The following is a 114,858-nucleotide window of genomic DNA, read 5'->3' on the forward strand; positions in this document are numbered from 1 at the left end:
AGCCGAAGTCCTCCAGCGCCCAGGGGCGTGCTCCCGGGAGCTGCCGCAGCCGAAGTTGCGCCGCGCGAGCAGCACCCTGGCGCCCTGATAGCGCGCCTGATTGAGCACGAAGTCGGGGTTCTTCGGGCGCTGGGAGCAGTCCTGGCCGGGCTGCCCCTCATCCAGATAGCGCAGCTCGTCGAACAGGTTGACGCCGAAGCCGGTGCGCTTGATCGACTTCAAAAACTGCTTGGGAATGATCAGGTCGGTGTCGACGTTGGCCCGGTCCAGCGGTGCGACGAGACCCTCGATGCGTTCAAACTTTTTCATGATTCAGGCCTCCTGTACCTGGGCATCGTCATTGGCGGCAAGCTGCCTCACGTCCACGAAGTGACCGGCGATGGCGGCCGCGGCGGCCATGGCCGGGCTCACCAGGTGGGTGCGCCCGCCGTAGCCCTGGCGCCCTTCGAAGTTGCGGTTGGAGGTGGAGGCGCAGTGCTCGCCGGCGCCGAGCTTGTCGGCGTTCATGGCCAGGCACATGGAGCAGCCCGGCTCGCGCCACTCGAAGCCCGCCTCGATAAAGATCTTGTCGAGGCCTTCGGCCTCGGCCTGGCGCTTCACCAGACCCGAGCCCGGCACCACCATGGCCAATGCGATGGAGTCGGCGACCTTCTTGCCCTTGGCGACCTTGGCCGCTTCGCGCAGATCCTCGATGCGCGAGTTGGTGCAGGAGCCGATGAACACCTTGTCCAAGCGGATATCGGTGATCTTCTGCTTCGGCGCGAGGCCCATGTACTCCAGGGCGCGGGTGTAGCCACGCTGCACCGTCTCGTCGGGCGCCTCGGCCGGGTCGGGCACCTCGCCGGAGATGCCGGTGACCATCTCCGGGCTGGTGCCCCAGGAGACCTGCGGCTCGATCTCGGCGGCGTCCAGGGTCACCACCTTGTCGAACTCGGCATCGGCATCGGAGACCAGGCCGCGCCAGTCGGCCACGGCGGCGTCCCACTGTTCGGCGGTGGGGCATAGGGGCGCTTGCGCAGGTAGTCGATGGTGGTGTCGTCCACGGCGATCAGGCCGACCCGAGCGCCTGCCTCGATGGCCATGTTGCAGACCGTCATGCGGCCCTCCATGGAGAGGTCGCGGATGGCGCTGCCGGCGAACTCGATGGCGTAGCCGGTGCCGCCGGCGGTGCCGATCCTGCCGATGATCGCCAGCACGATGTCCTTGGCGGTGACGCCGGTGCCGAGCGTGCCCTCGACGCGCACCTGCATGTTCTTCATCTTCTGGGCGAGCAGGCACTGGGTGGCCAGCACGTGCTCCACCTCGGAGGTGCCGATGCCGTGGGCGAGTGCCGCAAAGGCGCCGTGGGTGGCGGTGTGGGAATCGCCGCAGACCACCGTCATGCCCGGCAGGGTGGCGCCCTGCTCGGGGCCGACCACGTGGACGATGCCCTGACGGGCGTCGTTGATCTTGAATTCCTCGATGCCGAAGGACTCGCAGTTGTCGTCCAGGGTCTGGACCTGGATCAGCGACACCGGGTCCTTGATCCCGGCGTTGCCCTCGGCGCGCTCCTTGAGCGTGGTGGGCACGTTGTGGTCCGGGGTGGCCAGGTTGGCGTCCAACCGCCACGGCTTGCGCCCGGCCAGGCGCAGCCCTTCGAAGGCCTGGGGCGAGGTCACTTCGTGCAGCAGCTGGCGGTCGATGTAGATCAGCGCGGTACCGTCGTCGCGCTCCTTCACCAGGTGCTGTGACCACAGCTTGTCGTAGAGAGTCTGGCCTGCCATATCGTTTCTCCCGGGCTCTTGGGCCCTGTGCATGTCCGGTCTAACCCCAATCGGGAAGCGACACGTTTCCAGGAGCCTGCTGCCGGAATGACCTTTCGCTGACTCCTGGCGTCGCACCAGGCGCTGTAGGAGAACAATTTATTGCGCGACTGGAGGCCGCAGGCCTCCCGGCGGCCACTACCCAGGTGGGCCGACACCGCGGGCACCTGCCGGTGCCAGTCGTGATGCAAAGCATCCCTCCTACAGCGCCTGGCGCTCGGCGCTATGGGGCCAGTCTCCCGCCACTCGCCCATAAAATCAATTCATGTTATTTATTCATTGGATTCCATAAAGGAATACAAAGGAGCCCAGAGTGGATACCCAGAGCCTGCAGGCCTTCCTCGCCGTGGCCGATAGCGGCAGCTTCTCCCGGGCCGCCGAGCAGCTGCACCTGACTCAGCCGGCGGTGAGCAAGCGTATCGCCGTACTCGAGGAGCAGATCGGCGCCCGGCTGTTCGACCGCATCGGCCGGCGCGTCGGCCTCACCGAGGCGGGACGGGTGCTGCTGCCGAGGGCCCGCCAGATCCTGGTGATGGTGGACGACAGCCGCCGGGCGCTGGGCAATCTCACCGGCAATGTCGGCGGCAGCCTGACCCTCGCCACCAGCCACCATATCGGCCTGCACCGCCTGCCGCCGCTGCTCAAGGCCTACACCCGGGACCATCCGGAGGTCCGACTGGACCTGCATTTCCTCGACTCCGAACAGGCCTATCAGGGCGTGCTCGACGGCGAGCTGGAGCTTGCCGTGGTGACGCTCGCCCCCACCCGGACCCGCAGCTCGAGGCGGTGCCGGTATGGGTCGACCGACTCTGCTTCGTCTGCGCCGGCGACCACCCCCTGGCCGGGCGCGGTCGCCTCGCCCTGCATGAGCTGTGCGCCTTCGACGCCGTGCTGCCCGGCCCCATGACCTTTACCCGCACGCTCATCCAGTCGCGCTTCGCCACTGCCGGCCTCTCGCTGCCGGTGGCACTCTCCACCAACTATCTGGAGACGCTGAAGATGATGACCGCCATCGGTCTGGGCTGGAGCCTGCTGCCCGAGCGCCTGGTCGCCGGCGAGCTACACGAACTGCAGGTGGAGCATCCCCCATCCATCGGCCATTGGGCTATCTGGTGCACAAGAGCCGCACCCTCTCCAACGCCGCCCGGGCCATGCTGACCCTGCTGGATGAGGCGCGCGAGCCGGCGGCGAGGGATTCACCCGGCCGCGAAATTGGTTAGACTGCTTAGCATTTACCGCCTCCAGGCCACGCCATGCCCCGCCAGCTCAATGCCACGTCACCCGATACTCCGACACCGCCGCCGCCACGGACGCGCCACGCCCTGGCGGGCACGCTGCTGCTGCTGGGGCTGGTGACGCAGATCACGGGCTTCGCCGGGCTGTCTCCCTACCCCCACCTGGTCGGCTATGCGCTGTGGCTGGCCACGGCGCTGCTGTGGCGGGATATCCCGCGCCGCACCCGCTGGCAGTCGGGCGTCTTGGCCGGTATCGGGCTGGGGCTGCTGGTCATCGCCTGGCTGCGCTATGACGCCGCCATCGCCTGGCCGGCGATCCTCGACGGCAATACCTATGTGGTGGCCATGCTGCTGGGAGTGAGCTTCATCGGCCTGATCGGCAACCGCAGCGGCTCCTCGCGGCCGCTGGGCGTGCGGTGACCGGGGTACGCGGCACGGCCGGTACCTGGCTGGGGGTGCACCTGCTGGGCACCATCCTCAACCTCTCGACGGTCTTCATGATCGGCGATCGCCTGGCGCGGCGCGCCCCGCTGACCACGCCCCAGCTGCTGGCACTGAACCGCGGCCTGTCCAGCGCGGCGCTGTGGTCGCCCTTCTTCGCCTCCATGGGGGTGGTGATGACCCTGGCGCCGAGCATGCAGTACACCCAGGTGCTGGCCGTGGGACTGCCGCTGGCCCTGATCGCCGGGATCCTGACCACGCTGGAGCTCTCCCGCCGCTTCGATCTCAGCGACACCGCGGGCTTTTCCCTGTCGCCGCGCAGCCTGCTGATGCCGGTGATCATGGCCGCGCTGGTCATGCTGTTTCATTACTGGCTGACGCCGACCCTCTCCATCGTCAGCATCATCACCTTCCTGCTGCCGGCCGTGGCGCTGGCCAGCAACCTGCCGACCGGGCCGCGCTGGACCCTGCGCCGGGTGCGACAGCACACGCTGACGCGGCTGCCCGCCATGCGCGGCGAGGTGGCGCTGTTCCTCTCCGCGGGGCTCTTGACCCTGGGGCTGTCGAACCTGATTGCCGCGGCCACCGGCAGCGAGTGGACGCTGTTCGCCCGCTTCGGCGCCGGCGAGGCGATCGTCAGTTTCCTCGCCATCGTCGCCAGCGCCGTGGCGGGGCTGCACCCCATCATCGGCGTCTCGGTGCTCGCCTCGATGCTCGATCTCACCCCCGGCCAGCAGACCCTGTTCGCCTTCACGGCGCTGGCCTCCTGGGCGGTGGGCACCTCGGTGGGCCCGCTGTCGGGGATCAACCTCTCGCTGCAGGGGCGCTACGGCATCAGCGGGTATCGCATGATGCGCCACAACCTGGGCTACGCGGCCGTGATGACCGCCCTGGTGGTGCTAGCCATCCTGCTGCTGGCGGCCTGGTCATAAAGTAAGGTTCATCGGAGACTGGCGTGGACTTGCCCTGTGGGAGGGACGGTTCGACGCTTCGACTTCAGCTCGCGAAGTAGCGCGAAGCGCTACCCATGGGGCGCCTGCGGCGCCTTCGTCGAAGCGTCGAACCGCCGGCAGAGCCGGCCTCCCACTATAAAACCTGCCAAACATGCTCACGCTAAAGTGCGAAGAACCATCCAAGAAGGAACTAAGGGGCAAGAAAGGGAGCCTTGCCCCTCGTACCTTGCCGCTATTCCGATACGCGAGAGAAGTAGCGGTGCCCGCACTTGTGGCAGGGCTCGATGCGTGCCACCTGCTCGAGTTCCACCACGGCGTCGCAGTGCACGCAGGCCATGCGCCCCGGCACCGCCATCTCGCCCTCGCAGTAGTCGGCGCGGGAGGCCTCCAGGTCCTCCTCGAAGCGTAGCCGCTCGACTTTGCTACGATCGGCAATGGAGAACAGCGATTCCACCACCTTGCGTGAGAGCTGATCGAGGTCGATGCCCAGCCAGGTGGCGACGCTGTGGCCACCGGCGTTCAGGTAGCGGCGCATATCGACCAGGTCGCGCTCCACCCAGGCACGCAGCAGCGCCAGCTCGTCCTTGGTGAATTCCTCCAGCTCGGCCTCGAACTCAACGGCATCGTCAAGCTCCTGCTGGAGGTTCTCCCAGGTCAGTTCCTTGGCCCCATCGCGGAGCCTGTCGAGCATGCGTTCATAGCCTTCGCGTAGACGATGTTCGCGATGCGGGTCGGGACGTTCACTCATGGCGTTCTCCTTGCAACAGGCTTGCGGGCGGGTCGGGCATGGCCGGCCCCGCCGGTCTGGGGTATCCTTGGGTACCATTTAGACGACATGTCGCCGTCAGTTCAACGTTTTATCGCTCGAAAGCGATCAACGTCTGATGCCAGGCGCCCTCATTCGACTCGCGCAGTGCTCAGGTGCTGCGCCCGACGCTCAAGGTACTCTCGAAAACCGATGGACGCACAGTACAAGCCCTTTGAGATCGAACGCGACGCCCAGCAGTACTGGGACAAGAATCAGTGCTTCAAGGCGGTGGAAGACGCCAACCGCGAGAAGTTCTACTGCCTGTCGATGTTCCCCTATCCCAGCGGCAAGCTGCACATGGGGCACGTGCGTAACTACACCATCGGTGACGTGGTCTCCCGCTACCAGCGCATGCAGGGCAAGAACGTCATGCAGCCCATGGGCTGGGACGCCTTCGGCATGCCCGCCGAAAACGCCGCCATCCAGAACCGGGTGCCGCCGGCCGAGTGGACCTACGCCAACATCGACTACATGCGCGACCAGCTCAAGGCGCTGGGCTTCGCGTATGACTGGAGCCGCGAATTCGCCACCTGCGACAGCGACTACTACCGCTGGGAGCAGTGGTTCTTCACCAAGCTGGTGGAGAAGGGCCTGGTCTACAAGAAGATGGCCACCGTCAACTGGGACCCGGTCGACCAGACGGTGCTGGCCAACGAGCAGGTGATCGAGGGGCGCGGCTGGCGCTCCGGTGCGCTGGTGGAGCGCAAGGAGATCCCGCTGTGGTTCCTCAAGATCACCGACTATGCCGAGGAGCTGCTCGCCGACCTGGACAAGGTGGAGTGGCCGGAGCAGGTCAAGACCATGCAGCGCAACTGGATCGGCAAGTCCCGGGGCGTGGAGATGGACTTCGACATCGCCGACCACAACGGCGAGGCGCTCGAACCGCTGCGCATCTATACCACCCGCCCCGACACCCTGATGGGCGTCACCTACATGGCGGTGGCCGCCGGCCACCCGCTGGCCAGAGCCGCCAGCGAGGGCAATCCCGAGCTCGCCGCCTTCTGCGAGGAGTGCGCCCACGGCGGCACCTCCGAGGCGGAGCTGGCGACCATGGAAAAGAAGGGCATGGACACTGGCTATCAGGCCATCCATCCCATCAGCGGCCGCCGGGTGCCGGTCTATGTGGCCAACTTCGTGCTCATGGAGTACGGCACCGGCGCGGTGATGGCGGTGCCCGGCCATGACCAGCGCGACTGGGAGTTCGCCACCCAGTACGGCCTGCCCATCGAGGCGGTGATCGCCGACGAGAACGGCCAGGCGCCGGATCTCTCCGAGGGCGCCTACGTCGAGTACGGCCCCCTGATCCACTCCGGCGAGTTCGATGGCCTGGACTTTCAGGCGGCCTTCGACGCCATCGCCGAGCGGCTTCGCGAGCAGGGCCACGGCGAGGTCAAGACCAACTTCCGCCTGCGCGACTGGGGCGTGGCGCGCCAGCGCTACTGGGGCGCGCCGATTCCGGTCAAGTACGGCCCGGAGGGCCAGACCGTGCCGCTCACCGACGAGGAGCTGCCGGTGGCCCTGCCCATGGAGGTGACCGTGGACGCCACCGGCTCGCCGCTCAAGAAGATGCCGGAGTTCTCCGACCTCGGCGACGGCTGGACCCGCGAGACCGATACCTTCGACACCTTCATGGAGTCCTCCTGGTACTATGCGCGCTTCTGCTGCGCCGACAACCACGAGGCCATGCTCGACGAGCGCGCCGACTACTGGCTGCCGGTGGACCTCTATATCGGCGGCATCGAACACGCCATCCTGCATCTGCTCTACGCGCGCTTCTTCCATAAGCTGATGCGCGACTTCGGCATGGTGGACTCCGATGAGCCCTTCCAGCGCCTGCTCACCCAGGGCATGGTGATCGCCGAGACCTACTACCGTGAGACCGAGAACGGCGGCAAGGAGTGGTTCAACCCCGCCGACGTCGAGGTCAAGCGCGACGACAAGGGACGCCCGCTGAGCGCGGTGCTGATCACCGACGAGCGGCCGGTCGAGATGGGCGGCATCGAGAAGATGTCCAAGTCCAAGAACAACGGCGTCGATCCCCAGTCGATGATCGACCGCTTCGGTGCCGACACCGTGCGCCTGTTCATGATGTTCGCCGCCCCGCCGGAGCAGTCGCTGGAGTGGTCCGACGCCGGCGTCGAAGGCGCCCACCGCTTCCTCAAGCGCCTGTGGCGCCTGGTCAGCGAACACCTGGCCGCCGGCGAGCCGGGCGAACTCGACCTCGCAGCCCTGGACGAGCCCCAGCGTGAGCTGCGCCGCAAGACCCATGAGACCATCAAGAAGGCCAGCGACGACATCGGTCGGCGCACCACCTTCAACACCGCCATCGCCGCGGTGATGGAGCTCTCCAACGCCCTTGGCAAATTCGACGATACCTCGCCCCTGGGCCTGGCCGTGGCCCGGGAAGGGGTCGAGGCCTGCGTGCTGCTGCTGGCGCCGATCACCCCGCATGCCTGTCATGCTCTGTGGCGAGCGCTTGGCCACAATGAGCCGGCCATCGACGCCGCCTGGCCCAAGGTCGACGCGGATGCCCTGACCCGCGACACCATCGAGCTGGTGGTCCAGGTCAACGGCAAGCTGCGTGCCCGACTCGAGGTTCCCGCGGAGGCACCCAAGGCCGACATCGAGGCTCAGGCGCTGGCCGCCGAGAACGTCCAGCGCCACACCGAGGGCAAGACGGTACGCAAGGTCATCGTAGTGCCCGGCAAGCTGGTCAATATCGTGGTGGGCTGAGCCCTCGACGCCCCAGGGAGCGCCTCATGCAGCGACGCACCTTACTTGCTCTGGGCCTGAGCGGCACCGCCGCTCTCGCCCTCGCCGGCTGTGGCTTCCGGCTGCGCGGCTTCGACGCCCCGGACGCCGGGCTCGCGGAACTCGCCCTGGCCGGTCCCGACGGCCCCTTGGCGCGGCGGGTCGCCGAACGGCTCGAGGCCGCGGGCACCCGGGTCCACGACCCGGCGCCGCTGGTGCTCAACCTCGGCGCCGAGGCGATCCGCGAGCGCCAGCGCAGCGTGCGCGACAGTGGCTCTCGGGAACTCGAAAGCACCCTCACGGCCCCCTTCTCGGTCCAACGACGCTCGGATGGTGCCTACCTGCTCGACCAGCAGCAACTCGAGGTCAGCACGCAGTTCACCATCAGCGACGACAACCTCCTGGCGCAGGAAAGGCTCCGCGAGGAGGCGCATGAGCGGCTGCGCCGTGACGCCGCTCGCCAGCTACTCGAGCGCCTGCGCCCGCTCGCCGATTCCTAAATAAGGTCAGCCGTGAAAGTCTTTCCCGACAAGCTCTCCGAGGCGCTGAGCAAGAAGCTGCCGCCGGTGGTGATCGTCGCCGGCGACGAGCCGCTGCAGCATATCGAAGCCTGCGACACCGTGCGCAGCGCCGCCCGCGCCCAGGGCATTGAGGAGCGCGAGGTGCTCCACGTCGAAGCCAACTTTGCCTGGAGCCGGCTGCGGGAAACCGCCGCCAGCCTGTCCCTGTTCGCATCGAGCAAGCTGATCGAGCTACGCCTGGGTAACAGCAGCCTGGGCCAGGAGGGCGCCAAGGCGCTCAAGGAGCACGCCGAACAGCTGCCGGGCAGCGAAGACGTGCTGCTGATCAGCATGGGCAAGCTAGACTTCCGCCAGCAGAAGAGCGCCTGGTTCAAGTCGCTGGACAAGGTGGGCCTGTTCGTCCCCGTGTGGCCGGTGGATATCGCGCGGCTAGGGTTCTGGCTGCGTGATCGTGCCGAGCGCCACGGCCTCACCCTCGACCTCGATGCCGCGCGGCTACTCGGCGAGCGCACCGAAGGCAACCTGCTGGCCGCCGATCAGGAGCTGCAGAAGCTGGCGCTGCTGCTGCCCCCGGCACCCGAGTCGGCCCCCAGCAGATCGCTGGCGGCGTGGAAAGCAGCGCCCGCTATGATGTTTTCACCCTGGTGGACGCCTGCCTCAAGGGTGAGCGTGCGCGGGTGTCGCGCATCATGGCCGGGCTGCACGGCGAGGGCGTGGAGGCACCGATCGTGCTCTGGGCCCTGGCACGGGAGCTACGCACCCTGCTCTCCCTTCACCAGCACCTCGACCAGGGGCAGAGCTTCGATCACGCCTGCAAGGCCCAGAAGCCAGCGATCTTCGAAAAACGGCGCCCCGCCTACCAGCAGGCCATCCAGCGCCTGCCGCTCAAGCGGCTGCACAAGCTGCTGCTGTTCGCCCAGCGCCTGGACCTGGCCATCAAGGGCGCCAGCCCCCTGCCCGCCTGGAATGGCCTTCACGACCTGGCACTGACCCTGGCCGGTGGGCGCGGCCTGCTGGCCGAACTACCTTCCTCATACCGGGTCGGTTAACTACCTGACCAAAAGCGTTTACTCTGCGTCACATTGCTGGCCTAGAATCCTGCCATTATCCCACTGACGACAGCTGCCTGGGAGCCATCTGCATGAGCCGCCTTCTTCGCCTAACGCCCTCACGGGTCGCCCTGCTGGCCGGCCTGCTGGTGATGACCGCCCTGCCGGCCGCTCACGTCGCCGCAGCCAGCCCCAGCGCGCTCACCCCGTCACAGGATGAGACCCCCATCATCACCCTGCGCCGCGACGACGAACGCTGGTCGGTCAGTCGCGCCGAGATCGAGTCATCGCCGCTCTACGAGATCACGCTGCAGCACTTCGAAGGCCCCCAGGGGAGCTTCGCCGGGGTCTGGCTCGACGACTTTCTCGACGCCCAGGACCTGAGCGGGGCCGACACGCTGCGCTTTATCGCTCACGACGACTACACCGTCTTTCTTACCTCGGAAGACCGCGAGGAAACGCGCTACCTGCTCGCCACCCGACTGGATGGCGAGCCGCTGACGCTGACGGAATTCGGCCCCAGCATGCTGATCGTGCCCGCCGATGCCGAGGCCGTTGAGGCCGGAACGGCCAGCATGACCCACTGGATCTGGTCGATCCGAGACATCCAGGCCCAATGAATCAGCGCCAACACCTGGCCTTGAGGTGGCAACTGGCACTGGGTTTTACCCTCCTGGCAGGAATCTGCGCCCTGGCGATTGGCCTCTATGTGGTCAATGCGCGCCAGCACGTGGGAGCTAACTACACGGCGCTGGTGGCCGACGTCGTCCGTGCCCAGCAGCAACCCGTTCTCCTTCGCCATGCATTGGATCAACTGCACGAGCCCCACCAGAACGTGCATGAAGCACACCTCGACAACCTGCTGTGGCGAATACCCCAGCATATCGAGGGCGTGACCTACGGCCTGGAAAGAAGTCAGCTTGACCCGGACGACTACCGGGTATCGCTCGACAGGCTGCAAGTCGTCGAAGAGCAGCTGCCAGAACTGCAAGCGCGAGTCGATGAGATGCAGTCAGGTGGAAGGTCGGAAGCACTGGTAAGTCTGGGTTACGCCATCGAAAACGATCTGGCACGAGCCTACAGCGAACTCAATGAGCTCATCCACACCGCGGCAGGCGAGCAGCGTCTCATCATGGAACGCCTGACGCTCGCCATCGCTGTGCTGGTGCTATTGGCGCTGCTGGTGGTCGGCGCCTTGATGCTGGCCCTTCTTCGTCTCAATCGACAGCGCGAAACCGTGGCACGCCTGAGCCAAATGGACGAGCTCACCGGACTTGGCAACCGTCGCCACCTGCTGGAAGCCGCTGAAGTGCTGCACCAGCAGAGCCGCCGCAACGGCCAGCCGCTGAGTATGGCGCTGCTGGACCTGGACCACTTCAAACGCCTCAACGACACCTATGGTCACCCGGCCGGCGACCGAGTGCTGGTCGCTTTCTCCAAGGCCCTGAAAGAAGAGACGCGCCAGGCCGATATCGTGGCGCGCATGGGCGGCGAAGAATTCTGCGTACTGATGCCCGATACGCCCGCCGATGGCGCCCTGCAGCTTGCCGATCGGATCCGGCAACGCGTCGCAGCCCTATCCCTCCAGGAGCTCAGCGTTTCGGCATCGATCACAGTTAGCCTTGGCCTCGCCACGGGGGATGGCGAGGGCTCGAACTTCGATAGCCTCTACTCGCGAGCCGACCGCGCCCTCTACCTGGCCAAGGCCAACGGCCGGAACTGCACGGAGGTGGGATAAGAACCAAAAGCCAAGAGCGCGCGGAAAATCGCATGCAAGGGCATGAAATTTCACGTCATTTCTGCCTATACTGCACGGGCATCGTGAGCGCACGTTCCTTCAGCTCGGATCAGGATGCCGAGCGAGGATCATTCAGGAGCCGGAAGATCATTCGACAACAGTAAGGATTCCACCATGAAACGAGTCTGCCGTATTCTCAGCCCGCTGCTGATCCTCGCCCTGGTGCTGGGCAGCGTATCGGTGTCCGCCGCCCCGCTCGCGCCGGGCAGCGACCTGATCTCCACCCAGGAGGCCCTCTCGACTGAGCGTGCCGATGCGGACCGTGAGCGGATTCACGAGATTCTCGCTCGCGACGACGTACAGGCACAGCTGCTGGCCCAAGGCGTGGATCTGGCCGAAGTCGAGGCGCGTGTGGCCGCCCTGTCCGATCAGGAAGCCCGCCAGATGGCAGACCAGCTCGAAGAGATGCCAGCCGGCGCCAGCGTGGTCGGCGCCCTGTTTGCCGTCTTCGTCATCCTGCTGGTCACCGATATTCTCGGTCTGACCAATGTCTTCCCCTTTACCCGCTGAGCGGGGAAGGTGATGACAACACGCCGAATCTGGCGCTCGTGGAACGCCCGCTCTGCGGGCGTTCTCCCGTTAGTGCTGCTGCTATTCATCCTGGTCGGCTGTGCCAGCCCACCGCAACTGGACGAGACACCCAAGAGCGCCTCCCTCGCCAGGTGATGCTGAATGACATCCCCTTCCATGCCCAGCGCGACTACCAGTGTGGTCCTGCTTCGCTAGCCATGGTGCTCAACGCCCAGGGCGTGGACGTCACCGTCGACACCCTGATCCCCCAGGTTTTCATGCCGGGCCGGGAGGGAAGCGTCCAGCCGGAGATGCTCGCCACCGTGCGCCGCCACGGCCACATCCCCTTCGTACTGGACAACCGCTTCGATGCCCTGCTGACCGAGCTTGCCGCCGGGCAGCCGGTGGTTGTCATGCAGAACCTGTCGCTGCCCGCCTGGCCCATGTGGCACTACGCCGTAGCCATCGGCTATGACCGTGACGCCCAGACGATGACCCTGCATAGCGGCGAGGAGCCCGAGCGCATCGAGTCCTTCCGCCGCTTCGATGCTACTTGGTCGCGCAGCAACCGCTGGGCCTTCGTCGCGCAACCGCCGGGTGAGCTACCTGAAAGCGTGACAGAAGATCGCGCGCTCGAGGCGATCGCCGATTTCGAGCAGGTGCAGGGGGGCAGGCCGCTCTACCCGCCTGGGAGACCTTGGTAAGCCGCTTCCCGACCTCGGCCATGGGACACTTCGCCCTGGGCAACGCCCGCCATGGGCAGGGGGATACCGAGGGCGCCATCGAGGCGTTCCAGCTCGCGGTTGATACCCGCCCCGAACTCGCCGTCGCCTGGCTCAATCTTGGCCTGATCCATCGCACCCAAGGGGACTACGACGCCGCCCAGCGCGCTCTATCGCAGGCCGCCGAGCTTCCCGGCGACTGGCAAGAGCGAGCGAGGGACGCACTGGAAGGGCTAGCAAAACGCCACTGACATGCGCCATGCTAGCGACATGGTCAAGGGAGGTTTTCGCGTGTCTTACGAGATCATTCTCAAGCGTATCTACAGCCCCGACGAGCCGGAAGACGGGGCAAGGATACTGGTCGATCGGCTGTGGCCACGCGGCAAGCCACGCGAGAGCCTGGCGCTCACCGACTGGTACCGAGACGCCTCGCCGTCGCCGCTGCTGCGCCGTCAGTACCATCAGGGCGAGATCAGCGCCGGGGTTTTCGCCACCCGCTATCGGGGCGAGCTGCGCGACCATCCCGAGAGCCTTATCCCGCTGATGCGCCACGCCCGCCGCGGGCGGCTGACCTTGCTATCGGCGGCGCGCCACCTGGACGACTCCCACCTGCCGATCCTGCGCGATATGCTGCTTCATCGCCTGCACGCGGAGGACGCCGCCGACCTGGAGCCGGCCTCACCGCCGTGTTTCGCCCATCAGCTCGACTCACCCGATAGCCCACGATCATAGCACCGGCCGAATGGCTGGCCTTGCGACGCCTCATAGGCGCGCAGGGCCACCCAGCAGGCGATGCACAGCCCCAGATAACCGCTCAGGCCGCGCACATCGCGCAGCATCGACTGAGTCAGACCGAAATCGAAGAACGCCACCGGCACCATCATGCCCGCCGCAGCCAACACCTGCAGGCCCGGGTCTGCTCCAGGCCTGCGCAGCCGTCGCCAGCACAGCCACAGCGGCACAGCATAGAGCAGCAGCAGCCCACCAAGCCCCACTATGCCCCGCCGCGCCAGGGTATCGATCATGTCACTGTGGAGCTGATCGTGTCGCGCGACCGCCGGGGGCAGCCTGCCTTCCGCTACCAGGCCCTGAATCGCCAGTTCCAGGCGTCCCTCACCAAAGCCCAGCAGGGGGCTTTCCCGGGCCAACAAGATACCGCCTCGCCACATCTCCAGGCGTGTGCCCACTGAGTTGCCTTGCGTCTCCCCCTGCCAGTATTGCTGGGCACTGCCCACCGCCGACCCCACCCGCTGACCCACTCCGCTTTGGGGTACCGCCGCTGCCACCAGCAACCCTATCACCACCAGCCCCGCCACCCCGTAGCGCCAGCCCGGCGGCACCAGATCCCTCGCCGCTCGGTAGGCCAGCAGCAGTAGCAAGGGCAAGGCAATCCAGCCGCCGCGGGTCCCGGACAGCAGCGAGCCGAGCATGCCGGCCATGGCGGCCAGCAGCGCCAGCATCAGCAGGGCCCGGTTTCGCGGATAGCCGCGACGCAGGCACCAGAGCGCCGCCAGGAGCGCCAGCGTGCCCAGCAGCAGCGACAGATTGCCGAAGGGAATGGCATTCATACTGTTGCTTGCACGCGACCTGCCCAAGATCAAACGCTCGTAGAGGGCGATGGCACCGGCGCCAAGGGCTCCACTGCACACCGCCCACCACAGCACCCGCGGGCTCGGCGGATAGCGCAGCAGCCAAACCAGCATCGCCGCCGCCACCAGCGGCCACAGTGGCAGCAGCAGCCCCTGGTTGCCCCCTCCCACGGGCCAGTGCCCGGTCCGCCAGACATCCAGCAGCCAAAGCCCCCCATAGATCAGCATGGCCAGCACAAGCCAGCCGTCATCCCGTATGAATCCCGGCAGGCCTGACTGCACTCGCTGCGCCCTGCGGCGGTCACCGCTCAGCCAGGTGACTACGCTACCCACACCCATGACCGCAAGCGCCAGCAACGGCACCACGGCATAGGCCAGCTGGGCAACGATCAATAGCGCCACAAAGGCAAAAAGCAGCACCGCATTGGCACGATTCCAGAGACTCAACGACCCATTCCTTGCTCCCCGGCGAAGCCGGCTCTCCACGAAACGACCATGCCTCATGTTCTTCACGATTGAGGCGTCAGCGTCAGTATCAATGGTCCAGGCACACTTCGATAGGCTTGCACATTAAACTCAACCCAGGGCCCTCAGAGCTTTTCTCCCCAGGCATCAGCGGCTTCCCTGAGCCGTTGATGAACCTGTATGAAAGTCTCGCGATTCTTGCCGTAGGGGTCGGGAATTTCTCGGCACTGCGCCTCATCGAGCCAGTGGCCAAGCAGCAGGGTCTTTCCGAGCACCGTCGCTGCGAGATGACCGACCGCACGGCGCTGCCCATCGCTCATGACCAGGATCAGATCGGCAGCTTGCAGCATGTCAACGGTGACTTGCCGCGCTTGATGAGCAGCGACATCCAGGCCATCGGCTTCGGCCAACTGTCGGGCTGTCGGCTCCACGCCGCATCCGACCAAGGCACCGAGACCCGCCGACTCGATGTGCTTGCCAGGCAGTCGCTGCTTGAGTAGCGCCTCACCTACCGGACTGCGGCAAATATTCCCGGTACAGACGACCAGGATGTGCTGAAACATGGTGTCGCGTTCTCCGTGCAAATCGTTACAGCCATAATATTATTACTCCAGCCTGAGCACCAAGGACCCTCTATCTCCTGGATTCATAGAATAACCGCAGCACTTTGGTCCACCCGGTAGAGGCAGGAGGGCCAGCGCCGGTACCCTCCCTGCTTTACCGACCAAAGTGAAGCAGAGCATGGGATACCGACAGCTGACCCAGACCCAACGATACCAGATTCACGCCCAACGGGGTGTCGGCATGAGCCAGCGACAGATCGCCAGAGAGCTTGGCATCCACAACAGCACGGTCAGCCGTGAGCTGCGCCGTAACGCTGCCTCTGAGGGCTACGATCCTGAGAGGGCCCAGGCCCTCAGCGATGACCGCCGGCGCACCGCTTGGAAGTGGACGAAGCGCCTGCCCAGCATGATCACCGCCGTCGTCGACCGGCTGCGTGACGAGTGGAGCCCGGAACAGATCAGCGGCTTCATGGCGCCGTTGGCGGGCATGGGTGTGAGTCACCAGTGGATCTACTCCTTGATCTGGGATGACAAAGCGCGCGGTGGCGACCTCTGGCAGCACCTTCGCCAGCCCAAGCGGCGCAGCAAGCACCGTGCCCAGGCCAAGAGCGCAGGACTCGGCAAGATTCCCAACCGCGTGGGCATCGAGCATCGCCCGGCTGACATCGATGATCGGCGCTTCATCGGGCACTGGGAAGGTGACACCGTGATCCAGGGGCACAAGCAATCGGGCTTGGTCACGCTGGTAGAGCGGCGTAGCGGCTACCTGCTGGCAGCACGGCTGCCCAGGATCTCAGCGGAGCTGACAGAAGCGGCCATGATCCGCCTTCTGAAGCCTCGCCGGGGTGCTGTGCAGACCATCACACTGGACAATGGCTCGGAGTTCGCTGGTCACGAAGCCGTGGCCAAGGCGGTGACCGCCGCGACCTACTTTTGTGATCCCTACTGCTCCGGCCAACGTGGGAGCAACGAGAACACCAATGGCTTGGTGCGGCAGTACTTCCCCAAGGGGACGGACTTCCGGCAGGTCACCGACGTCGAGTTGCGCAAGGTGGTCAGAAAGCTCAATGACCGCCCCCGAAAGCGTCTTGGCTACCGGACACCGGCACAGGTGTTCCTGGGGAATACTCAGGAGCCCTGAACACCGCAGGTGCTGCGTTTATTACTTGAATTCAGGTCTGTCAGTGTAGTTGTCCCCCAAACCAACTGAGGAGTGACCAGCACTTGTTGATGCGCATTTTTCTATTTGCCTACCAAAGAAACCCTTACGACCTCATAGTTCTCTATTACGCCTATATGGATGAGACCATCTCATAATTCTTATGAGATCCCTCCTCTCCCCACGTCAGTCAATACCGTTATGGCAAATTCATGAAAATCATGTTGGGCAATATCCCAATGTCTCTTAGCCTTAAGAGTACCGATTACAAAAAATGACACAGCACTTTCAAAAAGATTCTCAATAACGAAAAAACAGGCCGGACGGCCAAATATTCCTACGCATGGACATACCGGGGAGCATTGATGGGACGAATGCTTGCGCAAGCCTTCCGCTTGCATCGCAGGGTCAAACGCATGATACAAATTCTGGCCGACATCTTTCTGTTGTCGACCAGTTTTATCTTGGCGGTAATCCTCAAGTCAGACAGCGTATCGGCCCTGTCGGAGCCACAGGTATGGCTCGCCCTGGTGCTGGCCCTTCCCGTCACCCTTCTTATCTTTGTTCGCCTGGGATTGTATCGTGCCGTTATCCGCTACATGAGCCTTCGCGCCCTACACACCCTGGTGATGGGTGTGAGCCTTTCGGTTGTGATACTGCTCCTGGCCGGGCAGCTCACGGGTCTTAGCTTGCCGCCGTCGCTATTGATCATCTATGGCATTCTCGCCATGTTCCTGGTCGGCGGCGTTCGCTTTTTTCTACGCAGCCTCTATCGACACCAACTAATGCGTTACAAGACCCGCGTCATCATCTATGGCGCCGGAGCCGCGGGATCCCAGCTAGCCAATTCACTGCGCCAGGGGAGCGAGTATGTTCCCGTGGCCTTCGTGGACGACTGGCGTGGTATGCACGGCACACAGGTGGAAGGACTGTGGGTCTACCCGGCCAGCAAGCTGCCAGAGTTGGTCGACAGCCACGAAGCCGAGCGCGTCCTGCTTGCCATGCCCAGCGTACCGCGCAGCCGGCGCCGGGACATTCTCAAAGCGCTTGCCCCCTGGATGTTCCGATTCTCACTGTCCCTGGCACCGAGGATGTAGTCAGTGGCCGAGCCCAAATTCAGGATATCCGTGACGTGGCCGTGGAAGACCTGCTAGGCCGCGATCCGATCCCCCCAGGCAGGACCTGCTGGATGCCAATATCCGGGACAAGGTGGTCATGGTCACCGGTGCCGGCGGTTCAATCGGCTCAGAGCTGTGCCGCCAGATCTTGCGGCAACGCCCGCGGCGACTGCTGCTGGTGGACAGCTGCGAATACTCCCTCTATGCCATCGAATCGGAACTGAAGCTGCTCGCCAGCCTGGAGAGCCTGCCCAGCGTGGCCGAGCCGCTGCTCGGCTCGGTACAGCAGCGCGGCCGCCTGGAAAGCGTCATGCGCGCCTTTCGCGTACAGACGCTCTACCACGCCGCCGCCTATAAACACGTCCCCATGGTGGAGTACAACGTACTCGAAGGCGTACGCAACAATGTCTTCGGCACCCTGGAAACCGCCCGTGCCGCCCTGTCATCAGGGGTCGAGACCTTCGTACTGATCTCGACCGACAAGGCGGTCCGCCCCACCAATGTGATGGGCACGACGAAACGCCTGGCAGAGCTCATCTGCCAGGCGTTATCGCGGACTCAACAGCACACACGCTTCTGCATGGTGCGTTTTGGCAACGTGCTGGGATCATCGGGCTCGGTGATCCCCCTGTTCCGAGAACAGATCGCCCAGGGCGGGCCCATTACCGTAACCCATGAGGCGATCACTCGCTACTTCATGACCATTCCCGAAGCCGCCACGCTTGTCCTTCAGGCCGGAGCCATGGGCAAGGGAGGCGATGTCTTCGTCCTCGATATGGGCAGCCCGGTCAAGATCGCTGAGATCGCCAGGGAAATGGTGAGACTGTCAGGGCTTGAAGTGAAGGATGACGACAATCCGGGCGGGGATATCGAGATTCACTACACCGGACTGCGGCCCGGCGAGAAGCTCTTTGAGGAACTGCTGGTTGGGGAGAACGTCACCGCCACACCCCATCCCCGTATCCTGAGCGCCCGTGAAAGCTGCTGGCAATGGCCACGCCTCGAGGCGCTACTGGAGCGACTCAGTGCGGCGACCGAAAAAGGCGATCTGGACGGAATTCGGAACATTATGCTCGAGGCCCCGGCGGCCTATTCGCCCCAGGGTCCCATCGTCGACTTGATCTGGAAAGAACATGACCAACGCCCCGTCAAGCCCGTTCAGGTCCCGGTGCAGCACGACTTGAAGGCCCAGCCCCTGAGCGATACAGAAGAGCTCTTGAAAGCCGCCACGGTATCCCTGTTCAAGGGCCCTCACTAGGCATGGTGAACTCACTAGGCGTGCTAAATAAGGCGCTGATGCCGCGGCATCTCGATGGCAAAAGTTCGATAAGGATGGCCAGTGATGAAGATAAAATTCAGCCTGGAAGGTGTCAAGGTGGCCATCATTGGCCTAGGCTACGTAGGATTGCCGCTGGCGGTGGAATTCGGCAGGCGACACCCGACGCTCGGCTTCGATATCAATGCCAGGCGCATTGCCCAACTGCATGACGGCATCGATACCACCCTGGAAGTCGAGCCCCAGCTGCTTCGCCAGGCCAGCCAGCTGAGCTTCACCAGCGATGTGAACGCCCTGCACAATTGCAATGTGTATATCGTCACCGTGCCGACGCCCATCGACCACCAGCGATGCCCCGATCTGGCGCCACTGGTCAAGGCCAGCGAGACCATCGCACAGGTGCTATCCCGGGGCGATGTGGTCATCTTCGAATCGACCGTCTATCCGGGTGCCACGGAGGAGGTGTGCATTCCCGTGATCGAGCGGGCCTCGGGGCTGACCTACAATAGCGACTTCTTCGCCGGGTACAGCCCCGAGCGCATCAACCCCGGCGACAAGGAACATCGTGTCACCACCATCCGCAAGGTGACATCAGGCTCGACGCCGCGGGTCGCTGATTTCGTGGACGACTTGTACGCCTCGATCATCACCGCGGGCACCTTCAAGGCCAGTTCGATTCGCGTGGCCGAGGCCGCCAAGGTCATCGAAAATACCCAGCGTGATGTCAATATCGCCCTGATCAACGAGCTGGCGATGATCTTCAACCGCCTGGGGATCGACACCGAAGAAGTGTTACAGGCGGCCGGCACCAAGTGGAACTTCCTGCCCTTCCGCCCGGGCCTGGTGGGCGGCCACTGCATTGGTGTCGACCCCTACTATCTGACCCACAAGGCCCAGCAGGTCGGCTACCATCCCGAGGTGATCCTCTCGGGGCGGCGCATCAACGATGGCATGGGGGCCTATGTGGCGGGTCAGCTGGTCAAGCAGATGATCAAGCAGCGCATTCAGGTCCAGGCGGCCCGGGTGCTGGTGATGGGGCTCACCTTCAAGGAGAACTGCCCTGACCTGCGCAATACAAGGGTCACCGATATCATCCACGAGCTGGACGATTTCAACGTCAGGGTCGATGTATACGACCCCCACGCCGACAAGGACGAAGCCCTGCACGCCTACGGCATCCGCCCAGTCGATCAGCCCGAATCGGGCGCCTACGACGCGATGATTCTCGCTGTGGCCCACCGGGATTTTGCCGATCTCGGCACCGCGCGGATCCGCAGCTGGGGAAAACCCCAGCATGTGCTCTATGACCTCAAATACATGCTGGGGAATGGGGATGCCGACTTGCGGCTGTAATCCCGACGCATCATACGATGAACCCGGCCGGGAACCCGGCCGGGTTCATTGTGTCAATAGGACCAATACGAATCAGTCGACCGCCAGCGCCATCACCTCCTGCAGTGTCTGGCAGGTGCGATTGATCTCGTCATCGGTCAGGGTGGGGTGGCACAGGAACATCAGGCTGTTCTCACCCAGTTCACACGCGACGGGGAGTGGTGCTTCCGGCCGCCAAACTGTGCCATCAAACGCCTTCTCCAGGTAGACCTCCGAGCAGGAGCCGTAGAAGCACGGCACGCCGTGATCAACGATCGCCTGCTGGATGCGGTCACGATCCCAGCCTTCCGCAAGCTGCCCGGGCTCGACGAAGACGTAACACTTGTAGGCGGCATGTTCGATATGCTCAGGCACTGTCGGCACCCGCAGTCCGGGGCAATCTCTTGCCGCCTGCCAGATCCGCTGGGCATTGGCCTGCCGGGCCGCTTTCCACTCCGGCATCCGCGCAAGCTGAATGCGCCCGATAGCCGACTGCATCTCGGTCAGCCGCCAGTTGGTGCCGAAGCTCTCGTGCAGCCAGCGGAAGCCCGGCGGATGCTCGCGCTCGTAGACCGCCTCCCAGCTCTTGCCGTGGTCCTTGTAGGCCCACATGCGGCGCCACAGGGCCTCGTCACTTGTGGTGACCATGCCCCCTTCCCCGCCTATGGTCATGATCTTGTCCTGGCAGAATGACCAGCAGCCCACGTGGCCAATGCTGCCCACGCTGCGGCCGCGATAGCGGGCGCCATGGGCCTGGGCGCAGTCCTCAATCACGGTGAGACAATGCTGCTCGGCCAGCGCCATCAGCGCATCCATCTCACACGGCCAGCCGGCCAGGTGGACGGCAAGGATCGCCCGGGTGTTGGGGGTAATCCTCTCGGCCACCGTGCCGGCAGTGATGTTCTGGGAGTCGCGATCCACATCGGCGAACACCGGCACCGCCCCGGCGGTGACGATACTGGAGGCCGAAGCCAGAAAGGTACGCGAGGTGACGATCACCTCATCGCGCCCCCTGCCCTCGCCTTCGCCGAAACCCAGCCCCTTCAGCGCCAGGTCCAGCGCTGTGGTGCCGTTGGACACGGCGATGGCGTACTCGGTACCGGCAAAGGCGGCGAACTCGCGCTCGAACTGGCGGCCCTCCTCGCCGGTCCAATAGTTCACCTGGTTGGAAAGCAACACACGCTGTACGGCTTCGGCCTCTTCCTCGGTGAAAGAGGGCCAGGGGGAGAAAAGTTTAGTCAACATGGTAGCCAAGAATATCACCAGATAATTTATATTATCGCCAGGTTGCGTAAAGCCATCTGGCAATCATAAGAAAAGAACCTTATTTTCATTAAAATAATCAACAGACTGAATATTTCTTTCTCCTTTGTCCAGCGCCCGCCGGGCGGCAAGCCACCTCCTACCCAACTCCATATTCTTTTTAATCTCAAAGTGACAAGAGTCTCCGGGTATCGGGGTGATTTCACCTAAAACAACTCCGCGCGTAGTTATATAGAAATCTAAGCGACAAAAAGAAAGAGGAATTTTACTTGAAAGTTCTTCTGCAATACACGTAACCTCTTGGATGCAATCGGCTGACGGATTGACATCCAGCGGACCCTCTGGATAGTTGGCAATTCTAATGGGCTTTCCGGCCGGACTAAAGCAAGAGCTTTTTACGCTACCATTACGCTGCATGCAGAGAATATGATCGACACCATACCCATAAAAACAATAGGCTTTATAATCCATGATTTCATCAAAAAAACATCTTGCAACCGCTCCTCAACCAAAACAAGAGAAGTGCCGTGCTCTTTATTATCCTGATTCCGTGAAGCCAGCGCCGACACTTCCCCTATCACCGCCAGTGCGCATTTTTTGACCTCCGATTCCGTCTCAACTGCCCAATGCATGCCGGTGATGGCCGACCAGGGCGGCGTCGACCGGCGACGGCAGCCCGTTTTGACATGCATTTCTACCCGCCGGGCACGGTGATGCTGGCTGCCGGTGACCGTCAGCCCTCTGCGTGATGTCGTTGTCCGACAGACGATCAGCATGGTGTGCCTCGGGGATAGCGAAGGCGGCATCGCAGGGTGTTCAACACCGTCATGCGCCCGATGTCCTGCCCGAAGTCGAGGATGACCTGCCGTGCCTTGTGGATCACGAGAGCCGCGCGATGTACCAACTCTTGGAGCACGGTGCGGATCCGGCGCCGCTTGGCGGGATGGCGCACCGGGCTCAGCTCGCCGGTCATGCCCATCTGGCCCATCAGCCGCAGGATGTTGTAGGCCAGCTGGGCGAGGTGCAGAATCAGATCATTGGTGGCGAACTTTCCCGACGGCAGCCGCTCCAGGTCGAGATCGGTCTTGATCTCGCTGTGAAACTGCTCATGAGTGGCATGCGCCTGGTAGCGTTTGATCACCGCCTCCGGCGCCTCGTCCAGGCTGGTCCACCAGCCTTCCAGCTCATAGTCCGGTTCGAGCAGTAACTGGCCATCGTGATCGGCGGTGCGCTCCACCAGACGCATCACGCGCTTGAGCTCGTACTCAGACCGACCATCGCGGATCGAGACGGTCTGCGTCCATAGTGCCTGGCGCTTTCCGGGGCGCAATTCTTCCCAATAGTCCGCCGCCACGGCCAGCCAGGTGTCCTGATCGGCCGTGGCCGAGTCCCGCGGGTTCCATTTGACGAGGTAGTCCAGCTGGCGGCCTTCCTCGGCAAAGGCCAGCCGCTGCCGTTCGAGAAGGGCCAGATGCGCTTGGCTGTCGAAGCCGCTGTCCTCACGCAGCAAGATAGGTCGCTCGGTCAGGCCTTGGGCGCGGGGCAGCACCCGCTCCAGGAAGGCGTTGCTCTCCTTCATGGTGTGCTGCTTGCCGGGACGCAGTTCCAGGCCCAGACACCACCCTTCGTTGCCCAGGTAGGCGGCGATTGGGGTGTAGCCGTCGACCTTCTTGTAGGTCCGCGAGACGCCTTCCTTCTTCGAGTTGCTGTTGTCCATGACGAAGGTGTCGATGTCGAGGCAGACATGTGTCGTCTCGGCGGTGATCGGTGCCTCCACCAGCGACAGCAGGGTGGTGGACCAGGTGGCGGTGCGTGCCTGCAGGTCGTTGGCGGCAAGCTTCTCCAGCCGCTGTCGCAGCGTCGCCGTGCTCGGCACCTTCTGCAGGGTCAGCAGTTGCTGGAAGGGCTTGTCGCGACGGAAGTTTTCGATGGCATCATAGTCGCTCATGCCCAGGCACAGCAGGCCCAGGTAGCTCTTGACCACGTCGCTGGTGCGCATGCCCAGCGTGGTGGGGAAGCGGCTGTCGATGCTGTCGACGCCGGCGATCTCGAAGCACTGCCCGATGATGGATAGCCCGGCGTGGCTGGTAAGGGTGCGGCGACTGGCGCGGAATTTGACGTTGGGCATGGCACTGTCTGGGTGAATGGCGATATCAGGTATATTGCCATGCAGGTCAGTGGGTTAGAAGCGCTTCAGGAGGGCAGCCTCACGGATTCAGGTATTATACCAATGCATGAATTTTGGCACTGATAGACCTGAACCCAGGAGAGCGTGACCTTTTATATAGACCCTCTGGTCTTTTATATCAATAGGATAACAGCCTTTGGCAGAGCAACCAAATGCAGGCTTGACAAAATAACTCCCATCATTCAAGCACCCCCACTCACCCGGAGCTGTTACATATGCCTCAGGAAGTGGCGCACCAATAATGCTCATAAAACCTCTCTGATTTACTTTATTTTGAAAATGCACGTGCGGGTGCTCATAGCCCGCCAGCTTTCCAAGGCGGCATCTTGCATATTCGAACGAAACAAGGTCACTAAAAGAAGGGTAAAAGCGTCCTTTTCCATCGATTCTCCTTAACAAGCGCCATTTCTCAAACTTGTTATATAAGCGGCTACGATTGAGCCTTTTTTTTACCACCTTCTTGAAACTTAAAACCCTAGTATTCATACCCTCTCCATCTGTAAACCTGGATGTCATAAAAGTGTTTTTAGGATATAATTCATATCCCCAAGGAGACTCCAGCAGCGAATGTACTCCAGGTTCAGCCGCACCTTGTCGGGCCAGATTACCTCACGGTTGTAGCGCTCCGGATCAAGCTGGGCAGCCAGAAGCTCTTCCTCGTTGCGGTACGCCAGCGTAGCCGGCCCGGTAATCCCGGGCTTCAGGCTAAGCATGGCGCGTGCCTCGCCCTCCAGACGATCGGCGAAGCCCGGCACATCGGGCCGGGGGCCCACGAAGCTCATCTGACCCAGCAGCACGTTGAAGAGCTGGGGCAGCTCATCGATCTTGGTACGGCGCAGAAAGCGTCCGACAGGCGTGATGCGCGGATCCCGCCCGGTAGTCACCGTAGTGGTCACCTCTGCGGAGGGGCGCATGGTGCGAATCTTGACCACCCTGAAACGACGACCATGCTGGCCTACCCGGTCCTGAATAAAGAAACCGTTCTGACGGGTATCCAGGGTGCCCAGCAGCCAGGCCAGGGCGATCAACCAGAAAGTGGCAAGCAGCCCCGCCGCCGCGCCCAGGAAATCGAAGCTGCGCTTGAGCGCCTGCTGGCGGCGGGAGAGGCCCAGCCCCACGCGGCCAGCGCCGACGGTAACCGCATTATCCAGAGAAGAGTGTGGCGTAGACACGAGACAGAAAGCTCCTGTGGAGAAGGGGGCTGGCTAAACCCAGCCCCGCAGGCGGTAATAGAGAATGCCAATGACTTCATGCATGGCACGAGTACTGCGCGACAGCGCCCTGGCGCTGGGCAGCCAGCGACGCAGCTGAAAGCTGGCCGGTTGGGAAATGGAAAACCCGGTGGCCACCGGCATGATCTCGACCTCCAACGCCGACAGGGTGGCCAGAGAGCGGCGCATATGGGAAGCCGAGGTCACCACCAGCAGCGACTCGACGCCGTGCTCGGCCAGCAGCGGCGTCAGCTCCACCACATGGCCCCGCGTAGTGAGCGCCGCGGTTTCCAGGATCAGCGCCTCCAGGGGCACGCCCATATCGGTCAGGAACAGCACCCCGGCCTCTGCCTCAGTCATCCCCGCGGTGCGCTGGGGCTGGCGACCACCACTGAGGATTACGCGCGGCGCACGCTCAGCATGGTAGAGCCGCGCCGCATGCCAGTAGCGATCAATCGCGCCCCCGGCAGAGGGATAGAGCCACTGGCCATTCCCAGTGCTGAAGGCGCCGCCCAGCACCAGCACCGCATCGGCCGCAGGCACAGCATCAACCGGGCGATCGGCCCAGTCACGCTCCAGCCACCAAAGCATCCGGTCGGCCAGTGCAGGGGTGGAGAAGGCCCAGAGCGTCACCAGTCCGGCACCAAGAGCACCCAAGGCCGGGCGGCGACGGCGCCTCCAAAGCAATACAAGACCGATTAGCAGAAGTGCCAGGCTGAAACCCAGCGGATAGGCCAGCAGCGCCAAAGTCTTGGCAAGCTCGTAGATCACAACTCGACCATTCGCTGGCCCGTAGGCTCATCCACGAACTCCACCAGCAGGTAGTCGTTGCCAAGCTCACCCACAGTACGTGCATGGGGGTTGTTATGATGGGAGCGCATCACCGCCTGGTTATGCCTGGAAATGGTGGTCATGCAGCGAAACCCCGACCACCAGGCCGTGTGGTACATGATCTGGTTCATCACCCGACCGATGCCCTGCCCTTCGCTGGGCGCATCGATCAGCCGCCCCACGAAGCAGCGGCAATTGCAGAAGCAGCGCAGGAAGAAGTAGCCGACAAGCTCGCCATCGTCATTCCACACGCCGAACATCAGAAAGGCCGGATTGGCCCACATGCGCTGAAGGTTCGGCAGCGCAAAGCCGTGGGGCTGGAAGTAGCGCAGGCGCGACGGTTCCTGCCGGGCCAGCAGCTCAGCCAGCTGAGGCAGCTCATCACGACTCATGGGGCGGAAGACAAAGCCCTCCAGGGTGAAGGAAGCAAAGGCACGCTGCATCTGGCGCTGCATGCGCCGGCCGTGCAGCAGCGCATAGCCCCGGGCGTTGGGCCACTCCACCCAGCGCCACAGCCAGGGCAGCCGGTGCTTGATAAACAGCATCATGCGGGCAATCATGCGGCCTCCAGCATCGCCTTGAGCCCACGCCTCACCGGCAGCTGCCACACCAGCTTGCACCAGTCGTGGTTGCCCTCGATCAAGCCGGGCCCCTCGGGGGTGATCACCACATCCCAGCCGATGGAGCGGTTCTCGGGATGTTTCAGGCTGGCCTGGCGCACCAGCGCCAGGGTCTCGTCCCAGAAGGGTAGCGCAAAGCCCTCGATGGGCGTGCCCGTCACCGGATGAGCGGGCTCCGGCGGCCGGGTGATATCGGAGTAGACCCCGGGGCCGTTGACCCTGCCGCTGGCCTCATCGATGGGTGCCGCGAGATTGCCGGCGGCCAGGTTGTCCACGTGGGAGTTGACCGAAATGCGCAGCCGACAGCCCAGTACCCGGTAGTTGCCCGTCTCATCCAGCAGCGTGAAGAGGCGTACCGTGTTGACCCCGGAGGGCGACAGGGCCTGCAGTTCGGCATGCTGCTCCACGAAGCTCTCCACCATGTCGAAGCCCTGCTGCTTCATCCAGCCCACCAGATGCGCCGCACTCAGCTCGGCGGTGGCGTGAACCTGCACGCTGGCCCCGCAGTTGCCGGTGGCATCCTTGAACACCAGGCGCCCATGTTCGGCCAGGATACGCTCGGCAAGCACCGGGCTCGCCTCCAGCTCCTCGATTGACCACAGTGAGTGGCGGAAGAACTTCCGGTAGGCCTGGTAGAAGCGGCGCTTGTCGTTGAGCAGCCCGCGTGCCCCAGGGGGATTTACCCGCCGCTGGAATTCGTACATGGTGCCGGTACCCGCCCAGGTGGCCTTCTCGGCAGCGCCCAGGCCGGCAAAACCAAACTGGTACCACTCCAGGGGAGAGATGTTGTAGCGCAGAGAGTCTCCCATCAGCAGTGCCGCCTGGCGCAAAGTGCCCATCCCCTCGAGCTGGCGAGTATGACGCATGAAGCGGCGCAGCAGCGGCCAGTTCATGCGGCGAACATAGTAGCCCAGATAGGCTGTGCGGCGTGCCAGGGCCAGCGTCATCGGCTCATCCTCTCTCTCCCTTCTCCATGATCTGCACCAGCTCATCCACGCTGACAAAGCGGATATCCGGCCAGCGGCGCAGCATGCCAGCCAGCAGCTCGTCCAGCTTGGCCAGCCCCTGCTGGCGGTTGGCAGGATCGATATGCCCCGAGTAGTTCACCCGGTGCGATGAAATGATCACCGGCTTGCGCCAGCGAAAGGCCCGTTCCATCTCCCCCAGCGCCTGGCCGACCGGGTCGGACTTGTTACCGCTGCAGGGCTCGAAGCTCAGGGTGCGTACCAGCTTGGCCGGGCGTTTGCCCTTGGGCGGGGTCAGGAAGTTGATGCTGCGCCGGCTCTTGCCGCCACCCGCCGGCTGCTGCCCGCTCAAGGGCTTATCGATGGAGCGAACCCCCAACCCCGCCACGAACGCATCCAGCGCTGGGTGCAGCTTGAGGGCGGGCGGCGTAAAGGTGGTGGAGGCGAAGCCGAAGGTCGTATCGAACAGGGCAAGGCCTTCGCGGATAATGTCACGGTGCTGGGCCAGCAGCGCTTCCTCATGCAGCGAGAAGGCATGAGTGAAGGCCACGCCCGGCATCTCGGGCACCCCGGAAAGTCGCGCCAGGCTGGCCACCTCGAGATTGGCCTTCAGATCCTGGTCGCCACGTTCCAGCTTGCGCTCGATCAGCGGCACGCTGAAGTGCTCGCGGCCGTGGAACTGCGGCCGAATCAGGCCCTCACTCATGCCCTCCTGCCACGCCCGCCAGGTCCCTTCATAGGCTGCCGGCTCCTCCGCCGCCAGGCGGGTAAAGGTGTCGCTCAGGGTCTCGAAGGCGTAGCGCCCCTCGCGGAGCATCAAGGCGGTATCCGGGTTGGCGGAAAGTGCATAGGCGGTAAACAGCGCCTTGCGCTGATCGGCATCCTGGTGACTTGCGAGTACCTCATAGAGCCTATGGAGGTCTTCGCGGGTCTCCACGCTGTCGCAGTAGTCCATGTAGCCGCCAAAACCGCTTACCTTATCCTTGAGCGCTTCAACAGCAGGCTGGTTGGCAGTGCGAATGCTGCCATAGTCATCGACGGCAAAGGCTACGTACTTGACCCCGGTGTGCCAGCCGGGTAAATGCTTGAGGTTCTGAAATAGCGCCCTGTAGGCCATGGGTGATCGTCCCTGTATAGCTGGATGCGGTGGTAGTGGTATGGTCCCGGGAGATAGTGGAGGCCGTGCTGTCAAAGGTAGCGCTGATAAATGCGCGACATGGCATGAAGTGACTTCTCGAGATGGAACTTCTCCATGCTGCGGTGGGCCCGCTCACCCATCTCCTGCCTCAAGGCCGGCTGCCGCTCTAGCTCCACGATACGGTGGCAAAAGTCGTCACAGTCTCCCTGACGATAGAGAAAGCCATTGGCCTCGTGATCGATCAGCTCCGCGTGGCCCTTGTCCAGGCTCGCCACCACCGGAACACCGCACCTCATCTGCTCCGCTACCCCCAGGCCAAGGCCCTCGTGGCGGCTGGTGGAAACGCCCACATCAGCAATTGGCAAAATTTCCGGCACATCACGACGAAAGCCCAGAAACATCACTTGCTCATCAAGCCCCAGGCGATGGGCCAGGGCACGGGTCTTGTCGAAGTCCACACCCGTGCCCACCAGCACCAGTTTGATGGAGGGAATCACTTTCTTGAGCTCGGCCAGCGCATGAAGCAGAAAGCCATGATTCTTGCGCGGAATAAATTCGGCCACATAAACCAGCACAAAATCACCTGCCGAAAACCCCAGCCGGGAGCGAAGCTCGCTGCGATGCGCCTCCTCGACGCGATGAAAGCGCTCGGGTGATACTCCGACACCAGGTATCAGGTGAGTGGCGCCTGCACCAAAATACCGTTTCGAATAGTAGAAGTCTGTCTTGTTGATACAGACGATGCCATCAGAACGGAAGCTGAGCAGATGCTCCAACGGAAAATAGACCAGCCAGCGCAGCAGGCTTGCTCCTGGATAGAAATGAAAGCCGTGCGCGGTATAGAGAACCCGGGGTCGAGCCGCTGCCTTGCGGGGCACCGCCAGACGCACCAAGGCACTGGGGATGGGCGTATGACAATGCACCAGGTCATAGCTGCCCGCCTGGATGATCTCTTTCAGTTTCCTTACCGAGGCAAGATGCTCAAGGCTGAGCACCTTGCGGGGAAAGGTGAGATCATAAAAAATTTCCACATGGGGTAGCGTAATATCGGACCTTTTTTCCGCAACGACATCTACCTTATGCCCTTCACCTTCCAGCATACGGAAGAACGGCACGTGAAAGGTATCAAGGTGGATATCGCTGGCAGCAACATAAAGAATGTGTGCCATGAAGGCCTCTTGTATAAATTTCTAAAACAGGAACACTGACATCCGCGCCGTCGAAGAGAGCTATGGGTGCTTCAAGTTATTGGCCTCCAAAAACCTGGCAAAGGCTTCCTGGCGCTTTTTTTCCAGGTGCTCGATACTATATTGCGTGGAGGTGTTGAAGTTGGCTTTCGCCTCAGTGCTCAAGTCGGCTGTGCTCATCATTACCTCCAAGATACGAGCAGCCGCGGCAACATTACCGGGCGGGAAGATTCGGTTGGACGGAAGCAGCTCGGGTATTCCGCCCGTCTTCGCTCCCAGTGCCGGCATGCCGCGGCTCATCGCCTCAATCACGGCCCGTGGCAGCCCCTCCTGCTTGCTGGGCTGCACATAGATATCCATGTCGTCCAGCATCGAGAAAACTTTCGAGTGGGGTATAGCACCGTGGAAATGCACCAGCTCGGATACCCCTGCACGAGCAGCTGCATTTTTCAAGCGCTGAGGATCCCCATCTCCAATCAAATGATATTCGCAAACAATACCTCTTTGTTTGAGCAGCTTCAGGGCAGCGACAATATCAGCTTGGCCTTTGTAGGGTGTGGAGACAGAGGCCACCGTCACCAGCCTGGGGGCGCCGTTTGATTTCCGATCGCGATCTTCTCAAGTCTTTCCTGGAGCACCTTCTCATCCGGCTGGCTCAGGTCTACATCGGATATTGCGAATGCTTCTCCACAAGTAGGGTAGCGCCATTGCAAGAACTCTCTTGTCACGTAAATAACAAATGGAGCTTTCCTGATCACATGACGTTGAGCGAGAAAATAAAAAGGGGCCGTCGCCTTCACATACAATTTGTGATTAGATAGGGCATCCCAGTTACAGGCGACACACTCGACAATATATGGCTTGCCCATCTCTCTCGCATAGCCTACTGCCCAGCGCGAAATCAAACTTGGAATTCTGGCAACTATAACATCTGCCTCTTGCACAGACTGTCTTATCACCTCCCTGGCCCGCCTGGCATTCTTCAACCGCCCTACTGGAGACAGCACATCGGGCACATCAGTTACCCTCAATGAGTCACTCGTTAGCCTAGAAAACTGAGCGCCAGGGTTTTCCATTGGGTGAACACGCATCATAAAATTTACGACATTACCCAGAGAGAGATAGCGGCTTACAACTTTATCTGTGTAGTGCACACCGAAATAGCCACCAAGACTTTCAAAGTAAAGCGGCCCATTGTGAACAAAAAGGACTTTTTTTGCACAACTATCATCACTTGAATCACTTACCTTCATTAAGCATCCTGCCTTGACTGACTTTCTTTTAAGCTAGGGAGTAAAAAATCACGCACTATTTTAAAATCACCATCTAGCTTGACAGTGGGGGGGGGGGGGCAGAGAAAACGCACGAAAACCATCAGACCGCTAGGAAACTTCAGTAGGGCGTAATACTTATTTAACCGAGCCACTAAGCTTTTTCCATCCCGGACCACTTTTATCACGCGCACTCCAACATTTACCAGTTGTGATGCATTCTTGTATACTGCGACGCATTTTCTCTAGAGATTTTCGCCAAGCCCATGCACTGATTTTTCTGAATCGCAGAGATGTTGTCTCCCCCAAACCGTCGACCACGCAAAACCCTTTTCCATCAGGCCGTAGAACAATATTCCGTGCATTAAAGTCACTTACCACAACGTGCAGCTCGCTTAGACGATTTGCCAGAACATTAACAGACTCCCTTAATTGTTGATTCACACGCCTTTCTCGAATAAGATCATCTAATGTAGGAGACAAGTAAGAATTTGGTGATGAAATTCTATCAACTTCCAAGCCCAGCCCCATTGATGTTTCTACAACACCGTGTATTGGGGCTACCAATGGCTCGGCGTTAGCATCTCTACTACGAAGCACCAAATATTCGCTAAGCTCTTCTAAAAAGTCATCGTAAATTCCACCACGACCTACACGTTGCGCATTTGGCAATTCAAAGTTTGGCCTGAGGACTTTAATGAGGCGGCTTTCATTTTCTGGGTGATTGTAAACTAATCTATGCCCACCGTGGCATATATAGAGATTCGGATCAAGGTTTATCATTTAATGGCTGCCTTTTTATCAGTAATCTAAAATTTAAATACAAAGATAACCATGTGAAAGCAATTGGTCGGAAAAAACTAAAATGATTGACGACAGATATTCTTGACGACACGAAACGGGTGGCCAGGAACAGCTCTCGGTAGGACACCTTCTTCTGGTGCTCTGCTTGTGCGAAAGAGATCTGCTTTATCGGGTCGGAGCCTGTCAACATAGATGACACATGAAATAGCTCTGGCTCTTTAAAATCCTGCTGCTTGTGGCACCGGTTCCCGCTCGGGATTTAGGTACACGACCTTTGGCAAACTGAGTTTCCGGATGCCACCTGACCAGCGTCCCGGGTGGCGCTGCTTCGCCGCCTCGAAGACTTCCCGGCGCTTCGCCAGGATACCTTCGGCTTCGCCGCTATGACGCTGACTCGGCGTGACGTAGCGAAGCGCACTGTGCCGATGCTCCTGGTTGTACCACTCGGTGAATCGCTGGACCCACTCCTGCGCCTCGGTCAGGGTGGCAAAGCCATCGACGGGAAAACCCGGCCGGTACTTCAGCGTCTTGAAGGCCGACTCGGCGAAGGCGTTGTCGTTACTCACCCGTGGACGGTTATACGACGGGGTGATGCCCAGGTCGTAGAGTTTCTCCAGGAAGGTCGCTGCCTTCATCGGGCTGCCGTTATCTGAGTGGAGAATCAAGGGCTTGTGACGATCCGTGAGGTGCTCTCGCCAGCAGGCCTTTTGAATCAGCTCGGCGGCCAGCTCGCCGGTCTCCGTCTCGTAGACCTCGTGCCCAACGATCTTGCGGCTGAAGACATCCATGATCAGATACAGGTACCACCAAGTGCCGCGTGCTGGGCCTGGCAACCAGCTGATATCCCAGCACCAAAGCCGGTTTGGCGCGGTGGCTTGATGCGTGGTCGGCGGGCGCTTGCGCTGTGGGGCCTGTTGCCGGCCCCGGTGATGTTGCTGGTCGTATTCATGCAGTACTCGATACATCGTCGACTCAGAGGCCAGGTAGCGGCCCTTGTCCGCCTGATCGGCCACGATGAAGGCCGGAGGGCGGCTCCGATACTCCGGGGCGTTGCACAGCGCCACGATTGCCTCCCGCTCCTCAGGCGATAGCTTATTGGCCGGTTCCGGGCGGTCGGCATCGGGGCGGCGATCAGCCGTCACCTCGCCGTCGGCGACCCAGCGATAGCAGGTCCGCACGTTGATGCCCATCACCTGACAGGCCTTGGCCAGCCGAGCACCGTCATGCTGGGCATCTTGCACCAGGGTCACGATGCGCTGGCGATCCGGGAGGCTGGTCAGTCGTCCTCGTCGTTGGTCGTGCCCCAGATCGCCTCGGCCTTTTTTGACAGGGCCAGCAGCGCCGCTGTCTCAGCCAGAGCCTTGTCCTTGCGGCGTATCTCACGCTCCAACTGGCGGAGCCGCTTCTTCTCTTCCTTGCGCTCCTGGCGGAGCTGCTTGGCCTGCGCTGCCGCCTCATCGTTGGCGTTCATGCAGGCATCCCGCCAGGCCTCCACCTGCTCGGGGTAGAGCCCACGCTCACGGCAATAGGCGCTGAGCTCGGCCTCGTTCATCGGGGCCGTCTCCAGGACGATTTGGAATTTCTCCTGGCTGGTCCACTGGTCGGGCTGGGTCGAACGTGATGGCAAAACCTGTCCTCGTGCTCTGGCCTGTTTCCGCCAATTGTAGAGGGTTGTCGCTGTGATGCCTTCCTGCTCGGCGAGTTCCGGGATGGTCATGCTCATGGGCGGCGCCATCTTCCGGAGGATGGCTTCCTTACGCTCTGCGGGGTAACGCACGCTGATCACCTCTCAATCCGTTTAGGTGACAACTACGTTGACAGATAGGGGGGTGGCTCGGTGAGGTTGTAGCGACAGGATAGCCGTATTTACCCCGACGAAGGCTGTCAGGCAGCTGCGGCGGGATTTGTTCAGCATTTCCTTAGAGGGTGTTTACAAAATGGTATATAATTGATTGCTGTCACCACCCTCATGAGCGGGAGCAGCAAACATGGCGCGCCGAGGTCGCCCCAAGAAGGTTAAGCCTGAACACCTGCCGGTACTGCGTGAGATCGTCACCGACCTACCGCTGGCGACTCTCACTGAAATTCGCGATACGTTCGCCGACAGGACTGGGATATCGCTGTATATCGGCACGTTGCGCAAGGCGCTTCAGGAGGCCGGTATCACGCGCCACAAGGGTGCACCCCATGAATCAGCCGACCACGGTGACCCGCCGCCTGAGGCAGAACCGCCTGCACGGTATGGCTATCAGGACCGCCACCGACAGCAGGCTCCAGAACAGCGCTATCCCAGCTGCTTGACCGATGCAGAATGGGAGTTGGTGGCCGAGATCTTTGAGGGTGATGGCCATCGTGGCACACCACCTCGTTACCCACGGCGCTTGCTGGTTGATGCGTGCTGCTATGTGGTCGGCAGTGGTTGCTCGTGGCGGATGTTGCCACAGGACTTTCCACCATGGCAGAACGTGTATCGCACCTTTCGACGCTGGAGCGAACAGGGCAAATTTGAACAGATGCACGACCGCTTGCGCGCTCAATGGCGTGAGCGTGAAGGGCGTGACTCGATGCCCAGTGCCGCCATTCTGGATGCCCAGTCGACGCGGCATTCGCCGCAAGGTGGAACCAGTGGCTACGATGCCGGAAAGAAGGTCAAAGGTCGGAAGCGCCATGTCCTTGTCGACACTCTGGGGCTGGTGCTCGCCGTGAGTGTGACGGCCGCCAGCGTACAAGATCGTGACGGCGCACATCCTGTCATGGCTAATGGTATGGGAAAATATTCTGAAATATCAACGGTTTTTGTTGACACAGGATATGCGGGACGCTGCGCACAGACGATCAACCAACAGCACGGTATTACAGTTGAGGTCGTACGCCATCCTGGCAATGCCAACGTGGGCCGGTGGTGTACACCGAACCAAGGAGACCTCTTCACACGTCAGCCGGATGCCAAGGGTTTCACCGTCCTTCCGAAACGGTGGGTTGTCGAGCGAACCCATGCCTGGATCGAAAAGGCACGTCGGCTCGTGATGCACCATGACCGACGTGTCGAGGTCTCCGAAGCCTGGGTATGGCTGGCGGCTGGCCGCCAATTACTCAACCGATTAACTCACATAGCCTGAAGAATTTGTAAACACCCTCTTAGCGAACCAACAAATCACGCACAATTTTAAAATTACTTTCTAAATCATAGCGGTCACCGGCCCACTTACGCACGACCCTCACCGAGTATGGAACCTCTGACAAAAAGTGACTCACCACATTAACACCGGCCTGCACATCCCCAGGCGAAAACAAATAGCCATGCAGGCTATCAGGTACTGTAGCCTTGATGGAAGATATATTGGTTGCAATGACCGGCACCTCGCACAGCATCGCTTCTATCAATGCATTAGGCTGACCTTCAGTCACCGAAGTAAACAAAAAGACATCCATAGCAGAATATAACTCTTCAATATCACTCCTCAAACCCAGACAGAAACATACGTCAACCAAGCCTTGAGCTGAAACTATGCCAGCAAACTCCTGAGAATCCGTTCCCGAGCCCACAGTCAAAAGTTTAACTTGATTACTCGAAGCCCTGAGCTTTTTAACAATAGCCAACAGGCTTGCATGATCTTTGGCTGGATCAAACCGGCCAACATGGCCAATAACATAATCCTCATCGCTTAACCCAAGCTCTCTTCTTAATCTTTCTCTCACGGACTGAAGGCGTTTGAAACGCTCTGAACTCACTCCATTGTGAACAACCTGAAAACGCGAGCTGTGCTTCCATATATCTGGATGAAAACAGTCAAGTGCAGCAATGCTGTTAGAAAGAATTTTAGTGGAAGAAAAACTTAACAGATTTAACGATAACCACGCGTACGCTCTGTTGAGAAAACTAGGCTTGTATGCGGGGGTCGAGCGGCGATGCCAGGCAACCCGGTTCTTGACACCAGCGCACCAGCTCAGGAAAAGTGCAGGACCACCAAAAACCCCAGTAAATGTCATAATTGCATCAAAGCGCTCTTCCAGAAGAAACTTGTAAAACCTTAACGCCCCAACTGGTGAAGCCATCACTGTTGAAACAAAATGAGTAATAGCGCTTTCTTTCTCAAAAGATGCGACCATACTGTTATTTTTTCTTTTCCCAGACGTTACATGCCACTCAAACTCTTTGCACCCCAGATGACTAACCAACCTAAGGGCATAGTTTTCGGCTCCACCACTATCATAGCTTGGCAAAACAATTAATACTTTCAAAGCAAGACCTTCCAGAAACTTCATTGCCTAGTCACTTGTCAGCAGGAAATCCTCGCTTGCTCAACCATCCACCCTTGCGGCTCTATTTCAGCGGGGTGCCACTGCATATCCTGATCCCAGTACCCTTCACATGGGTCATACACTTCCGTGATGAAACCATAGCTAACTTCAATCACAGATGGACTGCCTTCTGCATTGAAAACAAAATCTAATGCAGCGCAATCACTGCCCAGATTTTTCGTCACACGAAATGCCATATACACGCACCGCTCATCAATATCTTCACGCGCATAGGAAATTCGGCCGCTGCCAGAAGCGCGAAAATCTCCGGGCCTTACCATACGGCGGATGCCAAAGGCGCGTTCTCCGATGACGATAACTCTGGTGTCGCTGTCGTTTTCTGGAATAAAGTCCTGAAAATAGACATAGCCACGCTCACGACCAAGAATCTTGGAATAACGTGGTGGATAGATAATCCGTGCGGCTCCCTTGAGAAGGCTGATGAGCGAGGCTTGTCCACTCCGCATCTTGTAGAGCCGCTCTTTGAGGCTTCCCCAAGGGTCATAAACCGGAAAGCCGCGGCCGAAGGCACGCTTGATCAACCGACGAGCCTGCTGGCTGTTTCTTACAAGCTGAACCCCAGCAGAGCCGGCGCCGCGTCTCAGCTTGAAAACCTTTGGAAATTCGGTGCTCTCGACCCAAGCCAGGGCCTTGTCACGCTCGACAAAGACATGGGCAGGAACCGACGGGATATCCAGTGCCTCGAAAAGATACTTCTGCGCCACCTTGTCATCGAAGTGCCAGGCGGTACGGAAGTCAGGAAACACCTTCAGTCCTGCGTGCTCAAGAGCCGACAGGATCTGTCGAGCAATCAGGATGTCACGTGGGTTGGACTGGCCGTGATGCCACATCAGGGCACGACAGCCCTGGAGCTGCTGAATGATATCCGAGTCGTAGCAGTTTACCAGGCGATAGGGAATAGCATTCTGTTGGCAATAGGCGACCCAGCGTGGGTGAAATCCTGTGGTGCTATCGTGGATGGCGATCATTGTGCAGAAGACTCCATTCGGCTGGCCAGGGCATCACTGCTGATAAACTCAACTTGCGGCCAGCGCTGCCGAACCTTTGTAAGCAGTTGATCGAGCAGCATAAGGTTGTGGTCCCGGTGTGCCGTACTCATTCCACTGACGTAATTGATTCGGTGGCTACAGATCACGGCGGGCTTGCCCAGCAGAAAGGCCTGCTGGATCTCACGCAGTGCCTGAGCGGCCCAGTCTCTGCGATTATCCAGATAGGGCTCGAAGTGTACATTGCGTACACTATAGCGCTGTTTTAGAGTATTCAGCTGCCCTGTATAGTGGCGCTTAATAGCTGGTTGGCCCTCCGGACTCGGTGAGATATGGCCTGCCTGAGTCTGCATCAACCGCACGCCCTGCTCAGCCAGCGTGCTCTCCAGCGCAGCAGGCCATACATAATTGCAAGCGATAAAGGTGGTCGAGGCAAACCCAAACAGAGACTGGAACTGCTTCAGGCCGTCCAGGGTGATATCACGGATTGCCTGCAGCTGCTGTGGGGAGCCAGGCCAGTAGGCGGCGAGGTAGTTGCCCTGGGGCGGCGCGCCGGTACGGGTCTTGAGTCCGTAGAAGCCGTGGCGAAATGCCAGGCGAGTTTCGGCGTGGCCAGCGCGTAGATCCTCCATCCACAGGGTGCAGTTCAGGTGTTCCCGGGCGTGGAACTGGGGCCGAATCAGCCCTTCCCCCATGGCCTGCTGCCAAAGGGGCCAGAGGTCGTCGCCATGATACGCCCGATAGCTCTCGCCAAAGGGCTGATGGTGGAAACGTGCGAAATTATCCGCCTCGATGGCTGCGAAATCGGGATTGCCCATGACCGTATTGAAGGTAAAGGTGGCCGGGCGCCCCTGTCCGTCTCGGTACTTTGCCAGCAGGTTGAAAAGCGCCTCCAGGTCCTGGCGATTTTCCAGGCAGTCGAGCCGGTCATAGAGGGAGCGATCAACACGGATACCGGCATCCAGCAGGTTTGCGTAGACCTGACGGGAGGGCGTGCGGATGGCCCCCCAGTCATCGCTCTCGATCACCAACAACTTGCGGCGCGTTCGCCAGCCGCGCAGGTTTGTAAAGCAAAGTAGCGCTTGATTTTTCAGCCTGCTCATCGTTAATCTTTTCGGAAAGTTAAAGCACAGCCCTAAGCAGACTTAAGGTGTTACTGAAGACAGTTCTTAGCAACCAGAAAATCACTTCATACAGGCTCATACTAGCCTCTACAAACGGGGCCACTAAGAAGTTGCCAGCTACTAGCCAAATGGATGAGTAGCCAAGCATAAAACGAGCGCCTAGAGCGATATTGATGGCGAGTAGTAACGTGACAAAATAAAAAACCTGCCAATCTATTTTCTTGTGCAGCGATTTATCTGCAAAAAAAAGCACCAGCGCTCCGAGCAAAACCATTTCAGCCAAATTATAGAACCGACCGAGAGATGGGATGTAACTGACCATATTTATGGCACCGTAAGCTAACATGCCAAAGAGAAAAAGTTGGCTCTGAAGTCCATTATTTCGTAAGCATCCTCGCCACACCATCCAGCTCACACTGCTAAAAAAGAAAGCAGTTAGTGCCATGTGGTTCAACTGTAGGAACCAAATTTGTGCTGCTCGCCGCTCTTCCATATGATCAGGCGCTCTTTCTGCCATCAGCAGATAGCCACTAGCGCGCTGCTCGATCGGTAAGGGAAGCAACCCCATCAGCTCCTGAACCGTTGCCAGATCTAAGGCTGCACCTAGAAAAGAAAATATAAAAAAAACATATACAGCGAGGGAGAAGTGCCTAGCAAAGTAGTATACTGCCAATAACCCACATGGCAGCCAAAATGAAAAGTGTATTAGCGGCGTCAAGAGCATTACTACTAAAAAGCGAAGTTTTTGCGTCGCAAGAAAGTGCAACAGACCAAAAATGAAAACATGGAGCGCCGTCCACATACGAACGCCATTGAGACCAGACCCTATATTCACATGTAACGCGTAAGCGGCTAATAAAACAATCAGTAGTGGAGTAATCTTTCCTGGAATTCTATCGATCAAGAACCAGATGTTACGTGAATACGCATAACCAAAAAGCACCCCAAATGCCGCAAATAACAGACCATGATGATCTGTCAGTATCGAAACCAGGTAGGTAAGCAACCCGCGATATATGTCTTGATGACGACTTCCTTCTGCAAAAAAGCTATTCAGCAGGCCAGAGAAATCACCTTGATCACGGTGCATATTGGCCAGCATCTCTGCATACCTTACGGAGTCCCCTCCCGAACCAGACGCAATGTAGAATACAGCACCGTAGAATATGACAAAGATCCAGATGACATTACGGGATGCAGGATCACGTGGGTGCAAGAGACTCAGCACTGCCATAAGAAATGGTGCCATGATAGTGGCACCGTATAGAGCCATACCACGAGCAGATATGGTTATTTTCTTTTGAAGGTGTTTGGTGGCTTGCAGAGGATACTGCTGCATCATGAGGTTGCCCAGTCAAACGACTTTTTTCGAAGCCAAGGTTTTCTCTGCCAGCTGGTCAAACTGTTCGACCACATTGACGATATCGTAGCGTTCTGGATTCTCGATTTTCAGCGCATTTATACAATCGCCTGATAAGAACTGGTCCACAACCTCAGCATTGACTTCATTGGATTTAATATTAAGCACAGGTCGATTGCAGAGCCAATAGTCGATCAGCTTGCTGGGTGATTGACGTGCACCTACATTCTCGATATTCAGCAGAAAATCCATTGATGCGAGCTCTTTCATCAGCTGATCACGCGGAGTAAAATCACGCACTATAATACGGCTGTCCTGTCGCGCGTAGGGCTCGACCAAAACTGGGTTTTTCGTAAAGACATGAAACTCAAAATCATCGCTCCGCTTAACAAGCTCCTTCAGGAATTTAGTTGGGTCTCGCCGCCCGGGAATAAAAAGGCCAGCATAGGCAAACCTTACAACGCCATCATTTTTAGGGTGTATATCCTTCAGATGGACGTAATCATCGAAGCAAAAACCCTGAGGGATAACATGAACCTTGTCTCTAAACTCTGAGTAGTAGGCTTCTCGGGCACCTTCCACAGGCACCACTACAGCATCTGCACGGCGACAGAATGCTTTTTCTACATACTTAAAATAGGGGGCCGGTTTGAAAGAGTCATTTTCTTGCCCCATGAAAGGGTCACCGCAATCAGCTAACCACACATCGGCCGGCTTCCTTCTACTGGAGAAAGCCCGTGCCACGCCCCAATGCACTGAATGCGGTGCTGCAATGGAGATCAGCACGTGATGGTGTTCCACTTTCTTGAGTGCCTTCGGTATCCGAAAGGCTAACTCAACGGTCGGATAGCTCAAGGTAATGGATAGTGCACGACGGGCGGCACGAAGAACTATGTTCGAGCGACCAAAAAAGTTAATCGGTATTTCCGGGCACCAATCCCTCCCCAGTTCTATCATTCTGATATTGAATTCCAACGAAAGGCTTTCTTGTTTCGGATGGTGGGTGGTTAATACACTTACGCGATGGCCCTGCCGACTGAGCTCCTTAGCTAACTCCGTAGTCCTATTAGCTCGTGGAGAATTATCCGGATAGAAACACCGGCTGACAATCAGATATTTTTTTTCAGGCACTAGCAATTTCCTTTAGATGTGTAGCGATACGTTCAGCAGTTCTACCATCCCACTTCATAGGTACCGTACCCTGCCGCCAACGACCTTCAATCAAATCTTCCATCGCCTCGCGAATTGCGGCGTGATTATGACCCACCAATCGATTGGTACCTTGAATCAATGTTTCCGGCCGTTCTGTATTTTCTCGCAAAGTTATGCAAGGTATGTTTAGATAGGTGGTTTCTTCTGAGACACCACCGGAATCGCTGATCACCCCTCTCGCGTCACGTACTAAATAGACAAATTCCAAATAACTTAGAGGCGGCACTATCACCAAATTGGAATAACAGCCAGCTAGATATTTTACTTTGTCATGGGTACGAGGATGCACAGGAAATACAATAGGAAATTTAGCTTGGCTACAGATAACATCAAGTAGTCCTTTCAAATGGACAGGGTCATCCACAGTAGCAGGTCGGTGCATAGTAATTACGAGATATTCGCGCGGCTTCAGCCTAAAATCAGCGCATATTTCTGGCTTCTCGACTCGCCCAATATTATCCACAAGTGAGTCAATCATAACATTTCCGACAAACACAATTTTTTCTTCCGGGATACCTGCCCTGCGCAGATTTTCATTAGCACTTAAGCTTGGAGTATAGAAGATATCCGTCAAGCTGTCGGTAACAATTCGATTGATTTCCTCAGGCATGCTCATATCACCCGAGCGTATACCAGCCTCCACATGCGCCAACATGCATCCCATTTTTTTAGCAACAATACTACACGCGAGTGTACTGTTTACATCACCCACTACCAGGACCAAATCAGCTGGATTTTCCACCAATTCTCTCTCAAAAGAAACCATAATAGCTCCTGTCACTTCAGCCTGACTACCAAATCCACAAGCCAGATTAATGTCAGGCGCGCGAATACTCAAATCATCAAAAAAGCTTTGGCTCATCCCATGATCATAGTGCTGCCCGGTGTGAATCAGACGACAACGAATTGGGCTATTAGTGACATATTCTTTTGGCTCCAAGGCACGCAGAATTGGCGCAACCTTAACAAAATTGGGACGAGCGCCCGCTACCATAGCTATTCTCATATCCATTAACCATTAGCTTTATCTTAAAATTAAAGAGTATGAATTATTTTCTTCAATGAACCAGAAACTAATTCCAAATTTCTTTCGTCATCATAACTTTCCACTAAATTCTCGTAACCAGGGTAGATTATTCCATCCCCCATTCCTGCAGTGAGTTCTACTATATTATCCATTAGTATCTGGGGGTCAATTTTTTCATTAGCTATCTTTTCAATATTTATATCTTTAGAAAACCTATGAACACCAGGAAGCCCCGCGTACCAAACCGACTCACCAAAAACAATAACTGGCTTAAGACCAGTTATTGCTTCCCAACCAACTGTACCTGAAATTGTAGCGGCCACTTTTGACTTGCTTAATAACTTAACGGTGTCTTCATCTTTATTGACACACTTTACATTTGGGATTAATCCTAGCCTTTTATAAAAATAATCTCCACGTTGCATGTAATTTTGTAACGGGTTTTCCTTCACATAAATTTTCCATCCAAAAGGAAGGACAGATGAAAGGTGCTCTATTGCAAGAAGTTGATCTTTATACTTACCCCCATAAACGTTAGTTGACAGCTCCGGCTGAAGGTGAAGTGCGAAATATAGATATGGAGACTCATATTCTTTTAGATATTCAAAATGCATAGAAAGATTTTTTTTGAACTCACATTGCCTACGGTACCGAATGATTGATTGTAGCTTCTCAGGCCCTGCTATCAAGCGCTTTGCGAGTCTATACTCGTCACCAAATTTCTCATGTATCCTCTCTATCAGATTTTTCTTTGCATGTTGGCCACAACCTTTCATATAGAACCATTCTTTTTTATGCGCACCTTCACAAATATCAAATCCCAGTTTTGTTTTATTGAAAATTTTTTTATTTTCTCTAACGTCAAATATTTCGTCAACGTTATTCGAAAAGAAAAACTTATTAGGTATTTTTGACTGCTCAAGTATTAACGTCTTCAATTTCAAAGCTTTTGCTCCTATGTACAGAGCATAGTCGCCTTCATAATGTGGGGGGCGGTTAAATATGACAAGATCAATATTGTCATCAGACAATCTGCCTACTGTATAGTTAACCAATAGATAAAAAGAATTCTCCATATCCGCTAGTGTTCTTGAATCAAGCTCGAATCCACCATACACTGAATTCCTACTAGCAAACGTAATATATGAAAAAATCTGGTCATCCTGCAGCTCATAAAACTTAGATTTTGTCCCCTTGACTAACCACTCCTTGAAAGACTCAATTGACTTAGCATCTGTGTTTTTTTTGGGCCTTATAATTTCGTTGTCACACCAAACAACTTTATTCCATAACCCCTCTGACTTTAGTCGACTTATCAAGCGACTTTCCAAATTAACATTTTGCTTGCAAAGCCATACATTCATATAATTTCCCCCGGCTTACCTTAATCATGGAGAACAGCAACCCGTACAACGGGGCCTCTCACAAGCTAACCAGATAATTAATATCTATGCATCGAACACCACCTACTTAGGCAAGTACCACATGGTCGTGATATAGTAAGCTTTTCATATAACCATCAACCGCGCCCGTAAATATCCTCAAACCGCACGATATCATCCTCTCCCAGATAGGCCCCCGACTGCACTTCGATTAACTCTAATGGGATCTTGCCGGGGTTTTCCAATGCATGCGCCTGACCAATGGGAATGTAGGTCGACTCATCCTCAGTGACGAGATATGACCTGTCCCCATTGGTGACCTTCGCAGTACCAGTCACCACGACCCAGTGCTCGGCCCGGTGATGGTGCACCTGCAACGACAGCTTGGCGCCAGGCTTTACAGTAATGTGCTTTACTTGGTAACGATGGCCGCGATCGATGCTGTCGTAGATGCCCCAGGGTCGATAGACCTCTCGATGACTCTGATGCTCGTCGCGTCCTGGAGAAGCTCCTTACTCAGGGGACTTATGACTGAGGGGCTAGAACCTGGACTTGCGCCGAGGTCGTCGTCGGATAGACACGGATACTAGGGTGATCAGAAAATCCTGCTTTCGACAACTGTCAAGCATGCTGCGCCATGCGTTGGAAGATGGTGTTGCGTGAAGCCAATTCTTCGTAACTTCCATGATCCACCACCTCTCCATCGGCCAGTAAATAGATTCTATCGCACTGCTTTACCGTGGCCAGCCGGTGGGCAACCATAATGATGGTCTTCCTACCGGAAAAATCGTGGATAGCGTCCATGATCAGCTTCTCGGTGATACCATCCAGCGCGCTGGTGGCCTCGTCCAGCACAAGCACATCCGCATTGTGGTAGAGCGCCCGAGCGATGCCGATGCGCTGGCGCTGACCGCCGGAGAGCTGCACGCCGCGCTCCCCCACCCGGGTTTCCAGCCCTTTGGGCAACTGCACCAACAGTTCATCCAGATGCGCCATGCTCGCGGCCTTCTGTACCTTGGCATGGTCAATTGCCTCCAGAGGAAGGCCAAAGGCGATGTTCTCGCGAATGGAACTATCGGCCAGGAAGATAGCCTGGGGCACGAAGCCCAAGCTGTTCTGCCAGGCACGGCGGTTGGCCTCCGTCAGTGGTTCATCATCGATCAGCACCTGACCCTGCTGGGGCTCGATCAGGCCCAGTAGCAAATCGATGGCGGTAGACTTGCCGGAACCCGAGGCCCCCACCAGACCTATCACCCGGTTGGCCGTAACCTCCATGGTCAGCCCCTTCAGGGCAGGGGTGTCCTTCCCTGGATAGCGAAACACAATATCCTGAAGGCGAATCGCCTGCCTGGGGGGGCAAAATATTGATGGCTCGTCACTCGCCACGACGCTCGGAGAATGCTCCGCTAGCATGACTTCGCGGCTGGCATAGAGATCCTCCCGGATAGCCTCGAAGGCCGCCAGGTTCGCGCGAACCTGCGAAACGCTGTTATAGATCTGCTGGAAAGCCGGCAGCAGCTTGAAACCCGCTAACGCATACACGGAGAGAATCGGCAAGATCGCGCCTAGGTTGCCTTGGTGGGCGGCCAATAGGTAAAGCACCAGGAAGATCACCGCACCGAATGCCACCAGCTCCATGGCGTAGCGTGGCACCTGGCTCAGAGCTTCGGTCACCCCCTGAGCACGGGCGAACTTCTGACTGGCCGCATCGAAGCACTGGATGAAGACAGGCTGGCGGCCCAGCAGCAAGGCATCCTTGATGCCGCCGAAACCTTCATTCATCAGCTTGAAACGCTGGCGTTGCACCGCGGTAATCACCTTGCCGTTATAATCCAGCCTGCGGCGCACGGTGCGGTAAAGCAGCAGATAGGCGATCAAGAAGATCGTGATGCCCGCCAGGGCCACGACCGGGTTATAGAGAAAAATGGCCAGCGCCATCAGGCTGGTCATGAACAGTTTGGCATTCATCTGCAGCAACTGCTTAATGATGTTATTCGTCACGCGGTTGCACTCCTGGATCACCTGGTTTGTCAGTTGGCTGCTACTGCCACCAGAGTGGAATAGCCAAGGCTGGTACATATAGTGTTTGTACAGGCGGCTGCTGAGTTCGGCACCGATTCGGCTGCCGTATATGGCAAGCCGCCAGGTTGTGTACATGGAGATCAAGGCCGCAGCAGTGAGCATGCACAGCACCCCGACTCCCATCCAGAACAGGAATTTTTCCGGAGAAGCGAGCCCGCTGAGCCGGTACAGCTGGGCCAGGTGGCCATCACCATTCAGCTGTTGTATATCGCCCACAATGGCCATGAAGGGGCCAATGGAGAGTACGCCAGCAATCTCGGCGAAGGCCATCAGCACCACTAAGACCTGCAGGCCCAGCAGCTTCTTGCGCTGCTCACGGGTAAGCAACTGAAAGAGTTCTTTGAGGTTTTTCAGCATAGGGATCAGCAGTAAGGTTCGAGGCAAGTTATCGTGCCAGAGCGGCATCATATTATAAGTTATTGGCAAACTTGGTGGGTGGTGACTAGATCCAGGGGGCTTCCTTCTTTAGGGTGGCCTCCTTGCGTTCTAAGTGCTTGATCTGAAGTTTTCGTGTAGCATTGCCGTCTGGATCACTGACACGGATGACCTCATGGCAAGGCGCCGCTTCGTTGCCCCTCTCAATGAGTCTGAAAAGCAGACACTGACCTCCGCCTATCACCATGGTGAGAAGCGCGCCCTACGTCGGCGTGCTCATGCCGTCCTGCTGAGTGACCAAGGCCATACAATCAATCAAATCAGTGAGATACTGCAGGCACGCAGTGATGCTGTATCACGATGGCTCAAACAGTGGGAAGTGTCAGGCCTCGATGGACTGATCGACAAGCCGCGCAGTGGCCGCACGCCGGCCTTGGATGACGACGACCACCATCGGCTGCAGGAGCTGGTCGCCGAACAGCCCCACCAACTCCGTTCCTTGCATGCCCGCTTTCAGGAAGAGACGGGAAAAACATCAGCATGGTGACGCTCCGCAGGGCGCTGAAAAAAAATGACCTCAGCTTCAAGCGCATTCGGCACTCACTCAAGGCGCGGCGTGACGAAACGGATTTTCGCAATACTCAGGGCCTCCTCAAGGCGCTTCACCAGCGCGAAGACCAGGGCGAACATGAGCTCTATTACTTTGATGAATCAGGCTTTTCGCAATCATCGTCGGTGCCATACGCGTGGAGCCCCATCGGTAAGCCCTGCGAGGTGACCGCCTACTCACACAGCCGCAGGCTGAACGTACTGGGATTCCTCAGCCGAGCGGGCAAGCTGGTCTATCACACCGCCACCAAACCCGTGACCACCGAAACGGTCATCGAGGCGTTTGACCAGTTTGTGGCCCAGAAAGACCCCGATACCTTCGCCGTGGTGGTGCTCGACAATGCCAGCATGCATCGCTCCAAGGCCTTCAGGCGAAAGATAATCGAGTGGATGTCGCATCGTGTGCACCTGATCTACCTATCGGCTTATTCGCCGGAGCTGAACCTGATTGAGATCCTGTGGCGGCAGATGAAGTATGCATGGTTGCCGCTGCGCGCATACCTCTCGTTTGAGCACCTCTGTGATGAGGTACACCGGCTGCTCGGTGGCTATGGAACTGATCACGCGATTAATTTTGAATAGGTACTTACTTGGTAACGAAACAGGCTTATCTGTCAGTTTAGCTAGCCGGCATCTACGTTCACGGATAGGCTTTATGAACTAAGACAAATCAACCAACCCATGCACTTTCCATTTCTCCAAATATTTATTCACCAAAGAAACAGGTAAACCAACTCGATTGGCCAGTACAGACATGCTTATTGGACGAGAAAGCGTGGGGATCAACTCCATTAGCTTTCGCATTGAGCGGCGTTGATTATCGGGAATATCACCAAAAGCGACTTGGCCGGGATCGATATAAAGGTCATAATCCGGATGCGAAAGGCAGATATTTCCAATAAAACGCTTTCTGACCAATGGGCAAGATTCAAGAATATCAATAGCATTTAACAGAACTTTAACCGACTCCTTGAGGCATTCAGGGCGCATCAAGCCAACATTATCGTGATCGCTATGATATTCCGGATAGGGAAAGCGCGACAGCGAGGCCATGGGAATACCATAGGCTTCCCAGATATATTCGTCGTTAATCAGGGCGCTAGCAAATTCTCCAGTATGATATTTACTTCCACTCTGAGATAGAGATTCCGCCAATGCGAGTTCAATATTTGATTGTTCATTACGAGAAAACTGCAGTGCTAGTTCAGTTGGTGAGCCCAGCATCTCCAACATAACTCCTTCCAATAGGCACTGCCGTTCATCGCTGGCCATTTTCCCCAGATAATATTCATTGCCAATAATGCCGGGAGTCAGCACCAACCGATAACTGAATTTCAAGTTCCGTTTGCGCAATAGCTCGAAAAGCGCGACGCCCACAGCAACGCCGGACAATCCATCATTGGCCACCCCAGGGTGGTCGAGATTGGCCCCGAAAACAATCGTCTCATCGAGCTTTCCGGGTAGGTGATACTCAAGTACTCGCAAGGGGCCGGGCTCTTCCTCGGTGTCTATCAGTACATCATAGTCGCCCGGAGGCAGTGTGTCATAGAACGCCTTAGTGACACAGAACCCCCAGTCCCGATTCCAGCTGGTGAATAGCTGACGGAAATGGAATGGAATCCTGTCGTCGTAGCGATGATCGAAATGCAGATGTTCACGCAGTTCTTCACGTGACACCTTGCCCCGAAACGGGGAAGACAAAGCCATAACCGCCATGGGGTGCCAGCGCCCGTCGTAGATCAACTCGCCATTATGAAAGATGTGTGCTACTTTGACATCCCACTTTGGCGGAATCACCCATTTATTATAGTTACCAGTCGGCGCGTAACTTATCTCTTCGAAGGGCAAAACCCCTTTCATATATTCTATCGTATAGTCGTAATCACTGGAACAAACAACACGATTAAGAGGAGTGAGGTCCGACAGAAGCTTCATCATTTCAATCATAAATATGCACTTATCAGAAATTATTTAAGTTGTGATCTGCAATTCCCCATGCATAACGCAAACATCATACCGGTATGTTATAAAACTTCTGATCATCTGGATCTTCAACCACCCCGAGCTTGATACTTCTGTGAACTTCATCAATTCCTTCAGCAACAGTTTTTGACACCACAAAGCCAAGCTCATCTTGTATTTTGTTAAATCTAACTCGATAATCTCTTGGATCTTCCTCTTTCCTTACATATTGCACCCTTCCATCTGGAATTACTTTAATTAACTCATCTACAATCATTCTCTTTGTGTAATTTTCCGCGGTATCGCCCACATTAAAAACATTGTATGCAACTTTTTCCTTGGGTGCTTCCAAAACAGCTTGTATGGCTCTAGCAAAGTCTTTTACATGGCAATAGGGCCTCCAAAATTGTTCACCAAAAACCGTCAACTCTCTACCAAGTGTAAGGTCTTTTGTGAATTCATTAACGGTTAGGTCAAACCTCATACGAGGAGAAATACCATACACTGTTGCAAATCTTAAGCAAGTAGGGCAGAAGCCATCTTCTTTATCTATTTTATTTAAGATGAAATCCTCAACTTCTACTTTCAATTTTGCGTACAAAGAGACAGGCGACAAAGATGATGTTTCATCTACGTACCCGGCTGGATCAGTCATTTTTCCATAATTACTACATGTTGATGCAAACACAAATCGTTCGATATTTTCTTGAATTGCTTTTTTAACCAAATAAACAGAACTGTCTAAATTGGTCTTCCTAGCCAAGTCGGGCTCTAACTTGCAGGCAGGGTCACCAACAATAGCAGCTAAATGAACAATCCCGTAACAATCGTTATTGCTAATGATTTTATCAATTTCAGAATATTTATTTATGTCAACATTCTTGAAAACAAACAATGGATGATTCCATACACCGATCAACGCTGAGGCACCGAATGAAAGTTTATCTATGCATACCACTCGGTAATTATTGTTCAACAGCCATCTAATCAATGTTGAACCGACATACCCCGCCCCGCCAGTGACGATAACTGTTTTTATATCCGAAAACTCGAAATTTGAATCAGTATTCGAACTAGACACAAATTTCAAATTATTAAAATAGAAACCACCCTCATTGTCTATCTTGTAGATTAGCCCACCTGCTTCATCAGTTTCAATATCTACAACCTGGCATATACGGCTAGGGGCTTCACTTATTCTAACAAGATCCCCCACTTGAAATTTTTTCACTACTAGTCTCCCTATAATTCGTAGTCTTTGGCACTATATTTTTATTCCATAGCTAGGCTTTAGGCATGCGATGAAAGGCAATTGACGTTCACACTCCTGATTTATAAGAACAACTCTTTTTTTCGAGACTTTCTGCCCACTGATTAGGTCGTGCCCCAGCTGTAGATGGCAAGTCGTTTGTGTCCAGTCTAGGCAGGCGTAAAGGATCGTTACTCTTCAAATCTGCCAACGCCACCTCGACGGTTAACCCCAATGCGCACTGCTTGTCGCGCAACATCGCCAGCAATGTGTCGTTGTATGCGCCGTAAGGATAACACATGACCCAATCGCGGGTTGGCACCCCCAGTTCGGACAAGAAGTCTAGACTGGCGTCAATCTCACGATGTTGCTCCTCAGAAGACAGAGTGTTCAGCCAGAGATGCTTGTCACCATGACTACCGATCAGCATGCCCGCGGCGTGTAACTCCCGAAGCTCGTCAGCGTTCATGTATAACTCTGCAGCAAAGGCTTTTTCATCATCGGTGACGAACCGACGAAACAGTTGGTCGATAAGCGGTGCACTCAGTGACTGTGGCAGGCCCTTCTGCAGGATACGCTTGATGAAAGTTACTTGTGGCTCGTCGTAGCGACTGCCCCGAGAAAAAGTATCGAAGTATTCCGCATTGCCTGGTAATCCGAACTCGGTACGATGGGCATCGAGGACAGAGAAAATCTCGTCAATCAGTTGCTGTGTATTGGCTTCGCTGGCAAGCGTGAATTGAATCTTATTAACGTCAAGTACTCGGCTCTCGCGAACGGCGCAGGCAGGAGGAAAGAAACTTCCTTGCAAGCCACGCTCAAGAAGCAGTGGAATCACATTTTCATAATGGTCACGGTAACCATCATCAAACGTCAGCAGCAGTGGCCGTTCCGGCAGTTCCGCCTTACCATAGGTGGCCGTGATCACCTCTTCCATGCGTACGACTTGGTAATGATGCTGAATGAAGTCGAGCTGGCCACAGAAGTCTTCCAGTTCGAGTGCTTTCAGGCTTGGATAGCGCGACCTACGTAAGGGTCGCACATAGTGATACATCACAATGGTGAGGTTGGTGTTGGTCGCCATGTTTGTGATTCTCCTGCCCCGTATCATTACCAGGCGCTACCAGGCGCTCAGGCCGCCGTCGATGTAAAGACATTGGCCGGTAACATAGCGAGAGGCATCCGAGGCCAGGTAAAGCAGTGCCCCGACCAGATCCTCAGGACGCCCCATGCGCTTCAGCGGAACACGCTGGGAGTACTGGGATACGAATTGCCCGTTCTGGCCACTCTGCACGCCCCCCGGAACCAAGGTATTGACCCGTATGCCATGCTCCGCCCAAGTGGTGGCCAGGTGACGAGCCAATCCGGCAACACCGGCTTTGGAGGCGGCATAGACGGGCGGGGTATTGATGCCGATACCCATGTATTCGGATCCGGCATAGATGCGTGGATCGCTGCCCAACTGACCATAGATGGAGCCAGTGTGAATAATGCTCCCTCCTCGGCCTTGTTCAATCATGCGGCGTCCTACGCAGCGCGATACCAAGAAGACGCCGTCAAGGTTGACAGCCATAATCTTACGCCACTCATCAAGACTATATTCCTCCACTGGCGCGAAGAAGGCTTCAAGATCGTTGGACTTGCTGGCGGCGTTATTGTGTAGCACATCAATAGCACCGAAGTGCTCGAGCGTACTGGTAACCATTGTCTCGACCGCATCCTCGCTGCTGACATCGCACCCCTGGCCGAGACAGGTAACACCCGTTTCCTGACTTAGCTCGTCGGCATAGCGCTTAGCCTCATCTCCATCCAGGTCGGCCACGACAACGTGTGCACCGTACTGGGCCAATGCCCGACAGAAGTGCTGGCCCAAAATGCCCAAACCACCGGTGACAATGGCCACACGTCCGCTGAGATCGAATAGGCTATGAAAATTAGAGTTCATTTAGTGCTACCTCATCTTTCGTTTTCAGGGCCTGTTTTCCAGCTATTAAGGTACGAATGACATCAAGCGTTGACCTGACAGGCATTGCAGGGCGCTTTTCGACGATCATGCGCCAGAACTCCCACAAAGTGCGGCGAAACATTGAGAAGTTATCGATGATGTCGAAGCCGCTTATATGCCGAGTCCCCAACAGTTCAACACGGAATATCGCCGGTACCTGGCCGAGGGCATCGATGTGGACCGATACACCGTCCGCCATCGTCACGACCAAGGAGTCGTGATCCGCCGGCAGGGCGCGCACTGCTACCGGTCGCGATGGCAGAAACGGCAGGATGGCGTCTAACAAGTGCACACCGTAGCGTTCCCAGTCGTTGACGATGGTCCCGCGCACCAGCTTCAACTCGCCATGATCCACCTGACGACTACGCCACGCATCCAACTCACGGGCGTAGCGCATTCCCGAACAGGACATCAATATGCCCCGCTCCAGATAGGGCGTAAAATAGCGCAGTTCGTTAAGATCCAGCGTCAGGGGTTTGTCGATGAAGACCGGGATACCGGCCTCGAGAAAGGGTTCGGCCAGCGGCCGATGAGAGGCATAATCGTCCCGGGCGATGATTACCGCCTCCACCTCGCCGATCATATCTCCTAACTCCGGCACGGCATTGGGTATATCGGTGGCTTCGCAAAGTGCTAATGTTTGATTGCTCTCCTGTGTCCAGGCGTGAGTCACACGCATGTCACCGATCCCGAACTCCGAGGCGTGTCGTCTGCAAACATAGTCTTCGATCCCCGGCCACCCCGCTTCTCTTAAACCTTTGCCACGATAACCATTGATGATTGAGGTAAAGGAAAAGGGATGACCGTTTCCTTCGCTCATGCCTAGCATGCCAACTCGTGTAACCATAAGAATAACCAGTGCCAGGGCTATTGAGAGATAGGCAGGTTTCAGAGGATCAGGTGTCTTTGTAACACTCAATCATCGATTCTGCCCTCGCTGTTAAGAAGATATGACGCTTGGAAAATCATCGGTAGCGGTTCCCCCTAACCAGTTGACCCCGGCCAGCTCGGGAAAAAGCGGCAGTTGTCGTCCCAACCAGAAAAATTTTCCGGTAGGACCCAACTCATTCAGAGTGAGCAAATAATCAAGGGTAGGCAGACAAATATCCGGCTCCATGGCTGCTGATGGCGCCATTCCACTCCGTACGGGACCTGGACTCATCAGGTTGATTTTTATATTAAATTCGGCATTCTCGTTAGCAGCTGTAACCGTTATAGCATTCAACATGGCTTTTGAAGCACTATAAGCCGCATAGCCGGAAAAGCAGTTGAACGGTGCTCCCGAGGTAACGTTAACGATCCGACCAAAATCATGGAGTTGCATAGCCGGAATAAGCTTTTTCATGATGATAAAAGGAGCGATCGCATTAATGCTAACGGACTGTTCCAGTGCCTCAATATCTAGATCCACAATTTGATCGCCTACATTTATTCCAGCGTTATTAACAACAAACGGAATATACGGATAGTCGTCGTTTATTTTTTGCATTAGCTCAAACAGCTCGCCCTTATCCTTGAGGTCAGTGCAATATACCTGGATTCCGGGCAATAAATCTCTCAATTTATTCAGTCGACTTTCATCCCGACCCAATGCCAACACCTGATATCGATTGGCCAGATATCGACAAATGGCACTCCCGACACCGCCTGTGGCGCCCGTTACCAGAATAGGACAGCTCATTGGATCGATTCCCCTATGCCCCCTGCGACAATGAAGTCAAGTTCATTATCGATGTCCACCGATCGTTCGGGCGGCATCACAACAGCGCCACAGCAGCCGAAAAGCAGACTCGCCCCCTTATCCGGCATGCGATTGGCAAAAAATGCATAAACCGCCCCATTCAACTGATACGCTTCCGGAAGCCTTTGACGTGGCAGCCATGGATCCACATCAGCAATAAAGGTGCTGGGCATGCCGTTCTCAATGCGCCAGGTGCGGTGGGGGTTGATTTCGGCCGCCTGGAATGTCGCAACGGAGTCGAGGCAGCCGTCGTTCAATCGCCGTAAACATGCCCGAATGTCCCCGAGCTGCCGGAAGGGACAGGTCGGCTCTAGCAGCACTATGATGTCCGCAGGATCTCCTTCCCGTATCAAAGTCCCGTAAAGATCTCGAATCGTATCACTGATCAATGCGTTATCCGTCGCCAGGTCCGCCGGTCGCATATACACTTCGGCACCGAATGACCTTGCCACGCTGGCAATCTCATCGTTATCGGTGGAAACAATGACGCGATCGATTTCATCGGCGCTCAAGGCCACTTCCACCGACCAAGCGATTAGCGGTTTGCCACCGAGGTGACGAATGTTTTTTCCCGGAACACTTTTGCTACCACCCCGAGCAGGAATCACTCCGATCACTCGATAGCTATTGATCATTAATATATCCTTAAATAAGTTATCAGGAGCAAGAAAGCCATGTATTACGAACGGAGTTGTGCCATGGTGTCGCAGTACTGCTGCCATTCCCCGGTATCTAGCCAGGCTTTGTCACTGATTGGATAGACACCAACTCGACCACCCCGCTCCTTAACCTCTTCAATCAGCTCAGTCAAATGGTAGAATTTATCTTCAGGAATTAGCTCAAGCAGCGATGACTTCAAAACATACAGACCCGCATTGACTAAAAAATTATAGTGCGGCTTCTCCCGCATGGTACATAGCTGGCCGTTTTCGACGATATCGCAAATTCCGTAGGGAATCTCATAGTGTCGCAGCGACACCACCATAGTGATATCGTTGTCTTCCTGTCGATGATGCTCAATCAAAGCATGGTAGTCAGCCTTGATGATGACATCGCAATTGGTAACGATAATATCGCCCTCTAACTGACCAGCAAGGCTGTGCAGGCCACCACCTGTACCCAGGGGCTTGTTCTCGTATACGTAATTAAGTTGGTAGGGCGGAGCTAGCTCCTCAAAGTAGGCCTGAATGAGCTTCGACTTATAGTTGATAGAAAGGTAGAAAGCTTCAACACCGCACTCGGCGAAGGAATCGAGAATCACCTCAATCGCCGTCTTCTCGCCAATCGGTATGAGCGGCTTGGGCAACACGCTGGTGAACGGCGCCAGCCGAGTTCCCTTGCCGCCGGCCATTATCACTACTGGCAGGTTCAGCAACATCTTTTCCGATTTTCTTTACGCTGATGGAATAGAGTATCCCAAAACAGCACGTCAATGATGTGGTCAGTGTCGTCTATAACTGGAACCGATGTGATATTGTGGGTTACCATGGCGCTTTTTACTTCGAAAACATTATAACCGGCCTTCGTGGAATAGGGGACCCGATTGCAGACCTCTCCGGTTGTTTCATTCAGTTCACCTCCTCTGAGAATCCAGCGGCGCACGTCTCCGTCCGTCAGAGAGCCGTACAATTGGCCATCCCCAGTGGTCACATAGAGGATTTTCCAGCCGGTTTCCTCCAACTGATGCATTGCTTCCAGAACCTTGCGCTGTTCATCGATCAAGAGTGATTCGAACATTGGAATACCCCTTCTCAGTTAGTTCTGCCCGGCAGCCAATGCCATGTCAATAAATCCCTTTTTCACCAACCCTGCTGTGAGGGGAATTGACTTCAGGGTGTCCTTGATTCGTCGTGAGATTCCACCATCATCGAAGCGTTCATAGGGGTTGCTAAGCTCGGCAAGTCGAACACGGAATGCCGGACTCAGGGCCTGCGCAATCCCGTCTCGGATCGACGCGGCTCTATTTCTCACTGAGATCACATTGTCAGCTGCCAGTCGACCTTCCTGGCGCGAGCCCACGTTTACTACGGGCAACCGGAAGGACGGTGCCTCCACCAAGCCGCTAGAGGAGTTGCCGATCATCAGGTCGAAGTGGCGAAGACAGCCATGGAAGAGCCGCTGCCCTAGGTTGTCGAATAGTTGGCTGCGATCGGGATGAGCAGCGCACCACTCACCCAGATGAGCATTGATGGCACGCCCTTGTGTATCGGCATTGGCCTTAGTGAAGACAACCTGCAAGTTTTCGTAGTGCTCGAGCGCTTCCAGTAGCTCAGCGACTTGGGGGCGCCCGCAGAGATGCGTCTCATTAGTCGCAGGATGATAGGTGACGATGGCCGTGGGGCGGTCAAGCGGCATGCCAAGGGCCTCAGCCAGTGCCTCTCGACTGACCGGTTCGCTGCGGTGCAGATGATCAAGCCCCGGCGCGCCGAAGTTGAATACCTTGTCCGGAGACTCGCCCATTTGCAGGATCCGTTGGCGATAGGGTTCTGTGGCTGGAAAATGAATATTGGCGAGTTTAGTGACGGCATGCCGGAAATATTCATCCAGGGCGCCCGACTGGTCTCCCCCCGTGCAGGTGGACAAGGGGAATACCATGTACCACCGCCGCGAGCGCAGCAGGCACGATCTCGAAGCGGTCTCCCAACAGCACCACCAGGTCGGGACGATCTTCGGCCAGGGCATCGCCGAAGGCCAGCATGGCGAGGCCCATTGCCTTGATCATTGCCGTGCGGCTATCTGCAGACAGCAGCACTTCCAGGCGTCGATGGATGTTAAAGCCGTCACGCTCGATCTCCGTAACCGTATAGCCAAACTCGGGTGACAGGTGGGCGCCACTTACCGCCAACATCAGCTCCAATTCAGGGTCCCCGTCAATTTCGCGAAGCAACCAGTAAAGCAGGCCGTAATCTGCGCGAGTCGTCGTCAGCACCCAGACGTGACGTACCTTCATGTCAGGTCTCCCCAGTCGAGGAGCTCATCGCTGGCGATCGTCCGAGTGGCCCGGCGGCCGATCACGGTATTTAGCAGGCTCGGCGATAGCCCGGATCCGGGACGCTTCAGGGTTAAATGGTCAAGGGTGATTACTTCCCCTCAGCTATAGAACATTGGGCGGTGATGCTCTTACGCACCACTTGGAGGTTGGGTCGCTCGCAGGGGGCTGGCCGCTTGCGTCCATTGCCGAGCGCATTTTCGACATGCCGGATGGCCGTTACCATGCGCTTGAAGTCGTCGGACGCAAGGGAAGCGGCATGGTCTGGTCCTGGAAGCCGTATATCCAGGGTAAAATGCTTCTCGATAATGGCAGCCCCCATTGCTACTGCTGCGATGGGGATCTCGATTCCTGCCGTATGATCGGAGTAACCCACCTTCACACCGAAGGCCGCGGCGAGGGTATGCATGCTTGACAGGTTGATCTGGTCGTAAGGTGCTGGGTATTCGGTCACGCAGTGCAGCACTGTCACCTCACCAGAACCGGCAGCATCGAGCCGCTGCAATGCCGCCTCGACGTCCGCCAAATAACACATCCCGGTCGACAATATCACCGGCTTCCCGAATTCACCGATGCGGTCCAACAGAGGCCAATTGGTAATCTCTCCCGATGGGACCTTGAACAGCCGCATACCAAGGCCATCGAGGAAAACAGCGCTTTCCACATCGAAGGCACTGGAGAGGAACTCAATGCCCTGCTTTTTGCAATAAGCATGAAGACTCAAGAAGTCATCCTCAGATAGCTCCAGCGCCTTCAGCATGCCATGTTGGGCGTTGGAGCCCGGTACCGTTTCGCGCTGGTAGGCTGCCTTAGTCGCGTGCTTGGTCACCAGCGTATCTGCCTTGAAAGTCTGGAACTTGATGGCATCGGCCCCGCAGCCCTTGGCAGCGTCGATCAGTTCGAAGGCCATCTCCAAAGAGCCGTTGTGATTGACGCCGGCCTCAGCAATCACGTAGGTGGCGGACGGGTGGATCATGCGACTCTCCTGGCAGGGGTCCCGACATAAGTGCCCGGCATGTCGATATCGCAAACTACGGTGGCACCGGCACCAATCAAGCAGTCGGCGCAGACCCGAATCCCATGGATCAGGCTGGCGCCGGTGCCGATCATGCAGCGGTTGCCAATTTCAACTCCGCCGCTGAGGACCGCACCGGGTGCCACATGAACATCGTCACCGAGGTGGCAGTTATGATCGACAGTGGCATTGGTGTTGACGATGCAGGCCCGTCCCATCCGGCTCCCGGTGACGATAACTGCACCATCCATCACCACACTGCCAGCCCCGGCAATGACCCCCTCGTGGACGATCGAGCCAGACGTATAGATGACCGGGAACTGCAGACCGTGTGCCTGGTATGCCTCGAGAATGCCCAGGCGCGGCGTGTCAACGGAGACTTTACCCATACCAAGTGCCGCCAGGTATGGCTGTACCGCTTCCCTGGCCAACATCTCGGCATCGTTTCCTCAGGAACGGCACGCCCATCACCTCCCCTTCATCTTGTGGTGCCACATATCCTCGGACAAAATAGCCCAACCGGCGCAGGCCATGAATCAACACCCGGGAATGATCACCGCCTCCCACTATGTAGAACTCGTCCACGTCGGCTCCAATCGATGGTTTTAACAAGCTAGCATGTCCCTAGCGATGTAAAATGATTCTCCTTCTAGCGCCCCAGGTTGTCGCGATCCTCGAACCAAGCAATGGTCGTCTCGAGCCCCCGGCACAAGCACTCGCGCCCGGCATAAGTTGGCACATGCCCCAACAATCACACGGCCTTGTCGATACCCGCTACCAGGCGCTCTGCCTCACTTTCACGCGGGGGCAGGCTCTGTATATCTGTGTCAATCTCGACCTCACGCCCCATAAGTTCGGCGATCAGGTCCACGGTATTGCCGATGCTGATCTCAAAACCGCTGCCGACGTTGATCACCTCCCCCACTGCGGCATCGCACTCCGCTACGCGGACTCGTCACCGATCTTGGATGCCGAATAGGGTGACTGCCCCTGCAGTGGTTGCGACTGACTCATCAATCGGCACCATGATCGCCGAACCATACACCTCGCTAGTCGAGGTGTGCACCACTCGCTCGACACCCAGCTCTCGTGCCGCCTGTAACACGTTGAGCGTTCCCTTGATATTGGTATCGATATAACTATCCGGCGAGTGATAGGAGTAAGGAATCGCGGTCAGCGCCGCCAAGTGGAACACCACATCGCACCCCTGCATCGCCTGCTTGACCCCGTAGGGATCACGCACATCCCCAGCGAAGACCTCAATAGCTTCCCGAGTCGTGGCATCACAGCAGTCCAGCCATCCCCAAGTATTGAACTAGTTCTACATTGCGAAGGCTCGAACCACATGCCCCTGCTGAACTAAACACTCCACTAGGTGCGAGCCAATAAAGCCATCGGCTCCAGTCACCAATATGCGCTTATTCGTTTATTTTAAGTCCACTTCCTCACAGTGCTGTGTCAAAGAGCGTAAGGCATTACTACCCTGAGTTAGCTATCGAAATTACCTAATCAATCATCCAACCCTGGCGGCTCAATATTCATAATCAAATTTACTAACAGTCGCTAGTTATAAGCCCCAGAAACTCTTTCAGGTAAGTAGTATAGCGAAAGCAATCAAGGAAAGCACCTAATATAGCTAGTCCACAGTGCAGATATCTGGATATAAACCCACTTGAGATATTTCAGCGATAGCTGTAAGGATAGTATCCATAATAGCTTGACGCAGTAGAAGCCTTGCGTTCGATGGCATTGAGAATAATCCCCTGAACTTCTAGCCCATTGCTTTCCAGGCGTCGTTTTGCAGCAATGAGTTCACGCACCGGATTGCGTTCAAAGCGCGCCACGATCAGGGAAGTGCCGCAGTGCTTGCCGACCACACTGGCATCGGTCACTGCCAGTACGGGTGGCGTATCAATGATGATCAGATCATAGCGTTTTCCCAACTGGGCCATCGCCTCCATGAAGCGAGGTTGCATCAGAAGCTCGGAAGGGTTGGGTGGTACACTACCACGGGACAGCAACGACAAGTTATCAATAGGCGTTTCCTGAATGATGTCGTCGAGCTCCACTCGGTTTGCGAGATACTCGGCTAAACCTTTGCCGCTGTGCTGACGGAAGGCGTGATGAATGCGCCCCTTTCGCAGGTCGGCATCCATGATCAGCACTCGCATACCGGCCTGTGCGGCCACGGCAGCCAGGTTAATAGAGACGAAGCTCTTCCCGACGCCGGAACTGGGGCCTGTAATCATCAAGCGGTTGTTGCGCCCCTCCAGCATGGCAAAATGCAGGCTAGTGCGCAGGCCGCGAATGGCCTCAACGGCATCGTCGGCCGGATTGCTTGTAGCCAGCACACCCGAAATAATGTCGTCCCCGTACGGTTACGCCTCAGTTTTCCTCTCCGTACCAAGCTTCGCTGCTGACTGGATAGCGGAATGGTGGCATACACCGGCATGCCCGCGGCTTCAATCTGGTCGGGTGATTCCACGCCGCGCTTGAGCAGGGTTCGTAACAGTACCAGCCCGACCGCCAGTGTCGCCCCCAGTAGCGTAGCCAGTATCGTGATGCGGGATCGCTGTGGGGCGACCAACCCCTGGATTTCGGCCCGGTCGATAATACGGATATTGCCGATGGTGCCGGCCTTGGCCACCTGCAGTTCCTGCACCTTGTTGAGCACGTTGACGTAGATTGCCTGGGTCACCTCGACATCCCGCGTTAGTCGCAGCACCTCCTGTTGGGCGGCTGGCAACTCGTTGACCCGGTCATTGAGCTGGCCTTTTTCCGTCTGTAGATGGCGCTTTTGCCTAAGCAATGTTTGATAGCTGGGATGGCTAGCGGTATAGCGCTGAGCCAGCTCAGCTTCCTGGAACTCCAACTCATTTAGCCTACGCTCAATATCAATATAGCGCTCCACGGCGGCTTGGGCCTCGCTAGACAGGTCGACGCTGTCGAGCTCTGTCCTGTACTTATTGAGCCGCTCTTCAGCGGTGCGAAGCTGACCGCGCAGTTCCGGTGTTTTCGCCTCCAGGAAGTTCAGGCTTTGCTCGGCCTGGGCGGACTGGCGCTCGACGTTTTGGGTCAGGAAGGTATCGGCAACGGCATCCAGCGTGCGCACGATCTCCTGGGGATCGTGTCCTGCCATAGAGAGTCGAAGCACCCCAGTTGATGAGTCACGCCCTCCCCGACTTCGCTGATCTGCAACCTATTGCCAAGCGAGCGGATCTCTTCACTGCGATTACGCTTGGCCAGTTGGAACTGGACACCCGGCGGGGCATGGAATTCATCGATCAACAGTGCCAGCTCGCCATCCAGGTAATTGCCGAGTCGCCCGATATACCCGGTTCCGATTTCCTGCCCATCGATCATCACCCGGTAGCGCTCCTCACTATCGCGTTCTACTACCACCACATCGCCTCGCCGATGCTCCACCAGCATGAAACGCGACACCTCCAGCCTATCATCGCCCCATACAAAGGGCTGACGCTCCATAAAGGCGGGCTGTGAGATGCTGCTGCTGAGCACATAATCGCTGACATAAGGCAGCCTGATAGGAAACTCCGGGCGCGAAACACGATGACGAAGTACATAGTCGCCAATGATGGGCAGTGTGACCGGGCGTACGATCGTATCCTGTCCCAGCCGATCAACGGCGTGGCCCAGAACCATGCGCGACTGGAGGATTTGGACCTCTGCCGAGGTATGATTTATCTCACCAGCCACTCCCAGTGCGTTGCTTAGATCGCCCAGTGGGCTAACGTTTGAACGTCGCTCGACCTGAACCAGGGCATCACCCTGATAAATCGGGGTTGCCAGTTTTCCGTATACGATGCCACCGATAATAAAGAGAAAGGTGACGATGGCGATAAACCATTTATGATCGAGCAGTACGCCGAAGAGGCGACCCAAGTCGATCGCTTCCTCTGCGGGAGGCTGGGAGTTAGTAGCCATAGGATTATCACATTTGAATAGGGTTATCACACAAGAGGCCCAGAACCATGCGCGACTGGAGGATTTGGACCTCTGCCGAGGTATGATTTATCTCACCAGCCACTCCCAGTGCGTTGCTTAGATCGCCCAGTGGGCTAACGTTTGAACGTCGCTCGACCTGAACCAGGGCATCACCCTGATAAATCGGGGTTGCCAGTTTTCCGTATACGATGCCACCGATAATAAAGAGAAAGGTGACGATGGCGATAAACCATTTATGATCGAGCAGTACGCCGAAGAGGCGACCCAAGTCGATCGCTTCCTCTGCGGGAGGCTGGGAGTTAGTAGCCATAGGATTATCACATTTGAATAGGGTTATCACACAAGAGATAGAATATTGCCAGACGCCTACAGCTCCCCGATATCAGTGGCCGTACCGGTGACGGCACTTGGCAGCACGATGGACGGCAGCAGCAGGTTGATTACGTTGTTCCAACGAGCCAGCGGTGCGTCGGTCACATAGATCACGTCCTGGGGCTGCAGGGGAAAGTGGGTTCCCATGGTCAGAGCCGTGGCATTGTTGATATCCAACTGATAGACGGTCGCAAGCTTGTCACTCTCCTCCGGCCGGACACGAATCACGAAGACACCCGAGGGTCGTGCACGTGTCTCTACTACCCCGCCTGCTCTGGCCAAGGCATCGGTTAAGGTGATGCGCTCATTGCCGAGGTTCAAGTTGCCTGGATTTCGCACCTGCCCCAGTACGGCCACGTTCTGAGTCTCTCGCGTCGGGATATGCAACACATCACCGTGACGCAGCAAGCGGTTCTGGGTCTGGTCCCCCTGACGGAGCAGGGCGTACAGTGAGAGCGTGTCCTTTCGGCCGTCGCGATTGAGAATCACGTTGTGCCAGTCGCCATTGTCAGCGGCTCCCCCACCTCGCTGATGGCATCGAGCACGGTCAAGGGGACACTGGTGATCGGCAGTGTCCTAGCAGAGCCAATGGCACCGCTGACATAGATTTTCTGGGAGCGATAGGCAGCAACGATGACATCGACCTGGGGGTCGGTAATGAAACCGGCCAGGCGGCGCGTCAGGAGAGTGCGAATCTCATCGGTCGTTCTATCCCGACCTGAACGCGGCCGATATAGGGATAGAAGATGGTGCCATCAGGGCGCACGGTGTTACCCGCTTCCACCGCACTGCGCTCGGCACCGGCAGGAATGGTGAGTTCTGGATGATCGTAAACGATGATGCTCAGGACATCACCGGGGCCGACGCGGTACTCGAAGCGTTCGAGTTCGCCGCGTAGGCTCGCCGGCATCAAGGTGGCCACGTCGTTATTCAGTTCACTGCGATACTGCGACACGAGCTGAGGAGTGATCGCCTGAATATCCACCAGGTGGTCGATCTCCGGTGTCTCCGCACTGTAGTCGATATGCCCCCCTGGGGCCATCACACAGCCAGAGAGACTCAGTGCCAGCAGCATGGCCGCCAGCCCATTTCGCCTGCGTAGATATGACATTTTGCCATCCTTATCTCGTGTCATTGCACGAGACTTGTTATGTTGTTCCCCGAATGCGCCAGGCAAACCGTAATGCGATGGATTGCTTTCAGGCACGCTACCGCCCGGGAGTTGTAATATGGCGTTCTCCGGGCCGATATGCGCTTCCACTGCCCACGCTTCGAGCGAGCGTGAGCATAGTTAATGAACATTAGGTTTCGCATCTGACTACATAAGATTACATTGCATAGCAGTATCTTGCGTTCACTATTTTTCTCATGCTTTGCCAGCCTGGCACTCGTTATCTTGTCAAGCGCGGTGAAATCGGTGTTTTTATCTGCTTTTTTGGAATTATTCAGACCGATGAAAGGGAAAAAAGGCTGATTAGGTGAAGGGGTGAGGTTACAGACGCACAAAAAAGCCGGTCTGGTCGACCGGCGCAAGGTGAAATAACTAGTACTGAAAGGGGCAATCCCGGCAGGTGGTCAGAACACCCGGTTCAGCCCGTTCTGGGCCGCCACGCGGTAGGCCTCGGCCATGGTGGGGTAGTTGAAGGTGGTGTTGACGAAGTACTTGAGGCTGTTGGCCTCGCCCTTCTGCTGCATGATCGCCTGGCCGATATGGACGATCTCCGAGGCCTGGTCGCCGAAGCAGTGGATGCCGTAGATCTCCAGGGTGTCCTGGTGGAAGAGGATCTTGAGCATGCCCACGGTGTCGCCGGTGATCTGGGCCCGGGCGGTGTCCTTGAAGAAGGCCTGGGCCACCTCGTAGGGCACCTTGGCTTCGGTGAGCTCACGCTCGTTACGCCCGAAGGAGCTGATCTCGGGGATGGTGTAGATGCCGGTGGGCACCTCGCTGACGTAACGGTAGTCGCGGTCGAGGAGCTCGTCGCAGGCGTTGAGCCCCTGGTCGTAGGCGGCACTGGCGAGGCTCGGCCAGCCGATCACGTCGCCGGCGGCATAGATATGCGGGATGGCGGTGCGGTAGTGCTCGTCGACGGCGAGCTGTCCCGGCCGTTGGCCTCCAGGCCGATGTTCTCGAGGCCCAGCTGGTCAGTGTTGCCGGTGCGCCCGTTGGCCCACAGGAAGGCGTCGGCGCGCAGCTTCTTACCCGATTTAAGGTAGACGGTGACGCCGGACTCGTCGCCCTCGACCCGCTCGTACTCCTCGTTGTGGCGAATCAGCACGCCGTGCTTGCGCAGGTGGTACGAGAGCGCGTCGGAGATCTCGTCGTCCAGGAAGGAGAGCAGGCTATCGCGGTTGTTGATCAGGTCGACCTTGACGCCAAGCCCGGAAAAGATCGAGGCGTACTCGCAGCCGATGACGCCGGCGCCGAAGATGATCAGGGTGCGCGGGGTGTGGTTCAGGCTGAGGATGGTGTCGGAGCAGTAGATGCGCGGGTGGCGAAAGTTGATATCCGCCGGACGATAGGGCCGTGAGCCGGTGGCCACGATAACCTTCTGGGCGACGAGCTCCTCGAGGCCCTCCTGGCGGTCGCGAATCAGCAGGGTGTGCTCGTCCTTGAAGCGCGCCACGCCGCTGAACATATCGATGCGGTTGCGCGCGTAGAAGCGGGTGCGCATCTCCACCTGCTGGTCGATGGTAATGCGCGAACGCTCCATCACCTTGGGAAACGAGAACCAGCGCGGCTCGCCGATATCGCGAAACATTCGGTTGGTATTGAACGCCATGATCTGCTTGACCTGGTGGCGCAGCGCCTTGGAGGGGATGGTCCCCCAGTGGGTACAGTTACCGCCCACCATCGGCTGCTTTTCCACTACCGCAACCCGCTTGCCATGCTTGGCGGCATTAATGGCGGCACTTTCGCCGGCAGGGCCGGTACCGATCACCACCACGTCATAGTTGTGAACTGCCATGGGCTCTTGCGTCTCCTTGTTCGATATCGGTACGAGGGGCGAGGTTCGAGGGGCGAGGAACCACTCGGCCTTGCCCCTGGATCACTAGCCACCGCGCAGGATCTGCGCTCACCGTTATGCTGGCGGCCCTTGTCCCTCGCTCCTCGTCCCTTGTCACTGCCCGAAGGGCCTCAGCGCTTGGTGGCGTCGTAGCCGAGGTCGGCGCCGCGGCTCTCGTCGCTGCGACGACGGGCGCTTGCGCGGTTCTTGCGGTTCTCTTCCTCGCAGATCTCATCCTTGCCGCCGCACACCTCGCAGCCGTCCTTCAGGCCAAGATTGTTGAGCCCGCCGCAGGAGCCGGCGATGGGCTTGCGCCCCATGATCACACCGACGGCCATGGCGGCCATGATCAGCAGCATAAAGCCAAGCACGATAAAAAAGGTGGTCATCAGCTTCTCCTTCCGGCTAGCGCACGAGCCAGGGCTCGAGGGCCGTCGTGTTATGAATTTCAATACCTTGTGGGGTTTCGACAACGAGTCTGGCGGCACGATCCTCAGCCGCTTGGCACCCGTGAGACGAGACGTCCGCCCTGCCGTTGCCCGTCGTCAGCCACAGCGCCTGACGCTGGGCTTCGCTAGCGGTGGCGGCTACCACGCTGACGCCGAGGACCCGGCGATCGTCGGGCGCTTCGCTCCCGTTGCGGGAGGCCGGTCGCTGGACCAGGGCGGCGTCACGTAGCGTCACGCGCGGCGCCTCGCCGCTTCCCGGCAGGCCGACATGGGCTAGGGACAGCGTCCAGTCCCGGCCCGGCGGCGCACCAAGCGTGCGCACCATGCCGCCGACCTCGACCAGGGCACTTTGCATCCCCTGCGCTTTCAGATGGCGCGTCAGGCGGTCGACCGCCGCGGCATGCAGCAGCCGGGCAAGCTCGTCCATGAGCGACTGCGGCGCGTTAGCCAGCCACGCCGGGTAAGGCGCGAAGGCCAGCCCCAGCGCGGCCAGCAGCCGCTCGCCGTGCTGTTCGATGTCGGCCAATTCACCTTGTATGCCGGCCTTTAGCGCCTCGCGCTGAGGCTCATCGAGGTCGGCATACAGGGTGAGATGGTAGCCCGTGCCCAGGACGCTACCCTGGAGCTGGTGCTCCTGCTGCTGGCTGCGACAAGCGCTGAGCAGCGTCATCACGGGTAACAACAGCAGTATGAACAGGAACAGGGCCGGCCCGCGATGGGCCAGCCCTGGAAACCGCCGTGAGGCGAGGGGAATCATCCGCCGAAGTCGTCCAGCATGATGTTCTCCGGTTCCACGCCCAGATCGAGCAGCAGCTTGATCACCGAGGCGTTCATCATGGGCGGCCCGCACATGTAGTACTCGCAGTCCTCGGGGGCCGGATGGTCCTTGAGGTAGTTTTCGTACAGCACGTTGTGAATGAACCCGGTGGGTCCTTCCCAGTTGTCCTCGGGCAGCGGGTCGGACAGGGCCAGGTGCCACTCGAAGTTCTCGTGCTCCTCGGCCAGCTTATCGTACTCATCGTTGTAGAAGGTCTCACGCCAGGAGCGTGCACCGTACCAGAACGTGATCTTGCGCTTGGAGTCCAGGCGCTTGAGCTGGTCGAAGATGTGGCTGCGCATCGGCGCCATGCCCGCACCGCCGCCGACGAAGACCATCTCGGCATCGGTGTCCTTGGCGAAGAACTCGCCGAAGGGCCCCATCACCGTGACCTTGTCACCCGGCTTCAGGTTGAAGACGTAGGTGGACATCAGCCCCGGCGGGTGGCTGGTGTTGGGCGGCGGGGTGGCGATACGAATGTTGAACTTGAGGATGCCCTTCTCTTCCGGATAGTTCGCCATGGAGTAGGCGCGGATGACCTCCTCGTTGTTCTTATGGCGAATCTTGAAGAGATCGAACTTCTCCCAATCCCCCCGGTACTCCTCTTCGATATCGAAGTCGGAGAAGGAGATATCGTAGGGCGGGGCCACCAGCTGCACGTAGCCACCGGCGCGGAACTCGACGTTCTCGCCTTCGGGCAGCTTGAGGTTGAGTTCCTTGATGAAGGTGGCGACGTTGGGATTGGAGATGACCTCGCACTCCCACTTCTTGACGCCGAAGACCTCTTCGGGCACCTCGACCTTCATGTCCTGCTTCACCGGCACCTGGCAGGAGAGCCGCCAGCCCTCCTTCTTCTCGCGCATGGTGAAGTGGGACTCTTCGGTGGGCAGGATGGCGCCACCGCCCTCCTCCACGCGGCACTTGCACTGGGCGCAGGAGCCGCCGCCGCCGCAGGCCGACGACAGGAAGATGCCGTTGGCGGCCAGGGTGTCGAGCAGCTTGCCCCGGCCTGGGTGGTCAGGGTGTGTTCGGGGTCGCCGTTGACCTCGATGGTCACGTCCCCGGTGCTCACGAGCTTGCTGCGAGCGGCCAGGATCACCCCGGTCAGACCGATGACGATCAGGGTGAACATGAACACACCGAGCAAGATGACAGATGTTGCAACCATGTCGGTTTCCTATTTGCTGTGAGTAACCTGATTCCCGGCGGCGCGCCGCGCCGCCGGAAACGCGCCCTGGCTCAGAGCTGAATGCCGGAGAAGGACATGAAGCCCAGCGACATCAGACCCACGGTGATGAAGGTGATGCCCAGGCCCTGAAGACCGCCGGGCACGTCGCTGTACTTGAGCTTCTCGCGCAGCCCCGCCAGTGCGGTGATCGCCAGCGCCCAGCCAACCCCGGAGCCGAAGCCGTAGACCACCGACTCGCCGAAGTTGTAGTTACGCTCTACCATGAACAGCACGCCACCGAGGATGGCGCAGTTCACGGTGATCAGCGGCAGGAACACGCCCAGGGCGTTGTAGAGCACCGGCACATACTTATCGAGGAACATCTCGAGGATCTGTACCAGGGCAGCGATGACGCCGATGTAACTCAGCAGGCCCAGGAAGGAGAGATCGACGTTCTCGGCACCGCTGATGCCGGTCCAGGTCAATGCCCCTTCCGCCAGCAGGACGTTGTAGATGACGTTGTTGACCGGTACCGCGATGGTCAACACCACGATCACCGCGATGCCCAGGCCAAAGGCCGCCGAGACCTTCTTGGACACCGCCAGGAAGGTACACATGCCCAGGAAGAACGCCAGGGCCAGGTTCTCGACGAAGACCGAGGCAACGAACAGACTGATATAGTGTTCCATGTTACACGGCCTCCTTGGGTTCGGTGTTGTGCTTCATCTTGAACTCGTTCTCTTCCACCTGCTCGGGGTGCATCTCGCGAATCACCCAGATCAGCAGCCCGATGATGAAGAAGGCTGAGGGCGGCAGCAGCAGCAGGCCGTTGGGCACGTACCAGCCGCCGTCCTGCACCGGCGCGAGGACGGTGAAGCCGAAGACGCTGCCGGAGCCGAACAGCTCGCGAACGAAGCCGACGATCATCAGCACCAGGCCGTAGCCCAGGCCGTTGCCGACGCCATCGATGAACGACATCTTGGGGCCGTTCTGCATGGCGAAGCCTTCGGCACGGCCCATGATGATGCAGTTGGTGATGATCAGGCCGACGAATACCGAGAGCTGCTTGGACATCTCGTAGGCAAACGCCTTGAGCACCTGATCGACCACGATCACCAGCGAGGCGATGATGGTCATCTGAACGATGATACGGATGGAAGACGGGATATGGTGCCGAATCAGCGACACGAACAGGTTCGAGAAGGCACAGACGAAGATGACCGCCAGGGTCATGACCAGCGATACGCTCATGCTGGTGGTCACCGCCAGCGCCGAGCAGATGCCGAGCACCTGCAGGGCGATGGGGTTGTTCTTCGTCAGCGGCGTCGTGAGTACGCTCTTAGGAGTTGCATCCGCCATGATCAGGCTCCTTCCGATTCGAGTTCGACGTCGGCTTCTTGAGCCTCTTCCTGGTCGATTCCTGCACGGAATGTCGCCAGGTACTCACCGAAACCTTCCGGGCTCAGCCAGAACTGCAGCATGTTGGTGACGCCGTTGGCGGTCAGCGTCGCGCCGGAGAGGCCGTCGACCTCATGCTCGCCGCTGCCGGTGCCACGGGCCACGCGAATGGCCGGGGTCAGGCTCTCTTCATCGGCGAAGATCTGCTTGCCTTCCCACTGAGCCTGCCAGCGCGGGTTGTTGACCTCGGCGCCAAGGCCCGGCGTCTCGCTGTGCTCATAGTAGGTGATGCCGACGATGGTGTTGCCGTCGCCTTCGATGGACATGTAGCCGCGCATCAGGCCCCACAGCCCCTGGCCACGGATCGGCACGATGATCTGTTCCGGATTATCAGGGTCACCGACCAGGTAGACGGTGGCGAAGTTTTCCACCCGAGACAGGCCGGCAATGTCGCGATCCCCGGACAGGGTGCGGCCGGTAGCCGGATCGCGAGCCGCCTGGAAGTGATCGAAGGTGGCCGGATCGAACTCGTCGGTGTACTCGCCGGTACGCATGTCGACCACCCGCGGGGTGATCTCGGCGAACGCGGCTTCCACGTCGATGCCGCGCTCGTAGAGGTTGGCGACACGCAGGATGTTGGTCTTGCGGTCGAGCTCCTCGTTGAGCATCTGCATAGGCCGCAGCGCCACGGCGGCGGTGGAGACGATGACCGAACACACGATGCAGAGTGCGAACGCCACCGTCAGGATCTTCTTGATGGAGTTATTGCTCTGTGCCATCAGGCAGTCTCCTCGGCCGGTACACCGGTGCGCTGCATGCGGCGCTTGATGTTGGCCTGAACAAAGAAGTGATCGATCAGCGGGGCGAACAGGTTGGCGAACAGGATCGCCAGCATGATGCCTTCCGGGAAGGCCGGGTTGACCACGCGGATCAGGACGGTCATGACGCCGATCAGGGCACCGAAGATCAGCCGGCCCTGGTTGGTCATGGAAGCCGACACCGGGTCGGTGGCCATGAACACCATACCGAAGGCGAAGCCGCCGATCACCAGATGCCAGTACCAGGGCATGGCAAACATCGGGTTGGAGTCGGAGCCAATCAGGTTAAATAGCGCGCTGGTCGCCACCATGCCAAGGAAGACCCCGAGCATGATTCGCCAGGAGGCGATCTTGGTCCACAGCAGCACCGCCGCACCGATCAGGATCGCCAGCGTCGACGTCTCCCGATGGAGCCCGGCATGAAGCCGAGGAAGGCATGCCACCAGCTGAGCTGGTCGGTCAGTGCGCCCATCCCCTCCTGGAACGCCACGGACAGGGCGGTAGCGCCGGAGAAGCCATCGGCGGCCACCCACACTTCGTCACCGGAAATCTGCGCCGGGTAGGCGAAGTAGAGGAAGGCACGGCCGGTCAGCGCCGGATTGAGGAAGTTCTTGCCGGTACCGCCGAAGATCTCCTTGCCGATCACGATACCGAAGGTGATACCCAGCGCCACCTGCCACAGCGGAATGTCCACCGGCAGGATCAGGGCGTAGAGCACCGAGGAGACGAAGAAGCCTTCGTTGACCTCGTGGCCGCGCTTGACGGCAAACAGCACCTCCCAGAAGCCCCCGACCACGAAGGTCACCAGGTAGATCGGCAGGAAGTAGGTGGCACCGAGCACGAAGTTGGCCCACAGGCTGCCCGGATCGTGGCCGCTGGCCAGGGTCATCATGATGGCTTCGCGCCAGCCGGCCATGGAGGCGTAGCCGTCGGCGATGGCCATGTTGGCCTGCCAGCCGGCGTTCCACATGCCGAAGAACATCGCCGGGAAGGTGCACAGCCAGACGGTGATCATGATGCGCTTGAGGTCGACGCCGTCGCGCACGTGAGCGGTGGTCTTGGCCACGCTGGGCGGCGAGTAGAAGATAGTGTCGACCGCCTCGTAGAGCGGGTACATCTTCTCGTACTTGCCGCCCTTGTGGAAATGCGGCTCGAGATTGTCGAGTGTCTGTCGGATACCCATCACATCAGGCCTCTTTCTCGATAAGGGTGAGGTTGTCGCGCAGGATGGGACCGTATTCGTACTTGCCCGGGCACACATAGGTGCACAGCGCCAGGTCCTCTTCATCCAGCTCCAGGCACCCGAGCTGCATGGCCACCTCGATGTCGCCGACGATCAGCGAGCGCAGCAGCTGCGTGGGCAGGATATCCAGCGGCATGACTTCCTCGTACATGCCCACCGGCACCATGGCCCGCTCAGAGCCGTTGGTCGAGGTCGTCGGCGCATAGTCCTTCAGCCCGGTGAGCTTCGACAGGTAGATGCCCATCACCGAGTGGCGGTTGGCGCCGGGCGAGAGCCAAGCCATCCACTGGCGCTTGTTGCCCTCTTCGAGCAGGGTGACCTGATTGCCGAAACGGCCCAGGTAGCGCAGGGCGCCTTCACAGGTGAAGCCGGAGAACACCGAGCCGGAGATCACCCGGGTCTCGTCGGGCTGGATCACCTCGCCGTCGAGCAGCTCCTGGGTGCTGGCCCCGATGCGGGTGCGCAGCAGACGCGGCTGCTCGGCGCGCGGGCCGCCCAGGGCCACCACACGCTGGGTCTCGATCTTGCCTTCCGCGAACAGCTTGCCGAAGGCGATCACGTCCTGATAGCCGATGTGCCAGACCCGCTTGTGCAGGGCGACCGGCGACAGGTAGTGAATATGGGTACCCACCAGGCCGGCCGGATGCGGGCCGGAGAAGGTCTCGGTCTGCACGCCCTTGACGTCGCCGCCAGGGATCTTGGCGTCCGGTGCGGTACACAGGAACACCTTGCCCTGGGTCAGCCGCGCCAGCACCTTGAGCCCATCCTCGAAGGCCTCCGGCTGCTCATTGATGATGGTGGCCGGGTCGACGGCCAGCGGATGAGTGTCGATAGCGGTGACGAAGATATCGGCAGGTTCGCTGTCGATAGCAGGCGTGCGGGAGTAGGGCCGCGTACGCAGCGCCGTCCACATGCCGGACTCGACCAGCTGGTCGACCACCGCCTGGCGCTCGAGGCCCTCGAGCTTGTCACGCCCGTGCGCCTTGAACTCGACGGCCTCCTCTTGTTCATCGACCTTGATCACCACCGACAGCAGCTTGCGCTTCTCGCCGCGGTTGATGGCGACCACTTCCCCGGCGGCCGGTGCCGTGAAGCGTACGCCGTCGATCTTCTTGTCAGTGAAGAGCAGCTGGCCTAGTTTTACCTTGTCCCCCTCCTGAACCTCCATGGTCGGCTTCATGCCAACGTAGTCGGTACCCAGGATAGCCACGTGACGCACCGGCCGCGCATCTTCGATGCGCTGCTCGGGCGTCCCCGTGATGGGGAGATCCAGGCCTTTCTTGACTTCGATCATAGTCTCGCCCAGTTGATGGATCGGATAGATGAAGGAAAGGGGTTCGAATGGATTCGAATTCTTATTAGCGTCAGTACGTTACCAGTCAGGCCCGAGTCAGCTCGGACCACCCCGAAAAATCCACCGTATTATAAAGACAAGCGCGACCAATGGCCACACGACCGATGGTCGCAAAACGTCTAGGGCGGGCGAGGCGGCGCACGGCCGCGAGGGTCGAAGAGGCGTTGAAAGCGGCTCCCTGGGCGAGCCGGCGAGGTCATCGCCGCGGCGCCCCACCTCGGTCCGGAGGCGGGACGCTATCGCGCGACATGATCTAGATCAGAAAATTCCCGACCGCCACGGTCGGGAATGACGACAGGCCACGGCGACTCAGGCCTGGGCCCGCGGCAGCTTGAGGAAGCGCACGTTGGAGATGTGCTGCAGGATACGCACCACCTGGCAGCTGTAGCCGAACTCGTTGTCATACCAGACGTAGAGCACCGCATGCTTGCCGTTGGCGATGGTGGCCTTGGCGTCGACGATCCCGGCATGGCGATTGCCGACGAAGTCGGACGACACCACCTCAGGCGAGTCCACGTAGTCGATCTGCTTCTGGTAGGCCGAATCGATGGACATGCGACGCAGGTAGTCGTTGAGGGAGCCGGCGTCGGTCTCCTTCTCCAGGGTCAGGTTGAGGATCGCCATGGAGACGTTGGGGGTCGGCACGCGAATGGCGTTGCCGGTCAGCTTGCCACCGAGCTCGGGCAGCGCCTTGGCCACCGCCTTGGCGGCACCGGTTTCGGTCAGGACCATGTTGAGCGGCGCGCTGCGGCCGCGACGGTCGCCCTTGTGGTAGTTGTCGATCAGGTTCTGGTCGTTGGTGTAGGCGTGCACCGTCTCGACATGGCCGTTGCTGATGCCGTACTCGTCGTTGAGCACCTTGAGCACCGGCACGATGGCATTGGTGGTGCACGAGGCGGCCGAGAGGATGCGGTCCTCGGCGCTGATATCGCCGTCGTTGATGCCGAAAACGATGTTCTTGATGTCGCCCTTGCCCGGCGCCGTGAGGATCGCCTTGGCGGCGCCCTTGCACTGCAAGTGCTGGCCCAGGCCCGCCTCGTCGCGCCAGATGCCGGTATTGTCGACGACGACGGCGTTGTCGATGCCGTAGGCGGTGTAGTCCACCTCGGCCGGGGAGTCGGCGTAGATCACCTGGATGACGTTGCCGTTGGCGGTCAGGGTGCGCGCCTCCACGTCCACCTGGATGGTGCCGTTGAAGGGCCCGTGCACCGAGTCGCGACGCAGCAGGCTCGCCCGCTTTTCGAGGTCCTTGGCGATATCGCCGCGGCCGCGCACGACGATGGCGCGCAGACGCAGCAGGTTGCCGCCACCGGCCTTCTCCACCAGCACCCGAGCGAGGATACGCCCGATACGCCCGAAGCCGTAGAGCACCACGTCCTGAGGCTCGCCATTGCTGCCCTCAGGGTCATGCCGACCGACGATCTCGGCAAGCTCCTTCTCGAGGAAGGCGCGAGCATCGCCGCCCCCTGCTTCTTGAACGCCACCCCCAGCTTGCCCACGTCGACGTGGGCGGGCCCCAGGTCGAGCTCGGTCATGGCCTTGACCAGCGGATAGGTATCCTGCACGGAGAGCTCGGTCCCCTCGACCTTCCTGACGAAACGGTGGTCCTTCAGGATGCGGATCACGCTGCGATTGAACAGCGAGCGACCGTAGAGCGTGGTGACCACGTTGTTGCGACGGTAGAGCAGCCCGATCAGAGGGATCAGCTGTTCGGCGATCGCCTGGTTGTCGTGCCATTCCTGGAAGACGGTATCGAGGGGTTGCTGACTCACGAGAAGCCTCTCTGGTGGTGGTCGGAGTTCAGGACACATTATCCCGTCAGCCTTACGGCAGGGCAATCGCAGGATGGTCGCAGTGGCTGTAGGGGGATTACAGGAACTCGGACTTGACTACAAGCCTCTCGGCAGGCTGGTATGATGCCCTGACCTCGCAGAGCAATCGCAAGTGTTATTCTGCCGTGAGTGGCGACAGCTTAAGTGGGAGGCCGATTTATCGGGCGAAGGCGCCGAAAGGCGCCGAAAGGCGCCCTACATCTTGGGCAGCGCTGCGCGCTGCTTCGCGAGCTGAAGCTCCCTCCCACACTGACTGCGATAGCCTTGCCCGACCCCGGGAGGCGGCCGCTCTGAGCGCCGCCCAAGCCGACGACAGCCCAGACGACATCATGCCCAATTTCTCGCCGCTCGACCCGCCACGCCCCGAAGGGCTGCGCGACACCCGCTACTGGTACACCCCGCCCGGCAGCGCCGCGGCGCTGGCGCTGGCCCAGCTGGCCACCGACGCCCCGCTGCTGGTGATCACCGCCGATACCGCCGGGGCCCAGCGCCTCGAGAACGACCTGCGCTTCTTTGCCAGCGTGCCGGTGCTGCCCTTCCCCGATTGGGAGACGCTACCCTACGACAGTTTCTCCCCCATCAGGACATCGTCTCCGAGCGGCTGCGCACCCTGCGCCGGCTGCAGCTCGGCGAGCGCGGTATCGTGCTGGTGCCGATCAACACCCTGATGCAGCGCCTGCCCCCGGCGGACTATATCGCCGGGCGGGTGATGACCCTGGCGGTGGGCCAGCGCCTCGATCGCGAGGGCTTTCGCGATAGCCTGTCGCGGGCCGGCTACCGTGCCGTGGAGACGGTCTATGAGCCCGGCGAGTACGCGCTGCGCGGCGCGCTGATCGACCTCTTCCCCATGGGGTCCGAGGCGCCGCTGCGCATCGATCTGTTCGACGACGAGATCGACACCCTGCGCCACTTCGACCCCGACACCCAGCGCAGCCGCGACAAGGTCGAGCGGGTGGAACTGCTGCCGGCCCACGAGTACTCGCTGTCGCGCAGCGCCATCGCCTGCTTCCGGGAGGGGTTCGAGACCCTGTTCGACGTCGACCCGCGTCAGTGCCCGCTCTATGTGGACGCCTTGAAGGGCATCCCCTCCCCCGGCCTGGAGCAGTATCTTCCGCTGTTCTTCGAACAGACGGCGACGCTGTTCGACCACCTGGCCGAGGGCACCCGGGTGGCTTTGCTGCCCGGGGTCTTCGCCGCCGCCGAGCACCACTGGGCAGCCATCGAGAGCCGCTTCGAGAACCTCGGCGTCGACCCCACCCGCCCGCTGCTACCGCCCAGCCGCGGCTTCGTGCCGGTGGCCGAGGTGTTCGGCGCCATCAAGCGTCACCCGCGGGTCGAGCTCACCGACGATGCTGCGCATCGCCATGCCCTGATGCCCGCCGCCAAGGCGCCGCCCCAGGTCGCCATCAATGCCAGAGCCAAGCAGCCACTGGCGGCGCTTGGGTCTTTTCTCGCCGAGCAGACCGACACCCGGGTGCTGTTCGTCGCCGAGTCCCGGGGACGGCGCGAGGCCCTGGAGGAGACCCTGGCGCCGCTGCAGCTAAGCCCGCCCCACGTCGACGGCTTCCACGATTTCCTGGCCGCCGACACCCGTCTGGCGATCACCGAGGGGGAGATCGACGCCGGGCTCTGGCTGGAGCGCCCCGATCTCGCGGTGATCAGCGAGACCGAGCTCTACGGCGAGGTGGTTCGCCAGAGCCGGCGCCGCGAGAAGGCCACCGACGCGGGCGAAATGGCGATCCGCCACCTCTCTGAGCTTCGCCCCGGCGCACCGGTGGTTCACCAGACCCACGGGGTGGGCCGCTACCGAGGGCTGGAGACCCTCGAGGCCGGCGGCCAGGCCGCCGAATTCGTGACCCTGGAGTACGCCGACGGCGCCCGCCTCTACGTGCCGGTGGACAGCCTGCACCTGATCTCGCGCTATGCCGGCGCCGACGACGAGCTGGCGCCGCTGCATCGGCTCGGCTCCGAGCAGTGGGACAAGGCGCGCAAGAAGGCCGCCGAGAAGATCCGCGACACCGCCGCCGAGCTGCTCGACATCTACGCCCGCCGGGAGGCCCGGGAGGGCTTCGCCTGCGCCCCGCCGGACGCTGAATACGCCCGCTTCGCCGCCGCCTTCCCCTTCGAGGAGACCCCCGACCAGCGCAGCGCCATCGAGGCGGTGATCGGCGACATGACCGCCCCGCGCCCGATGGACCGGGTGGTATGCGGGGACGTCGGCTTCGGCAAGACCGAGGTGGCCATGCGCGCCGCCTTCCTGGCGGTGCACTCGGGCCGCCAGGTGGTGGTACTGGTGCCCACCACCCTGCTGGCCCGGCAGCACTTCGAGAATTTCCGCGACCGCTTCGCCGACACCGCGGTGCAGGTGGAGTTGATCTCGCGCTTCACCGCCGGCAGCGGCCAGGCCGCCGCGCTCGAGCGCATCGAGGCGGGCCAAGCCGATATCGTCATCGGCACCCACAAGCTGCTATCGAAGTCCATGAAGCTGCCCAAGATGGGCCTGCTGATCATCGACGAGGAGCACCGCTTCGGGGTGGCCCAGAAGGAGCGCCTCAAGAGCCTGCGCGCCGAGGTCGATATCCTGACCATGACCGCCACGCCGATTCCCCGCACTCTGAACATGGCCATGAGCGGCATTCGCGATCTCTCCATTATCGCCACTCCGCCGGCCAGACGCCTGTCGGTGAAGACCTTCGTCCAGCAGCGCGACGAGTCGGTGATCAAGGAGGCGCTGCTGCGCGAGATCCTGCGTGGCGGCCAGGTCTACTTCCTGCACAACGAGGTCAAGACCATCGAGACTGCCGCCGAGACGGTGCGCGAGCTGGTGCCCGAGGCCCGGGTGGCGGTAGCCCACGGCCAGCTGCCGGAGCGCTCCCTGGAGCGCGTCATGTCCGACTTCTACCACAAGCGCTTCAACGTCCTGGTCTGCTCGACGATCATCGAGACCGGCATCGACGTACCCAGCGCCAATACCATCGTCATCGAGCGCGCCGACAAGTTCGGCCTGGCTCAGCTGCACCAGCTGCGCGGCCGGGTGGGCCGCAGCCACCACCAGGCCTACGCCTACCTGCTGGCCCCCCTCCGCGGGCCATGACCAAGGATGCCGTCAAGCGGCTGGAGGCCATCGCCGGCGCCGAAGACCTGGGGCAGGCTTCACGCTGGCCAGCCACGACATGGAGATCCGCGGCGCCGGCGAGCTGCTCGGCGACGAGCAGAGCGGGCAGATGGAGGCGATCGGCTACGGCCTCTACATGCAGATGCTCGACCGCGCGGTGGCGGCGATCCGCCAGGGCAAGACGCCCAACATCGAGGCGCCGCTGGACCAGGGCGTGGAAGTCAGCCTCAACCTGCCGGCGCTGATTCCCGACGACTACCTGCACGACGTCCAGCAGCGCCTGGTGATGTACAAGCGCATCGCCAGCGCCCAAGACGAAGCCGAGCTCAAGGAGCTGCAGGTAGAACTGATCGACCGCTTCGGCCTGCTGCCGGCGCCGGTCAAGACCCTGCTGCGCCAGACCCGGCTGCGCCAGCGCGCCGAGCGGCTGGGCATCGTACGCCTGGAGGCGGGCCCCGACCGCGGCCGGGTGATCTTCGCCGCCCAGACCCGCGTCGACCCCATGACCCTGGTCGAGCTGATTCAACGAGGCCCGGAGCGCTATCGCCTCGACGGCGCCGACACCCTGCGCTTCGAGGCCGAGATGGCCACTGAAGAGTCGCGCTTCCAGGCCGTCGAACAGCTGCTCGAAGCGCTCAACCGCAAGGTCGAAGCGGCCTGACTGAGGGTATGAGGTACGAGGTATGAGGTACGAGGTGCGAGGTGCGAGTTACGAGGTGCGAGGTGCGAGGTACGAGGTACGAGGTGCGAGGTGCGAGGTATGAGGTACGAGGTGCGAGGTGCGAGGTGCGAGGTGCGAGGTGCGAGGTGCGAGGGACGATGCTGTTTCCTACTGGCGAACCGCTGAGGCGTCGGGCAATCTATACTGTCACTATCGCGTTTCATCGCCACTGACCCCAAGGCGCTGGGCAAGGACCGCCAAGCGCACATAACCCTGGCTGCGTCGACCCTGCGTCGACCACCTGCACGAGACGACATGACGTTGATGAACACCGCACCTTTGATCAGACGCACCGCGCGCTGCGCCATCCTCCTCGGGCTGGCCACCCTGCTCTCCACCGCCGCAGTGGCCGACGAGACCGAGCGGGAGTGGCCGCGCGGCCACTACCCCCTGCCCGAACAGGGCAACGTGATCGGCGAGGTCTATACCGTCACCGTGGAAGAGGGCCAGACCCTGATCGACATCGCACGCCGCCACAATGTCGGCTACGAAGAGATCCGCATGGCCAACCCGGACGTCAGCCTATGGGCCCCCTTCGAGGGCACCGAGGTGACAATCCCCGCGCAGCATATCCTGCCCGATGCCCCGCGTGAGGGCATCGTGGTCAACCTGTCGGAGCTGCGCCTCTACTACTACTCCGAGCCCGGGGTCGTCGAGACCTATCCGATCAGCGTCGGCCGCGACGGCTTCGCCACCCCGGTGGGCATCACCAAGACCACGGTCAAGGTCAAGGATCCCGCCTGGTCGCCGCCGCGCTCCATGCGCGAGGAAGCCGCCGCCCGGGGCGAGCCGCCCCCGCGGTGGTGCCGCCGGGCCCCGACAACCCCCTGGGCCGTCACGCCATCCTGCTGGGGCTGCCGAGCTACCTGATCCACGGCACCAACATGCCCGAGGGCGTCGGCATGCGGGTCAGCCGCGGCTGCATCCGCATGTTCCCCGAGGATATCGAGTCGCTCTACGAGCGCGTGCCCAGCGGCACCAAGGTCAACATCCTCGACCAGCCGTTCAAGGCGGGCTGGTCGGAGGACGGCGTGCTCTACGCTCAGTCGTTCCCCCAGCTCGAAGAGAACCAGGGTGCCTTCGAACCGATCCTCAATGCCATCGAGGTGGTCTCCAAGGCGTTCGGGGAAGAGAACCCGCCGGTGGACTACAAGCGGCTGCGCGCCGTAGTGGAAGGCCCCGACGGCCAGGTGGTGTCGCTGCTGCGCACCGCGGAGCCGGAGCCTGAGCCCGCCCCCGAGCCGACGCCGGAAGCCGACGGCCTCTATGACGAACTGCTCGACCTGGACGGACTCTATCAGGAGCTGGCCGCCGCACGGCTGCAGTAGGCCACCCGGCCGGCTACCCAGCCTTGAAAGACAGACCACGGATACACAACGAGAAAACCCCGCCGAGGCGGGGTTTTCTCTTGCAGTCCTATGCCTTCGCCCGAGGGCGAGGACATGGCGCCAGCAGAATTACTTCTGCATGGTGCGCTGGAACATGCGGTTCATTTCCTCACGGTTCTGCTCGGACATCTGCAGAGCCGCCTGGGCGTCACGCTGAGCCTGGTTGGCGGTGTTCTGCGCCTGCATGGCGATGCTGCGTGCTTCAGCAGCGTCGGCCTGAGCAGATTCCGCGGTCTGACGCACTTCGTCCAGCGCCGCGTTGGTAGCACAACCCGCCAGGATTGCCATGGAGGCAGCGGCGGCGGTCAGCTTCAGGGTGGTCTTCAGTGTCATGATGTTCTCCTTGAGTCTTCCTTGGTACTGCACACCTTAGAGTGCAGAGGCGTTGATGTCACCCGACTCAGGCATCGTTACCTGAGGTCAGGCATCCTGCTCATGCAGGTTCTTGCAGCGACTGCTGCCAAGCACAGGAGTCAAACGCTGTTTTATAATAGCCAACGGCGCTTGTCCATAGCTCGAAACGTCCCTTGCGCAATTTGAGCCTAGCGGATCACGACACGAGTGCCAACATTGATTAGCTCGGCCAGGCGCTCGATCTGCTCGTTGGTCACTGCCACGCAGCCCTGGGTCCAGTGGAAGCTGGCATGCACCTCGGGGTCGGCGCGACCCAGGCCGTGGATGCCGATCGCCCCACCCAGCGCCGTGGTCTGGGGCGGGTAGCCGCGGCGTCGATAGTAGGTGAAATAGTCTTCATAATCCTGCTGGGTGTAGAGCCCCGATTCCAGCGCCATCCGCGCATGGGCCGGCGTCGGGTAGTCGATGCCGATGAAGATATTCCAGTCGCTCTCCCAGTTGAACCGGTTGACCCGAAACTCCCCCAGCGGCGTCACGTTGCTGCCGCGCAGACGTGAGGTCTGGGCCCCCCCGCGCCCCAGCGAGACCGGCGCAAAACGCTCGACCAGATAGTTGCCGCGAAACACGCTGAGGGCGGCATCGGCATCGTCGACCAGCACCCAGAGCTCATCGTCGTGGCGCGGCAGATGCGCCCGGGTCAACATGGTTTGAATCAGGTCGGCCCGGGCGCCCTCGCCTGCCGCCAGCAGCGCTAGCGGCGACGACAGGGCCAACAGGCCAAAACGACGGCGTGAAAGGGATGGCATCGGACGGTAGCTCGAAAAGAGTGAATAGGGGTCATCGGAAATCTGGGCTGTTATAGCGCATCTACCCCACCTCTGTCAGGCGAAAACCGCAACGCAGTATCAACATCCTCCCTCTTGTCCTCAGAGGCGCTCTCGAGGCGCCTCCCCTGGGCCTCGGGCCTTCGCCATTGCGAAGCACGGCCCTTCCGCCCTAGGCTTGACCCATGCCCGGTTCGATTGTCGGACCCGATGCTGATCAAGGAGCTATCTGCATGTCACCGACCGACGGCAAGCCATCATCTCCGCGTTTCGACCGACTCGCCAAGGATCCCGACTTTCTCGCCTGGGCCAAGGGCCACGGCGTGATCCAGCATGACCCGACGACCCAGGAGCGCATCGCCGAGCTGCTGCAGCGTCACGCCCAAGACCCCCAGCAGCGTCGCGTGTGGCTGCAGCGCCTGCGCGCCGCCGACCAGTTGGCCAACATGGGCATGTGGCTGGTGGCCCACATGACCTATGTCCGCCGTGTGCGCCTGGACGGCACGGCCCTGGGCGCCGAGGACTTCAAGCCCTCTCCCGAGGGTCATACCGGCGGCGCGCTCAACATGGTACCCGCCTACGTGGGCTACCTGGCCGCCAACAGCCTGACCGACATCACCCGCAGCTGGAGCATGGGCCAAGGACACTGCGTGGCCGCCATTGATGCCCTCAACCTGCTGGTGGACAACATGACACCGGGCCATGCCGAACGCTATAGCCTGGACGACACGGGACTGACGCAACTGGTCAACGACTTCTACCACTGCGGCGTGGACGCCAGCGGCCGTCCGCAATCTCCGCTCGGCAGCCATGTCAACGCCCATACCGCGGGGGGCACCGGCGAGGGAGGCTACCTCGGTTTTGCCGGCCTGCAATACGTGCACATGCCGCTACCCGGCCAGCCCCTGGTGGCATTCCTCAGCGACGGCGCCTTCGAGGAGCAGCGCGGCAGCGACTGGGCGGCGCGCTGGTGGCGCGCCGAGGACAGCGGCCCGGTGGTCCCGGTGATGATTGCCAATGGCCGGCGCATCGACCAGCGCACCACCATGAGCCAGTCCGGCGGCACCGACTGGTTCGAGGAGCACTTAGCCCTCAATGGCTTCACCCCCTGACCCTTGACGGCCGCGACCCGGCGGCCTTCGTATGGGGCATTCTCACCGCCGAGGCGCAGCTGGACGAGCAGGTGGAAGCGCTGGCCGCCGGTCGCGCGCGCTATCCGCTACGCCTGCCCTACCTGATCGCCGACACCGTCAAGGGGTTCGGCTTTCCCGGCGCCGGCACCAATGCCGCCCACAACCTGCCGCTGGTGGACAACCCGGCACAGGACGCCGCCGCACGCGCCCGCTTCCATGAGGGCGCCGCCGCCCTGCATGTGCCGCTGGAGACCCTGCGGGCCGCGATCGACCGGCTCAACAATCACGCCGACAGCGGCCGTGTCAAGGAGCGCGACCATCCGCTGGCTTCCCCTGCCCGCCGCTGCCCCAGCTGCCGCCCCTCGCTGCCTATTCCCTCGGCGAGGCGGTGTCGCCCATGGCCGCCATCGACGACGCCTTCTGCGCCCTGGTCGCGGCCAACCCCGCGCTGCGGGTGCGGGTCGGCAACCCCGACGAGATGCGCTCCAATCGCCTCAACCACACCCTCGACCGGCTGCTGCACCGCGTCACTGACCCCGAGCCCGGCGTCGCCGAGGCGCTGAACGGCAGCGTGATCACCGCCCTCAACGAGGAGGCGGTGGTGAGCGCGGCGCTGGCCAACAAGCAGGGGCTCAACCTGGTGGCCAGCTACGAGGCCTTCGCGGTCAAGATGCTCGGGGCCATGCGACAGGAAGTCCTCTTCGCCAGGCATCAGTGCGAGGTCGAACGCGAGCCTGGCTGGCTGACGGTGCCGGTTCTGGCCAGCTCCCACACCTGGGAGAACGGCAAGAACGAGCAGTCCCATCAGGATCCCACCCTCTGCGAGGCGTGGCTCGGCGAAATGGACGACGTGGCCCCCACGCTGTTTCCGGTCGACGCCCCCAGCGCCGTCCAGGCGCTGCGCGGCCTCTACCAAACTCGCGGCCGCGTGGCGGTGATGGTGGTGCCGAAAAACCCAGTGCCGGTGGCGCTCACCGCCGACCAGGCCGTCAGGCTGGGCGAGGACGGCATCCTCTGCCTGCACGAGGCCCCTGGCGCCCGGGTCCAGCTCTTCGCCGTCGGGGCCTACCAGCTGGTCGAGCTGCGCCGCGCGCTGGCCAGACTGACCGATGCGGGGGTCGCGACCAGCCTGTTCGTCATCCAGGAGCCCGGCAAGCTGCGCGAGGCCCGCGACGAACAGGAGGCCCAGGCCACCCTAAGCCAGTGCCGACTGAGCACTCTGGTGCCCGAAGTGCGCGCCCGGGTCTTTCTCGGCCACTGCCGGCCCGAGGCGCTGTGTGGCGTGCTGAGAGCGCTGGACAGCGGCGCGGGATCGCGTTTCCTGGGCTATCGCAACCGCGGGGGACCCTGGACACCTTCGGTATGCTCTTCGCCAATCGCGCCACCTGGGCCCACGCCCTGGAAGCGGCCAGCGAGGCGGCGGGGCTGGACCTGAATGCCCTGCTGAGTCCGGCCGAGCGCGATGCCCTGGCCGGCGAGGGCGAACCTGATGCGCTGCGTCATCCGTGACAGGGGCGAGGGGCGAGGGACGAGGGAAAGGCATCAATGAGGGCCTGTCCCACAGAACTCCTTGCCCCTTGCTCCTCGCTCCTCGTACCTGGTTCTTCAGGCCGACAGGATGGCGCCCATGCGAAACACGTCGCGCAAGGTGGTGACCCCCGCCTCGGCCTTGGCGATGCCCGCGGCGAACATCAGGCGCTCGCCGCGGGCGATCAGGGCCCGTCGCAGCGTGGCCTCGTCAGCGTGGCTGAGGATACGCACCTGATCCTCGGGCGTTGGCTGCCAGATCTCGAACACCCCGGTGCGTCCCCGGTACCCCAGGCCGTCGCACTGGGCGCAGCCCACCGGCGACCAGACGCGCTCGGGCACCGGCAGGTCGACCGCCGCCAGCCACTCGGCATCGGTGGCTGAGATGGGCCGCCGCTCGCGACACGCCTCGCAGAGCCGCCGCACCAGCCGCTGGGCCACCACCAGCCCCAGGTTGGCGCCGATCTGGGCATCGGCCACCCCCAGGTGGCGCAGCGCCGACACCACGCCCACCGCATCGCGGCTGTGCAGGGTGCTCATCAGCGAGCGGCCGCTGCTCGCCACGCCCACCGCCGCCTGGGCGGACTCGGGATCGCGCAGCTCGCCGATCAGCAGATAGTCCGGGTCGAGGCGCAGCATGGCGCGGATGCCGCTGGCGAAATCGAGACCGTTGGCGGTATCGACCTGCACCTGGTTGACGCCGGCCAGCTCATACTCCACCGGGTCCTCCAGGGTCATGACGTGGCTATCGGACAGCGCCAGCTCGTCGAGCAGGGTGTAGAGGGTGGTGGTCTTGCCGGCACCGGTGGGCCCCGCCACCAGCAGCATGCCGGCCGTGGCGTCCATCCAGCGGCGAATTCCCTGGGCGCCTTCGCGGCCGATGCCCAGCGCCAGCGGATCGGCAAAGGCCCGCGGCCGCTCGAGAAAGCGAATCGCCAGCTTTTCGCCGGCCATGCAGCTCACCGCCGAGACCCGCAGATGGCTCTCGTCATCGCCCGCCTCGGAAGAGACGTAGCTGAAGCCGCCTTCGTCGGCGGTCAGCGCCCGCACCGGATTGAGCCCCGCCAACACCTTGAACTGATTGGCCAGGCGCGCCCCCTGCCCTGCATCGATCCGCTGCGCGGTGATCACCCGCCCGTCGATGCGCAGGCGGATGCGCCAGCCGGCCTCGTCGGGATCGAGGTGGATGTCCGTGGCCCGGGCGCGCCGCGCATCCTCAAGCAGGGCATGGACCTCCAGAATGTCGTCGTCGGGCCCTGGTGGCGCCTCGAGCAGCGGCTGTAGGGTCGTCAATAGTTGCGGGTGCATCCTGTCGACTCGCTCATCGGCCGTCATCGCCACCTCCGGATCTGGTTCAGCAATACCCGAACCTACAGCCTAATCGCTATCGCGGCATAGCGCCGCAAAACCGGCGCGGGGGCTCCAGAACGCCTTCGCCCCGGCAGGGGAGCTGCCGGGGCGAAGGGGTCACACTGTGCTATTCGTGTTCTGGCGTGTTCTGGCGGGAACGGATGCCGCTCGAAGACGGCCCCGCTACTCCTGACGCTCCACGGTGAAGATGCTCTGCAGCTTGTTCTTCTTGCCGTAGATGTGAACCGTGGTCTCATCGAAAGGGAAGTGGTCACGATACTGGCTGTCGTTGTTGAAGCGCGGCTTGTGGGCGTTGATCATCGCCGCCGCCAGCCGCTCGCGATTGGCATGGCCGGCCAGGCCCACGGCGTACCAGAGTTCCTCCTCCGGCTGCAGGAAGGTCTGCCACTTGTCGTGGTCACCATGGTGCTCCAGGCCGTAGCGAGCGCTGCGGTGCTCGCCAACGTAGAGCAGCTCCTGAACGTCCATCTCCTCGCTCTCGGGGTCCTTGGCGGCACGAAAGACGCAGTAGATACCGGATTCGTCCGGGGCGTCATGCAGCTGTTCACGGGTCCAGTAGCCCAGCATCTTGGGGGAGAGGATCAGATCCGTCATGGCATGCTCCTTGGTTTCCTTGGACTTTCGACAACGTTGACCCCCAGATTACCGCAAAGATCAGTAATCCTCGAGACGCTGAATGTCACGGGCGACCCGCCGAACCTCCGCCTCGTGGCCGGCGGCCAGCGCCTCGAAGAACTGCTTCTCGTCGCTACCGCCGGCAAGCTCGCTGCGGTGGGCGTAGAGGTCCTGCAGCATGCGGTGGGCGGTCAGGGACGTGGCCAGCACGCTCTGCACGCTATCCGCGTCGCCGCCCTCGGGCAAGCGCTCGAGCACCGGCGGGTGCGGAAAGTCGGCCGGGTCGTCGAACCAGGTCTCCAGTACGCTGCTGTGGTCGCTGCCGTCGTCGAAATAGCCCTCCAGGTCGGCCTGCAGCTTGCGCTCGCGCTCGGCGAGATAGTCGAGCGCCATGCGCACCCGATCATCGACGCCGCCTGCGGCCCGTTCGCCGAAGTAGTCGGCCATGCGGCGATGGAAATCGGCCGCCCAGCTCACCAGTTCCTTCACTTGATGAAAGCGCATCGTCTCTTCTCCCCATGGATGCGGCCGCGCTCGAAGCGCGATGGCTCTGAAGTCTCATACCCTAATGAGAGCTTAGCCGAACCCTGACGACGTGAATTGATGCACATCAACGACAAGGCGCCACCACCACAACGCGGGCATAACGGCGCTCACAGCAGCAAGGATGTGTCGATGGCGACGAAGGCGCTGGCGGCGCGGATCAGGGAGGCAGCGGTGAGAGACTCGACGCCGACGACGTCCACGACCACCCCATAGCGACGGCGCATCCGCTCCACCAGCAGGTCGAAGTCACCGTCACCGGAGACCAGCACCACCCTATCCACCTCCGGCGCCGCTTCCATGGCGTCCAGCGCGATCCCCACGTCCCAGTCGCCCTTGGCGGAGCCGTCGCGACGCTGGATGAAGGGCCTGAGCTTCACGTCAAACCCGATGTCGCGCAGGATCGTCTGAAACTGGCGCTGCCGAGGGTCGCCGCGCTCTACCGCATAGGCGTTGGCGACCACCACCTCGCGCCCGGCGGCAAAGCGTCTCCAGAAGGCGCGATAGTCGAAGTGCCGGCCGAAGGCCTCGCGGCTGGTGTAGTAGACGTTCTGCACGTCGACGAAGATGGCGACACGCTCCATGCGGATGGCCTCGACTCTTGATGAGGACCTCAGCCTGACACAGAACCGCCCCTGCTGTCGTGGCGGCGCTCATGCCCCGCCGCCGCCTGCCGGGCACGATCGCCGCGAAACGACACCCGCATCAGCAGCGAATAGAGCACCGGCACCACGCACAGGGTGATCAGCGCGGCGGCGAGCAGACCGAAGATGATGGTGATCGCCATGGGCGCCCAGAGCAGCCCGCCGCCCAGCCAGAGCGGCAGCAGGCCGCCGCTGGTGGTCAGCGTCGACATCAGAACCGGGCGCAGGCGCCGTCGGCCTGCCTCGAGGATCGCCTCCTGGGCGAGAGGTGCTCACGCTCCAGATCGATGCGGTCGATCAGCACGATGGCGTTGTTGATCACGATACCGGCCAGCGACACCACCCCGAGGAAGGTCATGATGCCGAAGTGGGAGCCGGTGATGGTCAGCCCGAAGATCACCCCGATCAGCGACATCGGGATGGTGGCCAGGATGATCAGCGGCCGGCGCAGGGAGTTGAACTGCACCACCAGCAGCAGCAGGATCGCCATGGCGCCGATGGGCAGCTTCTCGGCGATGGAGTCGGTGGCGACCCGGGACGACTCGACCTCGCCGCCGAACTCGAAGAAATAGCCTTCCGTCCAGCTCGCCTGCTGCGCCTCCAGCCAGGGGCGCAGCTCACCGGCGACCCCGGCGGCGGTGACGCCCGGCGCCAGCTCCGCCTCCACCGAGATGGTACGGAAGCGATCCCGGCGCAGGATGCGCGCCGGCCCCCAGTCGAGTTCGACCTGGGCCACCTGGGCCAGGGGCACCCCTGAACCGCCCCCGGCGGGCAGCACGGTGACGCCCTCCAGGTCGTCGGGGGTGCGCGCCTCGCCGCGCTCGTTGCGCAGCTGGATAGGCACTAGGGTGTCGCCGTCGCGGAAGGTGCCCACCGTCATCCCCGAGAGCGCCGTCTGCAGACTCAGCGCCACGTCGCGCTCGGTGACGCCGGCGCGCAGCGCCCGGGCCGGATCCACGTCGATGCGCAGCCGCTTGATCCACTCGCCCCAGTCGTCGCGCACGTTGCGGGTGCCGGGCCCCTCGGCGACCCGCTGGCGCACCGCCTCGGCGATGCGTCTCAGGGTCGCCTCGTCGTCGCCGGAGATCCGCACCGCCAGCGGCACCGTCACCGGCGGGCCGAAGCTGGTGGCGGCCACAGTGGCCTGCAGATCCGGAAAGCGCTCGGAGAGCCAATCGTCGAGGCGCTCGATCACCCCGTCCACCGCCTGCCAGCGGTTGGTCTGCAACAGCAGGAAGGCGTACTCGGGGCTCGGCGGCTCCGGGGCGTGGTTGATGATATAGCGCTCCCCGCCGAAGCCGATGAAGCTGCCCCAGCGCTCGACCCCGTCGCGGACCCAGTCGCCCTGCTCGTCTCGCTCTGCGGCAAGCTCATCGGCCAGAAAGGCCTCGACCTCCTCCACCACGGCCCGGGTGCGCTCGATGGGCGCCGAGAAGGGCAGGCGCAGCTCGGCTGTGACGATGGTGCGCTCCGCCTGGGGAAGAAGATTTTGGGCAGGGGTCCGAAGCCGAGCCAGGCCAGCGCCAGCAGGCCGGCCACCGCGGCCAGGGTCAGGGCGCGCTGGCGCAGCAGGGCCAGCAGCAGCCGGCGGTAGCCGGCGTAGACCCGCTCGGCCAGACGCGCCGAGAGCGCGGGCCGCGGCTCGGCTCTCTCCTCCCCCTCTTCCAGGGTCTCGCCATCCTGCTCGCGCTTCTCCTGCGGCCTGATCTTGATAAAGGCCACGCAGAGCAGCGGAATCATGGTCAGCGAGAGCAGCCAGGAGGAGAGCAGCGTGATGGTGACGACCTGGAAGAGCGAGCGGGTGTACTCCCCCACGTCGGAGACGGCCAGGAACTGGGGCAGGAAGGCCGCCGCCGTGGTGAGCGAGGCGGTAAGCAGCGGGAAGCGCAGCTGCCGCGCCGAGTCCAGGGCCGCCTGGCGCACGCTCTTGCTCTCCCGGGCCGACACCTGGATCGACTCCACCATGACGATGGCGTTGTCCACCAGCATGCCCAGGGCGATGATCAGCGCTCCCAGCGACACCTGGTCCAGCCCGATATCGAAGAGCCCCATGAAGGCGAGGCAGGCGAGTATCGCCGAGGGCACCAGGCTCGCCACGATCAGCCCGGTGCGCAGCCCCAGGAAGAGCAGCATCACCAGGCAGACCAGGGCCACCGCCTGCAGCAGATCGACCAGGAACTCGTTGATGCGCTCCTCGACCCGGTCGGGCTGGTTGGCCAGCACCTCGAACGCGAGGCCCACGGGAAGCTCCCGTTCGAGGCGTTCGATGGCGCCCTCGACCTGCTCGCCCAGGTCGAGGATATCGCCCCCCTCGCGCATGGCGATGGCGATGGCGAGCCCCTGGACGCCATTGGCATGGTAGCGGGTCATCGGCGGCTCGGCATAGCCGTGGCGCACCTCCATCAGCGAGCCCAGGGGCACCAGGGTGCCGTCGGGCAGCGGCAGCAGCGCCCGACGGATCTCGTCGATATGGATGAAGTTCCCGGTGGGCTCCAGCACCAGGCGCTCGTCGCCGGTACGGATCGCCCCGCCCGGCAGCACGATATTGCGGGCGGCCAGCAGCTGGGCGAGCCCCTGGGGCGAGACCCCGAGCTCGGCCAGACGCGCCTCGCGGTACTCCAGGAAGATGCGCTCTTCGGCGTAGCCGTGAAGATTGACCTTGGCCACGTCGTCGAGCATCAAGAGCCGGTCGCGCACATCGTCGGCCACCGCCTTGAGTTCCGCCTGCTCATAGCCCTCGCCGGTCAGCGAGAGCATGATGCCGAAGACGTCGCCGAACTCGTCGTTGATGATGGGCGCCAGGGCCTCGTCGGGGAGTCTCCCCGGGCATCGCCCACCTTGCGGCGCAGCTTGTCCCAGCCGGCCTGGACGTCCTTGACGTCCGGGCGCAGCTCCACGCGGATGATGGAGACCCCGGCCCGGGAGGTGCTCTCCACGTAGTCGAGCTCGGGCATCTCCATGATGGCGGTCTCGAGCGGATCGCTGACCAGCTGCTCGACCCGTTCCGGGGTCGCACCGGGCAGGTAGGTGACCACCTGGGCCACCCGCACCGTCACCGCCGGATCCTCGGCCCGAGAGATGGAGAGGTAGCTGATCACCGCCCCCAGCAGCACCACCAGCAGCCCGGCGATGGTTACCCGGTTGTAGCGCAGTGCGGCCTCGGTCAGGGTCACGGTGAGGCCTCCCCATCGACGCGATGGTGATCGAGCAGGCGCACCCGCATGCCGTCATGGAGCCGGCTCATCCCCGCCACGATCAGCGCCTCGCCGGGGTCTAGCCCCGCCACCACCTCCAGGCGCTCGTCATGGCGCCCGCCCAGGGTCACGGCGCGGCGCGCCACCCTCGCCTCGCGGCCGTTGTTGACAGCTTGGCCCACCGATTCATCGGGCTCGGCCTCCCTCTCTTCCGCCACATAGACGAAGTGGCCGTCGATATCCTGCTGAACCGCCACCATGGGCACCCAGATACCGCTGCCGGGCCCGCCCAGGGGCAGCGTCAGCTCCGCCGCCATGCCGGGGCGCAGCCGCTGGCGTTGCGACTCGGCAAGATCGACCAGCCGAACCCGCAGCGGCCAAGTGGCCTGGCGGGGATCCACCGGCAGGCCGATCTCGGCGACCTCCCCAGCCAGAATCAGATCGGCCAGGGGCAGGCGTACCTGCACCGGCGCCCCGACGACCAGCTCATCCAACAGGTCCTCGGAGAGCGCCGCCCGTACCTCCAGCTCATCGCCGCAGGCCAGCACCAGCACCGGCTGGCCCGCGGCCAGGTTCTCGCCGGCCTCGGCCACTCGGCTGGCCACCCGGCAATCGCCGGGGGCGGCCAGGCGTGCAAAGCCGAGCTGGCGCTCGGCCAGGGCCAGGGCGTCCCGGGCGCCGTCGCGCTGGGCACGCGCCGCCTCCACCTGGGCCCGGGCGGCATCGAGATCCCGGGCGGTGGCGCTACCCGCCTCATAGAGACGCCGGGCGCGCTGCCATTCGGCCTCGGCGTTGGCCGCCGCCGCCTGGCTACCGGCCAGGGCCGAACGGGCGCGGTCGCGCTGCAGGCGCAGGTCGGTGGCTTCGAGGCGGGCCAGGGGCTGGCCGGCTTCCACCCGCTCTCCCACCGCCACCTCGAAGGCCTCGAGCTGACCCGCCACCCGGAAACTCAGGCGCCGATTGGCGGCTGCCTCCAGGCGCCCCGGCAGCTCGCGCTCACCGGCCGCCCCGCTAGCCTCCACGGTCAGGGTACGCACCGGGCGCAGCGGCGCCTCCTCCACCGGCTCGTCGGCGCAGCCGGCCAGCAGCACCAGCCCCGCGAGCAGGGCCGCTCGAATGATCATGGCCACTCTCCTTCAGTCTGGGTGCGATGGGGCACGGCCAGGAACCGCTCCCGGGCCTCGGCCGTCATGGGGCCCGGGGTCACGCCTAGCGCCCGCTGCAGGTGCACCAGCGCCTGTAATGCCTGCCAGCGCGCCTCGGCGGCGGCCAGCCCCGCCTGGCGGGCACTGGTGCGGGCATCGAGCAGCGCCACCTGGGGCAGCGCACCCTCGCGCCAGCCCGCCTCGGCCAGGGCCAGGGCCTCCTCGGCGTGGCCCAGCGCCTCGTCGCGCAACGCGATGCGCCGCCAGGCGGCGGCGAGCTCGACGCTGGCCGCGCGCAGCCGGGCCTCCAGGCCCAGGCGCGCATCGGCGTCCTCGAGCGCCAGCTGTTCCAGCCGCGCCGCGGCCCGGTCGCGCTCGATGCTGCGCCGGCCGCCGGCGTAGAGCGGCAGCCGCGCTGAAACGCCGAGGCTCCACTGGTCGCGGCCGGTCTCGGGCAGCGCCACCCCGGCCCCCTCCAGGGCCGCGACACCGGCCTGGACGGTGGGATGGGGCGACTCCCAGGGCGCCCGCTCGCCCTGGCCACCGCGGGAGAACTCGCTGGTGTAGCGGGCCTCGAGGCCCACCTGGGGCAGCCAGAAGGCGCGGCGGCGGGAGGAGAGCTCCCGCTCGGCGGCGCGGCGCAGATCGCCCAGCGCGGCGAGCTCCGCCGAGTCACGCAGGGCGCGCTCCACCAGCCGCTGCTGCCAGGCGGCGAGACTCGCCGGGGTGGCCAGGGCCGCATCGAAGCGGGCGTCGCCGCCTAGCCATTCCTGACTGTCCAGGTCCGGCTCGACCGGCAGGAGCGAGGCATCGGGGTCGCGGCCGAGGCGCCGGTTCAGGGCAATGGCCAGCCGCTCACGGTCGGCCACCGTCTGCTCCAGACGCTCCCGGGCCTGGGTCAGCTCCGCCTCGAAGCGCGCCACCTCGCCACGTCCCACGGCGCCGGCACGCGCGCCGCGCACCGCCTGGTCGCGCTGGGCCCGGGCCAGGTCGAGGTCGGCCTCGAGAACCTGACGGCTCGCCTCCAGGCGCAGCAGGTCGAGAAACTCCCGCGCCACCTCCAGCGCCAGGTCGAGGCTCTCCACCTCGAGCTCGGCGCGCCGGGCGCGATCGCGGCTGTCGGCAATGGCGATGGCGGCCAGCGCCGGCTCGGAGAAGAGCAGCTGTTCGAGCACCAGGCCACCGGCGACCCGACGCTCCGGCTCCTGGCCCAGGGCGGCACGGGCACGGGTCTCGTCGATCATCCGCCCGGTGGCTTCCAGGTAGAGGCTGGGGCGATAGCGCGACGCCGCCAGATCGCGCTCATGGGCGTCCACCTCCACCGCCTGGCGGGAAGCGGCCAGGCCCAGGTTGTCGGCGAGCGCCAGGGCCACCGCCTCGCCGAGCGCAAGCCGCTCCCCACTCAGGGCAGCGGTCTCGCCCAGCAGACGCGCCTGGCTGAGCAGCGTGAAGCTGGGCGCCCAGTCGAGACGCGCGGCGGTCTCGAGGTTGAGCCAGACGCGGTCCAGCGGGGACGGTCATCGAGGGGTTCGGCGGGCGCCCGGCGGCCAGGTCGTCCAGCCGCAGTGCCAGGCGGCGCCGCCAGGCATCGAGGTCCAGCGCCCCGGGCGAGGAAAGCAGCGCGCCACGCTCGACGTGTCGGGCATCGGTCAGCGCCACCCCGGGTACGCCGGCGGCGGCCAGCTTGTCTAGCAGCCGACGCTGGGCGGGCGCATCGTGTTCGGGCAGGGCCAGCAGCAGGGCGGCGTCGGCCCCCTCCAGCTCGGCGCCGGCGGGCAGTCGCGAGGGGTCCACGGCCAGGGACACCAGGGCGATGCCGCGGGCGTCGGCCTCGGCGGCCAGGGCCTCGCTGGCAGGCTCGACCGCACCGGGCGGGCCGATCAGCAGCACCCGGGAGGCACCCTTGAGGGGCTCCAGGGCGAAGGGATTGGTGGCGATGAGGAAGGCGGACGTTTCCAGCCGCGCCAAGCCCGGTAGCCGGGCCCCGCCGCCGGGCGGCGCCGGCACCAGTGACGGCGCGGTGCGCCCGGCGGCGAGGCGCGTCAGTTCCTGCTGCAGGGCGGGCAGGTCGGCCTCACCGCCGGGCAGCAGGCGGGGTCCAGCCCCAGCTCGGCCGCACCGGCGAGGGGCGAGGCCAGCAGCAGGACCAGCAGAGGGGAAATGAACAGGCGCGTCCATGCGTTGGCGTTCATATCGAGTGCCCGGTGGGTGGCGGATGGCCCCGAGTATAAACGACTGTTTGAAAGATACTAGGTCAAGGGGCCGCAGGCACCCCATTGGCAGCGCTGCGCGCTGCTTCGCGCGCTGAAGCGCCCTCCCACAGCCAAGTTGCCAACGGTGGCCGACTTCTTTGTGGGAGGCCGGTTTGCCGGGCGAAGGCGCCTAACTCGCGGGCATCACCACTCCTGGCTGGTTTCGCGCAGCGCGGCGATCTCGGCCTTGGCCTCGCGCAGGCAGCCAAGCAGTTCGTCGCCCAGGGCGGCGGCGCTGCCCACGGCGATCAGGCCCGCCGCGGCACCGCTCGCGCGCCGGGCGACGCCGTCGCTTGAGTGCAGCGCCTCGAGCTTGGCGAGCAGCCAGTTAAGCCAGCTGCCCTCCCGGGCGGCCAGCTCACGCAGGCGCTGCAGCTCGGCCACCGACTCGCCCTCGGGACCCAGCAGCTCGCGCCAGTCATGGCGTTCGAGGGCAGCATGCTCGGTGACCTCGCGCAACAGCGACTGCAGCGCCAGCTCGAAGAGCGCGAGCGCGCCCTCCTCCGCCGCCATGCGCCGCGCCTCGGCGTGCTCGTCGCTGCCCGGGGCCACCTGCAGCAGCAGCTCGGCCTGATAGAGCAGCTGGTTGGTACGGGATCGCGGGGTCACTTGCGCTTGTCCTCCACCTGCCACTTGCCGTTGTCGAAGGTCGCCTTCCAGCCGGTGGCCTTGCCGCCCTCGTCGGTCATCACGTACTGGGACTTGGTCTTGCGCGAGAAGCGAATCTGCGCCGGGCGGCCGTCCGGGTCTTCGCTTGGCGCCTTGAGCAGGAAGCGGTACTTCTCCGGCAGCTCATCGGCGTGGGCCTTCAGCTCGCGCACCAGCGGCGGGCGGGTTTCGCGGTTCTTGGGGAACTTGCTGGCGGCCAGGAACAGGCCGCTGGCGCCGTCGCGCAGCACATAGTGATCGTCGACCTTCTGGCACTCGAGCTCAGGCATGGGGATGGGATCCATCTTGGGCGGCGCCACCTCGCCGCTCTTGAGCAGCTTGCGGGTGTTCTTGCACTCGCTGTTGGTGCAGCCGAAGTACTTGCCGAAGCGGCCCGACTTGAGCTGCATCTCGCTGCCGCACTTGTCGCACTCGATGGTGGGGCCGTCATAGCCCTTGATGCGAAAACGGCCCTGCTCCACCTCATAGCCGTCGCAGTCGGGGCTATCGCCGCAGATGTGCAGCTTGCGGGTCTCGTCGATCAGGTAGCTGTCCATGGCGGTCCCGCACTTGGGACAGCGGTGCTTGGCACGCAGCGCCTCGGTTTCCGCCTCCTCGTCGGCATCGGCGGCCACCGCCTCCTCCCCCGGCAGCAGGTCGATGGTGGTCTTGCAGCGCTCCTTGGGCGGCAGGTTGTAGCCCGAGCAGCCCAGGAAGACCCCGGTGGAGGCGGTGCGGATCTGCATCTTGCGCCCGCAGGTCGGACAGTCGATATCGGTGGGCACCGGCTGGTTGGGTCGCATTCCCTCCTCGCTCTCGGCCGCCTCGAGCTCCTTTCTGAACTCGGCGTAGAAGGCGTCGAGCAGCGCGCGCCAGTTGCGCTCGCCCTCGGCCACCTCGTCGAGGCTGTCCTCCATGCGCGCGGTGAAGGAGAAATCCATCAGGTCGGGGAACGACTCCTCGAGCCGTTCGGTGACGATGTCGCCGAGCTTCTCGGCGTAGAAGCGCCGGTTCTCCAGCTTGACGTAGCCGCGGTCCTGGATGGTGGAGATGATCGAGGCATAGGTGGAGGGACGGCCGATGCCGCGCTTCTCCAGCTCCTTGACCAGGCTTGCCTCGGTGTAGCGCGCCGGCGGCTTGGTGAAGTGCTGCCGCGGGTCGAGCCGCTCGAGGTGCATGGGCGTGCCCTCGGCGAGATCCGGCAGGGCCTGGTCCTCGTTCTTGCCGGCGGGCTTCATGACGCGGGTGTAACCGTCGAACTTGAGTACCCGCCCCTTGGCCTTGAGCTCGTAGCCGTCCGCCGCCACCGTCAGGGTGCTGGAGAGGTACTCCGCCGGGGTCATCTGGCAGGCCACGAACTGACGCCAGATCAGCTCGTAGAGGCGTTCGGTGTCGCGCTCCATGCCGGACAGGTCGCTGGCCTTGCGCTGCACGTCGGTGGGACGGATCGCCTCGTGGGCCTCCTGGGCGCCCTCCTTGCTGGAGTAGCGGTTGGGCGACTCGGGCAGGTAGCGCTTGCCGTACGCCTGCTCGATATGCTCCCGCGCCATGCCCACTGCATCCTGGGAGAGATTGGTGGAGTCGGTCCGCATATAGGTGATGTAGCCCGCCTCGTAGAGGCGCTGAGCGAGCGTCATGGTCTTCTTCACCGAGAACCCCAGCCGGCCGCTGGCGGCCTGCTGCAGCGTCGAGGTGATGAAGGGGGCACCGGGCTTCGAGCGGGTCGGCTTGTCCTCCCGAGAGGTGATCGCCAGGCTGGCCTCGCGCAGCGCGGCGATGCGCTCCAGGGTCTGTGCCTCGGAGGTGGGCCGGAAGGGCTTGCCGTCCTGGCGGACCAGCTCGAAGCGGATCGGCTCCGCCGCGTCGCCACCCGCGGCCGGCACCGGCAGCAGGTCGGCGTGCACGTCCCAGAACTCCTCCGGCACGAAGGCGCGGATCTCCCGCTCGCGTTCGACGATCAGCCGCACCGCCACCGACTGGACGCGCCCGGCGGACAGCCCCCGGGCGATCTTGGCCCACAGCAGCGGCGAGAGCATGAAGCCCACCACCCGGTCGAGGAAGCGCCGCGCCTGCTGCGCCTCGACCCGCGGGACATTGAGGCTGCCGGGCTCCTGGAAGGCCTCCTGGATGGCGTTCTTGGTGATCTCGTTGAACACCACCCGCTTGTAGCGCTCGGCGTCGCCGCCGATGGTCTCCTTGAGGTGCCAGGCGATCGCCTCCCCCTCGCGGTCGAGGTCGGTCGCGAGATAGACGGCATCGGCCTTCTCGGCGAGCTTCTTGAGCTCGGCGACCACCTTCTCCTTGCCGGGCAGTATCTCGTAGTGGGCCTCCCAGCCGTGCTCGGGGTCGATGCCCATGCGCCGAATCAGCTGCTCGCGGGACTTGCGCTTGCGGTACTCGGCCTTCGCTTCGGGGACATCTTGCGTGTCGCCGCGGCCTGGCGCGCGCGCTCCTTGGGGTCGGAGGCTGCCTTGCCCGAGCCGCTGGTCGGCAGGTCACGGATATGACCCACGCTCGACTTCACGATGAATTCGTTGCCGAGGTATTTGTTGATCGTCTTGGCCTTGGCCGGCGACTCGACGATGACCAGTGACTTGCCCATAGTGCTCCACTTTCTGCACGGTACCGGCCCGGTGGCCGGCGCCTGACGGTTCTGTCCCGGCGCTCGCCGCGGGGCGATTTGCCGGGTGAAAAATCCGCTTACCCTACCCCAGCCGTTGCTGTCGCGCCAGTCGCGCCGGGACGGCCGACACGTCGCCGGTCCTCTAGAACCTAGACGGCCGACCCCGTATCCGGCAAACCCCGAGCCCGCAAAGCAGACGCCTCCGACGACGAATCGACGGAGGCGTAAGCGGTCAGCGGCTTAGCGTTTGCGCGGCTTACGGGGCTGCCCGCTCTTGCCGGTACCGCGACGCTTCGGCTTGTTGACGGCGGGCTCGGCGTCCGGAGCGCTGGCGGCCACGTCACCGGACTTGGCGCTGGCTGCAGCGGGCGGCGCCTTGGCCTCCCCCTTACCGGGCTCGGGCTCAGTCTCGGGCTCGGGGCTAGGCGCGGCGGCCGGCGCCTCGACTTCCGCCTTACCGGGCTCGGGACTAGGCGCGGCGGCCGGTGCCTCGACTTCCGCCTTATCGGGCTCGGGCTCCGATTTGGGCTCAGGCGCGGCGGTCTTGCCTCTGGCCGGGGCGGGGTTGTCGGCGAAGTGCTTCTCGAACTCGCTCTGGGCCGTCGACTGGGCCTTGGCGCCACTCTCCACCTCGGCCTGCAGTTCGGCCAGGGCCTGGCGCTGGTCGGCAGGCTCGACGCGCTCTAGCGCCACGCCGAACAGCTCGCGAATGTGCCGGTAGCGCTCCTGAGCATGCGAGGGCAGGTCGCCGCTGGCCGCCAGGACGTGGTCGATGTGCTCCAGGTGACCGCGGATGGCGTCGGCGCTTTCGCCCTTGAGCAGCTCGGGAATCGCCGCCAGCGCCGCCTCGCGGTCCAGCTTGAGGATGAAGAACTGCTCGCGCACCAGATGCTTGAAGTCGGCGAGGGTGCTGCCGGGCTCCAGCTCCGCCCGCGAGGCGCGCAGCCGCTTGAAGTTGCGCTCGTCGGTGGTCGGCGAGCCGCCCAGCACATGGATGACCGCCCGCATCACCGCTTCGTGGCTGCCGCCCTCGGCGACCTCTTCGCGCAGTTGGGCCTGGCGCTGCTCGATGAAGCGGCGATGCTCCGGCTCGCTTCCGGGGCGACGGCGATGCGCATGGGCGTCGCCGCCTAGCCCCACCATGGCCTGCAGCAGCGGCTGGCCGTAGAGATCGAGAAACAGCCGCTCGGTGGCCTGATCGCGCAGATCCCGCCAGGCGTTCAGCCCGCGCGTGATCTGCTCGGAAACGATGCCCTCCATCAGCCGAAACACGTTGTCATCGTCGACGGGGTGGCGGTCGCTGCGCACCCAGTCGGCCAGCACCGGCAGCGGCACCGACAGCGGGTTGCGATCAGAGAGCAGCTTGTAGCCCAGGCGAATCGGATGGGTGCGACGAATCCACTTCGCCGCCTCGGGGGTGATGGCGGCGCGCACCCAGGGCTGCACGAAGAGTCGATAAAGCCCCAGGTTGATCTCAGAGATCCGCGCCACGGCGGCGAAGCGGGTATCGTCCTCGGGCCGGTGGGCGATGACGTCTCGATTGAGCCCCTCGATGGTGCGCGGCTTGAACTCCAGCAGGTAGTCGCGCTCGAGCAGCTCGGCGTCGCTGCGCTCCGCCGCCGAGGTCACGGTGGTCTCGTAGAGGCCGGGTGGCAGCACGTCGATATAGTCGATGTTGGCGGTGAACTCGGCGTGCTCCTTGCGCGACACGCTCCCCGACACGAAGATGCCCAGGTGGCCAGTACTGTCATGGACGCAATAGACGATGGTCTGGTCGCTGGCGATGATGTCATCGACCCCTTCGTAGAGGTCGCGCACCCAGCCCAGTGCCTGAGGCGGCGGCGTGATGTCGTCACCCTGGGAGCAGAACACCACCACCGGCGAACGCACGTTGCGCAGGTCGATGCGCCGCCCGTCGGAGGTGACCAGCTGCGCGGTGGAGAGACGATTACCGACGAAGAGGTTGTCAACGATGTACTGGATCTCCTCGCCGCCCAGCACCACGTGACCGCCCCACCAGCGCTCGAACTCCAGGTAGCGCTCGGCTTCGCTGTCCACATTGGCGAACAGCCGATACTGCTTGGTCCAGTAGGTGTTGGCCGGATTCAGGCGCTCGAAGTTCTGCACCAGCCAGGCGCCGTCGAACTCGCCGTCGCCGATGTCGCTGAGCAGCGAGGTCATCCAGCTGCCGCCGCTCATGCCGCCGGAATAGCGCATCGGCGCGCCACCCCGCTCACCGGCCCAGTAGGAGAGCGGTGCGCCGGCGATCAGGATCGGCCCGAACAGGTCGGGTTCCAGCGAGGCCGCCATCATGATCTGCCAGCCGGCCTGACAGTTGCCCACCACCATGGGCTTCTCCGAGGAGTCCGGATGGCGCTCCACGACGCAGCGCAGGAAGGCGATCTCGGCCTCGACCACATCCTCCACCGTCTGCCCCGGCTGGGGATAGGGCAGAAAGCCGATGAAGTAGCAGGGGTGCCCGGCGCGCAGCGCCACACCGACCTCGCTGTCGGGCTTGAAGCCGCCGATTCCCGGCCCGTGACCGGCCCGCGGGTCCACTACCACGAAGGGGCGAGCCTGGAGGTCGATCTCGGTACCCTCCGGAGGCAGGATACGCATCAGCTCGTAGTTCACCGGTCGCGGCAGCTCGCGACCGTCCATGACGACCTCGGCGTCGAAGCCGAGCACATTGGGCTTGGTCTTCTCGATATGCTCGAGGTACTGGTTGCCGCGCTGGCGCATCACATCCATGTAGAGCACGCTGCGCTCGACGGCGTCTCGCCAGTAGCCGAAGGCGGCGCGGCCGAAACCGAAGGGGTCCAGAAAGCTCATCGCCTCTGCGGGCGGTGTCGGCATCAGGGGGTTCATGTATGGCTCCTAGGTTCGCTGGGCCGGAGCTGCCGGCGCCAGGAGGGAGAAACTATGCTGCATTGCAATATAGCAAGGATACGCCTAATGCCACCAATGCGCAGCCGCTGCCGGCGATTTTTTTAGTTCATTTTTCTTAAGCTCATCGCACTTTGGCATGACCGATACCGGCGTCATTCCACTCCGCCAGGGCCCGGCGCTCACGGCGCCGCGCCTCCGCCGGGTCGCGCCCCCATACCAGCAGCCGCGCCTCGTCGCTCTGGGAAGGCTGGTCCAGCCGCACCCCAGGGCCGCCGCTGATGCGGCCGGCGCCCAGCAGCACCACCAGCCGCGCCTGACCGGGCCGCCCCGGCCCGTGTCCCATGGGACCGATCCGGGGGCGCCGCAGCCGCTCGCCGGCCACCAGACGCAGCTGCTCGACGGCCAGGTCGAGGCCGGTCAGCACCTCGGCGAGGCCTTCCCGGCCGCTCAGCCCGGGGCGCATGCCGGCAAAGCCCAGCCGGTTACCGTCGAGGGTAAAGCTGAGGGTCGCCAGCCCCACCAGCCCCACCGCCCGGGCGCCCTGCACCGCCAGCTGGCCGAGATAGGCACGCTGCTCGGGCGTCAGGCGCTCGCTGGGCGCAATCCCCTGGCCATTGGCCACGATCTCATGCTCGACCAGCGCCAGGGCACGCTGCTCCCGGTCGACCAGCACCGGCAGGTGAAGCCGGGGCGAAGCATCGGCGGCATCGGCGAGCGGCAGCTGTGCCTCGCGCATCAGCTGGCGAATCGCCTGGGCATCGCACATCGCCGCGACCAGCGGCTCGCGGGGGCCGATCGAAGGTGAGCCCGGCCTCGCGACAGGCGCGTGCCAGGGCGAGCTGGGTGGGGGAATCCGCCTCCCCCGGGTGCAGCGCCTGGCAGCCAAGTCGCAGGGCCCTGGCGGTCAGGGACTGTTCGGATTCGCCGCCGCCGGGGTGCCAGGCGAGCTCCAGCTCGCGGCAGGCCTGCACCCCACGCAGCGACGCCAGCCCCGTGGATGCCATCAAGACTCCCCGCCACGGCGCCCACCGGAGCGGGATTGAAAGGGAATCTTGCATGAGCGCTCTCCTCGATGGCCAGGGTGGCGGGCATGGCCGCCGCCAGCGGCCGGTGTTAGCATGAAAAGGGAGCGGCGGCCGCGCGTGCCGCCCGCCTGCGACTCTACCCAGCGGATTCACCGATGACCACGCCAAGGCTGCTCAATCGCCTGACCTTTCGCCAGCTGCAGGTCTTTCAGGCCGTGCATCGTCAGCAGTCCTACTCGCGGGCGGCCGAACAGTTGGGCCTGACCCAGCCGGCGGTGAGCGCCCAGATACGCCAGCTGGAGCAGGCCCTGGGGCAGCCGCTCTTCAAGTACGCCGGCAAGACGCTGCACGTGCTGCCGGCGGCCGACGCACTGGCGGCCTCCACCCAGGCGATCTTCGGTCAGGTGTCGCGGCTGCAGATGGCGCTTTCCGACATGGCCGGCACCATCTCGGGAGAGCTCAACCTGGCGGCGGTCTCCACCGCCCAGTACGTGGTGCCCCACCTCATCGCCCGCTTCCGCGCCCACTACCCCAACATCCAGGTACGCCTGCAGGTATGTAACCGCAGCCAGGCACTGGAGCGGCTGGCGGCACGGCGCGACGACCTGGTGATCATGGCCATGGTACCGGAAGACGACGACAACCTGGTGTTCATGCCGATCCTGGAGAACGAGCTGATCCCAGTGGTCTGGCCGGGCCATCCGCTGCTGGCCCAGCGGGCGCCGACCCTGGAGGACCTGGCTCAGCACTATCTATTGATGCGCGAACCGGGCTCGGGGGTGCGCACGGCCTTCGAGCAGCTGGCCGCCGAACAGGACGTGAGCCTGGACCACACCATGGAGCTTGGCACCAACGAAGCGATCAAGCAGGGCGTGATGGCTCATCTTGGCGTGGCCATTCTACCGCGGCTGGCGGTGAAGCTGGAGCTGGCTTCCGGCCTGCTGGACGAGCTGCCGCTGCCGGGCTTCCCGCTGCGCCGCTCCTGGTGCACCGTCTACCCTCGCGACCGCTTCCCGACCCCGGTGACCGAGCTCTTCCTGCGCTTCGTGCGAGAGCGACTCGGGGAGTTCAGCGCCCACTTCAAGGCGCCGGCGCGTCCCATGCCCGACCACGGCGTGGTATGCCTGCCGATCTCACCACCCTGACCCGTCGACGGCTGGCGGCTCTGGCCAGGGCCATCGCAGTTTCACAAAGGAAACTATCTGCGATAGCCCCGCTAACCACGCCCCGCCTGTCACCTGACGAGGCGACTGTGGTAGATTACGAGCCTGCGACCAACGTATCAATTTGCCTGCCTTGCCGACCCCTGGGGCGCTTCGCCCCTTGCGGCGCGTATCGTGCAGGGCCCGGGCAGCCGCCGAGTGGAGGGGCTCACACCCTATGAGCGACAGCACCTCAAAACGTATCCCCAGCGGTGAGAAATTCCGCAACGAGCACGGCATGGCCGTGATCAAGGATGGCATCAAGCAGCGCCATCAGGCTGAGGAACGCCCCGAGCCGGGGCGAAAGCCCCAGTGGCTGCGGGCCCAGATTCCCGGGGGTGAGCGCTTCGAGGCGGTCAAGAAGAACGTCAGCACCCATCGCCTGAGCACGGTTTGCGCCGAGTCCCACTGCCCCAACATGGGCGAGTGCTGGAGCAACGGCACCGCCACCATCATGCTGATGGGCTCGGTGTGCACCCGCGCCTGTCGCTTCTGCGCGGTGGATACCGGTAATCCCAAGGGCTGGCTCGATACCGAAGAGCCGGCCAACACCGCCAAGTCGGTGGAGCTGATGGGGCTGCGCTACGTGGTGTTGACCTCTGTTGACCGCGACGACCTGCCCGACGGCGGCGCCGGCCACTATGCCGCGTGCATTGGCGCCATCAAGGCCAACACCCCCGAGGTGGTGGTCGAGGCCCTGACCCCGGACTTCGACGCCGAGCCGGCCGCCGTGGAACGCGTGGTCGACGCCGGCCTCGAGGTCTTCGCCCAGAACGTCGAAACCGTGGAGCGGCTGACCCAGCGAGTGCGCGACCCCCGCGCCGGCTACCGCAAGACCCTGGACGTGCTGGCGCACGCCAAGCGCCACCGGCCCCAGGTACTGACCAAGACCAGCCTGATGCTGGGGCTGGGCGAAACCGAGGAGGAGATCCTGGCCACCTTCGACGACCTGCGCGAGATCGGCGTGGACATCGTCACCCTCGGCCAGTACCTGCGCCCCACCCGCAACCACCTGCCGGTGGAGCGCTGGGTGACGCCCGCAGAGTTCGAGCACTATCGCCAGATCGGCCTGGAGAAGGGCTTCATGGAGGTGGCGTCGGGGCCGCTGGTCCGCTCCAGCTATCGCGCCGATCGGGTCTTCGAGAAGAACAACCTGGGCCTGGCCGCCCCCGCCGAGGTGCCGGGCCAGCCCAGCGACCCCAACCGCATCGACGCCATCAACGTGGGCTAAACAGGGGCGAGGTTCGAGGGGCGAGGTCCGAGGGGCGCCTAGCCCCCTACCTTGCGCCCCAGCTCACCCGCCAGGCAGGCCGCCAGGCGCTCGCCCACCGCCTCGACGGAGGGACAGTCGGCGACGTGATCCGCCAGCCGGGTCATCGCCATGCCGGCATAGCCGCAGGGATTGATGCGGTCGAACGGCGCGAGATCCCCGTCGACGTTGAGCGCCACGCCGTGAAAGCTCGCCCCCGACGAATCCGCAATCCCAGCGAGGCGATCTTGTTCTCCCCCACATAGACACCTGGCGCCTCGGGACGCGCCCGAGCAGCGACGCCGTGTTGTGCCAGCAGCGCGATCACCGCGTTCTCGATGGCGCTCACCAGGTCGCGCACCCCGAGCCGGCAGCGCCGCACGTCCAGCAGCGGATAGAGCACCAACTGCCCGGGGCCGTGATAGGTCACCTGGCCGCCGCGATCGGTCTGCACCACCGGAATATCGCCCGGCATTAGCAGGTGCTCGGGCTTGCCGGCCTGGCCCTGGGTGAACACCGGGTCGTGCTCCACCAGCCAGATCTGGTCGGGGGTTTCGGCATCGCGGGAGTCGGTGAGGTCGCGCATCGCCTGCCAGACCGGCCGATAGGGGCGGCGCCCCAGCCGATGCAGGGCGATAGGGGGAGCGTCTCGGTGGGCGGCATCACACCACCATATGCACGCGGCCGGTGGCCTTGAGCTCCTCGAACAACGCCTTGAGCTGCGCCTCGCCGGTGGCTCTCAGGGTCAGGCGCACCGACAGAAAGCGGGCGTTACGGCTCTCCACCACCTGCAGGCGCGTCGCATCGAAGTCGGGATCGTGGCGGCTGACCACCTGGCAGACGACGGCGGTGAAATCCTCAGCCGCATCACCCACCACCTTGATCGGGTAGTCGCAGGGAAAGCTGATCTTCGGCGGCTTGCCGCCGGTCGAACGGCGCAGGTCGCGCAGGGACTTGTCGCTCATTGCGGAACTCATGAGTCGCGGATGTGACGCCATTTTACGCAAGCCGAGGGCGAGGGGCGAGGGGCGAGGGGCGAGGGGCGAGGGGCGAGGCAGCATTCGTCATAAGCCACAAGCGACAAGGGGTTTCCTTGTCGCTTGTTCCTTGAACCTCGAACCTCGAACCTCGAACCTGGCCGAAAGCCTAGCCGAACCAGCCACCGACCAGGTTGCTGAAGAAGCGCCGCACCTCGTCGAACAGGCGCTTGAACATGCCGCCCTCCTCGATCGCTTCCAGCGCGATCAGCGGCTGCTCGCCTACCACCTCGTCGCCAAGCAGCACCTCCAGGGTGCCCAGCCGGTCACCCGAGGCGATCGGCGCCGCCAGATCGGCACGGATGTCGAGCCGGGCACTGAGCTCCTGATTACGGGCCCGCGGCACTGTCATGTGGACGTCCTCATCGACGCCGAGGCGCAGCTCGTTCTTCTCGCCGCCCCATACCCGGGGGGTGCTCAACACCGATCCCTGGTCGTAGAGCTTGAGCGTCTCGTAGTAGCGAAAGCCATAGCTCAGCAGCTTCTGGGTCTCCTGGGCCCTCGCCTCTTCGGAGCTGGTCCCCATCACCACCGAGATCAGGCGCATGTCGTCGCGCTTGGCCGAGGCCACCAGACCGTAGCCCGCCTCGGTGGTCCAGCCGGTCTTCAGGCCGTCGACGGTAGGGTCGCGCCACAGCAGGCGGTTGCGGTTGGGCTGGCGGATATCGCTGTAGGTGAAGTACCTCTCGGCATAGACGGCGTAGTGCTCGGGATAGTCGTTGATGATGTAGCGCGACAGCAGCGCCATGTCCCGGGCCGAAGAGTACTGCTCGGGATGCGGCAGGCCGGTGGCGTTGGTGAAGTTGGTGTTGTGCAGCCCCAGCCGGGTGGCGTGCTGGTTCATCATGTCGGCGAAGGGCACCTCGCCGCCGGCCAGGTGCTCGGCCACCGCCACGCTGGCGTCGTTGCCCGAGGAAATGATAATGCCGTAGAGCAGGTCGCGGATCGACACCTCGGTATCGACCTCGATGAACATCTTGGAGCCGCCGGTCCGCCAGGCGTTCTCGCTGACCCGCACCATGTCGTCCATGCCGATATTGCCGCGGTCGAGCTCACGCTCCACCAGGTAGGCGGTCATCAGCTTGGTCAAGCTGGCCGGGGGCAGGCGCTCATCGGCGCTGTGCTCGACCAGCACGCGACCGCTGTCGGCATCCATGAGGATCCAGGAGTTGGCGGCGATCTGCGGCGGTGCCGGAATCATGGTCTGCGGCGCGGGCACGCCCTGGGCCAGCGCCTGGGGAACCGCCAGCACCAGGCTCAGCAGCATCACCGGCAGCAGGCGTGGGCGAAGGAAACGGAACAGCACTCTCATGGGCATGGATTTCACCGGAAACATCAGATAGTCAGGGGGAAATGGCGCCGGTCATTCGGCACCGTTGACGACAAAGGCCTGGCCGAAGCCGGCGCGGCGCAGCTCGTCGCGCAGCGGACCGACCTGGCCGGCATCGGCCAGAGGGCCGACCTGCACCCGGTGCATACCGGTGGCGCTGGCCACCCGCACCGGATGCGACAGCTCGCTCTTGAGCCGCGCCTTGAGCGCCTGGGCGCTGTCTGCCGAGCCAAGCGCGGCGATCTGTAGGTAAATGGGGCGGCCTTCCGCGGGGCGGATGGCGTCGGGGGAGGCCCCGTTGGCGGCGGGCTGGCCACTCGCCGGGGCCGCGGCCAGCTCGCGGGCCGAGGCCTCGGCGACATCGGCGACGCTTGTGGCGGGCGCAGGGCGCTGGGCCCCGCCTCCCGAGTTCTGGCCGCGTTCGGCCAGCCAGCGCTCGGCATCGATCGCCTCCACCTTCACCCGCCCGGTCCCGTGGTCGAGGATGTCCAGGCGCGCCGCGGCGGCATAGGAGAGATCGATCTCGCGGTCGTTATGGAAGGGCCCGCGGTCGTTGACCCGCACGATCACCGACCGACCGTTATCGAGGCTGGTCACCCGCGCATAGGTGGGCAGCGGCAGCGACCGATGGGCGGCGGTCATCTTGTACATGTCGTAGATCTCGCCGTTGGAGGTAGCGTAGCCGTGGAACTTCTCCCCGTACCAGGAGGCGGTGCCCTCACGGGCATAGCCCTGCGCATCCGGCAGCACCCGATAGGTCTTGCCCCACACCTCATAGGTGGGGCGGTTGCCGCCACGCGAGAGCGGCTCCACTCGGGGGACCGCGTCGGGCACCCGGCTGACGTCGGGAGGATCTTCCGGATAGGCGTCCCCGGCCATGGCGTAGCGCTCGCCGCTGGCGGGCGGGGTCGGCGTCGTGGCGCTCTCCCGCAGGGTCTCCCTGGGTGTGCCACCGCCGCCGGCACAGCCTACCAGCAGCGCCGCCACGACCAGGACCGCTCCAAAGCGTCTCATGCGTCGCCTCCTGCAGCGTCGTCCGCCTCGAGCGGCGTGTGGGCCAGGGCCCGGGTCGCCTCGATGGCCTCGGCCAGCTCGGTCACCGCCATGGCGTAGAGGTGGCTGTGATTGTAGCGGGTGACGACATAGAAGTTGTGGTCGCCCAACACGTAGCGCCAGTTGCCCTCACCGTCCTCCAGGGAGACCGGCAGCAGGGGGTAGTCGTCGGCAAGGCCCTCCGGCACGCTGATACCGGCTTGCGACACAGCCTCGAGAGGCACTGCCGGCGGACGGGCCGCACGGTTGAAATCGATCCCCTCGGGCGGTGTCTCGGGTCCCGTGGCCTCATGGTAGATCGGCTCGGCTTTACGCCAGCCGTGCTCGGCGAAGTAGTTGCCTACGCTGCCGATGGCATCCACCGGGTTGGTCCAGAGATCGCGCCGGCCATCGCCGTCGAAGTCCACCGCATAGGCCCGATAGCTGGTGGGAATGAACTGCGGGTAACCCATGGCGCCGGCATAAGAGCCCTTGAGAGTGCCGGGGTCGACGCCCTGCTCGCGGGTGATCTCCAGGAAGGCGGCCAGCTCGCCGCGGAAGAAACCGCCGCGCACCGGGTGGTGAAAGGCCAGGGTCGACAGCGAGTCCAGGACCCGGTGACGACCGGTGAAGCGGCCGTAGCTGGTCTCGACCCCGATGATGGCGGCGATCATCGCCGGCGGCACGCCGTATTCCGCCTCGGCGCGGGCGAAGGCCTCGGCGTGCGCCTCGATGAAGGCCGCGCCACGCTCGACCCGCTCGGGCTGCAGGAAGATCTCGCGATACTCGTCCCAGCGCAGGTGGCGCTCGGCAGCGCCCGCCATGGCATCCAGCACCTCCTGCTGGAAGACCGCGTCGCCCATGGCGCTTTCCAGCCAGTCGCGCTCGATGCCGCGCTCAACCAGCTCCTCGATCAGCTGCAGCGTCTCCTCATGGGCGGCGGGGTCGAAATCGGCGGCGCTGAGCGCTGTCGCCCCCCCGCCTAGTGCAGCCGCGGCCAGGGCCGTCAGCGCCCGCTTCTTCCACTTGCTTGCTGGCATCATCCGCGTGCCACTCCCTGATATTTCCGTCATCGAACTCGCCTAGGCACCGTCTGAAAACTGGCTACGCTCGACCATACGGCGTTAAAAATCGGCTCAAAGTACTCATTTACACCCAGTAAACTCCGTCATTTCGCCGATTTTTGCCTTGTCTGGCCTTCGCTCGCCGACTTTTCGGACAAAGCCTAGCAGCCTGTCGGAGTTAACGTTGATCTGCTATGAAAACCGGGCTTTCTCGCGATGATCGGTCAAATCCGACAGGCGGCTAGCGCGGCAGCAGCCGGCGATGGCCGTGAATCGACATGAGAATACCGAAACCGGCCAGCAAGGTCACGCTGGAGGTGCCCCCGTAGCTCACCAGCGGCAGGGGCACTCCGACCACCGGCAGGATACCGCTGACCATGCCCACATTGACGAACACATAGATGAAAAACGTCAGGATGATGCTGCCGCCCAGCAGCCGACCAAAGGAGTCGTGGGCGGCCGCCGCCAGCCACAGGCCGCGAATCACGATCAGCAAGAACAGCGTCAGCACCGCCAGCATCCCTACCAGGCCGAACTCCTCCCCCAGCACCGCGACGATGAAGTCGGTATGGCGCTCGGGCAGGAACTCCAGCTGCGACTGGGTGCCCTGCAGCCAGCCCTTGCCCCACAGCCCGCCGCTGCCGATGGCGGTGGTCGACTGGATGATGTTCCAGCCCGCCCCCAGCGGGTCGCTCTCGGGATTGAGGAAGGTCAGCACCCGCTGGCGCTGGTAGCCGTGCAGGTTCATCCACACCAGCGGTAGCGCCGCCGCCGCCAGCGCAGCGAAAAAGGCGATGAAGCGCCAGGAGAGCCCCGCCAGGAGCACCACGAAGATCGCCGCGCAGGCCACCAGCAGCGAGGTACCGAGGTCCGGCTGGCGGGCGATCAGCAGCACCGGGACGCCGATGAGCAGCGCGCATACCGCCAGGTCTCGCCAGCACGGCGGGAGCTCGCGTCGACTCAGGTAGGCCGCCACCATCAGCGGCATGGCCAGCTTCATCATCTCCGAGGGCTGAAAACGCACCACCCCGGGAATGGTCAGCCAGCGCTTGGCGCCCATGCCCACATCCCCAATCAGTTCCACGGCCACCAGCATCAGCAGCCCCCGCCGTAGACCAGCGGGGCCCAGCGCAGCAGGCCTGCGGGGGTGACCTGGGCGAGGGCCAGCATGACCACCAGCGCCACCAGAAAGCGCGAACCCTGGGCGATGACCGCCTCGATGCGCTGGCCGCTGGCGCTGTAGAGCACCGCCAGTCCGGCCACCATCAGCACCAGCAGCATGGCCAGCAGCCAGGGATCGAGGTGGGTACGCTCCCACAGGCTCTTGCGCCGGGACATCCCGCTCTCGGGGGGGCGTACCGGATAGCCGCGCAGGCTTCTTGTCAGATCCATCAGTGCCATGCCGTCAGTTTCCCGCCACGCTGCCAGTGTCGTTTTCCATCGCCTCGCGCAGCTCCTCGACGTCCGCCGCCTCGTCTTCCAGGAGCCAGCGATCGGTCATGGCGCGGGCCAGATGGGCGGCATGGGTGCTCCCGCCCCCGGCATTCTCGACGATCACCGCCACGGCGATCTGCGGGTCCTCGAGGGGAGCGAACGCCATGAACAGGGCATGATCGCGCAGGCGCTCGGCCAGCTCGTCGGCGTCATAGCGCTGATCCTGGCCCAGCGAGAAGACCTGCGCCGTGCCAGACTTGCCGGCCATGCGATACTCGAGCCCCGCGCCGGTGCGCCGCGCCGTCCCCTCATGGCCGCTGAGCACCTTCTCCATGCCGGAGAAGACGCGGTCCCACCAGCCGTCATTCGTCACCTCGATATTGGGCGGAGTGTCCGGCAGCGCCCCCTGCACCGGCGCATCGCCGATCCGGCTGGCCAGGCGCGGCTTGACCCACTCGCCCCGGTTGGCCAGCACCGCGGTGGCGGTGGCCAGCTGCAGCGGGGTGACCTGCCAGTAGCCCTGGCCGATGCCTACCGAGAGGGTCTCGCCGGGATACCAGGGCTGACCGAAACGCCCTCGCTTCCACTCCCGCGAGGGCATCAGGGCCGCGCTCTCGCCGAAGACATCGTGGGCCACCCGCTGACCGAAGCCGTAGGCGCTCATGCGGGCATGCACCCGATCAATCCCCAGGTCGTGGGCCAGGGCATAGTAGTAGGTGTTGTTGGAGACGGCGATGGAGCGCTCCATATCCACCCGTCCATGCCCCCAGCGCAGCCAGTTGCGGTAGCGCCGTGAATCGTTGGGAAGCTGATAGTAGCCGGGGTCGTTGATGGTACGATCTGGCGTAATGGCCCCTTCGACCAGTCCCGCCATGGCCAAGAACGGCTTGATCGTGGACCCCGGCGGATACTGCCCCCGAATCGCCCGGTTGAACAGCGGCAGGTCGATGTCGTTCTGCAGCGCCCGGTAGGAGGCGACGTCGATGCCGGTGACGAACTGGTTGCTGTCGAATCCCGGGGCCGAAACCATGGCCAGTATCTCACCGGTCTTGGGGGCGATCGCCACGATGGAGCCGCGACGACCGTCGAGCAGCTCGTAGGCCAGGGTCTGCAGCTCCTTGTCCAGGGTCAGGGTCAGGTCCTGTCCCGGCACCGGATCGGTGCGCCCGAGCTCACGCAGCACCCGGCCGCGGGCGTTGGTCTCGACCTTGCGCAGCCCGGCCTGGCCGTGCAGCACATCCTCGTAGAAGCGTTCTACCCCGGTCTTGCCGATGAAGTGGGTGCCCGCATAGCGACCGCTGTCCAGGCGCTGCAGCTCCTCGGCATTGATCCGTCCCACGTAACCCAGGGCATGGGCCATGATCTCGGCGTCGGGGTAGTAGCGTAGCAGCTGGGCCTCGACCTCGACGCCGGGCAGGCGGTGGCGGTTGACCGCCAGCCGAGCGATCTGCGCCTCGTCGAGGTCGCTCATCAGCAGCGCCGGCTGGAAGGGGCGCTGACGCTGCCGCGCGCGAACGCGAAAGGCTGCCGCCGCCTCCTCGTTGAGCTCGAGCAGCTCCACCAGCAGCGCCAGGGTGGAATCCAGGTCGACCACCCGCTCGCGAATCAGGGTGAGATTGTAGGTGGGCCGATTCTCGGCCAGCAGGACGCCGTTGCGGTCGTGGATCAGCCCCCGGGTCGGCGGCAGCGGCTCGACGCGCACCCGGTTCTTTTCCGACCGGGTGCTGTAGACCTCGTGCTGGACGACCTGCAGATAGACCAGCCGCCCCATCAGCAGCCCGGTCAGGGTCACGATCAGCAGCACCGCCACCAGCGAGCGAATGCGAAAGATGCGCAGCTCCTGCTGGGGGTTCTTGAGGGGGTCACGGCGCTCGCGCATGCCGGCAAGGACCTCGCAAAAGGGACGCGTTCAGGCGTCGGTCAGCGGTGATAGGGATGCCCCACCAGCAGGGTCCAGGCACGATAGAGCTGCTCGGCCAGCATCACCCTGACCAGCGGATGCGGCAGCGTCAGCGGCGACAGCGACCAGCGCTGATCGGCGCTGGCGGACAGCGCCGGCAGCAGCCCATCCGGGCCGCCTACCAGCAGGGCCACGTCGCGCCCCGCCAATCGCCAGCCTTCGGCTTGCTGGGCCAGCTGCTCGGTGCTCCAGGGTTTGCCGCCAACTTCCAGCGCCACGGTGATATCGTCATCGCGCAGGCGCTCGCGAATGCGCTGCGCCTCGAGTGAGACGGCACGCGCCACGTCGGCATTCTTCCCCGCTGACCGGGCGCGATCTCCTCGATCTCCAGGGCAAAGTCCCGGGGCAGGCGCTTGCGATAGGTCTCCACCCCCTCGTTCACCCAGGCGGGCATCCGTGTTCCCACCGCCAGCAGGCGAACCCTCATGCTCCGCCGCGCTCCGATTCTCGCTCGCTATCGCTGGGCAGGTCGGCCCAGAGGCGCTCGAGGTCGTAGAGCTCACGGGTCTCGGGCAGCATGACATGCACCACCAGGTCTCCCAGATCCACCAGCACCCAGTCGGCGCCGGCCTCCCCTTCCACGCCGAGAGGCTGAAGTCCCTCGGCTTTTGCCACCTCGACCACATTGTTGGCCAGCGCCGCCACATGGCGGGTGGAGGTGCCGCTGGCCACTACCATCAGGTCGGTGACACTGGTGAGGTGCGATACGTCCAACATCGCCACGTCCTTGGCCTTGAGTTGCTCCAGCGCGTCCACCACCAGAGTCCTGAGCGAATCGATGTGCATAGTCCCTCGTCAACGGGAAGTCATGGTCAGCGACCATTGTATCGTCTTGTGGCACGGCTGGCAGCGTTCAAGGGCTGCGATAGAGGCCTTGGCGCTGGATCCGCGTCTCCACCGCCTCGGGGAGCAGATAGCGCACGCTGGCGCCGCTGGCCAGTCGACGCCGCACCTCGGTGGCGGAGATCGCCATTCGCGTGGGAAGCCGCAGCCGCAGCAGCCCGCCCGCCGGGTGCCGCATCAGGGACTCGACGCTATCGACCTCGCGCCCCTGGATCAGTTCGGCCAGGGGCGCAGAGAGCGACGCCTGGTAGTCGGGGCGGTCGATCACCACCAGATGGGCCAGGGCGAAGAGTCGCTGTGGCGCGTGCCAGTCGGCCAGGCGCAGGAAGGCATCGACGCCCAAGGCCATCACCAGCCTGGCCTCGGGACCGTAGGTGTCGCGCAGGGCCGCCAGGGTATCGGCGCTGTAGGAGGGGCCGTCGCGGTCGAGCTCGCGAGAATCGGCGACGAGGCCTGGGGTGTCGCCGATCCCCGCCTCGAGCAGCGCCAGACGCGTTTCGGGGGCCACCCGGGGCTCGCCGCGCAGCGGCGGCATGGCGGCCGGGATCATATGGACCCGATCCAGGGCCAGCGCCTCGCGCAGCTCCACGGCGCTGCGCAGATGCCCCAGGTGCACCGGGTCGAAGGTGCCGCCGAGCATGGCGACACGCGGTGCACAAGGCGGCTCGCCCACGGGCCGCAGAGGCCTCTGGCTCACTGGCGTACCTGGCCGTCGCCGTAGACCACGTACTTGCGAGTGGTGAGCCCCTCAAGGCCCACCGGCCCCCTGGCATGGAGCTTATCGGTAGAGATGCCGATCTCGGCACCCAGGCCATACTCGAAGCCGTCGGCGAAGCGGGTCGAGGCGTTGACCATCACGGAACTGGAATCGACCTCCGCCATGAAGCGCCGCGCCAACCCATAGTGCTCGGTGACGATGGCATCGGTATGGTGGGAGCCATAGCGCTCGATATGCTCGATCGCCGCCTCGATGCCATCCACCACCCGCACCGCCAGCACCGGCGCCAGGTATTCGGCGTGCCAGTCCTGCTCGCCGGCCTCGGCCGCCTGGGGCAGCACCGCCCGGGTGCGGGTGCAGCCGCGCAGCTCGACGCCGTGGGCGGCGTAGGCCTCGGCCAGGCGCGGCAGCAGCGTCTCGGCCACCGGCGCGTCGACCAGCAGCGTCTCCATGGTGTTGCAGGTGCCATAGCGCTGCGTCTTGGCGTTCACGGCGATCTTCAGCGCCTTGTCGGGATCGGCGCTGGCATCGATGTAGACGTGGCAGACCCCGTCCAGGTGCTTGATCACCGGCACCCGCGCCTCACGACTGATGCGCTCGATCAGCGACTTGCCGCCACGCGGGATGATCACGTCGACGAACTCGGGCATGGCAATCAGGCGCCCCACGGCGGCGCGGTCGGTGGTCGCCACCACCTGCACTGCCGCCTCGGGCAGGCCGGCATCGCGCAGCCCGGCATCGATGCAGGCGGCAATGGCGGCGTTGGACTCGCGCGCCTCTGAGCCACCGCGTAGGATGGCGGCATTGCCCGACTTGAGACACAGGCTGGCGGCTTCCAGGGTGACGTTGGGCCGCGACTCATAGATGATGCCGATCACCCCCAGCGGCACCCGCATCTGCCCCACCTGGATGCCGCTGGGACGCGCACGCAGCCCGTCGATCTCGCCGACCGGGTCGGGCAGCGTCGCGACCTGCTTCAGGCCTTCGATCATGGCGTCCAGGCGCCCTTCGTCGAGGGCCAGGCGATCGAGCAGGGCCGCCTCGAGGCCAGCGTCCTGTCCCCGCGCCAGATCGGCGGCGTTGGCCGCCAGCACCGCCGAGCGCGCTTCATCGAGCCGCTCGGCCATGGCCAGCAGGGCGGCGTTCTTGTCGGCGGTGGCAGCGCGACGCATACGGGTGGCGGCCTGGCGCGCAGCCTGGCCGAGGCGCGTCATATAAGCGTCGACATCGCCGGTACCCTGGGCATCGACGAAACCTTGAGTGTCTGTGACGTGAGCGGACATGCGGTAAGAAATCTCCTTGGCCGCGGCGCCATCCGGCGCGGCGGGCATTATACTGGCGCGACTCTGCGTTGAGCTCCATAGTAAGGCACCATGCAAAGCAAGTACAAAGTCGGCCGGATGCGGCTGAACCTGCTGGCCGCGGCCCTGCTGCTGGCCGTGCTGGCCTACCGTTCTGAGCTGGCCTCCAGCGCCCTGCTGCTATGGCTGGCGGTGGCTTGGCTGACGGTGACGGCGGCGCTGCTGGAATTCAGCCACCGCCGTCCGGCGACGATCCCCTGGCAGCTGCTGCCGAGCCTGCTGCTGGCCGGCCTGCTGTGGACGGACCCGCATCGCCATGCGCTGTGGATCTGGGTCTGGCCCGCCCTGCTGATGCTTCCCCAGCCGAGCTGGATGCTGGCCTTCAGCATCGCCCTGGCCACCCTGACCTGGTGGTCGCTCTACGACCTCTGGGGCTTCGAGCAGGCGCTACTCTCGGGGCTGGTGCTGGCGACGCTGATGCTGCTCGGGATGGCCCATAACCGCCAGCTCCAACCGCTGCGGCTGGCGGCCCGTCAACGCGCCAGGCTCATTCCCGGGCTCTCGCTCTGGTCGGCCCAGCAGCTCAGCGCCGACCTGCAGCGGGAGCGCGCTCGCTGCCGTCGCGAGGGCGTGCATGGCGAGCTGCTGCTGATCAGGACGCCGCGCCATCTGCTGTGGTCATCGGCCCAGGAGCTATGCCGCCAGACCCACGGCTTCGAGAATTGCTATCGCCTTGACCATCGCACCCTGGCGGCCCTGCTGTTGAGCCGTGACGTCAACCAGGCCGCGCAGCGCCGCCGGGGGCTGCTGGAACGGCTACGGGCACCGACCAAGGCTCGCTTCGTCAGCCTGAACGCTGCCAGCAGCCTCAAGGAGCAGCTGCAGCGACTCGAACGCCAAGACACCTCGCTGGAGATCGAGGCCCCCACCGACATGGAGATCGGCCATGGCGGAAGATGAACAGTGGGCGGCCCGGCGCTTTGCCGCCGCCTACGCCGTCGGTGCGCTGCTGGTGGCAGGCTACGCCTTCTGGCACTACCTGATGGGGACTACGCACGCATTCTGGTGCCGGCGGTACTGGCACTGCTGATGCTGGTCGCGGCCCTGCTGCGCCTGGCGCTGGCTAGCCGGGCCAGGCCCTCGGCCTACCTGGTTCTGATCGCCGGCTACCTGATGCTCGCCCTGGAGCTGCCCCACATCGGCGACGCCGGAGCGCTGTGGCTCGGCCTGGCACCGCTGCTGACCCTGCTGCTGCTTCCGCTGGCCTCCGCCATGCTGCTCAACGTGGTGATGGTGCCGATCTGGCTCATGCTGCTGGGCGACGACCAGCTCGACGCCGAGCTGGCGCTGGGGTTTCTGGCCCTGATGGTGGTCGCCACCCTGATCCCCTGGGAACAGCGTCGTCAGCAGGCACTGGTCGAGGCCACCGACCCCCGTGATCCCCACTGCAACGCCCTGACCAAGGCCGCCTTGCGCGAGCTGCTGGCCAGCGAGTTCCAGCGCACGGAGCTCCTCCATCAGCCGCTCGCCGTGCTGGCCATCCATCTGCCGCAGCTGGAAATGGCGGGTGAGCAGTTCGGGCCTCGAACGCACCAGACGCTGATCGACGCCCTGTGCCGAGAGGTCAACCGCTGCTCTCGTCGCCACGACTTCCTCGGCCGCCAGGGCCCGGCCAGCTTCTGGCTGGTGCTACCGGACACCAGCGAGAGCGGGGCGCAGTTGGTTCAGCAACGGATCAAGCAGGCCGTGGCGCACACCGTGCTGGTGGATACCGGACCACTGCAGGCCCCCACGGAGCTCTGCCAGCGCCTGCCCGGCGAGGCTTGGCCGCGCTTCGAGCAGCGCCTGGTCGCCACCACCCGGCGCCTCGCCGATGCCTGACCCCTCCCTTCGGCAGAGTTTCCCCCAAGGAGCTAACGCTTGAGCCTGACCGACTTCCTGTACCAGCTCACCCCCTCCCCCGGCATGCTGCTGCTGATCATCGGCATCATCGCCCTGCTCGAGTCGCTGGCCGTGGTAGGCCTGCTGATTCCCGGCGTGGTGCTGATCACCGCCGCCGCCTCCCTGGCCGGCCACCAGGAGCTGGCCATTCCCGCCGTGCTGCTGGCCGCCTTCGTGGGCGCGGTGGTCGGCGACGGCCTGAGCTTTGCACTGGGCTACACCCAGCGAGAGCGGGTGCCGCGCCTGTGGCCCTTTCGCCAGCAC

Annotated in this window: 99 protein-coding genes and 19 pseudogenes (2 of these 118 cut by a window edge); 28 read left to right on the forward strand and 90 right to left on the reverse strand. The window is 62.0% G+C overall.

Features of this window, described 5'->3' with window-relative positions:
- Together leuD and leuC are read right to left on the reverse strand one after the other, a co-directional pair.
- Positions 1-309: pseudogene (leuD, locus tag ACSJDS_RS14180) on the reverse strand (3-isopropylmalate dehydratase small subunit) (it extends 332 nt beyond the left edge of the window).
- A gap of 3 nt (positions 310-312) precedes the next feature.
- Positions 313-1,763 (reverse strand): annotated as a pseudogene (gene leuC / locus ACSJDS_RS14185) (3-isopropylmalate dehydratase large subunit).
- A gap of 352 nt (positions 1,764-2,115) precedes the next feature.
- On the opposite strand from leuC, the pseudogene ACSJDS_RS14190 reads away from it, so the two are divergent.
- Positions 2,116-3,022 (forward strand): annotated as a pseudogene (locus tag ACSJDS_RS14190) (LysR family transcriptional regulator).
- Positions 3,023-3,055: 33 nt separating this feature from the next.
- Positions 3,056-4,410: pseudogene (locus ACSJDS_RS14195) on the forward strand (hypothetical protein).
- Positions 4,411-4,663: 253 nt separating this feature from the next.
- On the opposite strand, the gene ACSJDS_RS14200 reads toward ACSJDS_RS14195, so the two are convergent.
- Complete coding sequence (locus ACSJDS_RS14200; RefSeq protein WP_473033845.1) at positions 4,664-5,179, reverse strand: zinc ribbon-containing protein; 516 nt, start codon at positions 5,177-5,179, stop codon at positions 4,664-4,666.
- A 210-nt stretch (positions 5,180-5,389) separates the two neighbouring features.
- Here ACSJDS_RS14200 and leuS point away from each other — a divergent pair, with 210 nt between their 5' ends.
- From leuS to ACSJDS_RS14245, 9 genes and pseudogenes are all read left to right on the forward strand, one after another.
- Entirely contained in the window at positions 5,390-7,972 is a 2,583-nt protein-coding gene (gene leuS / locus ACSJDS_RS14205) for a leucine--tRNA ligase (protein WP_473033846.1), read from the forward strand.
- Positions 7,973-7,998: 26 nt separating this feature from the next.
- Positions 7,999-8,490 (forward strand): LPS-assembly lipoprotein LptE, encoded by a 492-nt coding sequence (locus ACSJDS_RS14210; RefSeq protein WP_473033847.1) that lies wholly within the window; start codon positions 7,999-8,001, stop codon positions 8,488-8,490.
- A 12-nt stretch (positions 8,491-8,502) separates the two neighbouring features.
- Positions 8,503-9,560, forward strand: a pseudogene (gene holA / locus ACSJDS_RS14215) (DNA polymerase III subunit delta).
- Between the two features lie 92 nt (positions 9,561-9,652).
- The gene (locus tag ACSJDS_RS14220; RefSeq protein ID WP_473033848.1) at positions 9,653-10,180 is read left to right on the forward strand and encodes a hypothetical protein; all 528 of its coding nucleotides are present in this window, start codon (positions 9,653-9,655) and stop codon (positions 10,178-10,180) included.
- An 89-nt stretch (positions 10,181-10,269) separates the two neighbouring features.
- Positions 10,270-11,298, forward strand: coding sequence for a GGDEF domain-containing protein (locus ACSJDS_RS14225; protein ID WP_473033849.1), 1,029 nt, complete (start codon positions 10,270-10,272; stop codon positions 11,296-11,298).
- Positions 11,299-11,472: 174 nt separating this feature from the next.
- Positions 11,473-11,868 (forward strand): PA2779 family protein, encoded by a 396-nt coding sequence (locus ACSJDS_RS14230; RefSeq protein ID WP_473033850.1) that lies wholly within the window; start codon positions 11,473-11,475, stop codon positions 11,866-11,868.
- Positions 11,869-12,023: 155 nt separating this feature from the next.
- Positions 12,024-12,572 (forward strand): PA2778 family cysteine peptidase, encoded by a 549-nt coding sequence (locus ACSJDS_RS14235; protein ID WP_473035039.1) that lies wholly within the window; start codon positions 12,024-12,026, stop codon positions 12,570-12,572.
- Positions 12,566-12,841 carry a tetratricopeptide repeat protein gene (locus ACSJDS_RS14240; RefSeq protein WP_473033851.1) on the forward strand — a complete coding sequence of 92 codons (276 nt, stop codon included), beginning with the start codon at positions 12,566-12,568 and terminating at the stop codon, positions 12,839-12,841. The genes ACSJDS_RS14235 and ACSJDS_RS14240 overlap by 7 nt, the downstream gene beginning before the upstream one ends.
- Before the next feature lie 40 nt (positions 12,842-12,881).
- On the forward strand, positions 12,882-13,322 hold the full coding sequence (locus tag ACSJDS_RS14245; RefSeq protein ID WP_473033852.1) for a DUF488 domain-containing protein: 441 nt from the start codon (positions 12,882-12,884) through the stop codon (positions 13,320-13,322).
- Here ACSJDS_RS14245 and ACSJDS_RS14250 read toward each other — a convergent pair.
- Positions 13,289-14,626 (reverse strand): O-antigen ligase family protein, encoded by a 1,338-nt coding sequence (locus ACSJDS_RS14250; RefSeq protein ID WP_473033853.1) that lies wholly within the window; start codon positions 14,624-14,626, stop codon positions 13,289-13,291. The genes ACSJDS_RS14245 and ACSJDS_RS14250 overlap by 34 nt on opposite strands.
- 143 nt (positions 14,627-14,769) lie before the next feature.
- A complete protein-coding gene (locus ACSJDS_RS14255) occupies positions 14,770-15,207 on the reverse strand; it encodes a low molecular weight protein-tyrosine-phosphatase (RefSeq protein WP_473033854.1) in 438 nt (145 codons plus the stop codon).
- 178 nt (positions 15,208-15,385) lie between these two features.
- Here ACSJDS_RS14255 and ACSJDS_RS14260 point away from each other — a divergent pair.
- The 4 genes and pseudogenes from ACSJDS_RS14260 (at position 15,386) to tviB (ending at position 20,113) form a co-directional block, all read left to right on the forward strand.
- Positions 15,386-16,377, forward strand: a pseudogene (locus ACSJDS_RS14260) (IS30 family transposase).
- 354 nt (positions 16,378-16,731) lie between these two features.
- Positions 16,732-17,463 carry a nucleoside-diphosphate sugar epimerase/dehydratase gene (locus ACSJDS_RS14265; protein WP_473033855.1) on the forward strand — a complete coding sequence of 244 codons (732 nt, stop codon included), beginning with the start codon at positions 16,732-16,734 and terminating at the stop codon, positions 17,461-17,463.
- A 118-nt stretch (positions 17,464-17,581) separates the two neighbouring features.
- Positions 17,582-18,742, forward strand: a complete 1,161-nt coding sequence (locus ACSJDS_RS14270) for a UDP-N-acetylglucosamine 4,6-dehydratase family protein (protein WP_473033856.1) — start codon at positions 17,582-17,584, stop codon at positions 18,740-18,742.
- Between the two features lie 84 nt (positions 18,743-18,826).
- Positions 18,827-20,113 (forward strand): Vi polysaccharide biosynthesis UDP-N-acetylglucosamine C-6 dehydrogenase TviB, encoded by a 1,287-nt coding sequence (gene tviB / locus ACSJDS_RS14275; protein ID WP_473033857.1) that lies wholly within the window; start codon positions 18,827-18,829, stop codon positions 20,111-20,113.
- 72 nt (positions 20,114-20,185) lie between these two features.
- Here tviB and ACSJDS_RS14280 read toward each other — a convergent pair whose 3' ends face one another.
- From ACSJDS_RS14280 to ACSJDS_RS14350, 15 genes are all read right to left on the reverse strand, one after another.
- Positions 20,186-21,376: a DegT/DnrJ/EryC1/StrS family aminotransferase gene (locus tag ACSJDS_RS14280; protein ID WP_473033858.1), complete on the reverse strand. Its 1,191-nt coding sequence runs from the start codon at positions 21,374-21,376 to the stop codon at positions 20,186-20,188.
- A gap of 63 nt (positions 21,377-21,439) precedes the next feature.
- A complete protein-coding gene (locus ACSJDS_RS14285; RefSeq protein WP_473033859.1) occupies positions 21,440-21,865 on the reverse strand; it encodes an ATP-grasp fold amidoligase family protein in 426 nt (141 codons plus the stop codon).
- On the reverse strand, positions 21,790-22,170 hold the full coding sequence (locus ACSJDS_RS14290) for a hypothetical protein (protein ID WP_473033860.1): 381 nt from the start codon (positions 22,168-22,170) through the stop codon (positions 21,790-21,792). Before ACSJDS_RS14290 ends, ACSJDS_RS14285 begins: the two co-directional genes overlap by 76 nt.
- On the reverse strand, positions 22,164-23,522 hold the full coding sequence (locus tag ACSJDS_RS14295) for an IS1380 family transposase (protein WP_473032624.1): 1,359 nt from the start codon (positions 23,520-23,522) through the stop codon (positions 22,164-22,166). Before ACSJDS_RS14295 ends, ACSJDS_RS14290 begins: the two co-directional genes overlap by 7 nt.
- A gap of 87 nt (positions 23,523-23,609) precedes the next feature.
- A complete protein-coding gene (locus ACSJDS_RS14300) occupies positions 23,610-24,068 on the reverse strand; it encodes a hypothetical protein (protein ID WP_473033862.1) in 459 nt (152 codons plus the stop codon).
- A 26-nt stretch (positions 24,069-24,094) separates the two neighbouring features.
- Positions 24,095-24,754, reverse strand: coding sequence for a sugar transferase (locus ACSJDS_RS14305; RefSeq protein ID WP_473033863.1), 660 nt, complete (start codon positions 24,752-24,754; stop codon positions 24,095-24,097).
- A 33-nt stretch (positions 24,755-24,787) separates the two neighbouring features.
- Positions 24,788-25,564, reverse strand: coding sequence for a YdcF family protein (locus ACSJDS_RS14310; RefSeq protein WP_473033864.1), 777 nt, complete (start codon positions 25,562-25,564; stop codon positions 24,788-24,790).
- Positions 25,561-26,184, reverse strand: a complete 624-nt coding sequence (locus ACSJDS_RS14315; RefSeq protein WP_473033865.1) for a GNAT family N-acetyltransferase — start codon at positions 26,182-26,184, stop codon at positions 25,561-25,563. The genes ACSJDS_RS14310 and ACSJDS_RS14315 overlap by 4 nt, the downstream gene beginning before the upstream one ends.
- Positions 26,181-27,191, reverse strand: coding sequence for a sugar-transfer associated ATP-grasp domain-containing protein (locus ACSJDS_RS14320; protein WP_473033866.1), 1,011 nt, complete (start codon positions 27,189-27,191; stop codon positions 26,181-26,183). The genes ACSJDS_RS14315 and ACSJDS_RS14320 overlap by 4 nt, the downstream gene beginning before the upstream one ends.
- Before the next feature lie 4 nt (positions 27,192-27,195).
- A complete protein-coding gene (locus tag ACSJDS_RS14325; protein WP_473033868.1) occupies positions 27,196-28,326 on the reverse strand; it encodes a hypothetical protein in 1,131 nt (376 codons plus the stop codon).
- A 71-nt stretch (positions 28,327-28,397) separates the two neighbouring features.
- On the reverse strand, positions 28,398-29,516 hold the full coding sequence (locus ACSJDS_RS14330) for a glycosyltransferase (protein WP_473033869.1): 1,119 nt from the start codon (positions 29,514-29,516) through the stop codon (positions 28,398-28,400).
- A 60-nt stretch (positions 29,517-29,576) separates the two neighbouring features.
- Positions 29,577-30,113 carry a glycosyltransferase family 4 protein gene (locus ACSJDS_RS14335; protein WP_473033870.1) on the reverse strand — a complete coding sequence of 179 codons (537 nt, stop codon included), beginning with the start codon at positions 30,111-30,113 and terminating at the stop codon, positions 29,577-29,579.
- Positions 30,110-30,787: a hypothetical protein gene (locus ACSJDS_RS14340; protein ID WP_473033872.1), complete on the reverse strand. Its 678-nt coding sequence runs from the start codon at positions 30,785-30,787 to the stop codon at positions 30,110-30,112. Before ACSJDS_RS14340 ends, ACSJDS_RS14335 begins: the two co-directional genes overlap by 4 nt.
- A gap of 156 nt (positions 30,788-30,943) precedes the next feature.
- Positions 30,944-31,588, reverse strand: coding sequence for a YrbL family protein (locus ACSJDS_RS14345; protein WP_473033873.1), 645 nt, complete (start codon positions 31,586-31,588; stop codon positions 30,944-30,946).
- Between the two features lie 239 nt (positions 31,589-31,827).
- Positions 31,828-33,344, reverse strand: a protein-coding gene (locus ACSJDS_RS14350; RefSeq protein ID WP_473033874.1) for an IS3 family transposase whose coding sequence is annotated in 2 segments (ribosomal slippage) — positions 31,828-32,907 and positions 32,910-33,344 — 1,515 coding nt in all. Because the reading frame shifts where the segments join, the coding sequence is not laid out codon by codon here.
- A 253-nt stretch (positions 33,345-33,597) separates the two neighbouring features.
- Between ACSJDS_RS14350 and ACSJDS_RS14355 the strand changes: the two genes are divergently transcribed.
- Positions 33,598-34,728: an IS5 family transposase gene (locus ACSJDS_RS14355; RefSeq protein ID WP_473033875.1), complete on the forward strand. Its 1,131-nt coding sequence runs from the start codon at positions 33,598-33,600 to the stop codon at positions 34,726-34,728.
- Positions 34,729-34,747: 19 nt separating this feature from the next.
- On the opposite strand, the gene ACSJDS_RS14360 is transcribed toward ACSJDS_RS14355, so the two are convergent.
- The 9 genes and pseudogenes from ACSJDS_RS14360 to ACSJDS_RS14400 form a co-directional block, all read right to left on the reverse strand.
- Positions 34,748-35,875, reverse strand: a complete 1,128-nt coding sequence (locus ACSJDS_RS14360) for a glycosyltransferase (RefSeq protein WP_473033876.1) — start codon at positions 35,873-35,875, stop codon at positions 34,748-34,750.
- Between the two features lie 14 nt (positions 35,876-35,889).
- Positions 35,890-36,900 carry an ATP-grasp domain-containing protein gene (locus ACSJDS_RS14365; RefSeq protein ID WP_473033877.1) on the reverse strand — a complete coding sequence of 337 codons (1,011 nt, stop codon included), beginning with the start codon at positions 36,898-36,900 and terminating at the stop codon, positions 35,890-35,892.
- The gene (locus ACSJDS_RS14370; RefSeq protein ID WP_473033878.1) at positions 36,897-38,021 is read right to left on the reverse strand and encodes a hypothetical protein; all 1,125 of its coding nucleotides are present in this window, start codon (positions 38,019-38,021) and stop codon (positions 36,897-36,899) included. The genes ACSJDS_RS14365 and ACSJDS_RS14370 overlap by 4 nt, the downstream gene beginning before the upstream one ends.
- A 19-nt stretch (positions 38,022-38,040) precedes the next feature.
- Positions 38,041-39,384, reverse strand: a complete 1,344-nt coding sequence (locus tag ACSJDS_RS14375) for a hypothetical protein (protein ID WP_473033879.1) — start codon at positions 39,382-39,384, stop codon at positions 38,041-38,043.
- A gap of 12 nt (positions 39,385-39,396) precedes the next feature.
- Positions 39,397-40,533: a glycosyltransferase gene (locus ACSJDS_RS14380; RefSeq protein ID WP_473033880.1), complete on the reverse strand. Its 1,137-nt coding sequence runs from the start codon at positions 40,531-40,533 to the stop codon at positions 39,397-39,399.
- On the reverse strand, positions 40,526-41,608 hold the full coding sequence (gene wecB / locus ACSJDS_RS14385; protein WP_473033881.1) for a non-hydrolyzing UDP-N-acetylglucosamine 2-epimerase: 1,083 nt from the start codon (positions 41,606-41,608) through the stop codon (positions 40,526-40,528). The genes ACSJDS_RS14380 and wecB overlap by 8 nt, the downstream gene beginning before the upstream one ends.
- A gap of 41 nt (positions 41,609-41,649) precedes the next feature.
- Positions 41,650-43,005: a capsular polysaccharide export protein, LipB/KpsS family gene (locus ACSJDS_RS14390; protein WP_473033882.1), complete on the reverse strand. Its 1,356-nt coding sequence runs from the start codon at positions 43,003-43,005 to the stop codon at positions 41,650-41,652.
- Positions 43,006-43,160: 155 nt separating this feature from the next.
- Positions 43,161-43,523, reverse strand: a pseudogene (locus ACSJDS_RS14395) (cupin domain-containing protein); the annotation flags it as partial.
- Between the two features lie 121 nt (positions 43,524-43,644).
- A complete protein-coding gene (locus ACSJDS_RS14400) occupies positions 43,645-45,462 on the reverse strand; it encodes an ABC transporter ATP-binding protein (RefSeq protein WP_473033883.1) in 1,818 nt (605 codons plus the stop codon).
- A 193-nt stretch (positions 45,463-45,655) separates the two neighbouring features.
- Here ACSJDS_RS14400 and ACSJDS_RS14405 point away from each other — a divergent pair.
- Positions 45,656-46,671, forward strand: a protein-coding gene (locus tag ACSJDS_RS14405) for an IS630 family transposase (protein WP_473033884.1) whose coding sequence is annotated in 2 segments (ribosomal slippage) — positions 45,656-46,016 and positions 46,016-46,671 — 1,017 coding nt in all. Because the reading frame shifts where the segments join, the coding sequence is not laid out codon by codon here.
- Between the two features lie 78 nt (positions 46,672-46,749).
- Here ACSJDS_RS14405 and ACSJDS_RS14410 read toward each other — a convergent pair.
- The 33 genes and pseudogenes from ACSJDS_RS14410 to ACSJDS_RS14570 form a co-directional block, all read right to left on the reverse strand.
- Entirely contained in the window at positions 46,750-48,036 is a 1,287-nt protein-coding gene (locus tag ACSJDS_RS14410) for a DUF4910 domain-containing protein (RefSeq protein WP_473033885.1), read from the reverse strand.
- A gap of 64 nt (positions 48,037-48,100) precedes the next feature.
- Positions 48,101-49,282 carry an NAD-dependent epimerase/dehydratase family protein gene (locus ACSJDS_RS14415; RefSeq protein ID WP_473033886.1) on the reverse strand — a complete coding sequence of 394 codons (1,182 nt, stop codon included), beginning with the start codon at positions 49,280-49,282 and terminating at the stop codon, positions 48,101-48,103.
- 88 nt (positions 49,283-49,370) lie between these two features.
- Positions 49,371-50,384 carry a polysaccharide deacetylase family protein gene (locus ACSJDS_RS14420; RefSeq protein ID WP_473033888.1) on the reverse strand — a complete coding sequence of 338 codons (1,014 nt, stop codon included), beginning with the start codon at positions 50,382-50,384 and terminating at the stop codon, positions 49,371-49,373.
- Between the two features lie 36 nt (positions 50,385-50,420).
- Positions 50,421-51,245, reverse strand: a complete 825-nt coding sequence (locus ACSJDS_RS14425; RefSeq protein ID WP_473033889.1) for an SDR family NAD(P)-dependent oxidoreductase — start codon at positions 51,243-51,245, stop codon at positions 50,421-50,423.
- The gene (locus tag ACSJDS_RS14430) at positions 51,235-52,134 is read right to left on the reverse strand and encodes a Gfo/Idh/MocA family oxidoreductase (RefSeq protein ID WP_473033890.1); all 900 of its coding nucleotides are present in this window, start codon (positions 52,132-52,134) and stop codon (positions 51,235-51,237) included. Before ACSJDS_RS14430 ends, ACSJDS_RS14425 begins: the two co-directional genes overlap by 11 nt.
- A 111-nt stretch (positions 52,135-52,245) precedes the next feature.
- Positions 52,246-52,986, reverse strand: a complete 741-nt coding sequence (locus ACSJDS_RS14435; protein ID WP_473033891.1) for an SDR family NAD(P)-dependent oxidoreductase — start codon at positions 52,984-52,986, stop codon at positions 52,246-52,248.
- The gene (locus ACSJDS_RS14440) at positions 52,983-53,681 is read right to left on the reverse strand and encodes an acylneuraminate cytidylyltransferase family protein (RefSeq protein ID WP_473033892.1); all 699 of its coding nucleotides are present in this window, start codon (positions 53,679-53,681) and stop codon (positions 52,983-52,985) included. The genes ACSJDS_RS14435 and ACSJDS_RS14440 overlap by 4 nt, the downstream gene beginning before the upstream one ends.
- 44 nt (positions 53,682-53,725) lie before the next feature.
- Positions 53,726-54,424: a sugar phosphate nucleotidyltransferase gene (locus ACSJDS_RS14445; protein ID WP_473033893.1), complete on the reverse strand. Its 699-nt coding sequence runs from the start codon at positions 54,422-54,424 to the stop codon at positions 53,726-53,728.
- Positions 54,415-54,783, reverse strand: coding sequence for a CBS domain-containing protein (locus ACSJDS_RS14450; RefSeq protein ID WP_473033894.1), 369 nt, complete (start codon positions 54,781-54,783; stop codon positions 54,415-54,417). Before ACSJDS_RS14450 ends, ACSJDS_RS14445 begins: the two co-directional genes overlap by 10 nt.
- Before the next feature lie 18 nt (positions 54,784-54,801).
- The gene (gene neuC, locus ACSJDS_RS14455; protein ID WP_473033895.1) at positions 54,802-55,641 is read right to left on the reverse strand and encodes a UDP-N-acetylglucosamine 2-epimerase; all 840 of its coding nucleotides are present in this window, start codon (positions 55,639-55,641) and stop codon (positions 54,802-54,804) included.
- A complete protein-coding gene (locus ACSJDS_RS14460) occupies positions 55,586-55,996 on the reverse strand; it encodes a UDP-N-acetylglucosamine 2-epimerase (RefSeq protein WP_473033896.1) in 411 nt (136 codons plus the stop codon). Before ACSJDS_RS14460 ends, neuC begins: the two co-directional genes overlap by 56 nt.
- On the reverse strand, positions 55,993-56,127 hold the full coding sequence (locus ACSJDS_RS14465; RefSeq protein ID WP_473035040.1) for an SAF domain-containing protein: 135 nt from the start codon (positions 56,125-56,127) through the stop codon (positions 55,993-55,995). Before ACSJDS_RS14465 ends, ACSJDS_RS14460 begins: the two co-directional genes overlap by 4 nt.
- Positions 56,127-57,011, reverse strand: a complete 885-nt coding sequence (gene neuB / locus ACSJDS_RS14470; RefSeq protein WP_473033897.1) for an N-acetylneuraminate synthase — start codon at positions 57,009-57,011, stop codon at positions 56,127-56,129. The genes ACSJDS_RS14465 and neuB overlap by 1 nt, the downstream gene beginning before the upstream one ends.
- Positions 57,008-57,484, reverse strand: coding sequence for an LbetaH domain-containing protein (locus ACSJDS_RS14475; protein WP_473033898.1), 477 nt, complete (start codon positions 57,482-57,484; stop codon positions 57,008-57,010). The genes neuB and ACSJDS_RS14475 overlap by 4 nt, the downstream gene beginning before the upstream one ends.
- Before the next feature lie 317 nt (positions 57,485-57,801).
- Positions 57,802-57,966, reverse strand: coding sequence for a hypothetical protein (locus ACSJDS_RS14480; protein ID WP_473033899.1), 165 nt, complete (start codon positions 57,964-57,966; stop codon positions 57,802-57,804).
- Positions 57,967-58,005: 39 nt separating this feature from the next.
- Positions 58,006-58,458: pseudogene (locus ACSJDS_RS14485) on the reverse strand (GDP-mannose 4,6-dehydratase).
- A 274-nt stretch (positions 58,459-58,732) separates the two neighbouring features.
- Positions 58,733-59,326 carry a polysaccharide biosynthesis tyrosine autokinase gene (locus ACSJDS_RS14490; RefSeq protein WP_473033900.1) on the reverse strand — a complete coding sequence of 198 codons (594 nt, stop codon included), beginning with the start codon at positions 59,324-59,326 and terminating at the stop codon, positions 58,733-58,735.
- Positions 59,299-60,162, reverse strand: coding sequence for a GNVR domain-containing protein (locus ACSJDS_RS14495; RefSeq protein ID WP_473033901.1), 864 nt, complete (start codon positions 60,160-60,162; stop codon positions 59,299-59,301). Before ACSJDS_RS14495 ends, ACSJDS_RS14490 begins: the two co-directional genes overlap by 28 nt.
- Positions 60,126-60,953: a Wzz/FepE/Etk N-terminal domain-containing protein gene (locus tag ACSJDS_RS14500; RefSeq protein WP_473033902.1), complete on the reverse strand. Its 828-nt coding sequence runs from the start codon at positions 60,951-60,953 to the stop codon at positions 60,126-60,128. The genes ACSJDS_RS14495 and ACSJDS_RS14500 overlap by 37 nt, the downstream gene beginning before the upstream one ends.
- 49 nt (positions 60,954-61,002) lie before the next feature.
- Positions 61,003-61,284 (reverse strand): Wzz/FepE/Etk N-terminal domain-containing protein, encoded by a 282-nt coding sequence (locus tag ACSJDS_RS14505; protein ID WP_473033903.1) that lies wholly within the window; start codon positions 61,282-61,284, stop codon positions 61,003-61,005.
- Between the two features lie 98 nt (positions 61,285-61,382).
- Entirely contained in the window at positions 61,383-61,535 is a 153-nt protein-coding gene (locus tag ACSJDS_RS14510; RefSeq protein WP_473035041.1) for a hypothetical protein, read from the reverse strand.
- 15 nt (positions 61,536-61,550) lie between these two features.
- A pseudogene (locus tag ACSJDS_RS14515) lies at positions 61,551-62,083 on the reverse strand (SLBB domain-containing protein); the annotation flags it as partial.
- On the reverse strand, positions 62,068-62,463 hold the full coding sequence (locus ACSJDS_RS14520; protein WP_473033904.1) for a polysaccharide biosynthesis/export family protein: 396 nt from the start codon (positions 62,461-62,463) through the stop codon (positions 62,068-62,070). The gene ACSJDS_RS14520 and the pseudogene ACSJDS_RS14515, both read right to left, overlap by 16 nt.
- 500 nt (positions 62,464-62,963) lie before the next feature.
- Positions 62,964-64,354 (reverse strand): annotated as a pseudogene (gene sthA / locus ACSJDS_RS14525) (Si-specific NAD(P)(+) transhydrogenase).
- A 170-nt stretch (positions 64,355-64,524) separates the two neighbouring features.
- On the reverse strand, positions 64,525-64,782 hold the full coding sequence (nqrM, locus tag ACSJDS_RS14530; protein WP_473033905.1) for a (Na+)-NQR maturation NqrM: 258 nt from the start codon (positions 64,780-64,782) through the stop codon (positions 64,525-64,527).
- A gap of 16 nt (positions 64,783-64,798) precedes the next feature.
- Positions 64,799-65,599 (reverse strand): FAD:protein FMN transferase, encoded by an 801-nt coding sequence (locus tag ACSJDS_RS14535; protein WP_473033906.1) that lies wholly within the window; start codon positions 65,597-65,599, stop codon positions 64,799-64,801.
- Positions 65,596-66,827 (reverse strand): annotated as a pseudogene (gene nqrF / locus ACSJDS_RS14540) (NADH:ubiquinone reductase (Na(+)-transporting) subunit F). Before nqrF ends, ACSJDS_RS14535 begins: the two are co-directional and overlap by 4 nt.
- Before the next feature lie 71 nt (positions 66,828-66,898).
- Positions 66,899-67,516 (reverse strand): NADH:ubiquinone reductase (Na(+)-transporting) subunit E, encoded by a 618-nt coding sequence (gene nqrE, locus ACSJDS_RS14545; protein WP_473033907.1) that lies wholly within the window; start codon positions 67,514-67,516, stop codon positions 66,899-66,901.
- Between the two features lies 1 nt (position 67,517).
- Positions 67,518-68,186, reverse strand: a complete 669-nt coding sequence (locus tag ACSJDS_RS14550) for an NADH:ubiquinone reductase (Na(+)-transporting) subunit D (RefSeq protein WP_473033908.1) — start codon at positions 68,184-68,186, stop codon at positions 67,518-67,520.
- Positions 68,187-68,188: 2 nt separating this feature from the next.
- Positions 68,189-69,004, reverse strand: a complete 816-nt coding sequence (locus tag ACSJDS_RS14555) for a Na(+)-translocating NADH-quinone reductase subunit C (RefSeq protein WP_473033909.1) — start codon at positions 69,002-69,004, stop codon at positions 68,189-68,191.
- Positions 69,004-70,226, reverse strand: a pseudogene (locus ACSJDS_RS14560) (NADH:ubiquinone reductase (Na(+)-transporting) subunit B). Before ACSJDS_RS14560 ends, ACSJDS_RS14555 begins: the two are co-directional and overlap by 1 nt.
- 4 nt (positions 70,227-70,230) lie before the next feature.
- Positions 70,231-71,580, reverse strand: coding sequence for a Na(+)-translocating NADH-quinone reductase subunit A (locus tag ACSJDS_RS14565; RefSeq protein WP_473033910.1), 1,350 nt, complete (start codon positions 71,578-71,580; stop codon positions 70,231-70,233).
- A gap of 369 nt (positions 71,581-71,949) precedes the next feature.
- Positions 71,950-73,412: pseudogene (locus ACSJDS_RS14570) on the reverse strand (glyceraldehyde-3-phosphate dehydrogenase).
- Positions 73,413-73,801: 389 nt separating this feature from the next.
- Between ACSJDS_RS14570 and mfd the strand changes: the two are divergent.
- Positions 73,802-77,248 (forward strand): annotated as a pseudogene (mfd, locus tag ACSJDS_RS14575) (transcription-repair coupling factor).
- A gap of 324 nt (positions 77,249-77,572) precedes the next feature.
- Positions 77,573-78,636, forward strand: a pseudogene (locus tag ACSJDS_RS14580) (L,D-transpeptidase family protein).
- 129 nt (positions 78,637-78,765) lie between these two features.
- Here the strand turns inward: ACSJDS_RS14580 and ACSJDS_RS14585 are convergent.
- Both ACSJDS_RS14585 and ACSJDS_RS14590 read right to left on the reverse strand, forming a co-directional pair.
- Complete coding sequence (locus ACSJDS_RS14585; RefSeq protein WP_238975064.1) at positions 78,766-79,029, reverse strand: Lpp/OprI family alanine-zipper lipoprotein; 264 nt, start codon at positions 79,027-79,029, stop codon at positions 78,766-78,768.
- A 209-nt stretch (positions 79,030-79,238) separates the two neighbouring features.
- Positions 79,239-79,856, reverse strand: coding sequence for a L,D-transpeptidase family protein (locus ACSJDS_RS14590; protein ID WP_473033911.1), 618 nt, complete (start codon positions 79,854-79,856; stop codon positions 79,239-79,241).
- A gap of 251 nt (positions 79,857-80,107) precedes the next feature.
- Between ACSJDS_RS14590 and ACSJDS_RS14595 the strand changes: the two genes are divergently transcribed.
- From ACSJDS_RS14595 to ACSJDS_RS14605, 3 genes are all read left to right on the forward strand, one after another.
- Complete coding sequence (locus ACSJDS_RS14595; protein WP_473033912.1) at positions 80,108-80,986, forward strand: phosphoketolase family protein; 879 nt, start codon at positions 80,108-80,110, stop codon at positions 80,984-80,986.
- Between the two features lie 71 nt (positions 80,987-81,057).
- A complete protein-coding gene (locus ACSJDS_RS14600; protein WP_473033913.1) occupies positions 81,058-81,570 on the forward strand; it encodes a hypothetical protein in 513 nt (170 codons plus the stop codon).
- Complete coding sequence (locus ACSJDS_RS14605) at positions 81,462-82,442, forward strand: hypothetical protein (protein WP_473035042.1); 981 nt, start codon at positions 81,462-81,464, stop codon at positions 82,440-82,442. The genes ACSJDS_RS14600 and ACSJDS_RS14605 overlap by 109 nt, the downstream gene beginning before the upstream one ends.
- Positions 82,443-82,612: 170 nt before the next feature.
- On the opposite strand, the gene ACSJDS_RS14610 is transcribed toward ACSJDS_RS14605, so the two are convergent.
- The 15 genes and pseudogenes from ACSJDS_RS14610 to ACSJDS_RS14680 form a co-directional block, all read right to left on the reverse strand.
- Positions 82,613-83,869, reverse strand: coding sequence for a GspE/PulE family protein (locus tag ACSJDS_RS14610; RefSeq protein ID WP_473033914.1), 1,257 nt, complete (start codon positions 83,867-83,869; stop codon positions 82,613-82,615).
- A gap of 198 nt (positions 83,870-84,067) precedes the next feature.
- Complete coding sequence (locus tag ACSJDS_RS14615) at positions 84,068-84,499, reverse strand: hypothetical protein (RefSeq protein WP_473033915.1); 432 nt, start codon at positions 84,497-84,499, stop codon at positions 84,068-84,070.
- A 60-nt stretch (positions 84,500-84,559) separates the two neighbouring features.
- A complete protein-coding gene (locus ACSJDS_RS14620; RefSeq protein ID WP_473033916.1) occupies positions 84,560-85,024 on the reverse strand; it encodes a 2-hydroxyacyl-CoA dehydratase in 465 nt (154 codons plus the stop codon).
- A 149-nt stretch (positions 85,025-85,173) separates the two neighbouring features.
- The gene (locus ACSJDS_RS14625) at positions 85,174-85,647 is read right to left on the reverse strand and encodes a LabA-like NYN domain-containing protein (RefSeq protein ID WP_473033917.1); all 474 of its coding nucleotides are present in this window, start codon (positions 85,645-85,647) and stop codon (positions 85,174-85,176) included.
- A gap of 29 nt (positions 85,648-85,676) precedes the next feature.
- Positions 85,677-85,919: a hypothetical protein gene (locus tag ACSJDS_RS14630; protein ID WP_473033918.1), complete on the reverse strand. Its 243-nt coding sequence runs from the start codon at positions 85,917-85,919 to the stop codon at positions 85,677-85,679.
- Positions 85,919-86,911, reverse strand: a complete 993-nt coding sequence (locus tag ACSJDS_RS14635) for an efflux RND transporter permease subunit (protein ID WP_473035043.1) — start codon at positions 86,909-86,911, stop codon at positions 85,919-85,921. The genes ACSJDS_RS14630 and ACSJDS_RS14635 overlap by 1 nt, the downstream gene beginning before the upstream one ends.
- Positions 86,899-88,464, reverse strand: coding sequence for an efflux RND transporter permease subunit (locus ACSJDS_RS14640; protein ID WP_473033919.1), 1,566 nt, complete (start codon positions 88,462-88,464; stop codon positions 86,899-86,901). The genes ACSJDS_RS14635 and ACSJDS_RS14640 overlap by 13 nt, the downstream gene beginning before the upstream one ends.
- Positions 88,452-88,880 (reverse strand): efflux RND transporter permease subunit, encoded by a 429-nt coding sequence (locus ACSJDS_RS14645; RefSeq protein ID WP_473033920.1) that lies wholly within the window; start codon positions 88,878-88,880, stop codon positions 88,452-88,454. The genes ACSJDS_RS14640 and ACSJDS_RS14645 overlap by 13 nt, the downstream gene beginning before the upstream one ends.
- Positions 88,877-90,025, reverse strand: coding sequence for an efflux RND transporter periplasmic adaptor subunit (locus ACSJDS_RS14650; RefSeq protein WP_473033921.1), 1,149 nt, complete (start codon positions 90,023-90,025; stop codon positions 88,877-88,879). Before ACSJDS_RS14650 ends, ACSJDS_RS14645 begins: the two co-directional genes overlap by 4 nt.
- A complete protein-coding gene (locus ACSJDS_RS14655) occupies positions 90,022-91,419 on the reverse strand; it encodes a TolC family protein (RefSeq protein WP_473033922.1) in 1,398 nt (465 codons plus the stop codon). The genes ACSJDS_RS14650 and ACSJDS_RS14655 overlap by 4 nt, the downstream gene beginning before the upstream one ends.
- Positions 91,349-92,224 (reverse strand): hypothetical protein, encoded by an 876-nt coding sequence (locus tag ACSJDS_RS14660; RefSeq protein ID WP_473033923.1) that lies wholly within the window; start codon positions 92,222-92,224, stop codon positions 91,349-91,351. Before ACSJDS_RS14660 ends, ACSJDS_RS14655 begins: the two co-directional genes overlap by 71 nt.
- Positions 92,225-92,442: 218 nt before the next feature.
- Entirely contained in the window at positions 92,443-92,907 is a 465-nt protein-coding gene (locus ACSJDS_RS14665; protein ID WP_473033924.1) for a DUF6586 family protein, read from the reverse strand.
- Positions 92,904-95,548: pseudogene (gene topA, locus ACSJDS_RS14670) on the reverse strand (type I DNA topoisomerase). The gene ACSJDS_RS14665 and the pseudogene topA overlap by 4 nt, the downstream one beginning before the upstream one ends.
- Before the next feature lie 261 nt (positions 95,549-95,809).
- Entirely contained in the window at positions 95,810-98,437 is a 2,628-nt protein-coding gene (locus ACSJDS_RS14675) for a DUF3141 domain-containing protein (RefSeq protein WP_473033925.1), read from the reverse strand.
- Between the two features lie 142 nt (positions 98,438-98,579).
- Positions 98,580-99,224, reverse strand: coding sequence for an ATP-binding protein (locus tag ACSJDS_RS14680; protein ID WP_473033926.1), 645 nt, complete (start codon positions 99,222-99,224; stop codon positions 98,580-98,582).
- A 414-nt stretch (positions 99,225-99,638) separates the two neighbouring features.
- Here ACSJDS_RS14680 and ACSJDS_RS14685 point away from each other — a divergent pair, with 414 nt between their 5' ends.
- Complete coding sequence (locus tag ACSJDS_RS14685) at positions 99,639-100,628, forward strand: LysR family transcriptional regulator (RefSeq protein WP_473033927.1); 990 nt, start codon at positions 99,639-99,641, stop codon at positions 100,626-100,628.
- Between the two features lie 235 nt (positions 100,629-100,863).
- Entirely contained in the window at positions 100,864-101,916 is a 1,053-nt protein-coding gene (gene lipA, locus ACSJDS_RS14690) for a lipoyl synthase (RefSeq protein WP_473033929.1), read from the forward strand.
- A gap of 38 nt (positions 101,917-101,954) precedes the next feature.
- On the opposite strand, the pseudogene lipB reads toward lipA, so the two are convergent.
- The 11 genes and pseudogenes from lipB to ACSJDS_RS14745 form a co-directional block, all read right to left on the reverse strand.
- Positions 101,955-102,520: pseudogene (gene lipB, locus ACSJDS_RS14695) on the reverse strand (lipoyl(octanoyl) transferase LipB).
- Between the two features lie 76 nt (positions 102,521-102,596).
- Complete coding sequence (locus tag ACSJDS_RS14700) at positions 102,597-102,899, reverse strand: HP0495 family protein (protein ID WP_473033930.1); 303 nt, start codon at positions 102,897-102,899, stop codon at positions 102,597-102,599.
- Positions 102,900-103,080: 181 nt separating this feature from the next.
- Entirely contained in the window at positions 103,081-104,283 is a 1,203-nt protein-coding gene (locus ACSJDS_RS14705; protein ID WP_473033931.1) for a D-alanyl-D-alanine carboxypeptidase family protein, read from the reverse strand.
- 51 nt (positions 104,284-104,334) lie between these two features.
- Complete coding sequence (locus tag ACSJDS_RS14710; RefSeq protein ID WP_473033932.1) at positions 104,335-105,315, reverse strand: septal ring lytic transglycosylase RlpA family protein; 981 nt, start codon at positions 105,313-105,315, stop codon at positions 104,335-104,337.
- Complete coding sequence (gene mltB, locus ACSJDS_RS14715; RefSeq protein ID WP_473033933.1) at positions 105,312-106,376, reverse strand: lytic murein transglycosylase B; 1,065 nt, start codon at positions 106,374-106,376, stop codon at positions 105,312-105,314. Before mltB ends, ACSJDS_RS14710 begins: the two co-directional genes overlap by 4 nt.
- 262 nt (positions 106,377-106,638) lie before the next feature.
- Positions 106,639-107,798, reverse strand: a pseudogene (gene rodA / locus ACSJDS_RS14720) (rod shape-determining protein RodA).
- A gap of 4 nt (positions 107,799-107,802) precedes the next feature.
- Positions 107,803-109,710, reverse strand: coding sequence for a penicillin-binding protein 2 (gene mrdA / locus ACSJDS_RS14725; RefSeq protein WP_473033934.1), 1,908 nt, complete (start codon positions 109,708-109,710; stop codon positions 107,803-107,805).
- A 41-nt stretch (positions 109,711-109,751) separates the two neighbouring features.
- Positions 109,752-110,218 (reverse strand): annotated as a pseudogene (rlmH, locus tag ACSJDS_RS14730) (23S rRNA (pseudouridine(1915)-N(3))-methyltransferase RlmH).
- The gene (gene rsfS, locus ACSJDS_RS14735; protein ID WP_473033935.1) at positions 110,215-110,577 is read right to left on the reverse strand and encodes a ribosome silencing factor; all 363 of its coding nucleotides are present in this window, start codon (positions 110,575-110,577) and stop codon (positions 110,215-110,217) included. Before rsfS ends, rlmH begins: the two are co-directional and overlap by 4 nt.
- Positions 110,578-110,644: 67 nt before the next feature.
- Positions 110,645-111,274: a nicotinate-nucleotide adenylyltransferase gene (gene nadD, locus ACSJDS_RS14740; RefSeq protein ID WP_473033936.1), complete on the reverse strand. Its 630-nt coding sequence runs from the start codon at positions 111,272-111,274 to the stop codon at positions 110,645-110,647.
- Between the two features lie 53 nt (positions 111,275-111,327).
- Positions 111,328-112,635, reverse strand: a complete 1,308-nt coding sequence (locus tag ACSJDS_RS14745) for a glutamate-5-semialdehyde dehydrogenase (RefSeq protein ID WP_473033937.1) — start codon at positions 112,633-112,635, stop codon at positions 111,328-111,330.
- A gap of 90 nt (positions 112,636-112,725) precedes the next feature.
- On the opposite strand from ACSJDS_RS14745, the gene ACSJDS_RS14750 reads away from it, so the two are divergent.
- The 4 genes in view from ACSJDS_RS14750 to ACSJDS_RS14765 are tightly spaced (at most 39 nt apart) and all read left to right on the forward strand, a layout consistent with a single transcriptional unit that may run on beyond the window.
- Entirely contained in the window at positions 112,726-113,613 is an 888-nt protein-coding gene (locus ACSJDS_RS14750; RefSeq protein ID WP_473033938.1) for a hypothetical protein, read from the forward strand.
- The gene (locus ACSJDS_RS14755) at positions 113,600-113,743 is read left to right on the forward strand and encodes a hypothetical protein (protein WP_473033939.1); all 144 of its coding nucleotides are present in this window, start codon (positions 113,600-113,602) and stop codon (positions 113,741-113,743) included. Before ACSJDS_RS14750 ends, ACSJDS_RS14755 begins: the two co-directional genes overlap by 14 nt.
- Positions 113,719-114,534: a diguanylate cyclase domain-containing protein gene (locus tag ACSJDS_RS14760; RefSeq protein WP_473033940.1), complete on the forward strand. Its 816-nt coding sequence runs from the start codon at positions 113,719-113,721 to the stop codon at positions 114,532-114,534. The genes ACSJDS_RS14755 and ACSJDS_RS14760 overlap by 25 nt, the downstream gene beginning before the upstream one ends.
- A gap of 39 nt (positions 114,535-114,573) precedes the next feature.
- Positions 114,574-114,858: the 5' portion of a DedA family protein gene (locus ACSJDS_RS14765; protein ID WP_473033941.1), read on the forward strand. 258 nt of this gene lie beyond the right edge of the window; only the first 285 of its 543 coding nucleotides appear in the window; it begins with the start codon at positions 114,574-114,576; its stop codon lies off the right edge, out of view.

Source organism: Halomonas sp. SL18_1, from assembly GCF_055755715.1.

Excerpts from the sequence above, each read along its gene's own strand:
- ACSJDS_RS14745 (WP_473033937.1), bottom strand. The coding sequence starts at position 112,635 with ATGTCCGCTCACGTCACAGACACTCAAGGTTTCGTCGATGCCCAGGGT.
- ACSJDS_RS14625 (WP_473033917.1), bottom strand. The coding sequence starts at position 85,647 with ATGGAGCGTGTCGCCATCTTCGTCGACGTGCAGAACGTCTACTACACC.
- ACSJDS_RS14445 (WP_473033893.1), bottom strand. The coding sequence starts at position 54,424 with ATGTTGCTGAACCTGCCAGTAGTGATAATGGCCGGCGGCAAGGGAACT.
- ACSJDS_RS14520 (WP_473033904.1), bottom strand. The coding sequence starts at position 62,463 with ATGCTGCTGGCACTGAGTCTCTCTGGCTGTGTGATGGCCCCAGGGGGG.
- ACSJDS_RS14585 (WP_238975064.1), bottom strand. The coding sequence starts at position 79,029 with ATGACACTGAAGACCACCCTGAAGCTGACCGCCGCCGCTGCCTCCATG.
- ACSJDS_RS14410 (WP_473033885.1), bottom strand. The coding sequence starts at position 48,036 with ATGATTGAAATGATGAAGCTTCTGTCGGACCTCACTCCTCTTAATCGT.
- ACSJDS_RS14255 (WP_473033854.1), bottom strand. The coding sequence starts at position 15,207 with ATGTTTCAGCACATCCTGGTCGTCTGTACCGGGAATATTTGCCGCAGT.
- ACSJDS_RS14375 (WP_473033879.1), bottom strand. The coding sequence starts at position 39,384 with ATGATGCAGCAGTATCCTCTGCAAGCCACCAAACACCTTCAAAAGAAA.
- ACSJDS_RS14550 (WP_473033908.1), bottom strand. The coding sequence starts at position 68,186 with ATGGCGGATGCAACTCCTAAGAGCGTACTCACGACGCCGCTGACGAAG.
- ACSJDS_RS14460 (WP_473033896.1), bottom strand. The coding sequence starts at position 55,996 with ATGAAGGTACGTCACGTCTGGGTGCTGACGACGACTCGCGCAGATTAC.
- ACSJDS_RS14615 (WP_473033915.1), bottom strand. The coding sequence starts at position 84,499 with ATGACGGATCTGATCCTCTCCCCCAAGATGCTGGGCTACTGGACCCGT.
- ACSJDS_RS14290 (WP_473033860.1), bottom strand. The coding sequence starts at position 22,170 with ATGCTGATCGTCTGTCGGACAACGACATCACGCAGAGGGCTGACGGTC.
- ACSJDS_RS14280 (WP_473033858.1), bottom strand. The coding sequence starts at position 21,376 with ATGTTGACTAAACTTTTCTCCCCCTGGCCCTCTTTCACCGAGGAAGAG.
- ACSJDS_RS14640 (WP_473033919.1), bottom strand. The coding sequence starts at position 88,464 with ATGCTCTCGCTGACCGGCGAGGGCTATGAGCAGGCGGAACTCAAGGCG.
- neuC (WP_473033895.1), bottom strand. The coding sequence starts at position 55,641 with ATGGTATTCCCCTTGTCCACCTGCACGGGGGGAGACCAGTCGGGCGCC.
- ACSJDS_RS14590 (WP_473033911.1), bottom strand. The coding sequence starts at position 79,856 with ATGCCATCCCTTTCACGCCGTCGTTTTGGCCTGTTGGCCCTGTCGTCG.
- ACSJDS_RS14630 (WP_473033918.1), bottom strand. The coding sequence starts at position 85,919 with ATGTCGACGCTGACCACCAGCGGCGGCCTGCTGCCGCTCTGGCTGGGC.
- neuB (WP_473033897.1), bottom strand. The coding sequence starts at position 57,011 with ATGATCCACCCGTCCGCCACCTACGTGATTGCTGAGGCCGGCGTCAAT.
- ACSJDS_RS14435 (WP_473033891.1), bottom strand. The coding sequence starts at position 52,986 with ATGAGCTGTCCTATTCTGGTAACGGGCGCCACAGGCGGTGTCGGGAGT.
- ACSJDS_RS14200 (WP_473033845.1), bottom strand. The coding sequence starts at position 5,179 with ATGAGTGAACGTCCCGACCCGCATCGCGAACATCGTCTACGCGAAGGC.
- ACSJDS_RS14365 (WP_473033877.1), bottom strand. The coding sequence starts at position 36,900 with ATGATCGCCATCCACGATAGCACCACAGGATTTCACCCACGCTGGGTC.
- ACSJDS_RS14210 (WP_473033847.1), top strand. The coding sequence starts at position 7,999 with ATGCAGCGACGCACCTTACTTGCTCTGGGCCTGAGCGGCACCGCCGCT.
- lipA (WP_473033929.1), top strand. The coding sequence starts at position 100,864 with ATGAGCGACAGCACCTCAAAACGTATCCCCAGCGGTGAGAAATTCCGC.
- ACSJDS_RS14650 (WP_473033921.1), bottom strand. The coding sequence starts at position 90,025 with ATGATCATTCGAGCGGCCCTGCTCGCGGGGCTGGTGCTGCTGGCCGGC.
- nqrE (WP_473033907.1), bottom strand. The coding sequence starts at position 67,516 with ATGGAACACTATATCAGTCTGTTCGTTGCCTCGGTCTTCGTCGAGAAC.
- ACSJDS_RS14475 (WP_473033898.1), bottom strand. The coding sequence starts at position 57,484 with ATGTTGGCCAGGGAAGCGGTACAGCCATACCTGGCGGCACTTGGTATG.
- ACSJDS_RS14710 (WP_473033932.1), bottom strand. The coding sequence starts at position 105,315 with ATGAGACGCTTTGGAGCGGTCCTGGTCGTGGCGGCGCTGCTGGTAGGC.
- ACSJDS_RS14620 (WP_473033916.1), bottom strand. The coding sequence starts at position 85,024 with ATGCGCTTTCATCAAGTGAAGGAACTGGTGAGCTGGGCGGCCGATTTC.
- ACSJDS_RS14230 (WP_473033850.1), top strand. The coding sequence starts at position 11,473 with ATGAAACGAGTCTGCCGTATTCTCAGCCCGCTGCTGATCCTCGCCCTG.
- ACSJDS_RS14610 (WP_473033914.1), bottom strand. The coding sequence starts at position 83,869 with ATGACGGCCGATGAGCGAGTCGACAGGATGCACCCGCAACTATTGACG.
- ACSJDS_RS14345 (WP_473033873.1), bottom strand. The coding sequence starts at position 31,588 with ATGATAAACCTTGATCCGAATCTCTATATATGCCACGGTGGGCATAGA.
- ACSJDS_RS14315 (WP_473033865.1), bottom strand. The coding sequence starts at position 26,184 with ATGATTGCCCGCATGATGCTGTTTATCAAGCACCGGCTGCCCTGGCTG.
- ACSJDS_RS14325 (WP_473033868.1), bottom strand. The coding sequence starts at position 28,326 with ATGGCCTACAGGGCGCTATTTCAGAACCTCAAGCATTTACCCGGCTGG.
- ACSJDS_RS14300 (WP_473033862.1), bottom strand. The coding sequence starts at position 24,068 with ATGAATACTAGGGTTTTAAGTTTCAAGAAGGTGGTAAAAAAAAGGCTC.
- ACSJDS_RS14400 (WP_473033883.1), bottom strand. The coding sequence starts at position 45,462 with ATGCTGAAAAACCTCAAAGAACTCTTTCAGTTGCTTACCCGTGAGCAG.
- ACSJDS_RS14440 (WP_473033892.1), bottom strand. The coding sequence starts at position 53,681 with ATGATCAATAGCTATCGAGTGATCGGAGTGATTCCTGCTCGGGGTGGT.
- ACSJDS_RS14295 (WP_473032624.1), bottom strand. The coding sequence starts at position 23,522 with ATGCCCAACGTCAAATTCCGCGCCAGTCGCCGCACCCTTACCAGCCAC.
- ACSJDS_RS14680 (WP_473033926.1), bottom strand. The coding sequence starts at position 99,224 with ATGTGCGATGCCCAGGCGATTCGCCAGCTGATGCGCGAGGCACAGCTG.
- ACSJDS_RS14285 (WP_473033859.1), bottom strand. The coding sequence starts at position 21,865 with ATGGATTATAAAGCCTATTGTTTTTATGGGTATGGTGTCGATCATATT.
- ACSJDS_RS14535 (WP_473033906.1), bottom strand. The coding sequence starts at position 65,599 with ATGATTCCCCTCGCCTCACGGCGGTTTCCAGGGCTGGCCCATCGCGGG.
- nadD (WP_473033936.1), bottom strand. The coding sequence starts at position 111,274 with ATGCTCGGCGGCACCTTCGACCCGGTGCACCTGGGGCATCTGCGCAGC.
- ACSJDS_RS14700 (WP_473033930.1), bottom strand. The coding sequence starts at position 102,899 with ATGAGCGACAAGTCCCTGCGCGACCTGCGCCGTTCGACCGGCGGCAAG.
- ACSJDS_RS14340 (WP_473033872.1), bottom strand. The coding sequence starts at position 30,787 with ATGAAGGTAAGTGATTCAAGTGATGATAGTTGTGCAAAAAAAGTCCTT.
- ACSJDS_RS14450 (WP_473033894.1), bottom strand. The coding sequence starts at position 54,783 with ATGTTCGAATCACTCTTGATCGATGAACAGCGCAAGGTTCTGGAAGCA.
- ACSJDS_RS14425 (WP_473033889.1), bottom strand. The coding sequence starts at position 51,245 with ATGAACTCTAATTTTCATAGCCTATTCGATCTCAGCGGACGTGTGGCC.
- ACSJDS_RS14235 (WP_473035039.1), top strand. The coding sequence starts at position 12,024 with ATGCTGAATGACATCCCCTTCCATGCCCAGCGCGACTACCAGTGTGGT.
- ACSJDS_RS14320 (WP_473033866.1), bottom strand. The coding sequence starts at position 27,191 with ATGACGCTGGCCCTGGCACGCCGCACAGCCTATCTGGGCTACTATGTT.
- ACSJDS_RS14490 (WP_473033900.1), bottom strand. The coding sequence starts at position 59,326 with ATGCTGGAGGGGCGCAACAACCGCTTGATGATTACAGGCCCCAGTTCC.
- ACSJDS_RS14355 (WP_473033875.1), top strand. The coding sequence starts at position 33,598 with ATGGCGCGCCGAGGTCGCCCCAAGAAGGTTAAGCCTGAACACCTGCCG.
- mrdA (WP_473033934.1), bottom strand. The coding sequence starts at position 109,710 with ATGCGCGAGCGCCGTGACCCCCTCAAGAACCCCCAGCAGGAGCTGCGC.
- wecB (WP_473033881.1), bottom strand. The coding sequence starts at position 41,608 with ATGGTAGCGGGCGCTCGTCCCAATTTTGTTAAGGTTGCGCCAATTCTG.
- ACSJDS_RS14755 (WP_473033939.1), top strand. The coding sequence starts at position 113,600 with ATGGCGGAAGATGAACAGTGGGCGGCCCGGCGCTTTGCCGCCGCCTAC.
- ACSJDS_RS14750 (WP_473033938.1), top strand. The coding sequence starts at position 112,726 with ATGCAAAGCAAGTACAAAGTCGGCCGGATGCGGCTGAACCTGCTGGCC.
- ACSJDS_RS14705 (WP_473033931.1), bottom strand. The coding sequence starts at position 104,283 with ATGAGAGTGCTGTTCCGTTTCCTTCGCCCACGCCTGCTGCCGGTGATG.
- mltB (WP_473033933.1), bottom strand. The coding sequence starts at position 106,376 with ATGATGCCAGCAAGCAAGTGGAAGAAGCGGGCGCTGACGGCCCTGGCC.
- ACSJDS_RS14220 (WP_473033848.1), top strand. The coding sequence starts at position 9,653 with ATGAGCCGCCTTCTTCGCCTAACGCCCTCACGGGTCGCCCTGCTGGCC.
- ACSJDS_RS14685 (WP_473033927.1), top strand. The coding sequence starts at position 99,639 with ATGACCACGCCAAGGCTGCTCAATCGCCTGACCTTTCGCCAGCTGCAG.
- ACSJDS_RS14390 (WP_473033882.1), bottom strand. The coding sequence starts at position 43,005 with ATGAATGTATGGCTTTGCAAGCAAAATGTTAATTTGGAAAGTCGCTTG.
- ACSJDS_RS14565 (WP_473033910.1), bottom strand. The coding sequence starts at position 71,580 with ATGATCGAAGTCAAGAAAGGCCTGGATCTCCCCATCACGGGGACGCCC.
- ACSJDS_RS14660 (WP_473033923.1), bottom strand. The coding sequence starts at position 92,224 with ATGGACGCGCCTGTTCATTTCCCCTCTGCTGGTCCTGCTGCTGGCCTC.
- rsfS (WP_473033935.1), bottom strand. The coding sequence starts at position 110,577 with ATGCACATCGATTCGCTCAGGACTCTGGTGGTGGACGCGCTGGAGCAA.
- ACSJDS_RS14510 (WP_473035041.1), bottom strand. The coding sequence starts at position 61,535 with ATGGGAACCCACTTTCCCCTGCAGCCCCAGGACGTGATCTATGTGACC.
- nqrM (WP_473033905.1), bottom strand. The coding sequence starts at position 64,782 with ATGACCACCTTTTTTATCGTGCTTGGCTTTATGCTGCTGATCATGGCC.
- ACSJDS_RS14430 (WP_473033890.1), bottom strand. The coding sequence starts at position 52,134 with ATGCTAGGCATGAGCGAAGGAAACGGTCATCCCTTTTCCTTTACCTCA.
- ACSJDS_RS14360 (WP_473033876.1), bottom strand. The coding sequence starts at position 35,875 with ATGAAGTTTCTGGAAGGTCTTGCTTTGAAAGTATTAATTGTTTTGCCA.
- leuS (WP_473033846.1), top strand. The coding sequence starts at position 5,390 with ATGGACGCACAGTACAAGCCCTTTGAGATCGAACGCGACGCCCAGCAG.
- ACSJDS_RS14265 (WP_473033855.1), top strand. The coding sequence starts at position 16,732 with ATGGGACGAATGCTTGCGCAAGCCTTCCGCTTGCATCGCAGGGTCAAA.
- ACSJDS_RS14420 (WP_473033888.1), bottom strand. The coding sequence starts at position 50,384 with ATGGCGACCAACACCAACCTCACCATTGTGATGTATCACTATGTGCGA.
- ACSJDS_RS14330 (WP_473033869.1), bottom strand. The coding sequence starts at position 29,516 with ATGGCACACATTCTTTATGTTGCTGCCAGCGATATCCACCTTGATACC.
- ACSJDS_RS14555 (WP_473033909.1), bottom strand. The coding sequence starts at position 69,004 with ATGGCACAGAGCAATAACTCCATCAAGAAGATCCTGACGGTGGCGTTC.
- tviB (WP_473033857.1), top strand. The coding sequence starts at position 18,827 with ATGAAGATAAAATTCAGCCTGGAAGGTGTCAAGGTGGCCATCATTGGC.
- ACSJDS_RS14270 (WP_473033856.1), top strand. The coding sequence starts at position 17,582 with ATGGTCACCGGTGCCGGCGGTTCAATCGGCTCAGAGCTGTGCCGCCAG.
- ACSJDS_RS14595 (WP_473033912.1), top strand. The coding sequence starts at position 80,108 with ATGTCACCGACCGACGGCAAGCCATCATCTCCGCGTTTCGACCGACTC.
- ACSJDS_RS14675 (WP_473033925.1), bottom strand. The coding sequence starts at position 98,437 with ATGAACCCCCTGATGCCGACACCGCCCGCAGAGGCGATGAGCTTTCTG.
- ACSJDS_RS14370 (WP_473033878.1), bottom strand. The coding sequence starts at position 38,021 with ATGAGCAGGCTGAAAAATCAAGCGCTACTTTGCTTTACAAACCTGCGC.